Source organism: Ruegeria sp. D7, assembly GCF_056534355.1.
The window spans coordinates 1-109872 of the sequence record NZ_JBQFPG010000007.1 but is presented as its reverse complement, the minus strand read 5'-3'; the positions used below and the strand labels follow the sequence as shown (position 1 = coordinate 109872).

Below are 109872 nucleotides of genomic sequence, written 5' to 3'. Positions count from 1 at the left end.
GCGATGAAGTCGTGATTCACTGCAACCAGGACGATGGCGATGACGAACACTGCAATGGTGGTGATCCGATGTATTCGCCCAGCCAGCGCATCTGGGGATATGAGACACCTGATGGCTCGTTCGCGCAGTTTACAAATGTTCAGGCACAGCAGCTGATGCCGCGTCCCAAGCACCTGACCTGGGAAGAAAGCGCCTGCTACACGCTGACCTTGGCAACAGCCTATCGGATGCTTTTTGGGCACGAACCGCACGATCTAAAGCCGGGCCAGAACGTCCTGGTTTGGGGCGCATCGGGCGGTCTGGGCTCTTACGCGATACAGTTGATCAACACTGCGGGTGCCAATGCGATCGGCGTGATATCGGATGAAAGCAAGCGTGAGTTTGTGATGGACCTTGGCGCCAAAGGCGTCATCAACCGCAAGGATTTCAACTGCTGGGGCCAGCTGCCCACGGTGAATACTCCGGAATATGCTGAATGGTTCAAAGAAGCCCGCAAGTTTGGCAAGGCCATCTGGGATATTACCGGCAAAGGTGTGAACGTCGACATGGTGTTCGAGCACCCCGGCGAAAGCACGTTCCCGGTGTCCACTTTTGTCGTGAAAAAGGGAGGTATGGTTGTGATCTGCGCCGGGACCACTGGCTACAACCTGACCTTCGACGTGCGTTACATGTGGATGCACCAGAAACGCTTGCAGGGCTCGCATTTTGCGCATCTCAAACAGGCCTCGGCTGCAAACCAGCTAATGGTCGAGCGCCGCTTGGATCCGTGCATGTCCGAAGTGTTCACTTGGCAGGATCTGCCTGAGGCGCACATGAAGATGATGCGCAACGAACACAAGCCGGGCAACATGTCGGTGCTGGTTCAGGCTCCGCATACAGGCATGCGCACCCTTGAAGAAGTATTGGCTGCCCGCGACTAACGGTCTCAGGCAAACAGCAGCTGCAACACCCGCAGGGCGCAAACACGCCTTGCGGGTGTTCATCGTTTCTATCGATGATTATGCATTTTCAATGCTTTAAGAAATCGCACCCCGCTATTTCTGGGGAGTAGAAAGCAGCGAGTAGGCCGAATTAGTCTGCACATGTTATGGTTGTGTTAACCCTTCGTTAACTATTTCGGGGACACCCTGATGGCGCAAAATGAGTGGATTTTGGACGTTCTGTCGGACCTCAACGCCTTTGCTGTGGCGAATGGGTTGAGCGCGCTGGCCGAGCAGCTTGACGACACAAGACTGATCGCCGCGGCCGAGATTGCGTCCTCAAAGGATGAGGCTTGCGCGCCCGCGAATGGGAAGAAAATTCGATTTGAGCCAGATCCTAGGGGATTTGGAAAGCACCAGCACGCTTGACGAGCTGACCAGCGTAGCAGTCCAGTTGCGGGACAAGCTGCAAATTGACCACATGACATATCATTGGGTTGATGGGGCCGGGGATCAATACGGGTTCACGACTTATTCGGATGCCTGGGATGAACGGTATCGAGACAGGAATTATCATCGTATTGATCCGGTTATTCTGGGTTGTTTTCAGCGATTTCACGCTGTGGACTGGAAACAGTTGAATTGGTCGGGCAAAGCAGTAAAGGCCTTCCTGCAGGACGCGCAGGAACATGGCGTCGGCAATCAGGGCTATTCGATCCCGCTGCGGGGGCCAGGCGGGCAATTCGCGCTGTTTACGGTCAACAACAGCTGCGATGACATCGCATGGCAGGCATTTGTCGAAACGTATGGCCGCGATCTCATATTGGTGGCGCATTTCCTCAATCGAAAAGCGCTGGAATTTGCAAAAGAACGGCAGCCGGACAACATGCGGGGGCTCTCGCCCCGCGAAATCGATGCAATGACATTGCTGGCGCTGGGGTATAGCCGAGCGCAGGTGGCGCACTCGCTTTCCATTTCTGAGCATACGCTCAGGGCCTATATCGAAAGCGCACGCTCAAAACTCGGTGCGCAAAATACGACTCATGCAATCGCCACTGCACTCAGTAGAGGATTAATAGTCGTTTAACGACCGTACGGTGGTCTCACCTTAAATTAACCACGTGTTCGTACCCCCTTTGTTCCAACTATGGACGACAAGGGGAACACGTCATGTTGCGTTATTTGTATGCCGATGAGCTGCATAACTTTCCGGAATTGGCCAGGGGGATGTTCAGGGATCGCGCGGATCAGTTCAAAACCCGCCTTGGCTGGGATGTTAAGGTTAATGAAAAGGGGGAAGAGCGGGATCAGTACGATGACCTGAACCCGCTCTATGTGATTTGGGAAGAGGCAGATGGCAGCCATGGCGGGTCCATGCGGATCCTACCGACGACCGGTCCGGTCATGGTGAACGACATATTCGGACATCTCACCGGGTGCAGTCCGATCCGAAGCCCACTAATCTGGGAGGTCACTCGCTTTTGCCTCTCGCGCAACGCCAGCGCTCATACCGCCGGGGCCATCATGCTGAGCGGCGGTGAGGTGATGGAAGGGTTTGGCCTGACCCACATAGCGGGCGTTTTTGATGCCCGCATGATCCGGATCTACCGTATGATCGGATCGTCTCCGGTGGTTTTGGGCACCGAAGGGAAAGGGCGCGATCAGATCTCGGTCGGCCTGTGGCCTTATTCAGCGGATGATTGCAACCGTGTAGCAGCCCGCGCAGGCATCCCGCGAGAGTTGTCGCGCCTGTGGTTCAAGACAGCATTTGGCCATGGCGCACAGCACCGGTTCGCTTTGTCGGCATAAGCATACGGAAAAACCAATCGGCATCTGGCAGCGCGCGGCGCGTCCCTGTAGGGTCGCGCCATGTCCTTGCCCCAAGTCACATTTTCCGAAGATCAGGCTGCCGCTTTTGACAACATTGCCGAGATGTTGCGAGGTGCCGGAGTAGACCTTGAAGACGACGCTCTGCTGAAACTGCCCGGCAGCGGAAAGTCTGGTGTTATGGCCGTTATTGGCAAGGCTGGATCGGGCAAAACCCTGTTGCTGGCAGAGCTTTACAAAGCTTTGGCCGAGACGGGGGTCAACCTGATCTCGGGCGATTTCGAAAGCCGCAAATTCCGCGACAAGCGCAGCCTTGCGATCCTCGCGCCGACGAACAAGGCCGCCAGCGTATTGCGGCTGCGTGGGGTGCCCGCGACGACGATCCATCGCATCCTTTATACGCCTGTTTACGACCCTGAATACGAGCGGATCGCCGAATGGCTCGCGGGCAATGACGAACGGCCCGAGATCGAAGGGCTGACAGACGAAGCGCTGGACCGCGCAGCCGCGTTCTATGCCAACAACAAATCCATCCCTGGTGCGCTGGCCGCTGCTGGGTTGCGCGGTTCGGATTTCATCACCGGCTGGAAACGTCGGGAAGAGCCGCTGGATATCGGTTTTGTGGATGAAGCCTCGATGCTAGACGACCGACAATTCGAGGATCTAAAGGAAATCTTCCCAACATTGTTGCTATTTGGTGATCCGGCGCAGTTGGCGCCGGTCAACCAATCGGGCTCGATGGTGTTTGACGGGTTGCCAGAGCCGCGCAAGCAAATCCTGCATCGCGTGCATCGGCAAACTGCGGATAACCCGATCCTAGACCTCGCCCATGCTCTATCCGATCCGGCCATGGGGTTTGAGGATTTCGAACGTCTGATCGAGGACACTGCCCGAAAGGATGACCGCGTTGTCTGGGGACAGCGGGTAGAAGTTGATCTGATGGCGCGCAGCCCGGTTCTTGTCTGGCGCAATGCGACCCGAATCCGGCTGATTCAGGCGTTCCGCACCGTACATGGCGCGCCGGAAACTGAACTACTGGAAGGGGAACCGTTGATTTGTGACGGCATTGAGCTGCCGTTGAAGCACCGCAAAAAGCGGCTGGACCTTGAGGCGCGCGGGCTGATCAAAGGCGCACAGGTCATCTATCTTGGCCCTGGTCGCAAGCCGGGTTTTTCGCGGTTGCATGTGATGGGGGCCGAAGACCCTCAGGTCTCGGCGGCGTCGATCGTGCAGATTGAAAAGCCCGATGAGGAGGAGCCGTTCATTCCCTATGCTGCCCGTATGGGGGCAACGTTCCTGCATGGTGCCGCTGTGACGATCCATAAGGCGCAAGGGTCGCAATGGGACACGGTTCAGGTCTTTGCGCCAGACATCTACGCAGCCGCCCGCATGGGCCGTACTGAGGCCGGGCAACCGTCGTGGAAGCGCTTAGCTTATGTGGCCATAACCCGCGCACAGGAGAGGCTAATCTGGGTAGTGCGGAACCGCTTGTCGAAACCGACCCACCCGTTGCGTGTGGATGACCTGCGTGCGGTTGCGGCACCATCCCTGACATTGGAGGCGGAAGAGACATGAAGACGATCATCGTGACCGGCGCAAGCTCGGGCATAGGCCGCGCCACCGCCGAGCTGTTTCTGTCTGAAGGATGGACTGTCGGGCTTCTGGCCCGCAGCGCTGACAAACTTTATGCTATGGCACAGCATAACGCCTCGGCGATCCCGCTGGTTGCCGATGTGACTGACCCGGATGCCGTTGCAAACGCCTTTACTGCATTCACCCGACAGACCGGGCGACTGGACGTGCTGTTCAACAATGCCGGGATTTTTGCCCCTGGTGGCACCATCGACGAGATCGCGCTTGAGGATTGGTACGGCTCGGTCAATGTGAACCTGAACGGCATGTTCCTGTGTGCACGGGCTGCATTTGCTGCGATGCGGGCTCAGGCGCCGCAGGGGGGGCGTATCATAAACAACGGTTCAATCGCTGCTCATGTGCCGCGCCCGAACTCGGTGCATTATTCTGCGACGAAACACGCGATTACCGGTCTGACGCGCAGCCTGTCTCTGGACGGGCGGAGTTTTGGAATTGCCTGTGGTCAGATCGACATCGGAAATGCGCGCACCCCGATGGTGCAAGGGCTGGTCGATGAGGCACTTGCCGAAGGCCGCGATCCTGATCCCACCATGGATGTCGGGGATGCCGCCCGCTCGGTACTGCATATGGCCGAACTGCCGCTTGAGGCGAATGTGCAGTTCATGACCGTTATGGCCACGACCATGCCCTATATCGGTCGCGGGTGACGATCAGTTCTCGCGCAGTAGGCGGAAGGCTGTCGAAGCGCCCCAACCGGCGGCAATCGCGATGGCCAGTGACATGAGCCCGTACCAAATGGGTTGTTCACGCGACATCGCGTACAAGAATCGCTCAAGCCCGACTTTGCGTACTCCGATCGAGGTTTCAAAGGTCGAGACCACCTTTCCGTCTCGTGTCAGGAAGATACGGGCGCTGTAGTCGCCTTCGGTCAGGTCCGACGGCATGTCGATTGATGTGCGGAACAACGTCTGTTCGTCCACAGCCACTGTGTTTTCCCGGATCGAGTACAGCCCTTCATCTTCGCGGATGCGGATGACCGCCTCGGAAAAATCCTGTGCGCCCTGAATGCTCATGTCCGCACCGACCGACCGGATGGCACGCTCGATCGAAACCTTATAGCGTAGGTCTTCTGTCTGGGTCAGAACCTCGGAAAACGGGGCGCTGGTGGCAACGGCGTAGAAGCTTGGTGCCAGATCAACAACAAGGCTGTCGGTGTTCACCCAGATACCGAACCGTTTCTCTTTGCGGCGTACGGTGACAGGTTCGGATGGGCCGACCACCGATACGATGACCTCAAGCGGTGGACCGTCCGGGATTGGGGCTTCGCGCTTTACCGCGCCGAAAACCAGTATTTCGGACCCGTCAAAATTGGCGGTAATCGACACCCGATCCTGACTTAGGCCCAGAACAACCTGTTCTTCGGCTGCGTAGGCTGGCATGTAGATCAGACAAAGAAGAGCAATCAGACGCAGCATCTTAGTGCCCTCCCGCATCGCCAAGCGAATACAACTCGGCGGGTTGAAGAAGAAGATCAAGCGCCAGCTTGCCGCAGACAACAAGTACCAAAGCCGCCAACAAAACGCGCAGTTGTTCTGCCGGCATTCGGGCGCCTATGACTGTTCCGATTTGGGCGCCAACTACGCCACCGACGAGCAGAAGAACCGCCAACACGACATCAACGGTATAGTTGGTGGTGGCGTGCAGCATCGTGGTGAAGGCGGTTACAAAGATGATCTGAAACAGCGAAGTTCCGACAACAACCTTGGTCGGCATGCCCAATAGATAGATCATCGCGGGCACCATGATAAACCCGCCGCCGACACCCATGATAGCAGACAGGACACCGACAAACAGGCCTACGACAAGCGGTGGAATGACCGAGATGTACAGGCCCGACGTCCGAAACCGCATCTTGAACGGCATGGCGTGCACCCAACCGCGCTGGCGTCGTTTCGGAGGCGGCGTGCCGCCTTTCCGCGTTTTTCTAATCGCGTTCAGGCTTTCGACAAACATCAGACTGCCGATGATGCCCAGAAATACGACATAGCAAAGTTTGACCAGCAGATCGACCTGACCGAGGCTCTTGAGATAGTTGAAGACAACAACACCCAACGCAGCGCCTGTCAGCCCTCCGACCAAAAGGACTGTACCCATTTTAAGGTCCACGGTTCGGCGCCTGAAATGCGCCAGCACCCCAGAAAATGATGAAGCAACAATCTGGTTTGCCTCGGTTGCGACCGCAACCGCAGGCGGAATGCCGATGAAGAACAGCAGTGGAGTCATCAAAAACCCACCGCCAACGCCAAACATTCCAGACAGAATGCCCACCATTCCACCCAGTCCAAACAGTAGAAACGCGTTTACGGATACTTCGGCAATCGGGAGGTAAATCTGCATGGCTTCTTCTAGACAGGAGAGGCCGTACCACGCGGTGTGGCAAAGCCATTGGTAACATAAATCTCAACAGACGAAGCGCGCGTGCCAGGTGGGGCCATCTAGTTGTTTCCGTGGCTCAACCTGAAAATAGTCGATAGCATGGCTGCGGAACTGATGCGGGACACGTCCATACCCCCTTAGAGCGGTTGCGGCATACAAAATCAACTCTGTATGCCGCTTTGCAGCAAACAGGACTGAGGGGCAGTCCTGAACTGGCTCTATCAGCGTTCCTTTACATATGGTTCGCCGCCTGCGCGTGGCGGTACGGCCTTGCCGACGAACCCGGCAAGAATCACCACGGTCAGGATATAGGGCAGAGCGTCCATGACCTGCACCGGGATCACGACCCCGCCCAAATCGATGTTCTGGAACCGCAAGGCAATGGCCTGCAACAGCCCGAACAAGAGGCATGCCCACATCGCGTGCCACGGACGCCATTTTGCAAAGATCAGAGCAGCCAGTGCGATAAATCCGCGCCCAGCGGTCATCTCTTTCACAAAGCCTGCTTGCAGCGCGGTGGCCAGGTAGGCACCTGCGATGCCGCAAAGTACGCCGCAAATCGCAACCGCTGCGTAGCGGAGACCTACAACCGAAACTCCAGCAGTATCCACCGCCGCAGGATTCTCTCCGACCGCACGCAGACGCAGCCCGAACCGGGTGCGGAACAGAATCCACCAAGTCAGTGGCACCATAAGGAAAGCCACGTACACCAGAATGGAATGGCCAGACAGAAGCTCGGAATAGGCCATATGCAGGGGATTGGTTTCAGACATCAGCTCGGAAACCGGACGGCCTGTCAGTTCGGCGTCAGCCGGACCGATCGCATAAGGGAATTCTGCAGATTCAAACCGCCCTTCACCGAACAATGATGGCGTACGACCACCCTGCTTGAACCAGCTTTGGGCGACAAGAACGGTCATACCTGAAGCGAGAAAGTTGATCGCAACCCCCGAGATCAGCTGATTGCCCCGGAACGTGATCGACGCAAACCCGTGTAGCGCCGAAAGGACCAGAGATGCCGCGATCCCGGCCAGCAATCCCAGCCACACCGAACCGGTTACGGCGGCGACGGCAGCCGAGAAGAATGCTGACATCAGCATCTTGCCTTCAAGGCCGATGTCGAAGATGCCCGCGCGCTCGGAGTATAGTCCGGCCAGGCAGGCAAGCAGCAAAGGCGTAGCCAGTCGGATGGTCGAATCCAGAACCTGGATGAGTGTCAGGAAGAAATCCATCAGGCCGACCCCTTCCGAAGCGCCATGAACAGCTTTTCAAGCGGCATGCGCACCATGTTGTCCAGTGCTCCGGTAAACAGAATGACCAGCGCTTGGATGACCACGATCAGTTCGCGCGGAATCGATGTCCAAAGCGCCAGTTCGGCCCCGCCCTGATACAGAAACCCAAACAGAATAGCGGCTAGAAATACCCCGAATGGATGCGACCGACCCATCAGTGCCACGGCAATTCCAATGAAACCCGCGCCTTCGGTTGCGTTCAGCACCAACCGCTCGGCTTCGCCCATCACGTTGTTGACTGCCATCAGGCCCGCCAGAGCGCCCGAGATCAGCATGGCAATAATCGTGATGCGTACAGGCGAGATACCGGCGTAGACGGCACCGGTTTCCGAATGACCGTAGGCGCGGATTTCATAGCCCAGCCGAGTTCGCCAGATCAGCGCCCAGACAACAAAACACGCAAGGATTGCGACGAAGAACGAGATGTTGGCAGGCGCACCTCGGAAAACGATGTTTTCGGCGCTCGAGAACATCGACTGGAAAGTCGGGAGATGCACTGCCTCGGGGAAACGAGCCGTTGCTGGATCTTGCGACCCTTGCGGGCGCATGACGTTGACCAGCATGTAATTCAGGAAAGCGGCAGCGATGAAATTGAACATGATCGTGGTGATCACGATATGGCTGCCCCGCTTCGCCTGCAGATAGGCCGGGATCGCGGCCCAGGCTGCACCGAAGATCATCGAAGCAGCACAGGCGGCCAGCAAAGCTATTGTCCAATGCGGCCAAGGAACCGATAGGCAGACGATGGCAACGCCCAGTCCGCCCAGCATGGCCTGACCCTCGCCGCCGATGTTGAACAAGCGCGCGTGAAAGGCAACTGCAACCGCGAGCCCGGTGAAGATGAAGTTCGTTGCGTAATAAAGTGTATAGCCCCAGCCGTAGGTTGACCCTAGGGCCCCAGTGACCATCAGATTTACCGCCTCAAGCGGATCTTCCCCGATGGCCAGGATCACGATTGCCGAAAGGACTGTGGCTAGAAGCAGACTGATTAGCGGGATCAGTACCACATCGGCCCATTTGGGCATTTTTTCCATGGTTCAGGCGGCCTCTCCTGCAACACCGGCCATCAGCAGGCCTAGTTCTTTTTCATCCGTCTCGGCGGGCAGACGCTCGCCCATGATATGTCCGTCAAACATGACCGCGATCCGGTCCGAGAGTGAGAAGATCTCTTCCAGCTCGACCGAGACCAGCAAGATTGCTTTGCCCTGATCCCTCAAGGCGACGATCTGTTTGTGAATGAACTCGATGGCACCGATATCCACGCCGCGTGTGGGCTGACCCACCAGCAGCAGATCGGGATTGCGTTCGATTTCTCGTGCAACGACGATTTTCTGTTGATTGCCGCCCGAGAAGCTTTTTGCCGTCAGCCAGCCATTGGGCGGGCGCACATCGAACTTCTCGATCTTGGCTTCGGTGTCGGCACGCAGGGCAGCGTTGTCCATGAACAGCCCGCGTTTGTAAGCAGGGTCGCGGTGGTAGCCGAACGCCACGTTCTCCCACGCGTGAAAATCCATGATCAGACCTTCGCGCTGCCGATCCTCGGGGACATGAGCGATATGTCGGGCGCGCCGCGCTTGCCCGTCCGATCCGGGGCCGTGCAACGCCAGAGGTTCGCCGTTCAGTTTGATCGAGCCTACCCCGGGTCGCATACCACCCAAAACTTCAAGCAGCTCGGACTGCCCGTTGCCAGCAACGCCCGCGATGCCAACGATCTCACCTGCGCGAACGGTTAGGTCGATGCCTTTGACACGCTCGACACCGGCCGAATCGGTGACACTGAGGTTTTCGATTTCCAGAACCGGTTTGCCCGGCTGTGCAGGCACCTTATCAACCTGTAGCAAGACCTTGCGACCAACCATCAATTCGGCCAGGGCCTGCGGATTGGTGTCAGCTGTTTTTACGGTGGCGGTCATCTCACCACGGCGCATAACCGAAACCGTATCGGTGTTCTCCATGATTTCGCGCAGCTTGTGCGTGATCACGATGATTGTTTTACCCTCGGACCGCAGCCGGTCGAGAATGCGAAACAGCTGGTCCGCCTCGGCAGGGGTAAGAACGCCCGTGGGTTCGTCCAGAATCAGAATTTCGGCCTTGCGGTAGAGCGCCTTGAGAATCTCAACCCGCTGCTGCATGCCCACACCGATCTCATCGATGCGTTTGTCAGGGTCGACGAACAGTTCGTATTCTTCTTCTAGGTCTTTCAGCTCTTTCCGGGCTTTCGCCAGCGACGGAGCCAACAGCCCACCGTCTTCCGCACCCAGAACGATGTTTTCCAGAACGGTGAAATTCTCGACCAGTTTGAAATGCTGAAACACCATCCCGATGCCCGAGGCGATCGCCGCCTGGCTGTCAGGGATGTCGGTCTTGGTACCGTTGATCCAGATTTCGCCTTTGTCGGCTTTGTAAAATCCGTAGAGGATGCTCATCAGCGTGGATTTGCCCGCTCCGTTTTCACCGATGATCCCGTGGATCGCTCCGCGGGCGACGCTGATGGAAATATCTTTATTAGCCTGAACCGGCCCAAAGGCTTTGGAAATCCCTTTGAGTTCAATGGCGGGGACGGTCATATCTTGTCCTTGGGTTGCCGAAAGGGCCGCATGCGGCAGAGTGGTGCAGGGCGGAGGCCATGGCCCCCGCCCCCAGTTACATCAGAACTGCAGTGCAGGGCAGCTGTCGTTCTCGTAGTAGCTGACAACGCTTACGTTGCCATCGATGATGTCGCGACGGGCACTTTCAATGGCCGAGCTCATTTCTTCGCTCACCAGTTCCGCGTTGTTTTCATCCATCGCAACGCCAACGCCATCTTGTGCAAGACCCATGGTGTAAACACCGGTCTGGACGTCTTCGCCAGCTTTCATGGCGTCATATACAGCAACGTCCACACGCTTGAGCATCGAGGTCAGGACCTTGCCCGGGTGCAGGTGGTTCTGGTTGCTATCGACACCGATTGACAGGATGCCTTCGTCGGCTGCGGTTTGCAGAACGCCAACACCGGTACCGCCCGCAGCGGCGTAAATCACGTCAGCACCCTGGCTGATCTGTGCTTTGGTCAACTCCGAGCCCTTCACCGGGTCGTTCCATGCTGCAGGGGTGGTGCCTGTCATATTAGCAACAACGTTGATGTCCGGGTTCACGGACTTCGCGCCTTGTGCATAACCACAACCAAAGTGACGGATCAGAGGGATATCCATACCACCGATAAAGCCCACTGTGCCGGATTGTGACGCCATCGCCGCCATCATGCCGACCAGGTATGATCCTTCATGTTCGGCAAATCCTATCTGGCGAATGTTCGGGGCTTCCAGCCAGGTCACGTCGACCGCAACGAATTTGGTATCCGGATAGTCACCTGCCACTGCAGCCAATGGATCGGCCATGGCGAAGCCCATTGTGATAATCGGGTTTGCGCCCGCTTCGGCAAAGCGGCGAAGCGCTTGTTCGCGTTGCGCTTCCGACTGAAGCTCGATCTCGCGATAGCTTTTGCCGGTCTGTTCCGCCCAACGCTGAGCGCCATTATGCGCGGCTTCGTTGAACGATTTGTCGAACTTGCCACCCAGATCAAAGATAAGGGCCGGTTCTGCCATAGCAGCACCTGCTGTTAGTGCAACCGCAGCGGCTGCGCCCATCAAGGATTTCATAAATGTCATTTGTTACTCCCGTTGGCTGTTATCGGTCCGGGGCTTAATCGCCCGGTACCCACTCAGAGCGAGCATACCTGTTGTGATGGCGGGAATTGAAGCTGTTTGCAACAGCTTCGGTCAACACATTTTTGACCATATGGTCTAAAAAAGCGAATATTTTTCGCTCAGGGGGCGTTCCATGACGATCGCATCGGCGTTTAGGCCACTTTTGCGATGATAATAGGCTGCGCGATTGCCGCATGGCGTGTATCCGCAGGTTTGGTACAGAGAGATCGCCGAATGGTTATCTGAGGCAACGTCCAGAAATGCACGCATTGCACCGAGTTCTCGTGCCTTGGCGTGCCAGTCTGCCATGATGCGCCGCGCCAGCCCGCGTCTTTGATAGTTTGGGTGTGTCGCGATGGTCAGCAGCTCGGCCTCTTCGCCGATCACTTGAATGAGGGCGAAAGACCGTTTGTCGCCAACAACATGGGTAAAGCGATTGGCGATCAGATTGCTGAATTCTTCAGCGCTCCACGGACGTGACTGTGTGAAGGCTGCGGCGTGGGTTTCTGCCATGTCCTGTGGTGTCATTCGTCCAAAAGCACCGGTGGTACATCGCTGGAAGGGGCCGCATCTGCAGGGCGGACATAAAGCGGAGCAGGTGGCGCTTGAACTGTCGTCCAACGACCAGCAGCCACCTGGGCGATCGCACGGGCCTGCTGTTCTGGGTCCTCGCAGAAATACAAGGGACCAATATCGTCAGCGGCATGACGTAAGGTTAGGTAAGGCGCGCGCCCCTTAGGCTGCACATAAACCTGATCGCGCGGTGCAGCTATCGCCGGGAGATGCCCGTCGGGCGCAATTTTCGCAACTGCATCAAACCCCGACACCCCAACCGCCGGCACACCAAGCCCAAGCGCCAACCCGCGCGCTGCGGATACCGAGATTCGGATGCCGGTGAAATTCCCGGGGCCGATTCCGACGCCGATCGCGTCAAGGTGCCGCCATGTGCAATTGTTCCGGGTCAGGATTTCTTCAAGCAAGGGCATCAACCGTTCCGCCTGCCCACGAGTCATCGCCTCGGCGTGCGATGCGATAATCTTGCCCCCTCGCAGCAAAGCGGCCGCGCAATGCGCGGCCGATGTATCGAATGCCAAAATCGTCGGATCAGACGGCAACAGGGCGAACCTCGGTCACTTCGGGGATGTAGTGACGCAACAGGTTCTCGATCCCCATTTTCAGCGTTAGGGTCGAGGACGGACAGCCCGCGCAGGCTCCCTGCATGTGCAGATAAACAACGCCGCGGTCGAAGCCGTGGAAGGTGATGTCACCGCCGTCCTGAGCCACAGCAGGACGCACGCGGCTATCCAGCAGATCTTTGATCTGGTTGACAATCTCTGCATCTTCACCGGTGTGTTCAGCGTGGCCCGAGGCGGTCTCTGCACCTGCGCCCATAACCGGTTGGCCGGACTGGTAATGCTCCATCACAGCACCGAGAATTGCGGGCTTGATGTGATCCCACTGCACGTCATCAGATTTGGTTACCGTGACAAAATCGTTGCCGAAGAACACGCCTGTTACGCCGTTTACACCGAATATGCGTTTGGCGAGCGGTGATTTTTCTGCAGCGTCGGCGCTTGGAAAATCAGCGGTGCCTGCTTCCAGAACCGTCTGGCCGGGTAGGAATTTTAGTGTGGCCGGGTTGGGTGTGGATTCGGTTTGAATGAACATGGCGCGGCTCCGTCTAAGATGCACCTGATATGCGCGTCCGTGCGGGGGAAGTCAAGATTTGGAACCGTTCTAAATTGTGGCGGCGTAAGAAATCGCATCATCCAGACGATCATCACCCCAGAACAGCTCGTCCCCAATAACGAAACTCGGCGCACCAAAGATGTGTTTAGCCTTGGCCTGAGTAACTTGCTCGAACAAGGCAGCCTTGATCGCGGGGTCGCTTATCCGATCCATCAGATCAGTCGAAACGCCAGATTTGGTAAGGCACTCAACCAGAACCGCCGGATTCGATATATCACGACCGGAACCAAACTGCGCAGAATAGACAGTGCGTACAAAGGCTGCCCGTTGATCAGCTGGTTCGATCGCCAGCGCTAGCCTTGCTGCTTTCAAGCTGTTTTGCGGAAATGGCTCAGGCCGCCGAAAAGGTAAATCGCGCGCGGCGCAAAGCCGTTCCATGTCTCGCCACATGTACCGACCTTTTGCTGGGTAGAGGTTGAACGGCGAGTTGTTCCATCCCTGTTCAGCAAAGATCGGCCCCAGAAGGAATGGGTGCCATTCTACGGCAACTCCATATTCCGAAGCCGCCTGCTGAATACGCATCGCGCTGAGATAAGAATAGGTCGATGCGAAGTCGAACCAGAACTGCAGCTTCGCGGACATAAATTCACCTCAGGTGATGGCTTCCAGCTTCTCTTTGCTCAGATCGCCGGGCACGATAGTAATAGGAATGGGCAAGCTTCCAGAGTTCCGGGTCAGTTGTGTCACCAACGGTCCGGGGCCTTTTTTGTCAGTACCTGCACCCAGAACCAATACGCCGATCTCGGGATCGGATTGGACATGTTCAATGATTTCGGCCACCGGATCGCCTTCACGGATTGCCAATTCGGGCTCGACACCCTGTTTGTCGCGCATCCATTTGGCGAACACCTCGAAATGGGCGTGAATACGTTCACGCGCTTCTTCGCGCATCACCTCGGCAACACCGATCCAGTGGTTGAATTCGTCCGGTGGAATTACCGAAAGAACCGTAACCCCGCCGCCAGTATGTGCCGCACGCATAGCGGCAAAGCGCATGGCGTTCAGGCATTCACGGCTGTCGTCCAGAACGACTAGGAACTTGCGCATGTTTGTCCTCGTTTGTTTTCGGGATCATGCCCCACAGGGTAAGCAGTGGCAACTGAAACAGAAAGGGAGCAGATCAGCAATTGCTTGCAGCCCAATCCCAGTACATCTCGCGTGTGCGACGGGCGATTGGGCCCACCTGATACTGGGTGTCATCCAGCGCGGTGATTGGCGTCACTTTGCTCATGTTACCGCTCATGAACACTTCGTCCGCGTCGTGAAAGTCATCGAAACTCAGCACGGTTTCATGCACGGTTACCCCGTCGGCGCGCAGGTTTTTAATATGCCGCGCGCGTGTAATCCCGGCCAAGAATGTCCCATTGGGGATTGGAGTAAAAACCTCACCATCGCGCGCCATGAAGATATTTGCGGTCGCAGTCTCGGCCACATGCCCCATCGCGTCAGCCACAAGGGCGTTCGAAAAGCCCTTGCTGCGTGCCTCCTGCAACATCCGGGCATTGTTCGGATACAGGCACCCTGCCTTTGCATTGACCACAGCGGATTCCAGGACAGGACGGCGGAACCGAGTGGTTGTCAGCGTCGCCGAGGCGGTTTCGGGTGCCATTGGGATTTCTTCAAGACAGATGGCAAAGCCAGTGCTGTTTTCCTGAGGGACGATGGCGGTGTGATCCCCGTCGATGCCCCAATACATGGGGCGAATGTAAACGGCGGTATCTGGTGCGTAACTCTGTAACCCTTCGTAAACCAGATCGACCATCTGTTCGGTTGTTACAGAAGGTGTCAGCATCAGCGCCTCGGCTGAACGGTTCACGCGGGCACAATGGGCATCCAGATCCGGGGTCATTCCATCAAAGTACCGGGCACCGTCAAACACCGATGAGCCCAGCCATGCGCCATGGTCAGCAGCGCGCATGATCGGTGCGTCCCCGTCATGCCATTGGCCGTTGAAATAGGTGCGGATGTTTTTGCCGACTGCCATTGCGCCCTCCCTCAAGCTTCGGGGAAACCTAGGTTGGGGCTGACGCAAGGTCCAGCAGATTATCCGTGATGCTGGGGCAGCGCTTCGCGTTTGACCATTGTGCGCAAAGCGAAGTTTGATCGTAGGTTTCGAATGCCCGAAATTTTCATAAGCCGGTTTTCCAGAAATGCATCAAACGCATTGAGGTCTTTGGCAACCACGCGCAGCAGAATGTCGCGTGATCCGGTCATGAGGTAGCATTCCATCACCTCGTCGCAGCGACGAATGGCCTTTTCGAAGGAATCGATGGCGTTGCGATCCTGTTTCTCCAACTCGACAGACACAAAGATTGTGACGCCGAATCCAAGCCGCTCGGGGTCGACCTGTGCGGCGTAGCCGGTGATAATCCCGTCCCGCTGCAGCCGATCCAAACGCCGTGCGCAGGGTGTCGGGGACAGCCCGACATGCTCCGCCAAATCAATGACAGTCATACGGCCATCGTTTTGAAGGGCGCGGACTATCTTGGAATCGATATCATCCATGGCGAAAAACTCCACAAAAGTTTTCAATTTTAGATGTTAGCACCAAAAATTTCCCTAATATAGTGACAAAAGGGTGAAAATCACTCGACGATAGGTGGCAAACTCTCGGAAGCATTCCGGAGGAGAAGAATGGACATCACCATCGTAGACGCGCCAGAGCACGAGCGCGTGGTTGAATTCAAAGATAACTCACTTGGTCTATTGGGCTACATCGCGATCCACTCAACGCAACGTGGCCCCGCTGCGGGCGGTGTGCGCATGCGCCCTTATGGCCACCCAGCCGAGGCCCTGGACGATGCTTTGCGACTGGCAAGGGGCATGACGTTCAAGAACGCCGCGGCAGATCTGCCGCTCGGGGGAGGCAAGGCTGTCATTATCGGGGATCCTCATGAGGATAAATCACCTGAACTTTTGCAGGCCTTTGGGCGCGTGATTCAAGGTTTGAACGGTCTGTACTGGACGGCAGAAGATATGGGTATGACGCCTGCAGATATGGCGCATATCGGGTCTGAAACCGAATTTGTGGCTGGGCTGGCGGAAGGTGAGTTCGCCAGCGGTGATCCGTCTCCGATAACGGCGCGCGGGATATTCAATGCTATCCGGGTGACAGCGCAGCACCGGTTCAGGCTTTCTGGCCTTAAAGGCCAGACGGTATCGGTTCAGGGTCTTGGCCATGTAGGCGAGCATTTGTGCCAGTTGTTGCACGATTCTGGTACACAGTTAATCGTAACTGACATCGACACCCGGCAAGCGGCCCGCGTGGCCGAACGGTTTGCGGCACGGGTCGTTGCACCCGATGCGATCTACGGCGTTGAAGCGGATATCTTTGCGCCTTGTGCGATCGGCGGCATCCTGAACGAAACGAGTATTCCATTACTGAAAGTCGGCGCTGTGGCCGGAGGGGCAAATAATCAGTTGTCCAGCGATCGGGACGCGCAGTTGCTCCACGAGCGTGGCATTCTTTACGCCCCTGACTTCGTCGCCAATGGCGGTGGTATCGTGAATGTGGCGACGGAAATCCTCCGTGTCGCAGAGCGTGAAGCTTGGGTCGCCGGTAGGTTGCAGGCGCTGGAGCAGACGATGGATCGCATCCTGACACGGGCCAAAGCCGAAGCGGTCAGCCCGCACGAAGTTGCGGAATCCATCGTGCACGAGATGCTGAGCCTGCAGGCGGCATAAGAGCCGACGGAACGAAAAACGCCGCCCGAGAAAGGGCGGCGTTCTTTTTGGATTGCGATCGCGTGGTCAGGACTTGCCCGCACCGACCATCCCTACAATCTCGTAGGTCTGCTGCAGAATCGGGGCCGCGATTGCACGTGCCCGTTCAGCACCTCGGGCGAGAATCTGATCAATCTCGGCCTCTTCGCCCATCAGGCGCGCCATTTCGGTTGAAATGGGCGAGAGTTTCGAGACCGCAAGTTCTGCCAACAATGGCTTGAACTCACCGAATTGCTTCCCGCCGACCTCAGCCAGCACTTGTGCGGCCGTCTGGTCGCTAAGCGCGGCATAGATATTCACCAGATTGCGCGCCTCGGGACGGTCTTCAAGGCCATCGACCTCCGATGGCAAAGCGTCCGGATCGGTCTTGGCTTTACGGATCTTCTTGGCGATGGCGTCGGCATCATCGGTCATGTTGATCCGCGTCATATCAGACGGGTCTGACGACGACATCTTCCGGGACCCGTCACGCAGGTTCATCACACGGGGCGCAGGCCCACCGATGACCGGTTCGGTTACCGGAAAGAAATCGACGCCATAGTCATGGTTGAACTTGATTGCGATGTCGCGCGTCAGTTCCAGATGTTGCTTCTGGTCTTCACCAACAGGCACATGGGTCGCGTGATAGACCAGAATGTCTGCCGCCATCAGGGCAGGATAGGCGAACAGACCCAGCGAAGCATTCTGCGCATTCTTACCGGCCTTGTCCTTGAACTGTGTCATTCGCTGCATCCAGCCGATACGGGCGATGCAGTTGAAGATCCATGCCAGCTGTGTGTGCTCGGGCACCTGGCTCTGATTGAACAGGATGGATTTCTCGGGATCCAGACCAGCGGCAATGAACCCCGCGCAAACTTCGCGGGTCTTTTCACGCAGACGATCCGGATCTTGCCAGACAGTAATCGCGTGGAGGTCGACCATGCAGTAGACGGTCTCGTATTCCGGCCCCTGCATATCCACGAAACGTTTAAGTGCACCCAGGTAATTACCCAAGTGCAGGTTTCCTGAAGGCTGGATGCCGGAAAACACGCGCGGCGTGAATTGGGTCTCGGTCATCGAAGGAAACTCCTGTCTGGAAAAATCAGCCCCCGTCGCTTACCCATGAGGCCAAGGGACGTCAACAGCCGCGAAAGGCCAGCCCAATGAGCAGTGAGCATTATACACCGCCCGTGAACCCTCTGCCGCCGGTCGTGGTGGCGCTGGTTCTGTTCATCATCGGGATTGAACTGATCTTCTTGCTTGGCAGCAGGGGCTTGGTCGGTGGGCCAACCGCCGTTGGTTGGCGGCTGGATGCGCTGCAGCAATATACGTTTTCGCCCGATATCTTCGATTGGATGGTTCAGAACGGGCGCTGGCCGTTCGAACATGCGATCCGCTTTGTCACCTATCCCTTTGTTCAGGCCAATTTCACGCAAGCAGTGTTTGTCTGCGTGTTTGTGCTGGCGATGGGTAAGATGGTTGCCGAGGTCTTTGGCAGTGTCGCCATGCTGATCATTTTCGTGCTGTCTGGCGTAGGCGGAGCGCTGGCCTACGCGGTGCTGCTGAACCCGCCTTATCCTCTGGTTGGCGGGTTTCCTCCGGTTTACGGGCTGATCGGCGCGTTCACTTGGCTGCTGTGGCGCAAGCTTTCTCTGGTGGGTGAAAACCAATCGCGCGCATTCAGCCTGATCGCGGTTCTTATGGGCATTCAGTTGCTGTTCGGTCTGATCTTCGGTGGGACCTCGGATTGGGTCGCCGATCTGGGCGGTTTTGCCACCGGTTTTGGTTTGTCTTTCTTTCTGGCTCCGGGTGGCTGGGCACGCATCCTCAGCAAAACGCGACGCGATTGATGCGCATTAGCTTCGGCGCAGCGCTGTGCGGAACTCCGAAATCCGGAAGGCGCCAAAGATGTGCCCCAACAGGAAGTAGGCCACCGCCGCAGTTACAATGAGCACGAGCAGCGCAAGGTAACGCCAGCCTGGTACTTCGAACGTCCAGCCGAAGAGGTTAATGGCCGCAATCAACACCACCCCCATGCCAGCCGATGCCGCCACGACCCGCCAGATCCGCTGTTTGAACCGGTCATCAAATCGGGCTTCGTCGCCCATTCTGCGCGCGCCGATTGCAAGCAGCGCAACCATGGCCCAGCCAGCAGTCGACGCTGCGATTGCGGGCGCAATCCACCCGAAAATGGGATAAAGCCCAAAGGCAAGCCCGGCATTCACCACCATTGCAACCACAGCGTATCGAAACGGTGATTTGGTATCCTCGCGGGCGAAGAACAACGGTTGCAGCAGCTTCTGCAGCATGAATGCGGGCAGCCCGATACCATAGATGGCCACGGCCAAGGCGGTCGCCGCTGTATCTTCGGCGCTGAACTGGCCGCGTTGGAACAGGACCGAGACCAACGGGCCGGGGATGATCATAAAGGCAACCGTTGAAGGCAAGGTCAGAAGCAGAGTAAACTCTCCGGCTCTTGAAAAGGCGTTGCGTGCTCCATCTTTGTCGTCTGCGCGCAGGCGGCGCGACAGGTCGGGTAACAGCACGATGCCGACGGCAATGCCAACCACTCCGAGCGGCAGTTGATACAAACGATCTGCGGCAAACAACCAACTGACTGCCTTTTCGGTTTTTGATGCCACAAGCTGTCCGACTACAAGATTGACTTGCGTTACGCCCATGGCCAGCGCCGCAGGAACCGCGATCCGCACCATGCGGCGCATTTCCGGGCTGAGCTTTGGCCGACCGAGCCGAATGCGAATTCCGGCGCGTTCAGTCGCAATCCAGACAAGCGCCAATTGCGCGATGCCTGCGACTGGGATGACCGCGATGAGCCAGCGTACGATTTCTCCACCAGATATCGCGCCAAAGATTAACGCGGAGCAGGCGAATATGTTCAGCAGCACAGGAGCGGCGGCTGCAGCGGCGAAGCGTCCGGTTGCGTTCAATACTCCGGAAAACAGCGCAGCGAGGGACATAAACAGGATGTAGGGGAACACGACGTAACCATAATCCACCGCCAGATCGAAGCGTTCATCACCATAGAATCCTTCGGCGGTTATCCAAACCAACGCGGGCATGAAGACCATCGCCAGACCGACTAGCGCCAACACCGCCACCGCCAACAGGTTAAACGCATCCTGTGCGAAACCTTCGGCGTCTTCGCCGCCTTCAAGGCGTTTTGAAAACATTGGAACAAAGGCTGCGTTGAATGCGCCCTCGGCAAAGAAGCGGCGGAACATATTGGGTAGTCGGAAGGCTGCGACGAAAGCGTCCATCACCGGTCCGGGCCCGATATAAGCGGTCAGCAGGATTTCCCGCAAAAAGCCCAGAATGCGGCTTGCCAAGGTCCAGAACCCAACGGTGAAAAAGCCCGAAATCAGGCGGATCGGCTTCATGATGCGGCCCGCTCGGCACCTTCGGTGATGGCCGCGCGCAGCTTGGCTTCCAACCCGCGTTGCTTGGCCTCAGAGTGGTATTTCAGGCCGAACATATCCTTGACATAGAACGTGTCGACCACCTGTTCTCCATAGGTGGCGATCACTGCGTTCGCGATATAGACATTGGCGGCTGCCATCGTGCGCGTCAAATCATATAGCAGTCCGGGCCGGTCGCGGGTGTCGACTTCGATGATCGTGTAAATCTCTGAACCTTCGTTGTCGAAGGTGATATGGGTCGGGACGTTGAAGGCGCGTTCGCGCTTCTTGATCTTGTCGCGGGATTTCAATGCGTCCCGTGCGACAACCTCACCCCTGAGTGTCTTGTGAATCATCTGGGTCAGCCGAGGCAGGCGCGTGGCCTCGAAGGGATGGCCCTCGGCGTCCTGAACCCAGAACGCATCAGTTACATATCCGTCTTTCGTCGTATAGCTGCGGGCATCAACCACGTTGGCTCCTACAAGGGCAAGTGCCCCCGCTATGCGAGAAAAAATACCCGGATGATCACCCATGGCAAAACACGCGCGGGTGGCGTCGCGATCCTCATCCGGATGCAGACGGATTTCTACGGCACCCGGATCGCCGCTGTCCTCCAGCGATTTCAACATTTCCGCGAATTCGACATGTGTCGAAAGGTTCAGTCCCTGCCAATACGGATCATAATGCCGCCCGGTTTCGGTTTTCAGGTCAGATTTGGACCAGTTTTCCAATTCGGCCCGCAACCGCTTTTTCGCCCCATCTCCACGATTGGCTCGGTTAAGCGCCTCCATCCCGGATTCCAGTGCGTGTTTGGTGTCAGCATGCAAAGCGCGCAGCAATGTAGCCTTCCAGTTGTTCCAGGTCGTTGGTCCGACACCGCGGATGTCACAGACTGTCAGCACCGTCAGCAAGTCCAGCCGTTTGACGGTTGCAACAGCTTTCGCGAAATCGCGGATTGTGCGCGGGTCTGAGATGTCGCGTTTTTGCGCCATATCGGACATCAGCAAGTGATAGCGTACAAGCCATTCGACGGTTTCAGAATCCGCCTTGCTCAGCCCCAATCGTGGTGCCACTTTGCGCGCGATTTGCGCACCCAGAATCGAATGATCTTCGGGGCGTCCTTTGCCGATGTCGTGCAGCAACAGAGCCACGTATAGAACCTTTCGGCTAACACCACCCTCCAGGATGGATGACGCCAAGGGCAGTTCCTCGATTAACTCTCCTCGCTCGATCTGCGCCAAATTGACAATGCACTGGATCGTATGCTCGTCCACCGTATAGCTGTGATACATATTGAACTGCATCATCGCCACGATGTGCTCAAACTCGGGCAAAAAGGCTGACAGAACCCCCAACTCGTTCATGCGTCGCAGGGCACGTTCGGGGTTGCCGTGTTTCAGCATCAGATCAAGAAAGATGCGCCGCGCCTCTTTGTCGTTGCGCATCTCATCGTCGATCAGGTTCAGGTTGGCCGTTACCAACCGCATTGCGTCGGGATGGATCAGCATACCCGTGCGCAAACCCTCTTCGAACAACCGTAACAGGTTGACCTTGTCTGACAGGAACGTGTCAGGGTCCGCGATATCCAGGCGGCCATGGACCACGCGGTAACCGGCCTTGACGCGGGGGCGACGGCGGAAAATACGTTCCAGCAAGGCCGCGCCCTTCATGTGCGAGGCTTCCAGTTTGGTCAGGAAAATCCGTGTCAATTCGCCCACACGGGTGGCTTCGCGGAAATAGCGTTGCATGAACACCTCGACGGCGCGCCGACCGGCGCGGTCTTGATATCCCATACGATCGGCCACCTCGACCTGCAGATCGAAGGTCAGTTGTTCCGTCGCGCGGCCCGTCACCAGATGCAAATGAGACCTGACGGCCCAGAGGAATTCTTCGGCTTGCGCGAACTCGTCAAACTCTTCGGGCGTAAAGAGGCCCATAGGGACCAGTTCGGCCACATCCGTTACGCCATAGATATATTTTGCGATCCAGTAGAGCGATTGCAGGTCGCGCAAGCCGCCCTTGCCCTCTTTGACATTGGGTTCGACCATATAGCGTTCACCCTGCTTCAGGTGCCGCTCATCGCGCTCTTTCAGCTTGGCTTCGATAAATTCCCGCTCGGTGCCTTTGAAAAGATCGGTCTTCAGGCGCGCTTCAAGTTCTTGCGCAAGGGGCTGATCCCCGACGAGATACCGTTGTTCCAGCATGGCGGTACGGATGGTGAAATCATCGGCCCCCAGACGCAGGCAATCTTTGATCGTGCGTGAAGAGTGACCGACCTTCAGCCGCAGATCCCAGAGAATATAGAGCATGGATTCGATCACGCTCTCAGCCCAGGCGGTGATTTTGTACGGCGTCAGAAAAAGCAGATCTACATCGGATGACGGGGCCATCTCACCCCGGCCATAACCTCCCACTGCCAGCACAGCGATTTTCTCGCCTTGCGTTGGATTTGCCAGCGGATGCAGATGCTCGCTGGCGATGCGCATTGCTGTCCCGACCATCTGATCCGTCAGATAGGTATAGGAATGCGTCAGCGGCAGTGCATCAAATGGGCGCTCGGCAAAGGCGTCCGCAATCGCCTTGCGGCCTGTCTTTTGCGCCTCTCGCAGAATGCGCACCGTCTCGGCGCGCAAGGCTGCGTTGTCCGAACTGTTTTCAACAGCGGCGGACAGGTTGGCATTGACCTCGGCGTTGTTAAAAATCTCGTCAGCCGCGCAGATCAGATTGACATCGGGCGCAGAGCCCTGCGCCGGTCGATTAGAATCCGGCGCCAGAGAAGCTTTGTGGGGCAGGGTCAATCACAACCACCTGTTTGTTCTGGATCGTGGCAACAGCCAGACCGCGTTCGTTCGTACCGTTCGGTCGCAGGCGGAAAATACCGCCGACACCCTGAAAACCGGCGTTCTGGGTTAATGCTGCACCTGTCAACGCGTTCGATTTGCCCTGGCTAACCAAGGCTCCGATCGCAGCGATTCCGTCATAGGCAAGCCCGCTGATCGGGTGTGGTGCCTCACCGTAGGTGTTGTTGTAACGCTGGCGATAAGCCTGTGCCTTTGCCGGATCGGGAAGTGCGAACCAGCCACCTTGTACGCCAGGCAATTCCAGCGTTTGGGCCGGAATGTCCCAGCGTGTCAGGCCGATATACTGAGTTGTCGCAGGAGATACACCGGCCTCGGGCAACAACTGGCTGTAAAGGGGGAGCGCGCCCGCCGTCGTCGCGGTCAGGAAAATTGAATCCGCGCCGGTCGAATCGACCGTTGCTTTGATCGCCGAAACCGAATCGATCACGCCCTGCTGAGACCGGTCATATCCAACTGTGCCCGCATTGTTGACGCGGCTGTTGCTGAGCGCGGCAGCGATGGCAGACTGGCCTAGCTGGCCCGCTGAGTCATTGCTGTGCACAATGACAGTACTGTTTTTGCCCTGCTGTCCGGCGTAGTTCACCAGCCTGTTGGCCGTGTTCTGGAAAGTGGGGCCAAGCACATAGACATTGCCGCCCGCAATGCTGGTGTTGTTCGAGAAGGACAGCACGTTCACATTGTTGTTTAGCACCGCAAGTCCTGCCGCGTTTGCGGCTTGTGCATACACTGGCCCAAGAATGATCTTGGCCCCGTCCGCTACAGCTTGCTGTGCAACCGCCGAGGCCGTTCCGGCATTGCCGGCCGTGTCGTAGACGCGCAGATCAATCTTGACGTTCGGCAAATCCGCTATAGCCAGCCGTGCCGCGTTCTCAAGGCTACGGGCAAGGGCCGCATCGCCAGACTGAGGTGATCCGCTTGGGACCAACAGGGCCACCGGAACCGGGTCAGAGGTGTCGATCGAGGGGCCTCCGCTGATGCCGCCGACTTCACAGGCGGCCAGAAAAGCGGCCGTGGCCAGTACAATGGCGGATTTCGCCAGTTTGCGTGCGGGCTTGCAAACGGTAAACATCTAAAAGAAAACTCCCTGATCCGGCGTCTGAGGGCACCTTGGTATATTGAACCGCGATAATAAACGTCACGCTGTGAGGGTCCAGCTTTGAATTTCCAAAAGATCAGATTGGCCGCTGGGCTGTACTTTATTGCCACCCCAATCGGGACGGCACGCGATATTACGCTCAGGGCGCTCGATGTTTTGGCCTCGGCAGACATGATTGCTGCCGAAGATACACGCAGCTTGCGACGTTTGATGGAAATCCATGGCGTGCCGCTCAAAGGGCGCCGCATATTGGCCTACCATGATCACAGCGGCGCGGGCGCGCGGGGCAAAATACTTGAGGCGCTGGAACAAGGGCAATCGGTGGCTTACGCGTCCGAGGCGGGAATGCCGCTGATCGCCGATCCCGGCTATGATTTAGGCCGCCAGGCGGCTGAGGCTGGGCACAACGTGACATGTGCACCGGGACCGTCTGCTGTTTTGACGGCGCTGACGTTGGCGGGGCTTCCCACGGATGCATTTTTCTTCGCCGGGTTCTTGCCCAATGCCTCTGGCGCACGGCGTTCACGAATCGAATCCCTGCGCAGCGTCCCCGGAACGCTTGTCTTCTATGAATCGCCGAAGCGTGTGGCTGCCTGCCTCTCTGATCTCGCGGATATTTTGGGTGGAGACCGACAGGCGGCCCTGTGCCGTGAACTCACGAAGAAGTTCGAAGAAACGCGTCGTGGCACGCTCGCTGATCTGGCAACAGAGTACGAGGGCTTATCGGTTAAGGGCGAGGTGGTTCTGCTTGTGGATCGCGCCCATTCGCAATCTGTTAAGGACTCTGACGTAGAAGAGGCATTGATAAAAGCATTGCAAACGCATTCGGTGCGTGATGCGGCAGATCTGGTGTCAGAGATGTTCAGCCTGCCGCGCCGCCCGGTCTATCAGATGGCTCTGAAGCTGGGAAAGGGATGATATGGCACAGAGATCCGTTCGGGGTTCTGTATCTTATCACGCTGGACAATCCGCCGAACTTTGCGTGGCCGCCGAATACGAGCGACGGGGTTATTCAATCGCAAGACGCAGGTGGCGCGGTGCTGGCGGTGAAATAGATCTGATCGCGCGCAACGCAGATGGGTTGGTCTTCATTGAGGTTAAGAAAAGCCGTAGTTTTGACCGCGCAGCCGCCCGGATTAGTCGCCGACAGATGGATCGAATTTGTGCATCCGCTGCCCAGTATCTTGAACAGGAGCCTGCTGGTCAGCTGACGAATACTCGGTTTGATGCGGCACTGGTTGATGACACTGGAACTGTTCAAACCATCGAAAACGCCTTTGGTTTGGACTGACCCCCATTGAACCCGTCAAGCCTCTGCGCCATGTATCGAGCGTGGAATTGAGGGATACACCATGAAGATCGCCTTTCAGATGGACCCAATCGGGGCCGTGGATATCAACGCCGACAGCTCTTTCCGTCTGGCAGAAGAGGCTCAGGTGCGCGGCCACCAGCTGTTTTTTTATGGCCCGGATCAACTGGCTTACCAGGAAGGCAAGATCACGGCGCGCGGCCATGACATGACGGTGCAACGAGTCGCTGGCAACCCGGCAGTGTTGGGCCCTGAGCGTGAAGTGGACCTTGCTGAATTTGATGTCGTCTGGCTGCGCCAAGACCCCCCGTTTGACATGCACTACATCACCTCGACCCATTTGCTTGACCGGCTAAAGGGGCAGGCCCTGGTGGTTAACGATCCGTTTTGGGTGCGAAACTATCCCGAAAAGCTGCTGGTTCTGGATTTCCCTGAACTGACTCCGCCCACCGCGATTGCGCGGGATTTGCGAACCATCAAGGCGTTCAAGGAAAAGCATGGCGATATCATCCTCAAGCCGCTTTACGGCAACGGAGGTGCTGGCGTATTCCGTCTTGATGCGAATGACCGCAACCTGACATCGCTACATGAGCTGTTCACCGGCTTTTCTCGTGAGCCTCTGATCGCGCAGAAATTCCTGCCCGATGTGCGCAATGGCGACAAGCGGGTCATACTTGTCGATGGAGAGCCAGTGGGCGCCATCAACCGGGTTCCGGCTGAGGGCGAGACCCGCTCGAACATGCATGTGGGCGGGCGCCCCGAGAAAATCGGCCTGTCCGAGCGAGATATGGAAATCTGCGCTGCGATCGGACCGTTATTGAAGGAACGTGGTCAGATCTTTGTGGGGATCGATGTAATTGGCGACTACCTGACCGAGATCAACGTGACCTCACCCACTGGTATTCAGGAGCTTGAGCGGTTCAATGGCGTGAACATCGCCGAGAAAATCTGGCAAGCGATTGAGGCGAAACTTTAAGCTCCTGCTTTGGCGCTGATGCGAAAGCTCAGCGCCTCGGCGACATGGGGGCGGCGCACATCCGGCTCACCTTCGAGGTCGGCAATGGTGCGGGCCACGCGTAGGATGCGGTGAAAGGCGCGGGCCGACAGGCCAAAGCGTTCCGCGGCTTTCAGTAATAGTTCTTTGCCCTGGGCATCAGGGGCGGCGATTTCTTCCAGCACATTGCCTTCGACATCTGCGTTTTGACGGGTATTTGGCGTGTCGCGAAAGCGATCTGCTTGTATGGCGCGCGCCGCTTCGACCCGCTCTGCGACGGTCGCAGAGCTGTCGCCGGTAGGCGGCAGATCGAGATCGGTAAATCCGACCGGAGGGACTTCGATGCGCAAATCGAACCGGTCCATCAACGGCCCTGAGATACGCCCCAAGTAATCCTCACCACAGACCGGCGCGCGTGAACAGGCGCGGGATGGGTCCGTCAGGTATCCGCATTTGCACGGGTTCGCGGCGGCTACCAGCATAAAGCGGCATGGGTATTTCAAATGGGCGTTGGCGCGGGCGACCATTACCTCTCCGGTTTCAATAGGTTGGCGCAGGGTTTCCAAAACTGTGCGCGGAAATTCGGGAAACTCGTCCATGAACAGGACGCCGTTATGCGCCAGTGAAATCTCACCGGGTTTCGCGCCTTTGCCACCGCCCACGATCGCGGCCATCGAAGCGGTATGGTGCGGCTCGCGAAACGGTCTGGCGCGGCTGATGCCACCTTCGTCCAGTAAGCCGCAAAGCGACTGGATCATCGATGTCTCTAAAGCTTCGACCGGGCTCAGAGGCGGCAAAATACTCGGCAGACGCGCCGCCAGCATGGATTTGCCGGAACCCGGTGTCCCGATCATGATCAAATGATGCCGCCCGGCTGCGGCGATTTCCAAGGCGCGTTTGGCGCGCTCTTGCCCCTTCACGTCCCGCAGGTCCCGTGCGTTGGGTGATAGTTTCACTTCGCCCGGTGTCGCAGCGGGCAGCGCAGACTGACCGGTAAAGTGCCGCACCACATCCCCCAACGAGCCCGCTCCGATTACCTGCGTGGCATCCACCCACGCGGCTTCGGCGCTAGAGGCGCTGGGACAAAGCAAGCTGCGATCATCGGCGGCTGCGGTCATGGCTGCGGGCAGCGCGCCGACGACGGGTACCAGAGAACCATCCAAAGACAACTCGCCCAACGCGACAGCGCCCTCGGCAGCATCCGCTGGAATGATTTCCAACGCAGTCAACAAAGCGACGGCGATAGGCAGGTCGAAATGGCTGCCCTCTTTGGGCAGATCTGCAGGCGAAAGGTTAATCGTGATCCGTTTCGACGGCAGCGCGATCGCCATCGAACTTAGCGCACTACGAACACGGTCCCGTGCTTCGGAGACTGCCTTGTCCGGCAATCCCACGATGGAAAAGGCCGGAAGGCCCGGTGAGACGGCGCATTGCACCTCGACCGGGCGGGCATCGACCCCTTGAAAGGCAACGGTGTGGGCGCGGGCGACCATGGCAATCCTGTTCTTGGTTAACAGGACGTTGCTGCCATGGCTGCAGTTTAAGAATCGTTAACGTCAGCAACCATCGCCGTAAATTTCGGCCACGCCTCAGGGTCGGCAATGGTCTTGTCTCGGCAAAACGGATTACAAAAGCCCCAAATCTTGCCATCGAGTTCCAGATAGTCTTGTACAGGCTTGCCGGAATAGGGGCAGGCTGTGTTGACCGAGGGGCCTGTGCTGACTGCCAATGCCCCTGAACCCCCGCCAATTGGCCAACTGTGTGCGGGAAGGTCTTGCGGATACGGGAAGGGCTCATACGCGACCGTCATGCCCATGGCGCGCCATTGCCGAACTGCGATATCAGAGAGCAGGTGCATGCAGTATGCACGATTGACCTCGGACACGGGCAGGCCATAGCCGACAATCCGCGCAGCGACCGGCGTGTAGAAAATATCAGCCAGAGAATAGGCACCAAACAGCGGGCCCGACGCGGCGCCAGAGACCTTCCGTGCATGGGCCCAGAGGGTTTCGATCCGCTGCAAATCAGTCATCGTTTCAGGTGAAGGTTTGAACCCTTCCCAGCAACGTTTCAACTGCATGGGGCATTGCCCCCGCAGCGCTGTGAAACCGGCAACCATTTCAGCACAAAGCCACCGGGCTGTGGCGCGCGCGGCGGGGTCTGACGGCCAAAGCCCTGCTTCGGGGTGGCGTTCGGCCAATGTCTCTGCCATCGCGAGGCTTTCGCCGACCACGGTTCCATCTGGTAGACGCAGCGCAGGAACAAGGCGCGCCGGGGCCAGTGGTTCCATATCCGCCGCCATTGTGCCGGAATAAAGGCCAATCATGTGGGTGCGGTATGGCAGGCCGAATTTCTCAAGCATCAGCCATCCGCGCATGGACCAGCTCGAGAACAACCGGTCACCGATAAAGAGATCATATGTCATGCGGCAACGATGTCGGACAGAGACGCGTCGGTAAATCAGAGATTTGTGCGCAACCTTATCACGGTCGGTGATTAATCCGACCTACAGTCCAACCATCGTTATGGCGCGTGATCTCGGTGACGGACAGGTTGTCGATGCGGTGACCAAACGCGTGTTGGGCGTCCACGTCCAGAGCGCGTTGGACCTGAGTCAGGATCACTCCGAAATGGGCGACCAGGACTAGGTCACATCCGGTATGGGCCGCGATCAGGGTGTCGACGACCCTATCGACACGCGCGCGGACCTCATTCCAGCTTTCCCCGTTTGGAGGCCTGACCTCGCCCGGATTATCCCAGTAGGCAAAGCAAAGCTCGGGGTCTTCCGCCTCGATCTCGGCGAAGGGGCGCATCTCCCAGTTGCCGAAATTAATTTCGCGCAGATCGCGGTGGTGCGGAAGGCGGAGTCGCGTGCCTTGAATGGCGCTGGCCGTATCGCTGGCGCGTGACAAGTCTGATGAGATTACGACGGCATTGGAAGGCAGATGCGCATCAAGCCGTGCAATCGCGGCCTTATCACTCAAGTCGGCAGGAAGGTCGGACCAGCCTACCATAGTTTTAGCATGGGTGGGGCCGTGCCGTACCAAATGCAGGCGCGTCATAGGGGTTGCCCTTTGAGAACCAGCGGCAGCCCGGCCGTAACCTGCACCACCCGATCTGCCTGCGCAGCCAAAGCGATGTTCAGCCGTCCCTGCGCCTCGCGGAATCGACGGGACAAGGCGTTGTCGGGGACGATCCCGTGGCCGACTTCGTTTGATACCACGACGATCTGGGCGGCACAGGTCTTCATCGCCTCAAGCAGCCCGGCCTGTGCTTCCTCTAGGTTATTCTCTGCCAGCAGGTGATTTGTCAGCCACATGGTTGCACAATCGATCAGGCAAATCTGATCATTTGTCAGCTTGGCGAGTTCCGGCGATAGATCAAATGGCGCTTCGATCGTCGTCCACCCGCTGCCGCGTTGTGCAATATGTTGCCTGATTTTTAGGCGCATCTCGTCATCAAACACTTGTGATGTCGCAAGGTAAACGCGACTTTTCCCAGTTGAAACAGCAAGTTGCTCCGCAAAAGCAGATTTTCCGGATGCAGCGCCGCCTAGGATAAAGGTTAAATCGGCATGCACTTTTATTACCTTTCTGGTGATCCACCCGGTTTTGTCCTGCGTATCGACCACAAGTCGGCAAGGCAAGCCCGGCCCATCGCCTGTGATAAAAGGGGAGAATTGCATGGCACTCGACAACGCACATGATTTTTCGATGTCCCGTAAGGCAATGAAGGCCGAGTTGCTGGATGCCGAGACAGAACTGAAACTGGCCTATGCCTGGCGCGATGAACGCGATGAACAGGCGCTGCATCGCCTCATTACGGCTTACATGCGGCTGGCGATATCAATGGCGGCGAAATTCAAACGCTACGGCGCGCCGATGAATGATCTGATTCAGGAGGCGGGACTGGGCTTGATGAAAGCCGCCGACAAGTTCGATCCGGATCGGGGTGTGCGGTTTTCAACGTATGCAGTGTGGTGGATCAAGGCCAGCATTCAGGATTACGTGATGCGCAATTGGTCGATGGTGCGCACTGGTTCGACCTCTTCCCAGAAATCGCTGTTCTTCAACATGCGTCGGGTACAGGCGCGTCTGGAGCGCGAAGCCGCGACTGAGGGGCTGGAGCTGGATCGCCATCAGTTGCATCAGAAGATTGCCGCCGAAATCGGAGTCCCGCTGCGTGATGTCGAGATGATGGAAGGCCGTCTGACAGGGTCCGATTTCTCGCTGAATGCGGTGCAGTCTGCAGATGAGGACGGGCGCGAGTGGATTGATGCGCTGGAAGATGACAGCGAACAAGCCGCTGAGGTAGTAGAGAACAGCCACGACAACCAGCAACTGCGCGAATGGCTGGTGGCGGCGATGCAAGCTTTGAACGATCGCGAGCGGTTTATCGTTCGCGAAAGAAAACTGCGTGAGCCTGCCCGGACGCTGGAAAGTCTTGGGAAAGAGCTTGGCCTGTCGAAAGAGCGTGTGCGCCAGCTCGAGGCGGCAGCATTCACAAAGATGCGCAAGAACCTTGAAGCGCAATCGCGCGAGGTGCAACACTTCTTCGCATGAAACCTCTTGCGATTCTTACAGCTTTTGTGTTGCTCGCCACTTTGCCTCAAACGGTTCGAGCTGCTGAATTTATCCCTCAGGACGTGTTGGCCGACATGCGGGCCGCGGATGTCGTCATTCTGGGCGAGATACATGACAACCCTCAGCATCATCTGGTCCAAGCCGAAGCAGTTGAGGCAATCGCGCCCACGGCGGTTGTCTGGGAGATGGTGACCGAAGAAGGTGCTCAGCGGTTGGCTCAAAAAGCGGCAACCAATCCCGAGGAGCTGTCCCGAATTCTGCGCTGGGCAGAATCCGGTTGGCCGCCTCTCAGAATGTACTACCCCATTTTTCAGGCCGCGGATGTGCCGGTGTATGGCGCGATGGTTCCGCGTGAAGCGGCCCGCGCTGCTATGGAACGCGGGGCGGCCACAGCGTTGGGGGCTGATGCGGCCAGATATGGATTGACTGTACCTCTGTCGGATGAAGATCAAGCCGCACGCGAGGCTGATCAACTGGCGGCACATTGCGACGCATTGCCCGCTGAAGTTCTACCGCAGATGGTAGCCATTCAACGTCTGAGGGACGCTGTGTTGACCCGAGCCATTCTGCGCGCCACCGACGAAACTGGTGGGCCTGTCGCGGTCATCACTGGCAATGGCCATGCCCGTAAGGATCGCGGAATTCCGACTTTTCTGTCGCGACTGCGCCCCGGTTTGAAGGTCTTTGTGCTTGGACAATCCGAAGATGGGGTCGTGAGCGGGGATTTTGATGCTGTTATCGATAGCCCCACAGTCGAGCGAGAAGACCCCTGCAAAGCCTTTGAGGTGCAGAATTAACTGCTGGAACTGCCCGCCAGCGTTGCCTAATGTCAGGGCCGACCGGGACGGGAAGGGCGAGCCATGCTGTCATCGAAACGTATTCTGCTGATTATCGGCGGTGGGATTGCGGCCTACAAGTCGCTGGACCTGATCCGGCGGTTGCGGGAACGTGGTGCGGCGGTCACGCCGGTTTTGACGCGTGCTGCCGAAGAATTCGTAACTCCGTTATCCGTGTCTGCCCTGGCCGGTGAAAAGGTCTATCGAGATCTCTTTGATCTGACCGATGAAGCTGAGATGGGTCATATTCAGCTTTCCCGTTCGGCTGATCTGATCGTGGTTGCTCCGGCAACGGCCGATCTGATGGGTAAGATGGCAGGCGGGTTGGCTAATGATCTGGCCTCGACCCTTTTGATGGCGACCGATGCGCCGGTTCTGTGTGCGCCTGCGATGAATGTCCGCATGTGGGAGCATCCCGCAACCCGGCGCAACCATGCGCAACTGGAAGCAGACGGGGTGCGATTTGTCGGCCCGAACGAAGGCGATATGGCTTGCGGTGAATACGGTCCGGGCCGCATGTCGGAGCCACTTGAAATTGTCGCGGCGATCGAGGCGCAGTTCGGGGATGGGCCTTTGGCTGGCAAACGTATTCTGGTGACCTCGGGCCCGACACATGAACCAATTGATCCGGTACGATACATCGCCAACCGATCGTCGGGCGCTCAGGGAACAGCTGTTGCACGCGCGCTATCTGCGCTGGGGGCCGATGTTACATTTATCACGGGTCCGGCTGACGTGCCTCCTCCAGACGGCGTAAAGGTCGTGCGTGTAGAGACCGCGCTGCAAATGTCGGATGCGGTCGACGCAGCGCTTCCGGTGGATGCGGGGGTATTTGCAGCTGCAGTGGCCGATTGGCGGGTATCCAGTGCCTCGGACCGGAAGCTGAAGAAAAGCCGCGACGGGGTGCCCGCGCTAGAGTTTGCCGAGAATCCCGACATTTTGAAGCGCATCGCGCGAATGGGAAGTGGCAGGCCCGTTTTGGTGGTGGGTTTTGCCGCCGAAACAGACAACGTGATCGAACATGCTACGGCCAAACGTGCCCGCAAGGGCTGTGACTGGATCGTTGCGAATGATGTCAGTCCCGCGACAGGTATCATGGGCGGTTCTGAGAATGCGGTGATCCTGATCTCAGAGCAAGGTGCCGAAGAATGGCCGCGTATGGGCAAGGATGATGTGGCAAAGCGGTTAGCAGCCAAGATCGCCGGCGCGCTGACCAGATAACAGCCATAACGACAAGAGGTATAGGTATGGTGGCAATTCGCGTGATCCGAGAGGAGGGGGCTGACCCGTTGGTGCCATTGCCTTCATACGAAACCGCGGGTGCTGCCGGGGCGGATGTGCGCGCCAATCTGCCGGATGGTGAGTCTGTTATTCTTGAACCGGGCCGTCGTGCGCTGATACCGACAGGCCTTAGGATCGAAATTCCGCAGGGGTTCGAGGTTCAGGTGCGTCCACGATCGGGCCTTGCCTTGAAACACGGGATCACCTTGCCCAACACTCCGGGTACAATCGACAGCGACTATCGCGGGCCATTGGGCGTGATCGTGATGAATGCGGGTCAGGAACCGTTCGAGATTACGCATGGCGAACGTATCGCGCAACTGATCGTCGCACCGGTGGTGCAGGCCATGTTCCAGGACGTTGAGGCACTGACCGAGACTGATCGCGGCGCGGGCGGGTTCGGTTCAACCGGGCGGGGCTGATGCTGCTGGTTCTGATCCTTGCTGCCGGGCTTTGGGGTGTTGGCTATATTGCCGGGGTGTCGCGCAGCGCGCGGCTGGTTTCTGTTGGCGCGCTCCTGACAGGCGTGATTATTGCTCAACTTCTGCTGCCCGAGGGTAACCCGTTGCGTCAGGCAACCGGCGGGTCGGCAGCGATGTGGCTGATCCTCGCTGGAGCGGCTGTGCTGGTGCTGCTTTATGGGCGGGGTTTGAAGGCGTTGCGAAATCGCGCCGCGTCCGGCCAGACGTCGGAGCCCGCCAAGCCATCCGATCAGTTCAGCGAGACCGAGCTTGAACGCTATGCCCGCCACATCGTTCTGCGTGAACTGGGCGGTCCCGGCCAAAAGCGAATGAAACAGGCGCGGGTGCTTGTGATCGGGGCCGGGGGCCTTGGCGCACCCGCCCTGCAATATCTGGCCGCCGCCGGAGTGGGAACAATCGGCGTAATCGACGATGACGAGGTCGAGAACGCGAACCTGCAGCGGCAGGTTATTCACCGCGATGCTGATATCGGTATGCCCAAGGTGTTTTCAGCCCAGCAGTCTATGTTGGCGCAGAATCCCAATGTGATTGTCTTGCCTTATCATCGCCGTCTGACCGAAGAGATTGCAACAGATCTGTTCGCTGATTTCGATTTGATCCTTGATGGCACTGACAATTTCGATACCCGCTACCTGGCCAACCGAACGGCCGTTGCGTTGGGCAAACCGCTGATCTCGGGGGCGCTTTCGCAATGGGAAGGGCAGCTGAGTGTGTTCGATCCCGCCACAACCGGCTCGTGCTATCAGTGCATTTTCCCCGAAGCGCCTGCCGCCGGCCTTGCGCCTTCTTGCGCCGAGGCTGGAGTAATCGGCCCACTGCCGGGTGTGGTCGGCTCGATGATGGCGGTTGAGGCGATCAAGGTGATCACCGGCGCCGGGCAGGCATTGCGAGGTGAGATGTTGATCTACGATGCGCTATACGGCGAAAGCCGCAAGATCACCCTGGCGCGTCGCACCGATTGCCCGATCTGCGGGGCATCTCATTAAGGCGGGCTCAAATTTTCGGGTAGCTCTGGATCATTTCGACGGGCGGTCTTAGCTATGAGGTCAAAGGAGACCTCAATGACCAACCCGATCCTTTCTGACTGGAACACGCCCTTCGAAATCGCACCGTTTGACACAATCTCGGATGATGATTTTTCCCCCGCGCTGAAACAGGCGATGCACGCACATGATGCCGAGATTGAGGCGATAGCAGCGAGTCCGGACACGCCCACATTCGCCAATACGATCGAAGCGCTGGAGGCTGCAGGCGAGCAGATGGATAAGGTTCTATCGGTCTTTTTCACCGTTGCAGGTGCGGACAGCAACCCCAAGCGTGAGGAACTGCAACGCGAATTTTCGCCCAAGCTGGCGGCACACTACTCGCGCATCTCATCAAACAAAGCACTGTTTAAGCGCGTGGCGGATTTATGGGACCGGCGCGATAATCTGGACCTGACCGATGAACAGGCGCGCGTTTTGATGCTGTCTCATCGCGGGTTCGTGCGGGCGGGGGCGGCGTTGACCGGCGAGGACGATGCGAGAATGCAAGAGATCAAGGCCCGTTTGGCGTCTCTGGGCACGTCCTTCACGCAGAACTTGCTGGCGGATGAACGCGACTGGTTCATGGATTTGACCGAAGAAGACCTGCAAGGTTTGCCGGATTTTGTTATCGATGCAGCGCGCGCAGCGGGTCAGGAAAAGGGGGCGGATGGCCCGGTGGTGACCCTCTCTCGGTCGATTATCGTGCCCTTTCTGCAATTCTCGCCCCGCCGGGATTTGCGTGCAAAGGCTTATCGCGCGTGGACTGCACGGGGGGCAAATGGAGGTGAGACCGACAACCGCGAGATTGCGGCGGACATCCTGCGCCTGCGCGAAGAACGCGCCAAGCTGCTGGGGTATGCCAGCTTCGCCGCCTACAAGCTTGAGACCGAGATGGCCCGCACACCAGATCGCGTGCGAGAGCTGCTGCTGGATGTGTGGAGGCCCGCCAAATCCCGCGCCGACGCAGATGCCGAGGTGCTGACGGCAATGATGCAAGAGGATGGCGTAAATGGCCCGCTGGAGGCGTGGGATTGGCGCTACTATGCCGAGAAACGCCGCAAGGCCGAACATGATCTCGATGAAGCGGCGCTGAAGCCGTACCTGCAACTGGACCGGATGATCGAGGCTTCTTTCGCCTGCGCCACACGGCTGTTCGGGCTGGTGTTCGCGCCGCTTGATGTGCCGCTCTATCATCCCGATTGCCGTGCATGGGAGGTGACCCGTGAAGGGCAGCATATTGCGGTGTTCATCGGTGACTACTTTGCGCGCGGATCGAAACGGTCGGGTGCATGGTGCAGCGCAATGCGCGGGCAGGCGAAATACCCGAAAGAACAGGCTCCGGTCGTGATCAACGTCTGTAACTTTGCCAAAGGTGAACCAGCGCTTTTGTCCTATGATGACGCCCGAACGTTGTTTCACGAGTTCGGCCATGCCCTGCACCAGATGCTGTCCAATGTGACCTATGAGAGTATCTCGGGCACCTCGGTGGCGCGTGATTTCGTTGAACTGCCCAGCCAGCTTTACGAACACTGGCTGGAAGTGCCCGAGGTATTGGCTGAGTTCGCCACTCATGCCGAAACGGGCGCGCCGATGCCGCAGGAGATGTTGCAGAAGGTGCTACAGGTCACCAATTTCGATCAGGGGTTCCAGACGGTGGAATATGTTGCCTCGGCCCTGGTCGATCTGGCGTTTCATGAGGGGGCTGCCCCCGCTGATCCGATGGAGAAACAGGCCGAGGTGCTGGCCGAAATCGGCATGCCTCGGGCCATTGGAATGCGCCACGCCACCCCGCATTTCGCCCATGTCTTTGCAGGCGACGGTTATAGCGCGGGTTACTACAGTTATATGTGGTCCGAAGTCATGGATGCCGACGCCTTTGCTGCCTTTGAAGAAGCGGGCGGTGCGTTTGATCCCGAACGCGCCAAGGCACTGGAGGAACACATCCTGTCAACTGGCGGATCCCGCGAGGCGGAAGAGCTGTATCTGGCCTTCCGTGGACGTCTGCCTCGCGTCGAAGCCTTGCTGAAAGGCCGCGGGCTGATCGCGGCCTAGTACCCAAGCTTTCGGTCGACGAGGTGGAGAAAGGGTTCACCCGCTTCACCTCGGCGAATGTTCTCGCAGATCACCTGAGCTGCGGTAACAGGTCTAGTTTCCGAGGCGATATGCGGCGTCACCGTCACATTGGGATGTGCCCAATAGGGATGCTCGGTCGGCAGGGGTTCGGTGCGGAAGACATCCAGCGTGGCGTGCCCGACCTGCCCTGAATTCAGCACGGCCAGCAGGGCCTCATCATCGATAAGCGGCCCGCGACCCGGATTGATGATCTTGGCCCCTTCCGGCAACAGCGCCAGTGTTTCGGCGTTGAGCGTGTTTTCGGTCGCCGGAGTATCTGGCAGCAGCAAAACCACTATCTCGGCCTGGGACAGTGCATCGCGCAGCCCGTTCTTACCATGCAGACAGGTCACGCCGGGAATAGTCTTGGCGGTACGGCTCCAACCGATGACATGGAAATTCAACGCTGCCAACGCGTGGGCCGATGCCTCACCCAATGCGCCCAAACCCAAGATGCAGACGGTGCGTTGCTGGGCCAGTGGTGGCGCATCAGGTGTCCAGATCCCATCCTGTAGCGTAATGTGTTGGTCCATCCCAAGGTGATAGCGCAGCACATGGCCCACCACCCATTCCGTCATGCCTTGCGTTAACCCCCCGTCAACCATACGCGCCAGCGGAACGGTCAAGGTTTCATTGCCCGAGATTTTCTCAACCCCCGCCCAGAGGCTCAGCACCGCCTTGAGCCGTGTGAAGGGCGTGAAATCCTGTACCCCTCCGTTCGGGGCGTAAACGATGTAGTCGACCTGATCTGCAGGGATGTCCGTGGCCAGATGAAAATCTAGCCCTGCGTCCGACAAGTATTGATGCATCAGAGCTTCATACTCGGGCCACAACTCAGGGCGCGCGGAAAACAGGACATTCACAGGCATGGGAAACCTTTCAGCGGGGACGATGTATATGGGCGCTTTGAACGATGCCAAAGGCGGCCATCAGGACCAGCATGGCCGAGCCGCCATAACTGACCATCGGCAGCGGTACTCCGACCACTGGGGCCAGCCCCATCACCATCGACATATTGACGGCAAAGAACAGGAAGAAATTCAGCGCGATCCCAAGTGTCACCAGAGACGAGAAACGATCCTTGGTCGACAGCGCCGTGACCATGCAGAAGATCAGGATCAGACCGTAAAGGATCAACAGTGTGATGCCGCCGACAAAGCCGAACTCTTCGGCCAAGGTGGTGAAGATGAAATCGGTGTGTTTTTCGGGCAGGAAGTTAAGACGTGATTGCGTTCCCTGCATGAAACCGCGCCCATTCCAGCCCCCCGAACCCAGAGCGATCTTCGATTGCGTGATGTGATATCCCGCTCCCAACGGATCGGTTGAAGGATCCAGAAACGTATCGATGCGTCGGAACTGGTAATCTTTGAGCAACTGCCATTCAGTCCCTCGGCTGTTGAACACCGCAGCAATTAGGCCAACCCCCGCTGCAATCACGGCAGCGAAATAGGCCCAATGCACCCCGGCAAGGAACATCAGACCACCACCAGCAGCCAATAACAGGATCGATGTGCCTAGGTCGGGCTGGCGCAGCACCATGAATGTCGGGATCAGGATCAGAATGACCGGGATAATCACCCAGAGCGGGCGCGAGGTTTTGTGCGCCGGCAGCCAGTCGTAATAGGCGGCCAGCACCATCACCAACGCCACTTTCATTACTTCTGAGGGTTGCAGCCGCATGAAGCCCAGATCAATCCAGCGCTGCGCCCCCATGCCGATCGTTCCAAACAGTTCGACCACGATCAGTAGACCGATCGCGCCCAGATAGGCCACAACCGACATGTTCCGCCAGAACCAGATAGGCACTAGCGCAATGATAAACATGGCTGCCAAGCCCAGACCGAACCGTTCCATTTGTGGTTCCGCCCACGGCATCCAGGATCCACCCGCGACCGAGTAGAGCATCAGGAACCCCGCGCTTGCCACGCTGATCAGCAACAGGGTGAGCGGCCAGTTCATATAAAGGAACTTGCGAAACCCCGACGGCGTGGATTTGACGGCATATTCAAGATAGCTCATGCGCGGTCCTTCTCGTCAGGACGCGCTTTGGGGCGACGGTCACCCTCCAGCCGTTTCTGTTGTTCTTTGATGCGCTCTCGGTCTCCGGCCGGATACGCCTCGAGCGGTGGCGTGCCATCGTAGAGTGCCTGCAGCATGATATCGCGCGCCACTGGGGCCGCGGCTTTGGAGCCGCCGCCGCCGTGTTCCACCACCACAGCCACAGCGTATTTCGGATTGTCATAGGGGGCGAAGCTGACGAACAGGGCATGGTCTCGACGCTCCCATGGCAGGTCTTCGTTTCGAATCACACCTGCGGCGCGTTCTGCCTTGGTAATATTGCGCACCTGACTGGTGCCGGTTTTGCCTGCCATGCGGAACTCATCGGCAATGATGCGACTGCGATACGCGGTGCCACGCCTGTTATTCGAGACCGTGAACATGGCTTTGCGCACTTGCTCAAGGTTGTTGCGGTTCACCTGCAGCGGTTCACCCGCGCCCGAGGGTTGCTCAACCCCATTGATTGATCGAACAAGGCGTGGTTGCACGGCGCGACCTGTCGCCAAACGCGCGGTCATCACGGCCAATTGAAGCGGTGAGGCAAGCATGAACCCCTGACCGATCGACGCGTTTGCGGTGTCGCCTACCAGCCAGTCCTGTCCGTGAACCCGCTGCTTCCATTCCTGATTGGGGGCAAGCCCGGCGGCAACGGCAGACATCGGAATGTCATGTTTGATACCCAGTCCGAATGTGCGCGCCATTTCGGAAATCTTGTCGATCCCTACGCGGATCGCCACGTCGTAATAATACACGTCACAACTGCGCTTCAGCGACGTTTCAAGGTCGACCGTCCCGTGCCCGCCACGTTTCCAGCAGTGAAAGCGGCGGCTGCCCACTTTCATGTGACCCGGACAGTACACTGTACTGGATGGGCTGATCACCCCGGCTTCGAGCGCAGCCATGGCGGTAATCATTTTGAAAGTCGATCCAGGAGGGTAGGTGCCCTGCACCGTCTTATTGGCAAGCGGGCGATACTTGTCCTGCGTTAGCATCTGATAGTCCGCCACCGAGATCCCACGCACGAACAGGTTCGGATCGAAGCTGGGGGCCGAACTGATGGCGCGAATGTCGCCGGTTTCACAATCGATCACGACCGCAGCGGCGCTTTCTCCGGCCAAACGCGCCTGCGCGTATTGCTGCAGGTTGGCGTCAACTGACAGCTGCAGATCCGCCCCGGCTTCGCCGATCTGACGGTCCAGCTCGCGCATCACCCGGCCTGTGGCGTTGACCTCAACCCGCTTGGCCCCGGCCTTGCCGCGCAAGGTGATCTCTTGCTTGGCTTCCAGCCCGACCTTGCCGATCTGGAACCGTGGGATGCGCAATACCGGCTCGGGGTCTTCAATCTGGCTCAGATCATAGTCGCTGACCGGGCCGACATAGCCGACTACATGGGCGAAATCTTCATAGCGCGGATACTGGCGTGTCATGCCGACCTCGGGCGTGACACCAGGCAGTGCGGGGGCATTGACCGCGACTTTCGAGATATCCTCCCACGTTACTTGATCGGCCAGCGTGACCGGCAGAAACGGGGCCGATCGGCGCATTTCGGTTTTGGCACGTTCGATCTCATCCTCGGTCAATGGGATCAGTTCCGAAAGCTTGGCGATAACCTTGTCGATATCGCCTGCATCCTCGCGCACGATGACGATGCGATAGGACTGAGAGTTTAATCCTATGATCTGCCCGTTCCGGTCATATATCCGGCCCCGGGTTGGTGGGATCAGACGGATGTTGATCCGGTTTTCTTCGGCCAGCAGACGGTATTCATCCGCTTGATCCACCTGCATGAACCGCATCCGGGCTGCCAGCCCCCCGATAAAGGCCGCTTGTAGCCCACCGAGGATCAAGGCGCGGCGCGGCAAACGTTTGTAAGCAAGGCCCTTGGGCTTTGGTTTGCGCTGCTTCATGGCCGCACCCGTGGCATCGTGCTGTCGGCAACAGATTTGCGCCTTACGCCAAACACAGTTTGGCTCATCAAAACCATCACAGGATAGATTGCGATTGTCAGAATAACTTGCACCACTACCGGTCCCAGAGTTGCCTGTTGCACCGAGAGGATAGCAAGAATGAGTCGATTGAGCACAAACACAACCGTGATCACTGCCCCGACGGTTGCCCATTCGCCCACAAACCCACTGTCTTTCATGCCAGCCGCAGCGGAATGCAGATAGGCTGCACCCAGAACCACCAACGCAGCAAGCAACCCGGGTGGGCGTTGCAAAAGCAGATCGGCCATGAACATGACGATGGCAATGATCAGGATCGGAATATATTCCGGCCGCCGCAAAACCCAAGCGTAAGTAAGAGCGATCAGTATGTCAGGAAAGGGCAGGCGATCAGGTTTTGTATCCAGCGGCAACAGGTGCAGAAACACCACAAATGCCGCCAGAGCGACATAGAGACCGCGCTTGGCCCACAGACCTGAGACCGACCTATCCATCATTGACCTCGGATGGGGTCAAGGATGCTTCGGGTTGACGCGGGCCGACGATATCACCGGATTCCGTGATTGGTGGGGCCGACTGATAGCGTAGTACGCGCAGAAACTCGAGCCGCTCGAAATCTGCCGACAGCCGCACGCGCAACCTGCCACCGGGATCAACCGTGATTTGACCGATCAGCAAGCCACCGGGGAACACGCCACCATCGCCTGATGTAACGACCCGGTCGCCCGGTCGCACGAGTTCCCGGTTTTCCAGAAACTCCACTGCAGGGGCCGAAGTATTGTCACCTGCGATCAGCGCCGTCTGCCCCGAAGGCTGGATCGTCGCCGGGATCGCGCTTGAGGCATCGGTTATCAGGATCACGCGCGCGGTATCCGGGCCAACACCCGATATGCGCCCGACCACTCCGATCCCGTCCATCGTTGCCCAACCATCCACGATCCCGTCACGCTCCCCCACGTTCAGCAGCACAGATTGCCGAAAGGGTGAGCCGCTATCCGCCATCACCACCCCGGTGACATAGGTCAGGCGCGGATCAAGCCGAACATTGTTAAGGTCCAGCAGGCGGGCGTTTTCCTGTTCCAGCTGCAGCGCGGCCTCTTTCCAGGCGCGCATCAGGCGCAGCTCGCTGCGCAATTCCTGGTTCTGCTCGCTGAGCCGCTGATAGCTTTGGAAATCACGAGACAGGTTCACCAGCGCAGTGACCGGAACCATCGCCCACTCCATCGAGGGGACAACCGTATCCACCACCTGCGCGCGGAACCGTTCAACGCGCGGGCTGTCAATGCGCCAGACGAGGAAAATACCAAGCAGGCACAGAACAACGATCCCCAGAAGCAATCGGCGCAGGGGTGTCGTGTATTCATCGCGCTGTGATCGGTCCTTTGCCACAGGTTACCTTCCCGTGCTGCTCGTGCCCGAGTTCTCACCCCATCAGGGTGCGCGCCTTAGCTTTCGTAGTCAATCGCGTGGCGCAGTTGTTTTTCGTATTCGAGTGCTTTGCCCGTGCCCAAAGCCACACAATTCAGGCTTTCATCAGCAATAGAAACTGCCAAACCGGTTTGCTCGCGCAGCGCCAGATCCAGATCGCCCAGCAGCGCGCCACCGCCGGTCAGCATCACGCCCCGGTCCACGATGTCCGCCGCCAGATCGGGCGGCGTGGTTTCCAGCGCGGTCATCACCGCCTCGCAAATCTGCTGCACGGGTTCAGACAGCGCTTCGGCCACCTGAGCCTGGCTGATCTCGATTTCCTTGGGCACACCGTTCAGCAGGTCGCGACCCCGGATATGCATCGACTGGCCACGGCCATCGTCCGGCATCCGTGCGGTACCGATGGTGGTCTTGATCCGTTCCGCAGTTGATTCACCCACCAGCAGGTTCTGTTGGCGCCGCAGGTACGAGATGATCGCCTCATCCATCCGGTCGCCACCAACGCGGACCGAGCGGGCATAGACGATATCGCCCAGCGACAGAACCGCGACCTCGGTGGTACCGCCGCCGATATCGACAACCATGTTGCCGGTCGGATCGGTTATCGGCATCCCCGCGCCAATCGCAGCGGCAATCGGTTCGGCAATCAGGCCCGCGCGGCGCGCGCCTGCAGACAGAACCGATTGGCGAATTGCGCGTTTTTCAACCGGGGTTGCACCGTGGGGGACACAGACGATGATCTTGGGTTTCGAGAAGGTCGAGCGTTTATGCACCTTGCGGATAAAATGCTTGATCATCTCTTCGGCGGTGTCGAAGTCCGCGATGACACCCTCGCGCATCGGACGGATGGCTTCAATGGAGCCTGGGGTCCGGCCCAACATCAGCTTGGCGTCCTCGCCAACAGCAAGGACTTTCTTGACCCCATCCTTGACGTGGTAGGCAACGACCGAGGGCTCAGACAGGATCACTCCGCGCCCTTTGACATAAACCAGCGTGTTCGCTGTTCCAAGGTCGATAGCCATGTCCGCTGTGAACAGGCCGCCTAGATTGCCAAAGATGCCCATATTTCCCTGATCCCGTTTGTCAGAATTTCCACTGCCCGCGACTCGACGGTTCCGGGACGGATGCCTTATAGGGTGCCAACTCGCCCGGTTAAAGGGCTGATTCCGCGACAGTCAGCACCTTTCCGCCTTATTGATGGGGACTTTAGAAGGCAAGATGCTCTCATATCAACACATTTACCACGCAGGAAATCTGGCTGATGTACAAAAGCACGCTTTATTGGCGTGGACGCTGCGTTATTTGACCCAAAAGGACAAACCCCTCAGCTATATCGAAACGCACTCCGGGCGTGGACTATATCACCTTGACGCGGCTGAGGCGGTTCGAACGGGTGAAGCTGTCGCCGGGATCGGGCGCGTCAGGCGCGAAGGTTGGTTTGATTCCGATCATCCAATGGCGCGGGTGCTGGATACCATACAGGCCAGTCACGGCGTGCAAGCGTATCCCGGTTCACCTCTGATTGCGGCCAACCTGCTGCGAAAACAGGATAGCCTGCATTTCGCCGAGCTGCATCCGCAGGAACATACGGCACTTTCACTGGCGCTGTCTCCTTTCGGGGCGAAGGTCTATCGGCAGGATGGGTTTGAGTTGGCCCAATCGTTGCTGCCTCCGACCCCGAGGCGGGGCATGATGCTGATCGATCCCAGTTATGAAGTGAAAGCCGAGTATGACCGTTTGCCTGGGGTGATCGCGAAGCTGCACCGCAAATGGAATGTGGGTGTGATCGCACTTTGGTATCCAATCCTGACGGATGCACGTCACAAGGCTATGATTTCGTCTCTGAAATCCGCTGGATATCCCAAAACGATTTGCCATGAGGCCACGTTCCCTCCGGCGCGGGAAGGTCATCGCATGGTCGGATCAGGTATGTTCATGTTGAATGCACCCTTCGGGATCGAAGACGAAACGCGCCGCTTGTCGGAGCTGTTCGCTCAGCTTTGATAAGCAAGAATTACACAGGGAAAGCTCCCGTCCGGTTTGCCCGCATCAACGATGCCGTCAAACGCGTTGGGCCTGGGAGCGCGCCAGTGGCGCGCTGCCGGGCCCAAAACCCAAGAAGGGTCGGCGAAGCCGGGCCGCCGCGGGCGCGGGAGCCATTCGCCTTACCCTTCGATCAGGTCAGGTCTTTGTAGCTGATCTCGCGTGTATCTGCCCCCGGACCGGCCTTTTCACGACGCATGATCAGGCGGTTCAGCGCGTGGATATAGGCTTTGGCCGACGCAACCACCGTATCTGTATTTGCAGACTGACCGGTGGCGATCATACCATCCTCTTCCAGACGGACCGAAACCGTGGCTTGCGCGTCCGTACCTTCGGTTACCGCATGCACCTGATACAGTTGCAGCCGCGCAGTGTTGGGATAGATCGCCCGGATCGCCCGGAAGGTTGCGTCGACTGGGCCGTCACCGTTTTCCGTGGCGATCCTGTCTGCACCCTCTATCTCCAGTTCGACCGTCGCTTCGGCCTGACCTCCGGTACCGCAGGTCACTTTCATCGACACCAGCTGAAGATGATCGTCCGCTTCGTCGTCGACGCTCATTAACGCGATGAGGTCATCGTCAAAGACTTCTTTCTTGCGGTCGGCCAGATCCTTGAAGCGCACAAAAATGTCTTTGAGCTGGTTGTCACCAACCTCATACCCGAGCGTTTCGAGCTTATCGCGCAGTGCAGCGCGGCCCGAATGCTTGCCCAGCGGCAAAGAGGTGCCAGAGAGCCCAATGTCTTCAGGGCGCATGATCTCGAAGTTTTCGCGGTTCTTCAGCATGCCATCCTGATGGATGCCGCTTTCATGGGCAAATGCGTTCTTTCCAACGATGGCCTTGTTGAACTGCACCGGAAATCCGGCCACGGTCGCGACCCGGCGCGAAATATGCATGATCTTGGTGGTGTCGATGCCAGTATGCCACGGCATGATGTCGTTGCGTGTGCGCAACGCCATCACAACTTCTTCCAGCGCGGTGTTGCCTGCGCGTTCACCCAACCCGTTTATGGTGCATTCGATCTGACGCGCACCACCTGCGACCGCTGCCAGAGAGTTCGCTGTCGCCATGCCAAGGTCGTTGTGGCAGTGGGTGGCAAAGATTACCTCATCCGCGCCGGGAACCGTCTCGATCAGGCGCTTGATCAGATCTGCAGACTCGACCGGGGCAGTATAACCGACAGTATCGGGGATATTGATCGTGGTGGCGCCAGCCTTGATTGCAATCTCGATCACACGGCACAGATAATCCCATTCGGTCCGGGTCGCATCCATCGGCGACCACTGCACGTTTTCGCAAAGGTTGCGCGCGTGGCTGACCGTTTCGTGGATCTTGTCGGCCATCTCGTCTTGCGTCAGATTTGGTATCGCCCGGTGCAGCGGAGAGGTTCCGATAAAGGTGTGGATCCGGTTCTTCTCGGCGTGTTTCACCGCCTCCCAACACCGATCGATATCGGCGAAATTGGCGCGGGCCAGACCACAGATGCGGCTGTTCTTCGAGCGCTCGGCAATCTCGGACACCGCTTTGAAGTCGCCTTCCGATGCAATGGGGAATCCGGCTTCGATGATGTCGACGCCCATCTCATCCAGAAGCTCGGCAATTTCGAGCTTTTCGTTATGGGTCATGGTCGCGCCGGGGCTCTGCTCGCCGTCGCGCAAGGTGGTGTCGAAGATCACGACGCGGTCTTGGTCGGTCACGTTTGTCATGGGGTTCTCTTTCTTCTTCTGTCCTAAAGCCTCTTGGCGCGCGGGCGTCCTCCTCTGAGCGGGCGCGCCGGATGGCACGCTCAGAGGCGGATTAGGATCAGTAGACCACGCAGCAACGCGCCGCTGAGTGCGGCGTTTGCAAAAGCGATATCTGCGCGGTTGATCATGGGGATCAGCTTATACAGGGCGCGCGGCGAATGAAAAGCGGGAAATTTAAGGGGGAACAAAAATGACGGTGGAGTTGAAGCGATGAAGCTTTCGGCTAACTTCTCGAGCATGAAAACTGCATTAATCATCGGAGCTTCTGGCGGTATCGGGCGCGCTTTGAACGATCACCTGACAACGGATGGTGTCAAAGTCACCCGACTGGCCAGATCAACGGATGGGTTTGACCTGACCGACCCGGATGGCGCAGAGCGTATGCTGGCGTCCCTTTCTGATCCGTTTGATCTGATCATGGTGGCCTCAGGGGCGCTTGAGATTAACGGTATGGGTCCGGAAAAATCTATGCGCGCCTTGTCCGCGAAGGCGATGATGGACCAGTTCGCACTGAACGCAGTTGGCCCGGCCTTGGTGTTGAAGCACGTGCACCGCCTGCTGCCACGCGACCGCAGATCGGTGATCGCCGTGCTGTCGGCCCGAGTTGGTTCAATCGGGGACAACCGGCTGGGTGGGTGGGTCAGTTATCGTGCGGCCAAGGCGGCTGTGAATCAGATAGTACATACGGCTGCCATCGAATTGGCGCGCACTCACAAACAAGCCGTTTGTGTCGCTTTGCACCCCGGAACAGTCAAAACGGCCTTTACCGAAAAGTACCTTGCCCGCCACCCGGCTGTTGAACCCAATGAGGCCGCAGCCAATCTGCTGTCCGTCATCAATGGACTCACCCCCGCTGACTCGGGCAGTTTTTACGATTGGGCTGGCAAGCGCGTGCCTTGGTAGGGCTGATTTAGCCGTCGTTTATATCCGGGTCTGTCGCGTCAGGGGCGGGCGCGTCGGGGGTAGAGTCTGGCTCAGTGGTTTCAGCACCCGCAGCGGGGGTTTCGGGGGCAGTCTCTTTTTCGGTCGCCAGCGTGTCATTTTCCCAGACGCCGGTCTCAACCTCGCCGCCTGCGAAACGCATCGTGCCGTCACCATGGCGTTTGTTTTCCAGGAAATTGCCCTCATAGACATCCCCGGTCTCATAGGTGGCGGTTCCAAAGCCAGTGATCTTGCCGTCGGCCCAGTCGCCTGTGTAGCTGTATCCGCCCGGTCGGGTCAGTGTTCCCTTGCCGTGACGCTTGCCATTCAGAAAATCGCCTTCGTAAATGATCCCGTCCGGAAACGTAGCCTTGCCCTTCCCCTGTCGGACGCCGTCTACCCAATCGCCATCATAGCGATAGCCATTTGCAAAGGTCAGAATACCTTTGCCGTCGAAGCGGGCGTTTTTGAACCGGCCCGTATAAGCCGTTCCGTTGGGATAGGTTGCCGTGCCGGTGCCCTCAAAAATCCCGGCGATCCAGTTGCCGTCGTAAACTGATCCGTCGGGGTATGTCGTTTGCCCCTTGCCATGAGGCAGGTCATCCAGAAAGTCGCCGATATAAACCGAACCATCGGGATAGAGCATCTCGCCCAGGCCCTCAATCTGGCCCTTTTGCCAGGCACCTGTGTACGCAAACCCGTCGCTGCCCTTGTAGGTGCCCTGACCATGGCGCTGGTCGTCAGCATAGTCGCCTTCATAGGTCGCACCGTTGGCGTATATGGACTTGCCTTTGCCCTGTCGGCGATTTTCGACCATTTCGCCTTCGTAGACATCTCCGTTGGGTTGAACCAAACGGCCTGTTCCGGCCATCTGGTCGTTGGCCCAGGACCCAGCATAAGTCATGCCGTCGACCCAGACTTGACTACCCTGACCATGCCGTTGCCCGCCATTCAAGTCGCCCTCATAGGTACTTCCATCGGCGTAGGTGATCTTGGCGCTGCCGGTTTTCTGGCCGTTTACCCAGTCGCCCTCATAAACCGAGCCATCCGGGCCGGTCAGCACGCCGTGACCGTGATATCTGGCGTCCTTGAAGCCGCCCTCGTATCGCGAGCCGTTGGAATATGTCGCGATACCGGTACCGTTTATCGTGCCGTTGGCCCACTCGCCCTCATAGGACTGGCCATCAGAATAGACGATTTTGCCGCGCCCTTCTGGTTGGCCCTTGGTGAATGTCCCTTCATAGACAGAGCCATTGGCGTAGCGCGCGGTGCCTTGTCCTTGAATCTCGCCCTCGACCCATTGACCGGAATATTCAAAACCGTTCGGCAGGCGGTAAGTGCCGGTGCCATGGCGCAGCCCGTTTTCGAACGTGCCCTCGTAGACACCTCCGACATCATCATCAGCGATGACAATCTGACCGTCCTGTTGGGCGATCGCAAAAGACGCCAGCATTGTAAGCGTTGCAGCGGTAAGGGATGTGCGGATCGCTTTCATTTTTGTACCTGCCTGCGGTGTTTGTGTTGGCGCAAAACTAAGATACCGCCGAGGGCAGAGCAACGGCTTTTGGCGCATTTGCCTTTCACTCGCGGTGTGATCTGCTAAATCCCTGAAAGACATGAGGGCAAGAGGGCAAAAATGGCCGATCGTTTCCGCATCACTCTGGCGCAATTGAACCCAACGGTTGGGGATATCGACGGTAATGCCGCCAAGGCTGCTGCAGCCTGGCAGCAAGGGTGCGCGGCGCAGGCTGATCTTGTGGCGCTGCCCGAGATGTTCATAACCGGCTACAATACCCAGGATCTGGTGATGAAGCCCGCGTTTCATCGGGCCGCGATGAATGCGGTGCAGGCGTTGGCTGAAGACTGTGCCGACGGCCCGGCGTTGGCCATCGGCGGTCCTTGGGTTGAAGATGGGAAGCTTTATAACGCCTACCTGATCCTCAAAGGTGGGCGGATTGTCAGCAAAGTTCTTAAACATCATTTGCCCAATGAAACCGTCTTTGATGAAGTCCGTCTTTATGATGCGGGTCCTATGGGCGGCCCTTATGCCGTTGGAAATGTCCGTATCGGTAGCCCGATTTGCGAGGATGGCTGGCACGAGGATGTCGCCGAGACACTGGAAGAAACCGGGGCCGAGTTTCTGCTGATCCCCAACGGCTCGCCCTATTTTCGAAACAAATACGATATCCGGTTGAACCACATGGTGGCTCGCACGGTCGAAACGGGTCTGCCGGTAATCTACCTGAACATGGTCGGCGGGCAGGATGATCAGGTTTTCGACGGTGCTACGTTTGGATTGAACCCGGGTGGAGAGCTTGCGTTCCGCATGCCCGTCTTCGATGAGGCCGTCAGCCATATCGATCTGTCGCGCCAAGATGACGGATGGCGTATTGTGGCTGGTGAAGTCGTGCCGCAACCCGACGAATGGGAGCAGGACTATCGCGCGATGGTGCAATCTCTGCGCGATTACATGGGCAAGACGGGGTTTGGCAAAGCTGTGCTGGGGTTGTCGGGCGGCGTCGACTCGGCGCTGGTGGCCGCAATAGCCGTGGATGCGATCGGTGCGGAAAATGTACGCTGCGTAATGCTGCCTTCGGAATATACAAGCCAAAGTTCTTTGGATGATGCCGAAGCCGTCGCCATGGCGCTGGGCGTGCACTACGACTTTGTGCCGATCTCTGAGGGACGCGCAGCGGTAACCAACACTTTGGCTCCGCTTTTTGCAGGGCGGAATGAGGACCTGACCGAAGAAAATGTCCAGTCTCGCCTGCGCGGTCTTCTGCTAATGGCGATCTCGAACAAGTTTGGCGAGATGCTGCTGACCACCGGCAACAAGTCCGAGGTCGCAGTCGGCTACGCCACTATCTATGGTGACATGAACGGTGGCTATAACCCGATCAAGGATCTGTACAAAACCCGCGTGTTCGAGACCTGCCGCTGGCGCAACGCCAATCATCGCGATTGGATGATGGGTCTCGAGGGTGAGGTCATACGCCCTTCGGTGATCGACAAGCCGCCAAGTGCTGAATTGCGTGAAGACCAGAAAGACAGCGACAGCCTGCCGGACTACCCCGTTCTCGATGCGATTCTTGATATTTTGGTGGATCAGGATGGCTCAATCGCCGACTGCGTTGCAGCCGGATTTGACGAGGCCGAGGCCCGGCGGGTCGAACATCTGATTTACATTAGTGAATACAAGCGCTTCCAGTCCGCGCCTGGCACACGGTTGACGCCACGGGCCTTCTGGCTGGATCGTCGCTATCCGATTGTAAATCGCTGGCGGGATAGAACGTAAGCACCGCTCTGGTTGAAGAATTTACCATTGTTTCGAAAGTGCATGGTAATGCGGATTTCTGCGGCAGTTTGTTTATCCATTTCAGCCAGTTGTGCGGTGAAAAGACTATGTTTCGCTTGTACGCGCGTCCTTTTTTTGCCACATTTACGACAGGGGTCTGCCTCATATGGGGCGGATGTGACGCAATCCGGTAGGTTGTCCTGCCATTTTCAGAGCCGATGACCGGGATTGTGGAACTGGGAAAAGGCATCCGTGTTTGGGATGTCAGTAAAGGTATTGGTGGTCAAATGACGAATGGATACGATAAGCCGCTTCATTCTCCGTTGCAGTTGAAGCCTATGGAATCAGCGCCGCGCAAGTTGGATGAACAGGCGCTGGATGCTGCGATTGCAGACATTATGAGCCAGGAAGAGCCGACGCCCGACGCGGTGGCAGGCCCGGTTCCGTTGCGATCGGAATTTCCGGTGTTGCAGCCACAGGAATCGCTTGCATCAAAGTCCGATCCCAAGCTCAGCACGGTACTGCGCCAGAAATGGGCGCAACTTTCCGGGGCGGCGTAATCTGAACGCATCTGCGCGGTGTAATTCGCCGCGCATTGGCCAATTGGCCACAGGTTCCGGCAATTGCCCGGGACCAATCGTTTTCTACATTGCCAGTGAAATCGCCTTCAGGCTGGATGTCGCTCCGATGAACGAGCACCGAGCGGTTAATGCCAGGCCCCACACCGACACCCGTCGAATCTGATCTCACACTTCCCAAACACGTAGATGTTGTCGTCATAGGTGGTGGAATCATCGGGGCTTCGGCTGCCTTCGAGCTTGCTGAGCGAGGTGTTTCCGTTCTGTTGTGCGAGAAAGGCCGGATTGCGGGCGAGCAAAGCTCGCGCAATTGGGGCTGGGTGCGCCTTGGGACACGTGATCCGCGCGAGATCCCCCTGATGCAAGAGGCGCTTAGAATCTGGCAAGGGCTGGATGCGCGATTGGGACGCGCCACAGGCTATGTTCAATCAGGAATCGTGTTTGGCGCGTCTGGCGCACGAGACGATGAAAACCTGACGCGATGGCTGGACCATGTTGAAGGGCTGCAAACAGGTGCTCGCATGGTATCCGGCCCTAAACTGGACGGGTTGCTGTCGGATAACAGTATGAAACTGCGCTCAGCGCTTTACATGCCGCAGGACGGGCGCGCCGAGCCGCAATGGGCGGCCCCCGCAATCGCCGAGGCGGCGCGCGACCGTGGTGCCGCGATCATGACGCAATGCGCGGTGCGAAGTGTCGATGTTGCTGCGGGCCGGATCGCAGGTGTTTTCACCGAACGCGGCCGCGTAAGGTGTAGTCAAGTCGTACTTGCAGGCGGAGCCTGGTCTCGGCTGTTTGCGGGGAACGCTGGAATCGCTCTGCCACAGCTCAAAGTGCTCAATACGGTCATGCGGACTTCTCCGGTTGCAGCAGGGCCAGAGGTGTCGCTTTGGAGTGATGATTTTGCCATTCGAAAGCGCTCGGACGGGGGATACACTATAGCTTCGGGTCACGAGAATACAGTGGATATCGTTCCTGACAGTTTCCGACTCGGGTTGCAGTTTCTGCCCGCATTCCGGCAAGAGTGGCGGTCCTTAAGGTTTCGCTTTTCGAGACGCTGGATGGTCGAGGCGAATGAGGATCGAAGCTGGCTGCCGACCGATGTGACACCGTTTGAACATTGCCGAGTACTCGACCCGGAACCTTCCCAGAAAGTGTTGCGAAGGGCGTGGGCCAACGCCCGCAAGGCGTTGCCTGCGCTTGATAGTGCGGAGATCGTGCAAAGCTGGGCCGGCCTGATCGATGTGACCCCGGATGCGATCCCGGTCATCTCGAAAGTGGACGCGGTGCAGGGCCTGCATATTGCGACCGGTTTCTCCGGCCACGGTTTTGGCATCGGTCCTGCCGCAGGTCGATTAGTGGCGGACCTTGTTACGGAAAGCACGCCTTGCGTTGATCCGACCGCCTTTCGCCTGTCCCGTTTCACGGATGGGTCAAAAGTGCGGCCGGATGCTGGTATTTAGCTCCTAGCCCATCATTTGATAGCTGACCGGCACGAACCGGAACCCTTCGCCACGGGATTCGACATAACCAGCGGCTGGGAAAGGCATGTGATAGCCGATCATAGGCACTTTGTCCGCAGCCAGCATGCCCAGCACATTCCTGCGCGATTCCGTGGCAGCGGCTTTGTCCATGTCGAATCGCACTTCCCATTCAGGATGTGCAAAAGACCAGACATAGTGATTTGCAAGATCCGCCGTCAGGACCAGACGCTGACCGTTGCTTTCTAGGTGATAGACCATATGGCCCGGAGTATGCCCAAACGCTGCCATACCGGTGACGCCGGATGCGACTTCACCACCATCCCCGATAAAAGTCATCTTCTCTGCCATCGGGGTGACTTTGGCTGCAACCATATCACCCACTCGGTTGCCCGCGTCTTGCGCTGACCAAAAGTCGTATTCGGGTGCTGCTGTTACATAACGCGCATTGGCAAAAGTCGCGGCATCATTGGTTGTCATACCACCGATATGATCGGGATGCATGTGGGTAATGACCACCACATCGATCTGATCAGGCGTTACGCCGGCGTCGGCCAACGCGGCCTGAATTCCACCTTGGCCAAGCCCAGTATCAAACAGGATCATCTCGGACCCCGTATTAACCAGCGTTGGTGTGAAGAAGAACTGCGCAACATCTGGCGAGATGAAGTTGTCAGCCGATACACGGGCGAAATCTTCATCCGAGGCGCCGCCGCCGAAAATGTCCTGCGCACCATCACGAGGCAGGCTGCCATCCAACAATGTGGTGACGGTGAAATCGCCCAGTTGAAACGATTTTGCTATTGTAGAGTTGGCTTTGGTCTCGGTACCTGCGGCCAGAACAGGCGAAGTAGCTGCCGCAAGCGGCAGAGCCGCAACCGTTCCAAGCGCCGCCCGGCGAGTCAATCTGATGGTCATGGTCGTTCTCCCTGTCAGAGCATGTTTGACTGAATTAGGTCAGTCTGGGCCTGTGGCCATACTATGGCACTGTTATATGGGCTGCGTGGTTGAACATTACGTGTTAATTTTTGTTCATGCCGCGATCTGCGAATAAAACCGTACCCACCGGGCAAAACGTTGCTGATTTACTGGCGAGCATTCAGCCGACCCGCAAGGCGGAAGAGGCGCACGTGCTGGACAGGCTGTTTCGTGAAACCACAGGTTATGCGCCCGTAATGTGGGGCCCGTCGATCATTGGCTATGGTCGATATCATTATCGCTATGCGTCAGGGCGTGAGGGCGACTTTCTCGCAACTGGGTTCTCTCCGCGTAAGGCGGCGCATTCTATCTACATCATGCCGGGTTATGCTGATTTCGAAAATATCCTGTCTCGACTGGGCAAACACAAGCTGGGGAAATCCTGCCTCTACGTGAATAAGCTACCGGATATCGATCTCGACGTGCTTGGTGAACTCATCAAAGCCGGGCTCGAACGCCTAGATGGCATTTGGCCGGTTGAACCAACCTGAAAGCCTCTTCTGGACAAAAACGCGCCCATGTGAGATGAGCCGCGCCAACAGGAGACTTCCATGACCACGACCCGTTTTGCCCCGTCGCCCACCGGTTACATCCATGTGGGCAACCTGCGCACCGCCCTGATGAACTATTTGATCGCCCGCAAGGCTGGCGGTACGTTCATTCTGCGCATTGATGACACCGATCCCGAGCGGTCGAAGGAAGAATATGTCGACGCGATCAAGCAGGATCTGGAGTGGTTGGGCCTGCATTGGGACCGGGTCGAGCGACAGTCGGAGCGTCTGGACCGCTACGCCGAGGCCGCCGACAAGCTGCGGGAGATGGGCCGGTTCTACGAGGCGTTCGAGACGCCCACCGAGCTCGACCTTAAGCGCAAGAAGCAACTGAACATGGGCAAGCCGCCGGTCTATGACCGTGCCGCGCTGAACCTCAGCGATGCCGAGAAAGAAGCCCTGCGCGCTGAGCGTGGCAATGGCGTCTGGCGGTTCAAACTGAACCACGAGCGTATCGAATGGAACGATGGCATTTTGGGCGACATCTCGATCGATGCAGCTTCAGTATCCGACCCGGTGCTGATTCGGGGCGATGGACAGGTTCTCTATACGATTGCTTCTGTGGTCGATGACACCGAAATGGGCGTAACCGATGTCGTGCGCGGCTCGGACCATGTCACCAACACCGCAACGCAGATTCAGATCATCGAGGCCTTGGGCGGGACCTGTCCGCGTTTTGCGCACCACTCGTTGCTGACTGGCCCGCAGGGAGAGGCGTTGTCGAAACGCTTGGGCACTCTGGCCCTGCGCGATCTGCGAGAGCAGGGCGTGCAGCCAATGGCCTTACTGAGCCTGATGGCGCGTCTGGGGTCGTCAGATCCGGTTGAGTTGCGCTCGGATATGTCAGAGTTGATCGACGGCTTTGATGTTACACGCTTCGGTGCGGCCCCAACCAAGTTCGACGTGCAGGACCTGTTCCCGCTGACTGCGAAGCATCTACAATCGCTGCCGCTGGCCGATGTGACCGATGCCGTTGCTGAAGCAGGCGTTCCCGCTGAACTGGCCGAGCCTTTCTGGACCATGGCGCGCGAAAATATCACCACGCTGAGCGATCTCGAGGGATGGTGGGAATTGTGCCGTGATGGGGCCGAACCCATGATCGCTGACGAGGATCGTGAGTTCATCGCTCAGGCTGTCTCGTTGCTGCCCGAAGGCCCTTTCGATGGGGAAACTTGGGGCACATGGACCAAGGCAGTTAAAGAAGCAACTGGTCGCAAGGGCAAAGGCCTGTTCATGCCACTGCGCAAAGCGCTGACGGGGATGGAGCGCGGGCCCGAAATGGCGACCTTGCTGCCGCTATTGCAGGTGATCCGCGCTCGCGGCTGACTTCAGGGTCAGTGCTTAGAATACGAAGGAGGCAGGTAAATCACCTGCCTTTCTTTGTTCTCCGGGTCGCAAAACTTGCGCCGAAACGCGTTGCAGGCGGTTATCCACGAATTCGGTCTCGGCCTGCTCCAATTGTTGGTGACGAGGATAACGGGGCTCGGCGCGGTCGTTCAAAATCGGAGCATCCCAACCATCGGTTGTTGCAAAGAAGCGATCGGCGCCCTCTGGTCCAAAAGCCCGCAGATACCCTTGCACGACAACATCAATATAGCTGAGCAATAGGGGATGGTGATTGCTGGGCGCGGTGTGTCGATCATGCGGGACTGCGTAGACAGCGATTTCCACCTCTTGCGTCAGAGTGTGCGTGATCGACCGTGTGGCTGGAACGCGGTCATAGGCCCATTCTCTTTCATCCAACGCGGCCCAGTCGTTTTTAGGAACATGGGCGATCATACCATCGATCTCGGAATCAGCATCCGGCACAGCGGTCAAAAACGCCACCGGGCGCAGATCCGTGTGCCGCCATGCGCGTCGCCAACCTTTCAGTCGCGCTGGGCGCGGGTCGGGGAAATCATGCGTCGACAGGTTCACGAGGCTGCCATAGCCGAAGAAATAAGGGTCTGCCATGCGGGTCGCGTCCTTCTTTGACGATTGATGTATGTCAAACAGTCTTTTTACGAGACATGCAATAAAGCTTCACCTTGAGATTCGGGAGGCCCTAATGCGGATTACCAAACGGACGAATATCGCGGTGCGTGTTTTGATGTATTGCGCCGCACATCAGGAACGGCTGGTCACGAAGGCCGAGATCGCCGATGTCTGTAATATTTCAGAAAACCATCTGGCACAGGTGATCAACCAACTGAGCCAGCTAGACTATCTCAGCACACAACGCGGCCGCAATGGCGGCATGACGCTGGCACGCCCGGCGGATCAGATCCGGGTCGGGTCCGTGTTTCGCCATGTCGAAGGCGGGTTGCCGATTGCCGAGTGTTTTGCGGATGCTGACAACACCTGCCCACTGACCGATGCCTGCCGCCTCCGGTTGGCGCTGCAAGATGCGGCTGAGGTGTTTTATGCGTCGCTGGACGAAATCACGCTCGATGCGTTGGTTTGCGACAATGACCAATTGCTGAAAATATTGCAGCCTGTCGCTTGTATGCGCTGAACTCAGTCGCTGGCGCGCAGTATACGCGCAGGGCGTACTGAAAGCGGGCGCAGGGCAAAGACCATCCCCGCGCCTAAGGTAACGCCAACACCGGCGATGACGATCCCAAGCGCGGATGGCCAGATGACCGCGAACTCTGTGTCGAATATATAAGTAGCCACGGCCCAACCGCCCAGAATTCCGGTCAGCAAAGCAACGCAACCTGCGGCTGCTCCCAAAAGGATTGCCCGCAGGGCAAAGCTGCGCAATATGCGCCCACGGTTGGCACCCAGAGTCTTGAGGATCGCTGCCTCGTACCTACGCGCCGGTTCGCCCGCTGCCGCCGCACCGATCAACACTAAAAACCCGGTCAACAGAGAAACCCCTGCGCCATATGACGTGGCTGCCGCAAGCCCTGCCAGCAGGCCTGATATCCGGTCGATGGCGTCTCTGACCCGGACTGCCGTGATGTTGGGGAATTGACCGGCCAAATCACGCAGAATGGCGGCCTCGGCCTGTTCTTCGGCGTAGACGGTAGCGATGAAGCTATGCGGGGCACCAGCCAAGGCAGAGGGGTTCATCGACATGACAAAACCCATTCCTGCAGTGGAGAAATCAACTTCGCGCAGCGATGTGAGTTCAGCTGTGATATCGCGGCCCAGGATATTAACGGTCAGCTCATCGCCCAGTTTCAGGCCCATCTCGTCGGCCTCTTCTGCGGCAAAACTGACTCGCGGTGGGCCGCTGTAGTCCTCTGGCCACCAAACCCCGTCAGTCACGCGGGCATTCCGTGGGGGGCGGGCAGAGTAGGTTACGCCCCGGTCGCCGTCCAGAACCCAGTGATCGCCTGCAATCTCGCGCGCGGGTCGCCCATTGATTTTGGTAATGATCCCACGCAGCATCGGAGCGCTTTCTACCCGACTGACGGCAGGGTCAGTGTCGAGACGTTCGCTGAACCCGGGCATCTGATCCGTCTGGATATCGACGAAGAAATACGAGGGTGCGACCTCAGGCAAGTTGCCCGAAATCGCATTGCGTAGCGTGCCGTCGATCTGCCCCACCGCCGCAAGGACCGAAAGGCCGAGCCCAAGGGACAGGACCACCGACGCTGCGCCTTCGCGTGGGTCAGAGATGGCGGACAACGCCCACCGCAGGGCTGGACGCCCTCTGGCCCAAGGAGCGCCCGCGCGGGCCAATTTGCGAATGGCAAAGGCAGAAAGGGTCAGCAAAGTGAGTGCCCCCGCCAGACCTGCGCTTGTCCAGAGAGTCAACCGGGTTGAACCGCTGAACCAAGCGGCGGCTCCGATCAGTACGGCCAGGCCAATTGCAGTCGCAATTACATAAATCAAGCGCGGGAAGCTGCTTGCCGAAGTCAGCGCATCCCGGAACAATGTTGCCGCACGCACCTCCTCGGTTCTGGCCAGAGGCCAAAGCGTAAACAGGAACGCGGTTAGCACACCATAAAGTGCGGCCTCGAACAGGGGCTGCGGATATAGCGAGAATACAGCAGGGATCGGCAGTTGGGTTTCGATAACCGGTGCCAGCAGCATTGGAAGCGCCGCGCCCAGGGTCAAACCCATGACGATACCAACGCCTGAAAGAACGGCGATCTGGATCATGTATGTCTGAAAGATTGTGGCCCGATCAGCGCCCAAAGTCCGCAATGTCGCAATGGTTTCCGTTTTCTGGGACAGATAGGCGCGCACGGCAGCCGATACGCCGATCCCCCCAACCGCCAATCCGGATAGACCAACCAGCACCAGAAACGCGCTGAGGCGCCCTACAAACTCGGATATCCCCGGCGCACCATTGCGGGCATCAGTCCAGCGCATGCCGGTTCCCTCGAAGGCCTGCCTGGCCTGCTGCGACAGCGCCTCCAACTCGGCGGTTTGCGGCAAGTTCATCCTGTATTTGGTGGAAAACAAAGTACCCGGAGCCAGCAGGCCCGATGATTGCAAATCCTCGGTTCGAACCAACGTGCGCGGTCCCAGCGAGAACCCATCTGCCGCACCATCCGGTTCGTGTTCCAGCGAGGCCATCAAAACGAACCTCTGCGTGCCGAGATCAAATTGGTCCCCAATCGCAAGGTTCAGGCGGTCAATCAGGGACGGAGCCATCACGGCGCCGGGCAGCCCATCGGCGCCCGCCAAGGCCTCGGGCAAAGAAACTGCGGGTTCCAGAGCCACCGATCCCAGCAGCGGATAGGCCCCGTCCACGGCCTTCACCTGAGTTAACGCCCGTTGCGCGCCTGCGCCATCACCCGTGACGGCCATGGACCTGAAATCGACGACCTCTGACACTGCTTGCGCGGTGTCCGCCATCCAGTCACGTTCCTCATCGTTTGCAAAGCGATAGGTGAACTCCAGCTGGGCATCGCCGCCTAAGAGCGACGCGCCCTCTTGTTGCAATCCGGTCTGAATGGCTTGGCGCACCATGCCAACCGCAGCAATTGCTGCAACACCCAAAGCCAGGCAGGCCAGAAACACTCGAAACCCGCGCAACCCACCGCGCAGTTCGCGCCGGGCCAGGCGACCGGCCAGACGCAGGCTCATTCGGCGGCCTCACGCTGGGATTCCTCGGCGATACGCCCATCGCGCAAGCGCACAACGCGGTCGCATTTCTGAGCCAGTGTATGGCTGTGCGTGACCAGAACCAGAGTTGCCCCGTGACGGTCCCGCAGTCCGAATAACAGATCAATGATTGCTGAACCGTTGGTTTCATCCAGATTTCCCGTTGGTTCATCCGCCAGTAATATATGCGGGCGCGGGGCCGAAGCGCGGGCCAGCGCCACACGCTGTTGCTCGCCGCCTGACAACTGCGCCGGGTAGTGATCGATACGATGTGAAAGGCCCACGGCCTCCAACTCGGCCGCGGCGCGCTGGAAAGCATCTTTGTGTCCCGCGAGTTCTAACGGGGTCGCCACGTTCTCAAGCGCGGTCATCGTCGGAATCAAGTGGAAATTCTGAAACACTACGCCCATGGCATCTCTTCTGAACCGTGCCAGCGCATCCTCGCTCATTTTCGTCAAATCTTGGCCCAATGCGGTAACGCGTCCACCAGTTGCCTGTTCTAAGCCGCCCATCAGCATCAGTAGCGAAGACTTTCCGGAACCAGAGGGACCGATAAGCCCCAGAGTTTCACCCTTGCTCACAGTCAAAGTGATGTCGTGCAGGATATCCACTCTTCCGGCATTGCCATCCAGCGATAATGCGGCATCTTGGAGGGTGAGAACGGGTGTCGTCATCGATCAGGCCATCAAGAGGGGTACAGTCCATTGGGATATGGCGCGATACAGAAGCTGCGCAAGGGTTTGATGTCAGGCGTGTTCATCTGTTGCGGATTTGCCGCGACGGCTGAGCCGGTGGTGATTGCGGCGCTCGGAGATTCCCTGACACAAGGATATGGACTTCCGCAACAAGACGGGTTTGTGCCCCAACTGCAACGCTGGTTGCAGGAGGAAGGGGCGGATATTCAGCTTATCAACGCCGGTGTTTCCGGGGATACGACCGCAGGAGGAGCCTCCCGCGTTGATTGGACTCTGACGCCAGAGGTCGATGGCATGATTGTAGCCCTCGGCGGCAATGATCTGTTACGCGGTATCGATCCGGATGTGTCGCGCGCCAATCTTGAGGCAATCCTGAACACCGCTGAAGCTGCGAATGTCGAAGTTCTGCTGATCGGCATGCAAGCCCCCGGGAACTATGGGACGGATTACAAGCAAAGCTTCGATGCCATGTATCCGGAACTGGCGCAGCAGTATGGCGCGATCTATGCGGAAAGCTTCTTTGACGGGCTCACGACCGAGGGCGATCCTGCAGTCGCGCGCCAGTTCATGCAATCTGATGGCATCCATCCAAATGCCCAAGGCGTTGCGCTGATCGTTGACGCGCTAGGACCTATTGTACTGGCTTTAGCGGAGCGCGCTGCCGATTAGGAGGGTCCTATGCCAGGCCGGTTTTTTCTCACACGACCAATTGGCGAGATTGCTAAGTTCCTGAACGTGAAAGATAACGTAGGGCCTCAACCCCCGCGCAAGAACATTCAACCGGGTCAGGAGGTGACGGTATTGACCGGTGAAGGCTTGAAGATGATGCGTTGGGGGATGATCCCGGTCGGCAGGGTCAATGCGCGCGGACGTCCGGTGATGGAGACCATTATCAACGCTCGCTCTGAAACGGTTTTTGACAAAAGCGCATTCGAAGGTGTTGGGCGCGCAGTTATACCAGTTGATGGCTGGTACGAGTGGACCGGAGAGAAACGGCGCAAAACTGCATGGCGTATCGCAGCGAAGGATGGCATACCGCTGTTATTTGCTGCAATTACGGATAGTTGGGAGGCCCCTGGTGGGCAGCGTGTGGATCAGGTCGCCGCAGTCACCTGCGAGCCAAATGCCGATGTAAAGCCGATCCACCACCGTATGGGTGTGTTGCTGGGGTCGCAGGATGTGGATTGCTGGTTACATGGATCCGAAGAAGAGGCGCAGAAGCTGATGCGCCCATGGCCAGAAGGTCGCCTGAGGATTGAACAAGCCGACGATGTGGATTGGTCGGCGGCTTAGACCACAGTCACCACGGTTCCAATCGGCACCCGGTTGTACAGATCGATTACATGCTGATTCAGCATCCGTATGCAGCCGTTCGAGGCCGCGCGACCGATGGTTTGCGGTTGTGTGGTGCCATGGATGCGGAAATAGGTGTCGACTCCGTTTTGGAACAGATACAAAGCGCGCGCGCCCAGTGGATTATCGCTCCCTCCGGGTTGGACATAGTCGTTGTCCTTGAACCGACCATAGGCCACCGGGTCGCGTTCGATCATCTCATCGGTCGGTCGCCAGGTGGGCCATTCCTTCTTGACGTCGATAGTTGCGGTTCCTGTGAACTCCAGTCCGGCCTTGCCGACGCCGCAGCCATAACGGATCGCTTTGCGGGGTTCGGTTATATAGTAAAGGTAGAAGGAACGGGGAACGACCAGCAGCTGACCGGGTAGGAATTGCTTTTTGACCCGCACGAATTGTGGCGTGGGATCATATTCGACCGCTTTCTTGGCGCTGACAACGCCCGGAAGCAGGCTGACGGCAGTACCGGCCAGAAATACGCGGCGTGTGAACATGGTGACATCCCTCAAATGACCAAAGAAATCATAACGCTAGTTTTGAAATGATAGCGGATTTGGTCAATCACCGGGGAGGAATAACCCGATTGTGATGTATTCCCTATGCCACACAATCAACAAGGGCATAGCGGAGTGGGCGGGAAAAATCCCGCCCTTTGAACGGCTTAGGCCAGTTCGATATTGTCGGCGCTTTCGCGGCCGTCACGACCAGCGCGCAGCTCGTACGTGACTTTCTGGTTGTCGGCCAGACCGGTGAGGCCCGAACGCTCGACTGCCGAGATGTGTACGAAGATGTCTTTGCCGCCATCTTCGGGTGCGATAAAGCCATAGCCTTTGGTGGTGTTGAACCATTTTACGGTGCCTGCGGGCATATCCGTTGTCTCCTGTTTAGTGCTGCCCACGTGGATGCGGCAGCCCGGCGTCGTTGTCTGTATCGATAGACTGAGCGCCGTAGAAGGAGACTGCAGGTCGAAATAGAAAAACGTAAGCCTCATGGATATGGCATCGGTCAGGCGGTGTGGCAAGGGCGGATTGTACGGTTTGTACAGGGGTTTGAGGGGCAATCGTCCGACTTGTACAAGAATCCGCCGATGGTTTTGGTTATTGGTTTGCGTGCCAATGATAAGGCCCGGTTATTTGTCTGGCGCGTCGGAGTGGCATTCAGAATCCGTTAACCCTGGTCATGATCAAGTTGCAGCATGAGCGATTATCGACGCGTCCGCATTCCCGGAGCCAAGTATTTTTTCACCGTGTCTTTGGCCGACCGGTCGTCGGATTTGTTAGTGCGAGAGGTGGCGCATTTGCGGGCCGCCTTTGCAGTGACCCAGAGGGAGCGGCCGTTCTGGTGCGATGCGTTTGTTGTGTTGCCGGATCATTTGCACGCGGTGTGGACCTTGCCGCCAGGGGATGCGGATTATTCGACGCGGTGGCGGTTAATCAAAAGCCGATTTGTGCGTGCCGTCGGAGAATTCGGTCCGCGAAGCGAGTCCAAGGTTGTCAAACAGGAACGCGGGATTTGGCAACGCCGATTTTGGGAGCACACCATTCGGGACGAACGAGATTACCGCAATCATGTGGTTTATTGTTGGGGCAATCCGGTCAAACATGGGTTGGTGGAGCATCCAACCGATTGGCCGTATTCGTCGATTTATCGTGATATCTGCGCAGGCCGGGTTGATCCGGAATGGAGTGGCGTTGTCACCGAAGGAGCGTTTGGGGAAGCGTAGGATGGGTGATTTCACCCATCAATTTATGTGGTGGGATATTGGAGAATTGAGGAGTGATGGGTGCGAGCACCCATCCTACGCTTGCTGAAGCCCGGCATCCACCATGAACCTTGGATTAACTGGTTTGATTCCATTCAATAGTAAATAAATTTGAAGTCGCGGCTGTTGCGCGGCTTGCCGGGCTGAAGCCCGGCCTACTTGCTATTTTTCTAGAAGTTCCGCACATGTGTCACCGATTTTGCGATGGTTTGCATCTAGATTTCCTCGGCGATATAAAACCTCGACCAAGCCAGCTGCGAAGCAGGAAACAAATGCACCCTTTTGAGCCTGCTCTATCGAAAATCCGTCCTCAACCAACTTGTCGTGCAATCTGGAAACAGACACAATGTAAACGTCAGAGTCCAACGTTTCGCCGAAAACCCTGCTCGATAACTGATAGAAATGCGTATCAACAATTGACAAGACAGTTTGGAATGAACTGTACAGTTTTGCCGGAACAAAATCGATGTCTTCGCGGTTTTCGATGAAAGCAACAATCACATCAGACATTTCTGGATCTACCCATTTGTCTGAGAAATCAAACTTTTCCTGCTCACCGTCGTGCTTCTGCAAGAAATAGGTGAAATCCGCTGGCGCGGCAAAGGTGGTGACCCTCTTTGGCGCTTCAGCCAATGCGCCACTTGCGCCGCAAACTAGGAAAGCAGAAATCTGTGCGCAGCGCGTCGCAAACCTAATCATTAAGAAAGCATCCCCAATTCTGCTTTTTCAGCAATACAGCTGCCACCCAGCCTCACCGCGCAAACTTCTTATGCTTCAATCGCTTGGGCTCCAGCGCGTCTGGTCCCAGACGGCGCTTTTTGTCTTCTTCGTAATCCTCGAAGTTGCCCTCGAACCATTCCACATGGGCGTCACCCTCGAAGGCCAGAATATGCGTGCAGATGCGGTCGAGGAAGAAGCGGTCGTGGGAAATCACAACGGCGCAGCCGGCGAAATCGACCAGCGCGTCTTCCAGCGCGCGCAGGGTTTCGACGTCGAGATCGTTGGTCGGTTCGTCGAGCAGCAGGACGTTGCCGCCCTCTTTCAGCAGGCGGGCCATGTGGACGCGGTTGCGCTCACCACCCGATAGCAGCGAGACCTTCTTCTGCTGGTCGCCGCCCTTGAAGTTGAAGGACGAGCAATAGGCACGGGAATTGACCTGCGCGTCACCCAGTTGGATGATCTCGGCACCGCCGGTGATCGCCTCCCACACGGTGTCGTTGTCTTTCAGGTCGTCGCGGTACTGGTCGACATAGGACAGCTCGACCGTGTCGCCCAGCGTGATGGTGCCGCTGTCGGGCTGTTCCTGACCGGTGAGCATCTTGAACAGGGTCGATTTACCTGCACCGTTGGGGCCGATGACGCCAACGATGCCGCCGGGGGGCAGGGCAAAGTCCAGCCCTTCGATCAGTTGCTTGTCGCCCATATGTTTCGACAGGCCCTCGACCTCGATCACCTTGCCGCCAAGGCGCTGGCCGTTGGGAATGACGATCTGGGCGCGGGTCAGCTTTTCGCGTTCGGACTGCTCGGCCAGTTCGTTATAGGCGTTGATCCGGGCCTTGGATTTGGCCTGACGGGCCTTTTGGCCCTGACGCATCCATTCCAGTTCGCGTTGCAGGGTCTTCTGCTTGGACTTGTCTTCGCGGGCTTCCTGCTCCAGCCGTTTGGCTTTTTGTTCCAGCCATGCGGAATAGTTCCCCTCGTACGGAATGCCGCGACCGCGGTCGAGTTCGAGGATCCAGCCGGTGATGTCGTCCAGGAAATACCGGTCGTGGGTGACGATGAGGATGGTGCCCTTGTAGTCGATCAGGTGCTGTTGCAACCAGGCGATGGTCTCGGCGTCGAGGTGGTTGGTTGGTTCGTCGAGCAGAAGCATATCGGGCGCTTCGAGCAGCAGCTTGCAGAGCGCCACGCGGCGTTTCTCACCACCCGATAGGTTTGCGATGTTGGCATCGTCCGGCGGGCAGCGCAGCGCTTCCATCGAGACATCGATCTGACTGTCGAGGTCCCACAGGTTTTCCGCGTCGATCGCGTCCTGCAGGGTGGTCATTTCCTCCATCAGCTCATCCGAGTAGTTCTCGGCGATCTCCATGGCAATCTCGTTGAACCGGTCGACCTTGGCCTTTTTCGCGGCCACGCCCAGCATGACGTTCTCGCGGACGGTCAGCGATTCATCCAGTTGAGGTTCCTGCGGCAGATAGCCGACCTTGGCGCCCTCGGCGGCCCATGCCTCACCGGTGAAGTCGGTGTCGAGGCCCGCCATGATCTTCATCAGCGTCGATTTACCCGCGCCGTTGACACCGACAACACCGATTTTCACGCCGGGCAGGAAGCTCAGGTGGATGTTTTCAAAGCACTTCTTGCCACCGGGATAGGTCTTGGAGACACCCTGCATGTGGTAGACATATTGATAGGCGGCCATGTCGCGTCCTCTGGGTCGGGGAAATCAAGTTGGAACGCTGGATATCCGAGGCGAGCGGGCGGGGCAAGCTGGTGGTATTGTGAATTTTCTGTGGTCGTTTGATCCGGTAGAACCAACACGACAAGGAGTGGTGGGGTTTTGGCAGAACTTGCGGAACTGATTGCCGGTTGGGCGCAACCGGGCCGGGTGACATGGATCGGTGTACGTCCTGGCCGCAGAGCGGAATTGGATGGGCGCAACGAGGTTTGGGTCTCAGCCGATGGGCTCGACGGCGACCGCAGCCGGGCGGGCAAGCGGGCGGTGACTTTGATCCAGCAGGAACATCTGGCGGCGATTGGCTCTTATCTGGGGCAAGGATCGGTTATGCCTGAGATCCTGCGGCGCAATCTGGTGGTTTCGGGGATCAATCTGGCGGCGCTAAAGGGGCGGGAGGTGCAGGTGGGGGAGGCCATTTTACGCTTTACCGTGATCTGCGCTCCATGCAGTCGGATGGAGGAGGCGTTGGGCAAAGGCGGCTATTCTGCTGTGCGGGGGCATGGGGGTTGGTGTGCCGAAGTAGTGCAGCCGGGGCAAGTCAGGCTTGGCGATGTGGTGCAGCCGATTGATTGACAACACCTCTCAGTTCTGAACATCAGCAGAGGATGGAACGCAGTACCATTCCATATGCGGGGCCCGGGCAGGTCGTGGGGTTGTTCGGAGGGTCATTTGATCCTCCGCATCAAGGTCATGTGCATGTGACGCGCGAAGCGATGAAGGCGTTCGGGCTGGATCGGGTGTGGTGGCTGGTGTCGCCGGGCAATCCGTTGAAGGAGCGGGGGCCTGCGCCTTTGGCGCGGCGGGTTGCGGCGGCGCGGGACGTGATGCAGCATCCGCGCGTTGATGTGACGGATATTGAGGCGCTGACGGGGACGCGGGCGACGGCGGATACACTGGCGGCGCTGCGGCGACTTTATCCGCAGGTTCGGTTTGTATGGCTGATGGGGGCCGACAATCTGGCGCAGTTTCACCGCTGGAAAGATTGGCGACAGATCATGGACAGCGTGCCGGTGGGCGTTGTGGCGCGGCCTGGGGACCGGATTTCTGCTCGGATGTCCCCGGCGGCTCGGCTTTATGCCAAGTACCGTATCGACGGGCAGGCGCGGCATTTGCTGGGGCGGGCGGATGCTCCGGCGTGGTGTTTTGTGAACGTGCCGATGGTTGACGTCAGTTCGACCGAGTTGCGCAATCGCGGGAATTGGAGCGATGGGGTGTTGCCCGAATGACTCCACTTGGCGCATAATCTTAATCAAGTGATTGTCTGCATTTAAGCTCTGGGATTCTAATAGACCCATGGTCGATCGAATTTCGCGTCGTTTGTTTCTGGGTGGATTAGGGGCGTCTCTGGTTCCGGGCACAGGTCTGGCCGAGGCGCCTTCGGTGTCTCTGCGCCCTGTGCTGCGTGGCCCGCAGCCCAGCGGGGCTGAGCGACTGGTTCAGGCGGCGGGGTTGAAGGGCGAGGTTGTTTTTGCCGTGGCCGACGTGGAAACCGGAACGCCGCTGGAGGTGTTCGGCGAGGGCCAAAGCCTACCACCAGCCAGCGTCGCCAAGGCGCTGACCGCGCTTTATGCGCTGGATGTGCTGGGTCCGGAGTATCGGTTCGAAACCCGCTTGATCGCGGATGGACCGGTGGAAAATGGTATTCTGAAAGGCGACCTGATCCTTGCGGGTGGCGGTGATCCGCTGCTGGATACAGACGCGCTGGCCACAATGGCAGCCAATCTGCGCAAGGCCGGGATCACCGAGGTGAAGGGCGCGTTCAAGGTCTATGATGGTGCGCTGCCCTACGTCTTCAGCATTGATCCGGGGCAGCCGGATCATCTGGGCTATAGCCCGTCGATCAGCGGGATTTCCCTGAATTTCAACCGTGTGCATTTCGAGTGGAAACGCGAGGGCACCGGCTATGACGTGACCATGGATGCGCGCAGCGCAAGTTACAGGCCGTCGGTGGATATGGCATCAATGCGGGTCGAGAACCGCAGCCTGCCGATCTACACCTATCAGCCAAGCGCGCGGCAGGATCGCTGGACCGTGGCCAAAGGCGCGCTAGGCAATGGCGGGGCACGCTGGCTGCCGGTACGCAAGCCTGCGCTTTATGCCGGAGATGTGTTCCGCACGCTGGCACGCGTGAATGGGATCGTGCTGGGCCGGGTGCAGGTGACGCGGCAAGCACCGCAAGGGACCGAACTGGTGGTGCATCAGAGCGATCCGTTGGAAAGCATCCTGAAGGGGATGCTGAGATATTCGACCAATATAACCGCCGAAATGGTGGGTTTGGCGGCCACCAAGGCGCGCGGGGTTGCGCCGCAGAGCCTTGAGGACTCGGCCGCAGAAATGAACCTATGGGCGGCAGAGCGTTTTGGCGCAGATGGGATCGCGATGGTCGATCATTCCGGACTTAGCGGTTCCTCACGTATGGCCCCCTTCGGTCTGGTCAATACGCTGGTGGCGGCGGGGCAGTCAGAGGAGCTGCGGCCGTTGCTTCGGTCCTTTACGCTGGCCGACAAAAACGGGCAGCCAGTCAAGGATCATCCGATCAAGGTCGACGCAAAAACGGGTACTTTGAACTTCGTCTCGGGTCTTGGCGGTTACATGACAACGGCAGATGGAGTGGATCTGGCCTTTGCGATCTTCACCGCCGACACCGCGCACCGCGCCACGATCCCGCGTGCGTCGCGCGAGCGCCCGGACGGGGCGCGGGCCTGGAACCGACGGTCTCGCACTTTGCAGCGCAATCTGATTGAGCGGTGGGGTACGCTCTACGGCAGCTAGGTCGTATGCCGCGCCCGTGCCCCGCGTTCGATAGCGGCAGCGTGCAGGCGGTCGATGCTCAGCTCGTATCGGATTTCTTCCAGCAGTCGCAATTCGGTTTCGGCCAGAGTGCCGTCAGCGGCGGCGACATCACAGGCCAGCGCGTAGGCGGTTTCGTTTAGGCGTTCGGGCAGGTTGTCACGGATCAGTCCGAACAGGGCATCCAGCCCGTCCACCTGCTCAAACAAATCAAACACGATCTGCGAGACGCGGCGGGTTCGGTCGATGTCGTAGCCTGCAAACACCGGCAGCATGTTGACCGCGCCTTCGATCTTGACCAGCTCTGCGGTTCGGATGTTCTCGTCCGAAGCGGAAATCGCCACCATGATCGCCACAAGGCAATCCTGCGGGGACATCGGATGTGGGGTTTGCTCGGTCATGGTGTCGTCCTGAATGAAACGTTTGTTGCCGCACGATAGGAGCGGGTGCAAGGAGGTTCAACTGGTAGTTTTGGGGTGCAATGAATGCGATCGATGAGGGTGGGTGATTTCGGCTGCGATGTAAACGTCCGTTGAGAGCTTACACCTGCCGTCGACCAGGCTTCTATTCTTTGCATGTGCTGCGCGTCGCGAACCAAGCGTTTCGGACTTTCACCGCCAGCATTTTAAAGCAGAACTTCGCCAAGTTAATTGACTGCACGGAAACGACTAGGCATGAGATTTAAAGCGTTTCAGTTGGGCGTTTTTCTATGCCTTGCAACGCCGGTCATGCCCGATATTTAGCAAGCTCACTCCAGAATAATTCTACAGCATCCGAAGTGTTCTGTGACTTACGCGCTGCGCAGATGTTCCACGTAAGGTTCTGTGCCATAGACACGGGTTTCACCGTCTTTGCATGGATCAGATCCGCAAATGTGTCCGCCATCCCTCCCACGATGTAGTCCGGTTCTGCCAACAATCCGGTCAGGAGGTTGTAGTCGTCGCATTCGATATGCGGCTGTGCATTCACCTTTTCGACGGCTTCAGCACCGCCACCAAGTGCTTTTGTCAAAGCGGCTTTCCAGTGTTTGTGGAGATGCGGAGATGCAAAGGGAAAATCGAATATGCCTGCCATCGTTTGCGGGCCACGCTGATGAATCTCATGGTCGCGATGTGCCACAAACTGGATTTGTTGTTTCTCCATCACCATAATCTCGACGTTGTCAGCTTCGGGTGTGTAGGTCAGGTCACCCAGGAACATGTCGAACTTTCCCGCCTGCAACAAATCAAGCGGTCGTGCGTAGGCGCTTACCAGAATTCGGAAACGAAGATCAGGCATCACTTGCCGCACTGATCGCAGGGCGGGCAGGATCAGGGTTCTCGTGGTCAGAGGCCCGCAACCGATCAGCAAAGTGCCCGGCCCGGTTTCGCGCAAAGCGGCCACGCGCGTTGCATACTGGTTCAGGTCTTCGCGCAGCGCCTGGGCGATTGGCAAGAACTCCTGCCCTGCGCGTGTCAGAGTGCTGTTGTTTCGGCTTCGATGAAACAAAACAAGCCCCGTATAGTCCTCGGCCTGCCCGACATAGCGGGACAATGATGCGTTGGACACACCCATCGCACGGGCAGCATTTTGGAAACTGCCGATTTCAGCCAATGTAAGAAAAGCGGTCAAAGAGTTTTCGTTCATCATGCCGTCAAACACATTTCAGGTTTTGCTCTTTAGATTTCACAATATGAAATTCCGGTAAAGCTCTGTTGCGACGCGAAAGTTTCGACCGCTATCCCTGATCGGACTTTCGATATTCCCTTCACCGGTATCGTCTTCTACGTTCGCAGAGGTAAAAATGTTCATTTTTCGATCTATTGTGGTTTCCGCCACGCTGGCTACAGCTTCGGTCTGTGCCCTGCCAGTTTTGGCCGAAACCGACCAGCCCAATATCCTTGTCATCATGGCCGACGATGTCGGCTGGGCCAGTCTGGGCAGCTATCATCAGGGTGTGAAAAGTATCAAAACCCCCAACCTTGACCAGCTTGCTGCGGATGGTATGCGCCTTACGGACTACTATGCACAGCCAAGCTGCACCGCAGGGCGATCTGCCTTTATCACCGGACAATTGCCAGTTCGGACGGGGATGCACACAGTCGGGCTGCCCGGAGATCCGGAAAAAGGTCTGAATGAAAAAGACCCTACTCTGGCAAACATCCTTAAATCTCTAGGCTACACCACCGGGCAATTCGGCAAAAATCACTTGGGCGATATGAACAAGTTTCTGCCAACTGTGAAAGGTTTCGATGAATATTGGGGCTGGCTCTACCACCTGAATGCGATGGAATACACCTCTGACCCCGATTGGCCCAAAGATCAGAAATTCAACGACACATTTGGCCCACGGAACATCATCCACGCCTATGCCACTGATACAATTGATGAAACCGTAGATCCACGCTGGGGGCTGGTTGGAAAGCAGCGTATAATAGACGATGGCCCAGCTCCGCCTGAACGGCAAAAAACGCTCGACGATGAGGTGACGGCCCATACTCTGGACTTCATCAACCGCGCGGTCGATAGCGACACGCCCTTCTTTGTCTGGATGGCCCCGGCCCGAGCGCATGTCTGGACACATCTGAGCCCCGAATACGAGGCAATGCTGGGCGACGGGCGCGGTTTGCAGGATGTCGTAATGAAAGAGCTTGACGACAACGTGGGCAAGGTCATGGCCCGTCTGGACGAACTTGGCATCTCGGACAACACTATTGTAGTCTTCACCTCGGATAACGGCCCCGAAACCATGACTTGGCCTGATGGTGGAACAACACCGTTCCGAGGCGAAAAAGGTACGACATGGGAAGGCGGCTTCCGCGTTCCTGCTATCATTCGCTGGCCCGGAAGAGTTTCCGCCGGGACCGTAAGCAACGGTATTTTTGCCGGTCTTGATTGGATGCCTACCCTCGTCGCCGCCGCCGGAGGACCTGACGATCTGCCTGGATCACTACTGAAGGGCTATGAGGGCTATCAGGTGCATCTGGATGGTTACAACCAACTGCCTTTCCTGACTGGCGAGGGTGAGAGCAACCGGGACGAGATTATCTACTACGAAGGTCCGGACCTGCAAGCTGTACGCCATGGTGATTGGAAAGCACATTTCACGATACAAACCGAAGGATGGGCAGGTCCAAAAGAGGAACTGAACGCGCCCCTGCTGTTCAACCTGCGCCGCGATCCCTATGAAAAGGCAGCTGAGGAGTCGGGGATGTATACCCGTTGGATGGGCAACAAAATGTGGGCCTTTGGCCCTGCTGCTAAATTCGTCCAAAACCACCTGTCTACCTTCATTGACTATCCTCCGCGGGGGTCGGACATAACCAACCAGGGCCATGTCGAAGAGCAGATATCGACCGAAGGTGGGATGTCGCAGTAGAAAACAAACCTCGGGAGGCATCACCTGTTGCCTCCCGATCTGTGTCAAGGATTTCATCGAGGGCCGCGAAAATCACGCTTCACCGCCTCTTTGCTATCGCACCGCCCGGTTCATCCCGCCGTCGGACAGTATACTCTGACCGTTGATATACCGGGCTGCATCGCTGGCGAGAAACACGCAAGCCTGCCCAATTTCTTCGAACGTTGCGGGCCGCTGAGCGGGGATTTCCCGGCGAGCCTGTTCGGACAGGTTCACGTTTTCGCAGAACCCCGGCAGCAGGTTGTTCATGCGAATATTGTGCCGTGCATATCGGTCCCCGTAAAGCTTTGAGAAACTATGCAATGCTCCACGCAGCATGCTCATGGGATAGGGCGCACGTGGCTCGATTGTGTTCATGGATGAGATATTTACGAATGCACCGCCGCCTTGTTCGATCAGAATGGGCGTGACGATACGGGCGATCTTGACGACATTTAGCACATACATATCCAGACTTTCGTGCCATAACTCGTCGTTGAGTTCCAATAGCGGTCCGTCAAAGTCAGGATCGAAACCGACAGTTTTGATGGCTTCAGGCACCGTTCCACCGTGACCCATATTACTGACGATTGCATCAATCCTTCCATATTTGCTCATGGTGTCGTCGACCATCGCTTGCAAATCATCGACATCTAATACAGAGCCGCGACGGCCAATGCCCTCAAGTTCCTCCGCCAATTCAACCGAGCGGTTGGACGGAGACATAAGCGAAACCTTATAGCCGGCTTTCGCCATTTCAATGGCACAACCCCGGCCAATTCCCTGTCCTGTACCTGTCATCAAAGCAACTTTGGTATCGGGCATGGTATGTCCTTTCTTTGGGCGCACAGTGTGTGAGGTTTATTGATCTGTGGTCAGTGTAACTGCCGGAAAAAAGCAGACCTATCGAGTTTTTGGGGCAATGCTGTTAGGTTTTCTCACATGCCGGAGAACCTTAGACATCTACGTGCCCTTCAGGCCTTTGATGAAACCGCAACCCACTCCAGCCTGACCAAGGCAGCGGATGTTCTGAACGTCACCCACGGGGCGATCAGTCGGCAAATTAAGCTGCTGGAACTGCATCTTGGCGTAACGCTTTTTCATCGCCGCCCAAATGGGGTTGAATTGACCAGTGCCGGGGAGCTTCTGCATCAATCGACGCGCGGGGCATTTTCGGCGTTGCAACTGGGCGTGATGGAGGTGAAGCGGCTGCATCACCGCCAGTCGATTACGGTGTCGTTGTCAACATCGTTGGCGCTTAAATGGCTTGTCCCGTTGCTCAGTTCATTTCAGCAAGAACATCCGGGTATCGCGTTGCTGCTGGACACAAATGATCGATTTGCGGATTTTGATGCGTCTGAGGTCGATGTCGCCCTGCGGTTCGGGGAACCCGGTTGGGACGGGCTCTATCATGAGCAGATAAGACAAGAGGACCTGATTGTTGTAGCAGCGCCATCCCTTGTTGGTAAAACCCGACTGCCGATGCCCGCCGAGAATTTGGCTGATCTTCCACTCTTGCATGATGCCTACAATGTCGGATGGGAAAGCTGGGCTGCGCAGGTAGGGCTGGGCGCTGACCGGATCAATTCACAGAGCATCAAGTACGTGGACAGCGCGGTTCTGTTGGAGGCTGCGATTGACGGGCAAGGTGTAGCGTTGGCAAGACATCTCTTGGCGGAGAGGGATTTGGAACTTGGTCGCTTGATCCGCCTCGATGAAAGCCGGGTTCCATTGGATCGGGGGCTCTACTTCGTCTGCCGCCCCGGCGATCAGGAACGGGTCACCGTGAGAATTTTCAGGAAATGGCTTATGTCGATTTAATCTTTTGCCTTGCTTGCAAATCCGCGAGAGCGATCAACAGACTACGTTTTTCAGAATGCCGCAATGCCCCGTGCTGCGGACACTTGTAACCAAGACCAGATATGGATTGCACGCTGTTCATGCTCATAGAGGCATGAAAATCACCACCCTTTATTGACTCATACTGCACCTGCACAATAACAGGGGCCGGTCCGGGCGCATGGGGTGTCTGGCACGTTTCCCGATGGAGTATCCAAATGTCTGACCTGCGTGAAACCGCGATGACGTCCAAGGCGTGGCCGTTTGAAGAGGCGCGGCGGTTGCTCAAACGGTATAAGCAGGGCGCTCCGGAAAAGGGATATGTGCTGTTTGAGACGGGCTATGGCCCCTCAGGTCTGCCGCATATCGGCACCTTTGGTGAGGTCGCGAGGACCACGATGGTCAAGCGCGCGTTTGAGGCGCTGTCGGATATCCCGACCAAGCTGATCTGTTTCTCGGACGATCTGGATGGGATGCGGAAAGTGCCCAGCAATGTGCCGAACCCCGAGGCGCTGCAGGATTATCTGCAATGTCCGCTGACCTCGGTGCCGGACCCGTTTGGTGAATATGACAGCTTTGGTGAGCATAACAATGCGATGCTGCGCCGGTTCCTCGATACTTTCGGGTTCGAGTATGAGTTCTATTCGGCGCGCGAGTTTTACCGCTCGGGCCAGTTCGACGAGATCCTGAAGCGCGCCGTTGAGAAGTATGACGACGTGATGGCCATCATGCTGAAAAGCCTGCGCGAAGAACGTCAGCAGACCTACTCGATCTTCCTGCCGATCCATCCCGAGACCGGGCGGGTTCTGTATGTGCCGATGAAGAAGGTTTGCGCCGATACCTACACTGTCACCTTCGATGACGAGGATGGCAAGGAATGGACGCTGCCCGTGACTGGCGGCAATGTGAAGCTGCAGTGGAAGCCTGATTTTGGCGCGCGCTGGGCCGCTTTGGGCGTTGATTTCGAAATGTATGGCAAGGAACATGCCACCAACGAGAAGATCTATGACGCGATCTGCCGGGCTTTGGGAGGTCGTGCGCCTGAGCATTTCTCGTATGAACTGTTCCTCGATGAGAACGGGCAGAAGATTTCGAAGTCGTCGGGCAATGGTGTTTCGATCGATGAATGGCTGACCTATGCGCCCACCGAGTCGCTGGCCTATTTCATGTATCAAAAGCCCAAGACCGCGAAGCGGATGCATTTCGATGTGATCCCAAAGGCGTATGATGAATATCATCAACAGTTGCGGGCCTATCCGGGACAGGACCTGAAGGCTCAGCTGAATAATCCCGTCTGGCATATCCATGGTGGCGACGTTCCGGAATCCACCCTGATGGTTCCGTTTGCGATGCTGTTGAACCTGGCGTCCGTGTCTGGGGCCGAGGACAAGGAGGCGCTGTGGGGCTTTATCCGCCGTTATGCGCCCGAGGCCACTGCCGAGACCCATCCCGATCTGGATCAGGCGGCGGGCTTTGCAGTGAGGTACTTCAACGATTTCGTCAAGCCGACGCGCCAGCATCGCGCGCCGACGGATCAGGAGCGTGAGGCGCTGGAAGCATTGAGGGCGGCCTTGGAAGTCTATGACGGGCCGATGGAAGACGAGGCACTGCAATCGGTGGTCTATTCCATCGGGCGTGAGCGGTTCGATCCGATGCGCGGCTGGTTCACGGCACTTTACGAAGTGCTGCTGGGGGCTTCGCAAGGGCCTCGGTTTGGTGGGTTCATCGCGCTTTATGGCGTGCCAGAGACGATTGCTCTGATCGACAAGGCGCTGGCCGGGGAATTGGCCTGATTTGACCTGATCCAGTGTGGGGCTACCCTTGCATCAGGAGGTGGCCCCATGCGTCAACTATTGCTTGCTGTATCCCTGAGTGCCGGACTGGCATCCGGAGTTTTTGCTCAGAGTGACGAGATTGAGGCCAATATCTCGGCGCAGATTCAGGCCTTCAGGGCGGATGACTTTGCCACCGCCTTCACCTTTGCCAGCCCCAATATCCAGCGGCTGTTCGGCGATCCGGAGAATTTCGGGATCATGGTGCGCCGTGGCTATCCCATGGTCTGGCGGCCTGCGGATGTGAGGTTTCTGGAGCTGCGCGAGATTAGCGGAGCCCTGTGGCAGAAGGTCATGATCACTGATGGTGACGGACGCGTGCATTTGCTGGACTACCAGATGATCCGGCAGGAAAACGACTGGAAGATCAACGGTGTACAGTTGCTGGGCAACTCCGACCCGGCGGCCTGATGCAACACCATCGTCACGGTGGTAAGAGCCGCGATTAATCCCTTTTCGATACTCAGACCCATGTGCTTGGGCTCAGGGCCCGGGCTGTATCGGGTTTTGGCGCGCGTGCTTGGCGCGATTGGGAAAGGGATTTTACATGAACAAGGCAATCACCGACGGCATCGTGTTCATGCCGCCCGCCTATGCGGCTGGTCTTGGGGTTTGGTCCAGTGGCGACGGCACGCCGGGCTCTCCGACCTATGAGGGGTCGGGGACGGGGGTGTTCGTTCCGGCGGATGCGGATTTCGCAGGCTGTCTGGAGATTTATATGACCCCAGAACCACAGCGGCTGCGCTATATGGGGCAGACACCTTTGTTGCCGGGCTGCTATTTGCAGATCAAGGCACGGGTGAAGGCGATCAGCGGGCCGCTTCCCGAGGTGCGGATTGCCGGCTGGGCCGGAGGAGCCGGAGATGCGCATGTGGACGGATTGGCCGAGCAGGGTCCGGCGGTGCAGCTGACCGGCTATGGCACCGTGCATGAGGTGACGGCCATCGTGGGCACGGGCCTGCGCCCCGGCGTGGACATGCCATGGGGCAATGCGGCGCTTTATGGACACTTTGGTTTGGATATCGAAGGCACCAACGGCGCGGTGGTGCGGGTGGATGATATCGAGATCACCGATGTGACCTCGGTCTTCCTGCGCGATTTGATTGGTCTGGTTGACGTGCGCGATTTCGGCGCTGTGGGTGACGGGGTCACCGATGACTCGGCAGCGTTTGAGGCGGCGGATCAGGCAGCGAATGGGCGCAAGGTTTATATTCCGCAAGGTGAGTTCAGGCTGGAAGAGAACACTAACATGGCGTCCGAGGTCGCATTTGACGGCACCGTCACGATGCCGGTCGACAAGATGCTGCTGCTGACCAAGAATTTCGATCTGCCCACCTATATCACCGCCTTTGGTGATGAAATGCTGGCGTTTAAAAAGGCGTTTCAGGCGTTGCTGAACAGCTCGGACCATGAATCGCTGGACCTGGGCGGGCGCAAGATCGCGGTGACCGAGCCCATCGATATGGCGGCGGCTGTGCCGAACCGGACGGGCTATGCCACCCGTCGCGTGGTGCGCAACGGGCAGTTTGACGTCAAAAGCAGCTCGAACTGGGATACCGAGACCTTCACCTCGATCGCGACCTACAGCCCGTCTGATCCTGATACGCTGACCAACGTGGCCAATGTGGCGAATATACCGGTGGGTTCGCTGGTCACCGGCAGCGGGGTCGGGCGTGAGGTTTATGTGCGGTCGAAAAACGAAAGCACCGGTGAAATCACGCTGAGCGCGCCGACTTATGATGCCGCAGGGACGCAGACCTTCACCTTCACATCGTTCAAGTACCTGCTAGATTTCAGCGGTTTCAGTGCGCTGCAGAAGTTCAACATGGAAGGGATCGAGTTCCAGTGTAACGGTCGGTGCAGCGCGATCCGGCTGTCTCCGGGCGGGAACACTTTTGTACTGAAAGACTGTTTCATCAGTCGCCCGAAGGACCGGGGTATCACATCAATCGGGCGCGGATGTCAGGGGATGCTGATCGATGGCTGCCAGTTCCTATCGACCGAGGAAAGTCTGGACGTGCCGGACCGAAGCTCAATCGCGCTGAACGCCAATGCCAACGACGTCAAGCTGCGCCACAACCGGGCCACGCGGTTCCATCATTTCGCGGTGCTAAGTGGCGACAACAATCTGGTGCTGGGCAACCACTTCTTCCAGGGCGACAACGTGTCGAACGGGGTGCGCAACGCTGGGTTGGTGATCATCGGCGGCTATAACAGTTCGTCCATCGCCGAGAACTATGTCGATAACTGTTTTATCGAATGGACCAACGAGCACGATGCCAACCCGGATTACTTCACCAGCTTCTCGTTCAGCGCGCTGAGCATCACGGATAACATCTTTTATGCCAGCGATGTTGCCCCCTGGTTCAGCTATCTGGTGATCCGCCCCCATGGCACAGGGCATTTCTTGAACGGGCTGACCGTCACCGGCAACAAGTTCCGTGTCAACAACGTGCGGATCGACCGAGTGGACCGGGTCGATACCAGTTTTGCCGATCTCGACCCGGAAAGGCACAAGAGGGTGTGTTTCGAGAACAATACGTTTCACGGCATCGATACGCCTTGCGCCAATCCATTGCGGCTGCAGCACACGCAAAGCTCACCGTCATCAGCCTGGACCGTCAGTTCGCAGGGCCAATTGCCGTTCGGGGGCAGGGCGCGCGGGTGTGATGCGGTTGTTGCCCTGGGAAGCCTCAGGACATCGTTGAATGCGGTGCGCTATACCGCGCCATATGTCGAGTTGCGACAGGGATCGGGCCAGAGCGATATCCGCCTGCGCTGGTCCGAAGGCTTGCGTGGTGCGGTTTCGACCATTCTGCGGATTGATACCTGATTGATGCGGTGGGCCGCCTGAATGTAGGCGGCCCATCTTTAATAGCTGCGCCACAATCCAAATTTGATCCCGATGTTATCATCAGCCGAATTGCGCTCGGCACCCAGAATCCAGGTGAGTCTGCCCGTCTTTGGGCGATACATCAGCGAAGGTCGCACCCTCCAGTACCATGGTCGGTCCGAAACATAAGAAGTTTCGATCTGCAGGAGCGGGTCAAACCGTCGACCCGAGGACAGACCGGCCGTGAAATCCAATTTGCGGATCACTGCCTCATGGGTGCGGTTTTCGAGCGCGGCGTCGACATTGATCCATCCGCCTCCCAATCCGGTTTGAATGCTTTTGCCGTATGAAAGTGTTGCTTTGTACATTGCCCAACTACTGTACTGGCGATGGTGCGCGCCAACGCCGAACTCAGCCGCCAGACGCCCTGCTGACCCCATGTCTGCAACCGGCACGCGGGCAAAGACCAGCGCGTGCCCATACAAATCCTGATGCTCCTCGGCATCCAGTCCGATCGTGAGTTTCGGCCGCAATCCCCACTCGGTATAAAGCGAGGATTTGTACTTGTAGACGTCTTCCTCTTTGAAAGCGGTCACAGATAACGCGGTGAAGCTTGACCCCTTCTCGCGGAGCCACGCACCGGACCATGCCGGAGTGCACACCATAAAAAGCAGCGGAATGACGAGAACCAGACGAGCCATGGGGGCAGCATCGGCAGACATGGTTAACGGATGGTTAGTTTCTTGTTCATCTTTGAGAAAGATTTTTTGATCCAAAAACATTGTCTATGTGCAGGAAAAGGGTGGCGTTTTCAAAAGCTGTGCTAGGCTCGGGTCAGCTATAAAGGAGGAGCCTTATGCCGCAGATTTCCAAAACCAACAGCTATCAGACTGTCATCACCACCTTCGAGATGACCCCCGGAACCTGCCAGGACCTTCTTGAGGCGCTGACCGATGCTTATGCCGAGTTCATTTCGAAACAGCCGGGTTTCATTTCAGCTGGATTGCATGTGAATGATGCCCAGACGCGGATTGCCAATTATTCACAATGGGAGCGCCGCGAGGATTTCCTGGCGATGTTGCGCACACCGGAAATGCGAGAGCGGAATCGCAGGGTTAACGAGCTGTGCAAGAGCTTTGAACCCGTGATGTACGACGTCGCCGAGACCTTCGGTGAGACCTGATCTGAGTCAATGCACGGCCACCACCGGTCGCGCAGTATAGCGGCACAACTACGGAGGCGCGAGCCATGTATCATAACATTCTTGTTCCCATTTCCTTTGATGCCGAACGGGACAGCTCGGCAGCGTTGAAGCTGGCAGAGCTACTGTCGACGCCCGAGGCTGCGGTTACGCTGCTGCATGTGGTAGAGCACATTCCGGATTATGCGATCTCGTACATGCCCGCCGAGTATCTGTCCGAAGCCCGCAAGGCCATCCAGGCCGAGCTTGATGCCCTGGCGGCGCGCGTCCCGAATGCGAAGGGGCTGGTGGTTGAAGGCCATTCCGGGCGAACGATTCTGGACTGGGCCGAAGTGAATAAGCCTGACCTGATAATCCTGGCTTCGCACCGCCCGGGGATGCAGGACCTGCTGTTGGGTTCAACCGCGACCCATGTGGTGCGCCACGCCAAATGTGCCGTGCATGTGGTGCGATAAAGTCGAGCTTTTTCCAAGCCGACCCCGATTGCGGCCATGGCTTTGCCACATACCGCGTGTAAGACCTATGGCATGACAACCGGGAAACCAACGAAAGACACCGATCCGAACCCTCGTCTTACACGGCGGCAACGGCGGGCAGACGCGTTGCGCAGGCAGGCTCTGTCTCCGGTGCGTATTCTACTGATGGTGCTGGCCTTGCCCTTAACCACAGGAATGATCGCAATCGGTGTCTACCTGCGCGTTTCAGACTACGAACGTCATGAAGCGGTGATCCATCTGGTGGCGCTGGCTGGGTGTGATGCTGTGGAGATGCTGGGTTTCGGGCCTTTTCGCGAAGGAAGGCCCGGATACCATAAGCGCAATGATCCCGATGGCGATGGTGTCGCCTGTGGCTCGTTTGCCTTGCAGAAACCACGCAATGTCGCGATGCCGGGAGATATCCAAGCCAATCCCCGGAATCTTCAGACCCCGAAACAGCGCACTGTCGGAACGGCAAAATTTTTGAAGCCTTGAATCGGAGGGGGGCGAAATCTTGAGAAGATTTCGGGGCGCTTTCTTTTCAAGAAAGCGTTGCGTGGCTCAGGTGAGCCAACGCAAGGGTTCGCGGTTGCAGAAGATTACGATCTGGCCCGAGTTTTCCGCCACTTGATAACCGCGACGATTGATTTCGGCCATAAAACGCTCCATCCCGGCAAATCGCTCTATATCGCGCGCCTTGCGACGGATTACGCCACCTTGCTGCACCGCCTTGGAGGCGAATAGATCACTGAGCCAAACCTCAGGCGAGAGGGGAGAATTGCAGTTATACATCACCTATGATTTGGCGCAGCTAGGTTAATGCCGGGTAAAGAAAGTTGCGCCCGCAAAGCGGGTCTTGCCTTGTCCTGACCAGAGCGCCACAGTCGCCGCGATGACTCGTGATGAATTCAATGCCTTTTGCTCGGACCTCAAAGCCACCAGCCATGTCGTGCAGTGGGGCAACGCAGATGTCTGGAAAGTAGGCGGCAAAGTCTTTGCCATCTGTGGTTGGAACGACGGAAAGGATGCGTTTACCTTCAAGGCCACCGATCTTGCCTTTGAGGTCCTCGGAGATGAGCTAGGTATCCGCCCAGCGCCCTATCTGGCATCGCGAGGTATGAAATGGCTGCAGGTTTACGATGAACGTGGCATGAGCGACGCGTCGCTGCGAGATCATATTGTAATCTCATACGATTTGGTCGTAGCTAAGCTGACCAGAAAGGCGCGGGCAGAGCTGGGCCTTTAAGGCGGTCAGTCTTTCATGGCGTGCAGCAGCTCAAGCAGTTTTTTCCGGTCATCATCGTCGGCATAGTCTCCGCTGGCCAGCCGTTCGGCGATGCTGAGGCGCAGACGGTCATGTTGTGTGCGAACCTCTTCGCCCGCCGTTTCAGCGAGGGTCTTCATGATCACTGCCACCGCCTGCTGCCGTTTGGTGGTGGGATTGGCGATGTAGTCCACAAGGCTTTGCTGTCCGGAATCAAGGATGTTTTCGGCCAGATCACGCAGTTGATCCCCATTTGGAAGCAACGGCGTAGGGGCATCTTGCGGTGGCAGAATCTCAGGCGGGTTGCGCGGGGTTTCCGCTAGCGCATTGGTGCCGTCAACAAAGGCTTCGGTGATCATCCGCGTGATCCTGATCGCGCGCGGATCTTTAAACAAAGTCGAGGCAATAGCTACGCCGTAGTCGGTATAGACCCAGGGATTGACCCGTCGGCCACCGCGGCCTTCGGGTTTTGAGATCACATTCTGTGATTGCAAATCCGCGACCTCAGCGTCGGAAAGCTGAAAGCGGTAGCCTTCGAACAGATCCTTATTGCGCGAGACGGCCTGATTGAAGGCGCTGACGGATTTTCCGTAAAACTGCGCCAGATCTTCTGCCAGAACCACGCGTACACCGCGCACCCTATGAATGGCGTTTTGGACCTCTTGAGGGCTGGGCAGGTTTTCCGGGTTCGTCATCATATCCGTTTGGAATCACAATTTGTGATTTCAAACGTGACGCAGCGCGCGCTGGGCTGCAAGTTTGAACTGCAGATAGGTTCGATGTCTCTTGCCGAGAGGTCTGCCAGATACGGCCAATACCCTGATGGAAATAACCTTTTTGAAAGAACAAGCTTACCCTCTATCAAGTTGACAATCCTAATGGATTGACTGATACAAACGGAACAAGACCGGGCCGTTAGCTCAGCTGGATTAGAGCAGGGAACTTCTAATTCTCAGGTCGGGGGTTCGAGTCCTCCACGGCTCGCCATTTTTTCAGATGTTTTTCGAAACGGGGCAAGGGTACGGCCCTTATATCTGAATTCAAAGCGGTCGGTCAGACTGCACCAAGCGGGTGCTTTCAGCTTTTCCCTCAGCGTTTTGGGCTGGACGTAAGGTCCAACCGCATAAACGCGCTGTTTGGATCGGCGTCATAGCCGTAGATCGGACCGCAATAGGAATATCCCAATGTTTCATATAGCTTGCGTGCTGCGTCATATTCCGAGAGATGATTTGCGCCAGTTTCCAGGACAAGTGCGGAAACGCCCTCGGCTCGGGCAAGATCGGCAAGATGGTTCATGATCACACGCGCCAATCCTCGGCCGCGCGCAGCAGCAACCACGTGCACCGATTTAACTTCGGCAGTGCCATCCGGCAGCGCCTTAAGCGCACCACAACCCAAGGGCTTACCCGCCTCATAAATAGCCCAAAAGCGAATGCCCGGCTCGCGCAGGGCATCAATGTCCAGCGTATGATTTGAGGTTTGCGGTGTCGCGTCCCAGCTATGGGCGAGATGCGCTTGAATGATCGGGCGCAGATCCTTGGCGCCGGGGTCTGCTTGGCGGATGTCGATCATTCACTGGGCCTTGTCAGTGGGTCCAGGGAGCGCGCCGGTCAGTGGCGAAATTCTCACCATAGCCGCGCGCCCGCAGGTTCGGTTTGCGCTTGTGCGGCTCGCATACCTGCGCGTCGATACCGTTGTCTTTGGCATAGTCCAGCGCCTCTTCCTTGGTATCGAACTTCAGACGCACCTGCGTTTGGGTGTCATTGGACGATGTCCAGCCCATCAGTGGATCGACCTCACGCGCAGAAGCCGGGGCGTATTCCAGAACCCATTTGCGGGTTTTGGCCATCCCCGAGGTCATCGCGTTTCGCGAAGGCTGGTAAATCCGTGCGCGCATGTCGCCTCTCCGTACTCACTTGGTGGGCTTGTTTATGCGTCAGAGCGCGCGCCGGGACAAGATGACAATTGTCGCGGGTCGCATGGACTGCCTAATGACAGGTATTGTCATTAGTTCGGGGTAGAAAGTGCGCAGACTTATAAGGACAGCAGGATGCTTCACCAAGAACGCCACCTCGACATCAACGCCCGACCCAATGAGATTTGGGCCATCCTCCGCCGCTTTATGCATATTGATGAGTTTGCCCCGCAGGTGACATCGGTTGATGCTTTGACTGCCGGATCGGATGGTGTTGGGTCACAGCGCCGGTGTCACTTCGCGAACGGCACATCATTGGTCGAAGAGGTGACGGATTGGCAGGTTGACCGCGGCTACACCGTGCGGTTGTCGCAGATGGCGATGCCTCTGCGCGAAGCAAAGGCGGCGATTGCCATCACACCGCTGTCCGACACGCGCAGCCGTGTTATCTGGAGTATGGATTTTCGTATGAAATATGGACCGTTGGGCTGGCTAATGGGACAAACCCTGTTGAAGATGATGATGGGTCGCGTACTGGCCGAGAACCTGTCGGCCTTGGCGGCGAAGGTTCAAACGCACCCCGACGCCCAATCCCGTACCGCTTAGCTGAAAATGAATCCAGATCAGCCCTTGCAGATGGACAAAATAAGAACAAATGTAGGGGCCTGACCCGGAGCCCGCCCATGCCTTATGCCCATTCCGACAAGACTCAACTGACCGCAGACGACGTGCGCGCGCGTCTGAAACTGGAGGGCGGCAAGCAGTTCGTCATGCACACCGAGTTCGCACCGGCTGGCGACCAGCCGACGGCGATCAAAGAGCTGGCAGGCGGTGTGACTGATGGTGAGCGAGATCAGGTTCTGTTGGGTGCGACCGGGACGGGCAAGACCTTCACCATGGCCAAGGTGATTGAAGAAACGCAGCGGCCTGCGATCATCCTGGCGCCAAATAAGACACTGGCAGCGCAGCTGTACGGGGAATTCAAGGGCTTCTTCCCAGAGAACTCGGTCGAGTATTTCGTTTCCTATTACGACTATTACCAGCCAGAAGCCTATGTGCCGCGCTCGGATACGTATATCGAGAAAGAATCGCAGATCAACGAACAGATCGACCGGATGCGCCACTCGGCCACGCGGGCGCTGTTGGAGCGGGACGATGTGATCATCGTGGCCTCGGTTTCGTGCATCTACGGTATCGGTTCGGTTGAGACCTATGGGGCGATGACGCAAGACCTGAAGGTAGGTCACGAATATGACCAGCGACAGGTGATGGCCGATCTGGTGGCCCAGCAATACCGCCGCAACGATCAGGCGTTTCAGCGTGGGTCCTTCCGCGTGCGTGGCGATTCGCTGGAAATCTGGCCGGCTCACCTTGAGGACCGCGCCTGGAAATTCTCGTTCTTCGGCGAAGAGCTGGAGCAGATCACGGAATTCGATCCTCTGACCGGCGAACGTGCCGCCACGATGGAGCAAGTGCGGGTCTATGCGAATTCGCACTACGTCACGCCGAAGCCGACGATGAATCAGGCGATCATCGGGATCAAAAAGGAACTGCGCATCCGACTGGACCAACTGGTGGGCGAAGGCAAACTGCTTGAGGCGCAACGCCTGGAACAGCGCACCAATTTTGATCTGGAGATGTTAGAGGCCACCGGCGTCTGCAACGGGATCGAGAACTACTCGCGCTATCTGACCGGCCGCGCGCCGGGTGAACCGCCCCCGACCCTGTTCGAATTCATCCCGGACAACGCCATCGTCTTCGCCGACGAATCCCACGTCAGCGTCCCGCAGATCGGGGGCATGTACCGTGGCGACTATCGGCGCAAGTTCACGCTGGCAGAACACGGGTTCCGCCTGCCGTCCTGCATGGACAACCGCCCGCTGAAGTTCGAGGAATGGGACGCCATGCGCCCGCAATCCGTCTTCGTCTCGGCCACCCCGGCGAAGTGGGAGATCGAACAGACCGGTGGCATCTTCACCGAACAGGTGATCCGCCCAACGGGCTTACTGGACCCAGAGGTTGAAATCCGGCCTGTCTCCATGCAGGTGGACGACCTGCTGGATGAGGTGCGCAAGGTGGCCGCCAACGGATTCCGCACGCTGGTCACCACGCTGACCAAACGCATGGCCGAGGACCTGACCGAATACCTGCACGAACAGGGCATCAAAGTGCGCTACATGCACTCGGATATCGACACGCTGGAACGCATCGAAATCTTGCGCGACCTGCGGCTTGGCGCATTCGACGTGCTGGTCGGCATCAATCTGCTGCGCGAAGGGCTCGACATCCCAGAATGCGGGCTGGTCGCCATTCTGGACGCGGATAAAGAGGGTTTCCTGCGCTCGGAAACCTCACTGATCCAGACCATCGGTCGCGCTGCGCGGAACGCAGATGGCCGAGTGATCATGTATGCCGACAAGATCACCGGCTCGATGGAGCGCGCCTTGGGCGAAACCAACCGCCGCCGCGCCAAACAGCTCGCCTATAACGAAGAACACGGCATCACGCCTGAGACCGTGAAGAAAAACGTCGAGGACGTTCTGGCCGGTCTCTACGAAGGCGATGTCGACATGAACCGCGTCACCGCCACCATCGACAAACCGATGCACGGCGCGAATTTGGAAGCGCACTTGAACGGGCTGCGCGACCAGATGCGCAAGGCCGCCGAGAATCTTGAATTCGAAGAAGCCGCCAACATCCGGGATGAGATCAAACGTCTGGAAGCGGTCGATCTGGCCGTCGCCGACGACCCCATGGCGCGCCAATGGGCGGTCGAGAAAGCCTCGGAAGACGCCATGAAATCGCGTGGACGGTCGACGGCTGGGCGGCCGGGACAGCGGGGTGGGAATGTGAAGAGAAGGAAAAGATAATTTACCGGATTCCCCTGTAGCGATTTCCGAGCTAGATAGGCTACAGGAGGACACTGATGCCGCTTGACCACGCGATACTAGGACAGGGTGTTTATACACCTAGGGAAGCAGCACGATTGGTTGGAACCAATGTGCAGCAGGTCCTGCGTTGGACACGCGGCAGTGGCCCCCACCTACCGCTTTGGAATGCACATTATCAGTTCTTGGATGATGACATTACCGAGATTAGTTTTTTGGACTTAATTGAAGTCCGTGTTGTTGCCGCGATGCGAAACGCAAACATATCTCTACAATCCATCCGATTTGCGATTTCGTTCGCCCAAGACAAGTTTGGCATTGAGAGACCACTGGCGTCTCAATCGTTCAAAACTGATGGCTCCGAAATTCTTATGGAAGCGATTGAAAATGACGGTGAATACGTAAGCCTTTCGAAAAAAAGACCCGGTCAAAAGGTCTTTAAGGACATCATTTCACAGTCTCTAAATGACCTCGAGTACGAGGGAGAAGTAGTAGCAAGGTGGCGACCGCGAAATCACGTCGATGTAGTCTTGGACCCAACGCGTCATTTTGGCGATCCAATTTTAGATGAGTTCGGAATTTCGACGGGCACAATTTACAAAGAATTTGGTGAGTTTAACGACACAAACTATCTTTCGAAGATTTACGAAATTCCGGAAAAACTTATTCGCAAGTGCATTAAGTTTGAGCGCAGCTTAGACGAGGCAAATGGTTAAAGTACTTTTTGATCATAACATGCCACCCTGCATCGCTCGGTCGCTTCATGAACTGATCAAAGTCGATAGTCACGAGGCCTGCGCACTGCGGGATATTTTCCCGAAGAACATCTCTGACATTGATTACTTCAATAGGCTTGGCAGCGATTGGATCGTTGTTTCAAAAGACCTTCAAAATAGTAAAAAGAAAGCCGAAAGAGCTGCTATTTTGAGGAATAATGTCGTGGCATTTTACCTCGCCCCATCATTGCAAAAGAAAAAAGTCGGAGAACAAGCCGCTGCAATTTTGTGGCACTGGGATAAAATTCTCCTGCAACGATCCACGGTAAAAAGCGGACTGTTTCAACTACCTGAAAACAGGTCGAAGTTTAAATCCTTGTGAAATTCGGCGTTAGTGTAGCAACACTCCACCCTTGCAGCCCAGCGCCCTCTCCTCCACGTTTGAAATCACAAATTGTGATTCCAAACGGTTGCCATGACGAACCCCAACACCCTGCCCTGTACGCATGAAAGCTAATGTTCGATCCACTGGTGCGCTCTGCCGTAGCTGAGACTCTACATCAGACCGCACGGACTCCGTCACAATGTGATGGGTTGTTGAAACGTCCTAAAAATCAAAAAGCTCGTCCAGAAAGCCGCCGCGTTTCTTCTTTTTCCGGTATCCGTGATCAGATCGGTCATCATAACCCCGCTGCGGCGGTGGCGGCGGCGTATGGTCGGCAGAGCGATCAATGATTTTGTCCAGCTCTCCACGGTCCAGCCACACGCCACGACATTGCGGACAATAATCAATCTCAACCCCGCTCCGTTCGGTGATTACCAGCTGAGTTCCATCAATCGGACATTGCATCAGACGCTCTCCTTTTTCTGTCCTGAACAGATGGGAGCGCGCGCAGGGTTTTTCACCCTACTGCGACCGCACGTCCCTCTATGGGCAAAGCTGTAGGGCAGAGTTGACCCGGTCCCGCGCTGCCCTCTTCAGCATTGGAATTCACAAATTGAGGTTCCAAATGGTTGCCATGACGAACCCTAAGAAATTTCTCAGCAGCTGATGGGTGCATAGACCCATTGTCTCTGTCTTCGAGCCCTCAATGCTGGGTTGGATACTCCCTAAAACGCGATAGAAATGTGCTTAGGGCTCACCTCAAAACGCAGGCGAAACCCAAACGTGAATTGGTCTAACGAGATGCGTGTAACGAGACCGCAGAACGACCCGAGTTTGGACAAAATTCCGCCCAAAATCGTCAATAGCCGCCGCAGTGCAACAGATCGAATACAGATTGGAAATCAATGAAAAAGGCAGCTCTGCTTCTTACCCTATTGCCTGCAGCCGCATTCGCCGAGGAACGGGTGTTTGAATGTGAGGCACCGGATGCGGAACACCCGGAAATGGCCGCTCGGCTTGTGAAGTATGATGGCCAGCAAAAGGGCCACATTACGATCGGGGACATCGACAAGGATGTGGATGTGTTTCCCGGTCTCGACACCCTGACCTATCTGTATGTCGGTGAGGATTACACGCTGAATTATAACGTTCACCCTGAGAAGGGCACGTTTGATTACTCTGCCTCTGGTAGCAAGTCCGGATGGGGCAAGGGAACGTGCGTAGAGACCACCGGCCAATAATGGCGTTCGAATAGAATGGTTTAAGGCGCGGTCGGGACGGCAGTCTGGTCGCGCCTTTGCTTTTGTTCCGAAATCAAGTTCGCACAGCTGATCCAAGCATTTGCAACATAATTACGAGCCAAGGCGGTACTTAGTCGGTGTCATTCCGGTCTGGCCCCTGAAAAAGCGTGTGAAATGGGATTTGTCGGAGTAGCCGAGCATTAGACCGATCTCAGCTATTGTCATTTTGTCTTCTCCGAGGTGTTCCTTGGCGACATCGACACGCAGCCGTTTGATTTCGCGGGGCAGCGTTGTGCCTTGTTGCTGAAGCGCTTTCAGAAACCGTTCCGGCTGTATTCCCAACAATCCAGCCACCACCTCTGGTCCCAAATCGGTTTCATCCAGCTTATCGCGTAAAACAGATCGCAAAGCAGCTACTACGGTTACTTCTTCATCTTGTCGCGGTGAGGCGATGGGCTTGGCAGAGCCCTCAGAGACATGGTGCAAAAACAACCATTCTACAGGGAAACTAATTTGCATTCCGGGATCGGTCCCAAGGCCGACCTCGATCCCTTTGTAATCGATAGGTAGTCCGTTGATGTATCTGCTTTCCCATCGCACACGCGAAGAATCCCAGGCATCTCCGACGACGGTCTGCAATAGGCGTACATAGATTGCGGCACCAAAACCGGTCACCTGAATCGGCGGTACAGTAGGCTCTTGTTGTCTTTCGATTCGATAAGTCGCTTTATCCGCTTCTACGACAAGGCTGTGTCGCACAGAATTGGATTCCTGCGGTACAAGCCCCACGAAACGGGTAAAGAACTCGAACAGCGTCTTTGTCGATTGCAGGGCCTGAGCGAACGGAGGCCACTCTTGCAGGTCAAACGTCTCCCCTACTTTCAGTCCAAGGTATCGATCTCCTGACACTTCTGAGAAGGCATTTACCAAACCGTAGACCAACTCTGAGTGCACGAACACGGCTGGGTCAGACAACAGTTCGGCTTTCAGGCCAACCTGATCCAATGCTGGTTGCGGATTGATCTTACGTTCGGTGAGATATTGCAGGAACGGAGCAGCTAAGGAGAGGCGAATAAAGCCCTCGCTATGCTCTTGAGAGGTGGAGTTGAAAGGCAAGCTCGTCACCCTTGTCTGGATTAGTTTTAAGAAGTGGCCATTTTTTCAATCACATTCGAACATCCTAATTCGAAAGTGGCAACCGAGCCAAGATTTTCCGGACTACAGTTTGCAAAACACGAATATGAAGGGAGTACTTATGTCCGGCCTACGATTGTCCCTTTGCTCGACGGTAATTGTCGCTGCAGCTCTTTCTTTTTCAACGTCCGCGCATGCTCAGGATCAAGAAGAACCTCAAACGTTGTTTACCAACGTGCATGTCTTCGATGGCGTCAATGAACAGCGTATCGAGAATGCCAGCGTATTGGTCGAGGGTAATCTGATTAAGGCCGTATCAACCGATGCGATCGATGCCCCCAATGCTACGGTCATTGACGGAGAGGGACGGACACTGACCCCCGGGTTTATTGAACTGCACGCGCACCTCATGCTGATGGGGCCTACGTTACCTGCGATGGAGGCCAACACAACGTGGGAGGACTTTGCCATACACGGTGCACGGATGGCCGAGATGTATTTGATGCAGGGCTTCACCACAGTCAGGTATGCGGGTGGCGCCAATGGCGGGTTACGTCGCGCAATTGACGCAGGCCAAATTGACGGCCCGCGTTACTTTCCATCTGGTGCATTTATCGGAACGCGAGGTGGTCACGCTGACTTCGCGAATTTCACCGCACCGCCCGGGTCTGAAACAAACATGAGCAGGCTGAACTTGGCGCAGGAAATTAGCGGTGTTGATGACGTTTACAAGTTCGCACGCAACAATTTCCGCATGGGCGCGACGCAGTTGAAGTTCATGCAATCTGGTGGCGTCGTATCGGCCTTCGATCCGTGGCAGTTGCTGGCTGGATCGCCTGAGGAAATCAAAGCTGCGGTACAGGTGGCAAACGAGTATGGCAGCTATGTCATGGCGCATTCCTATCGGAAGGAAGCAATCCTGAGCGCGCTAGAGGCGGGTGTGATGTCGATCGAACACGGCTTCTCGTTTGACTGTGAAATTGCCCAAGTCATGAACGAAAAAGGGGCATATATTACGACCAACCTGACGGCCTTCGATCCCGGATTGCTTGATATTCCGGCAGTGGCAAATGTCCCGTCGAGCCTTGCCAAAGCAAAATCCGCCTCGGCCACATTTGCGGGCTACATCGACAATATGAAGGAATGCCCGGTGAAGCGAGGGTTCCAGACCGACTGTGTTGGTTCGGTCGAGGCATGCAATATCCAGATTGCCTACGAGAAGCACCTGAACAATGAGTTTTTTGGACCCTACACGTCGATGGTGACGTTGACATCGACGGGTGGTGAGGTGGTCGCTTTGTCAGGTGACTTTATGAACCCGTATACCGCCGGAAAACTCGGCGTTATCGAGGAAGGAGCTTATGCGGATATCCTGCTCATCGATGGTAACCCACTTGAAGACTTCTCGGTTGTTGGCACGGGTGATCAATGGTTCGGTGCCGACCCGAGGCCTGAAAGCCCAGATACGATCCGCCTGATCATGAAGGACGGCGTCATCTATAAAAACACACTGGATTGACCTGTCTGAACAGCCGGAGAGTATTTATGCGACATTGCTTCCGCTCCGTAGTATTCGCAGGGTTGGTTTGGTGTGCTCATCCTGTCATGGCGACGCCAGGAACCGCGTTAGACTGGTCTGACCTGCCTGACCCGTCCGCGCAGGTCTTTGAAGACCCCTATCGCGAACTTAGCGCTGAACAGTTCGACGATGTTCTTTACGTCGTAAGGCTGCGCGGCAGATTGCAGCGGGAATCTGGTATCGATGAAGAAAGGCAGAAATGGCAAGAGCTTCTGACCGAGACTGAGGATGCCTTGGTGGCAGATGGTATTGATGTCGACTGGCTACTCGATCAGCGAGAGGTCGTAACAGAACGTCGAAGAAAGGCTGGTACAAACGGAAATCCGCAATTCGACGGTCAAACAATCACACTCGCGGGCTTTGCCATTCCCGCTCCGAGTGATCCGGACGGGCGACCTGTCGCGTATCTGGTGCCGGAACGCGGGATGTGTAGTCACATGCCTCCTCCTCCGCCCAACCAGATGATCCGTGTGCGGTTGAATGGAGACTGGACGCCCAGCTATTTCCACGAACCTGTTCGGCTAACGGGCACTTTGACCATCAATCCTTCTGTTCAGAACATGATGGTTGTGGACGGCCTTATGCCTATGAATGCGACGTTCCAGTTGGAGACGGAACGTGTCGAAACTCTGGAGACTGAAGCAGACAGGCTTGAATGGAGGCAGCGCGCCGCCGATCGCATCCGGGCGGCGGGAGCTCGCAAGACCAGCGGGGCAAAGACGTCTGAATGATAAGACTTCTGTTTGCCGCATTGAGTATTGCCTTTGCTGGCGCAGCGTCGGCTCAGGGACTGTCCGGGCCATCTTCGGTTGAAGCTGATCTAGAGCCCGGCGATGGGCTAACCGATCCGCAATACCGTTCCGATTTTCCACGCAACATCGCACCAGGTTGGTTTCAGTGGAAAGACCGACTGGCCGAGGACGGTTTTCGCTTCAATATTGATTACCTGGCATTGGGCCAATCCACGAATGCTGATCTGGGAACCGGCGAAGCGGCAAGCGGTATTGCGCGTTTTTACGGCAGTTGGCAGGCAACTGAACGCGGCTCTTTGACATTCAAGATCGAAGACCGGCACAGTTACACCGATGTTGCCCCGCAATTCCTTGGGCTGGATGGCGGAGCACTTTCGATCACTGGGACAGCCTTCAACGATAATGGTTTGCTGCTGACCAATCTGTTCTGGACGCAAAGGGCCGAGAACGGCGCGTGGACACTGCAAGTCGGGCAGATTGATGTAACGGACTTTGTGGACATTTACGGGTTGGTCAGCCCATACAGCGGTTTCCAGAACCTGTCTTTCAATACCAACCCGACTATCAACACACCCAATCAAGGCCTTGGCATTGCCGGTGGGGTAAAGCTGAGCGAAAACTTCTACGCTGTTGCGAGCATCTCAGACGCAAACGCCGACCCGTCTGATCCAAACTTTGATGTGTTTAGCGATGGCAATCTCTTCAAGTCACTCGAGCTTGGTTACACCTCCGGCTTTGATCGCATCTACTTTGACAATATCCATTTGACCCTTTGGCATGCGGATGCAGCCGACGATGGTAGCCGCCCTGAAGATTATGGGGCTGCCTTCTCAGCGGCTTGGTTTGTTGGCAATAAATGGATGCCATTCTTCAGGGCAGGGGCCTCAAAAGGGACAGCGGCGCTTTATGATCGGTCCGTTTCTGCAGGTCTGGGATATTACGGTCGCAATACCGATCTGGCCGGGCTGGGACTGAACTGGGCCGAGGCAAGGGGCATAGACGGTGATCAGTTCACGCTCGAAGCATTCTATCGTTTTTCAATATCACCCGGGCTGCAGATCACGCCATCACTGCAGTTCATTTCTGACCCGCTGCTGAACCCCACGCAGGATAGCATTATGCTGTTCGGTCTAAGAACTCGGATCGTTTTCTGAGGTGGGGCGAAAGCAGACTCCAAAAATAACAAAACATTCAGTTTTGTCGATAAAAGGGAGGATCCATCCATGCGTACCTTGTTTCTGGCGGGCACGTTGTCTGTTTTTTCGACACTAGGCACCGCGCAGACTTACGACATCGTCATTCTCAACGGTCGGGTCATGGACCCGGAAACTGGGTTCGACCAGATTGCTAACGTTGGAATAAGCAACGGCTGGATCACTGCGATCACCGACGAAGATATTAACGGCAGCCAGTCCATCGATGCGACAGGGCACGTTGTGGCACCCGGATTTATCGACCTTGAGCAACACGGGTTGGACCCTTGGGGTATCAAAGTAAACCTTAGGGATGGCGTCACAACTCAAATGGATTTTGAGGTCGGAGCCGCTAACATTGATGAATGGTATGAAGCACGAGAGGGCTCAACGCAGGCAAATTATGGCACGGTGGTTGGACAAGAATTCGCACGGATGCGGGTCCATGACGGGCTCGTGCTTGAAGGTGGAGATATAGACTTCCGGAACTTCTTCGCACTGAGGGCACAATCTGTGGAAGACGGCGTCGAGGGGTGGTCTTCTGTACCAAGCAACCGTGAGCAGATGAACGAAATCACTGCCCAGCTGGATGAGGGACTACGTCTTGGAGCACTCGGTGTGGGATCGACCATTGGTTACGCCCGCGAAGGTATTACCACCTATGAGATGTTCGAAGCACAGCGGGCTGCGGCGCGTTACGGTAGACTGACTTCCGTCCATCACCGATTTCATCCCAGTGCTTCGACGCCGACAGAAACACAGACGGGTGTAAATGAAATCTTGGTCAATGCGATGGTGCTTGGTGCCCCGCTGCACATTCATCATGACAATGATTATGGGTGGTGGGAAAATCAGGAAAAGCTCCAGATGGCCCGCGACCAAGGCTACAACGTCTGGTCCAGCTACTATCCTTGGACTGCCGGATCGGGAAACTACGGCGCTTCGATCATCGCCCCAGAAAACTGGGAAGGTTCGATGGGGTACAAATACGAAGACACCATCTTTGATCCCCAGCTCGATCGCTTCGTGACAAAAGACGAGTTTTTGAGCTTCGCTGAGAATGAACCGGGACGGACAGCCATAGTTTTTAGCCCTCCAAGAGAGCAATGGCTGAATGATTGGATCACCATCGCAGGCTATGGCATCTCGGGCGACGGTATGGCTGGGCTAGACATCGAGGGCAACTTGATGAATTGGGATGCTCCTTACGAAGACTATGCCGGGCATCCTCGGTCAGCAGGCAGCCACGCGCTTGTCTTGAGACTGGCTCGCGAAGCGAATGTGCCGCTTATGCTCACACTCACTCAGCTAAGTTACATCCATGCGAAGCGCTTAGGTGACACAGGGTTGCGAGCAATGCAGGTGCGTGGGCGTATGCAGGAAGGCATGGTCGCGGACATCACGATTTTCGACCCGGAATCTGTGACCGAAAAAGCGAACTATACTCTCGGTCAGCAAGGTCTTCCGTCAGAAGGCATTCCGTACGTGCTCGTTAACGGAACCCTTGTTGTTAACAACAGTGAAGTTCAGCGAGATGTTTATGCGGGACAGCCAATCCGGTTTCCAGTCGAGGACAGCGGACGTTTCGTTCCGGCTGGTCGCGAGCAGATCATGGGTATTCTCACGCCGGATACCGGCACGGCCCGTCCAACACTGCTCGATGATATCACAAATAGTGAAGCCAATGTCGCACCTGTTGATCCACCAACTAATCAGTTTGCATCGATAGAGCCCACCGACCCCTTTGATTGGTTTACTCCTCGCAACGGTCTAGATGACGGTGCCCTGTTCTTTTGCGTCGTGCATGCTCGCTTCGAAGACCGTGCAACGGTAAATCGTGATTATGCGAAGGCCATGATGTCTAAAACGGGCGGATTTAGAGGTGCTAGTCGCGTAAGACCTTGATCCATTGTGGGGAAAGGATGGTGGGTGATGAGAGACTCGAACTCCCGACATCTTCGGTGTAAACGAAGCGCTCTACCAACTGAGCTAATCACCCGTGAGGGCTCATGTAGCTAAGCCCGTGCGTGGGTGCAAGAGGGTATGGCACAATTTCTTTTGCAAAATCGCGCAAGGTTTCAGATCAGCGTTTAGGCAACTGGGCGCGGTTACCAATCGAGCAAACTCATGTGTCATATCGTGGTTGAATAGCGAAATGCGGATATCGCTGTTCAGGCGAGGCGGATCAGACACGTTGTTTAGCGATTGAGCGCTCTACCTCGGGAGTTTCCGGTTTTAGAGAAGCGCGACAGCATATTGATCTTGGGTTGGGCGATTCTCGTTTTCCACCGAATTCTGAGTTCAATATGGGCCGTAGCTTTGGTTGTAAGGCCAAAGGGCCTTGCCTGCCACGTGTTGCCTCCGATATGCCCAGAGGGATTGCAACCCTCTGATCCGGAGGCAAAGAATGACGGGCGCCTGTCGCTGTCTGATCGCAGCTTTGGCCTTCTGCGCGATACTCGCTGTCCCGGTTCGGGCCGAGGGCGTGCTGGTTTTTGCCGCCGCCAGCCTCAAGACCGCACTGGACGTGATTGCCAGAAGTTATGAGGCTGAGACCGGGCAAGAGGTGACGGTGTCGTACGCGGCCTCCTCGGTGCTGGCGCGGCAGATACAAGCGGGGGCGCCCGCCGATCTGTTCATTTCGGCCAACGAGGATTGGATGGACGTGCTGCAGGATGAGGGCCTGATCAATACCGCTTCACGTATTGAGTTGCTGGGTAACGGGCTGGTTTTGATTGGTGCGCCGGGGGCTGACACGGCCGAGATTGAGGCGGGGTTTGACCTGAGCACCCGTCTAGGCAGTGGGTATCTGGCCATGGCTTTGGTCGATGCGGTGCCTGCGGGCATCTATGGCAAGGCCGCGTTACAGGGTCTGGGACTTTGGGGCGATGTTCAGGACCAGATCGCCCAGACGGACAATGTACGCGCCGCGCTGGCGCTGGTTGCGACGGGGGCGGCGCCTTTGGGCATTGTCTATCGCTCGGACGCTGTGGCTGATGAGCGGGTCGGGGTCATCGGTGTCATCCCGGCAGATATCCACCCGAAAATTGTGTATCCAGCAGCCCTGACTTCTACTGCAGAACCTACGGCGCACGCGCTTTTGACCTATTTGCAAGGCAATTCCGCACGGGCCGAATTTGTGAGGCAGGGGTTCTCCCTGCCCGAAGGTTAGTACGATGGGATGGTTGGGCCCGGCAGAGATGGAGGCATTGCGCCTGTCGCTGCGCGTATCGTTCTGGGCAACGCTGATCACGTTGCCCTTTGGGATTTTCATTGCCTATGCGCTTGCGCGCTGGCGGTTTCCGGGGCGCCAGTTGCTGAATGGTCTGGTTCATCTGCCTCTGATCCTGCCGCCGGTGGTGACCGGCTATCTGCTGCTGCTGACCTTTGGGATTCAGGGGCCGTTGGGCGCGCCTTTGGCCGAGCTTGGGATCGTTTTTGCTTTCCGATGGACCGGCGCTGCGCTGGCTGCCGGGATCATGGCTTTTCCGCTGATGGTGCGCGCGATCCGGCTGTCGATCGAGGCAGTAGACCCAAAACTGGAACAGGCAGGCGCCACTTTGGGGGCGTCGCGTCTGCTGGTCTTTGGAACGGTGACGCTGCCAATGATCCTGCCTGGGGTCATTGCGGGCGCGATCCTGGCGTTTGCCAAGGCGATGGGAGAGTTCGGGGCCACGATCACCTTTGTTTCTAACATACCCGGTCAGACGCAGACGTTGCCCTCGGCAGTCTATGCGTTTTTGCAGGTTCCAGGGGGTGAGGCGGCGGCGACGCGGCTGGTGATCATCTCGATCATCATCGCCATGGGCGCGCTTTTGCTGTCGGAATATGTGGGCCGTCGTGTGGCCAAACGCGTGGCCGGATCATGAGCCTGTCCGTCCGCCTGCAACACCAGCTACCCGGGATGAAGCTGGACCTCGATTTCGACGCACCTTCCGGTGTAACGGTTCTGTTTGGGCGTTCTGGTTCGGGAAAGACGACGGTAGTGAATGCAGTCGCTGGGCTATTGAGGCCCGAGGCCGGGCGGGTCGCGGTCGGCGATTGGGTGTTGTTCGACACGGATCGTGGGGCATGGCTGCCGCCACATAGACGGCGCTTGGGCTATATCTTTCAGGAAGGCCGTCTGTTCCCGCATCTGACCGTACGCCAGAACCTGAATTATGGTCGCTGGTTTGCACCGCGCGGGGCACGACGCGAAAACCCGGATCGGGTGATCGAGATGTTGGGTGTTGGCCATCTGCTGGACCGCCGCCCAGCCATGCTATCGGGGGGTGAGAAACAGCGCGTCGCCATTGGCCGCGCCCTGCTGGCCAGCCCGCGCCTGATCCTTGCGGATGAGCCTCTGGCCGCGCTCGACGACGCGCGAAAGGCTGAAATCCTGCCCTATTTCGAACGGTTGCGGGACGAGGTATCAGTCCCGATACTCTATGTGACCCATTCGGCGGCCGAGGTTGCCCGGCTTGCAACGTCCGTGGTTGCGCTGCAGGACGGGCGTGTCGTGCGGCATGGTCCCGCGTCCGATGTTCTGTCGGACCCATCCGTGGCCCCTGCAGGCGTGCGCGCGGTGGGGGCCGTTCTGCGGGTCCGTGTTACGGCGCATCACGACGATGGCCTGTCCGAACTTGATGCCGGTGGCGCTCGTCTTTACCTGCCTCGGATTGCCCATCAAATCGGCGAAGAGCTGCGTATTCGTATTCCGGCGCAAGAGGTGATCCTGTCCAATAGACCACCCGAGGGTCTTTCAGCCTTGAATGTGTTGTCGGGGCAGGTCGAGGCGATCCGGGCAGGTGAGGGGCCCGGTGCAATCGTGTCGGTCAAAACAACTGCGGGTGTTGTGCTGGCGCGCGTGACCCGACGCTCGGTCGCGGCGCTGGGTTTGCAGCAGGGCAGTACATGCTATGCGGTGATCAAGACCGTCGCGCTGGCTCCGCAGGATGTCGGGGGGCGGGTTGTCTAGGACCTAGGCAAGCGCACGCGCCTCATGTTCGCGCAGGATCAGCCGCGCAGCAAGGCCGAAGCCGATATGTTCGTCCGAGGCGCGCTCGGGGAATATCTCGGCGAGTTCCTGCAGCGCGTCAGAAGACAGCGTGTGGAGGGTTTCTTCACCCAGAAACAGGCTTTCGGCCTGAGCCCCTTCGGCAAACAAAATCTCGTGCCTGTCCAGCAGGATATGCAGGTATTCGACCGGCTCATCACCGGTATCAATATCTATTCCCGGCCACGAGCACAGATGTTTGGCGGCGACCAACACTTCGGGCGCGCCAAACAGCATCTCGACCTTGGGGCCGCGGATCAGGAGGCGATGCTGTTGAGACACCAGCAAATCGCGGGATGGAACACCAGGTCCCAGACTACCTGCGGTCACTCGCACCGGGCGCATCGCAGGATTTGCGCGCAATCGCTCGGGCGACATGGTGCTGCTTTCGATCCAGCGGATCGGCTGTATTCCGTGATCGGCAGTCAACACGTCGTCATCCACGCGCAGGGTCTCAATGGCGCGCTGGCCTTCCGCCGTTTCGATCAGAGTACTTGAGGTAAAGCAAACGCCTTCGATAGTGATATCAATGATCTGGGTCTGGGTTCCACTGAAGGTGAAGAAACCATTGGCGAAATTGGCGGTGACCGTCACCTCGAACGAGTCCAATTGGATTTCTCCGTCATCGAGGCTATCGAAGAAGGCCGGGTCGACGGTATAGGTCCACGTACCGTTCGCATCTATTGAGGCGGTGCCGAAATCCGGTTGATCGGAGATTGCCCAGGTGGCCCCGGTGAAGGTTCCGAAATCCGATGTTGCGGTGACATCGAGGTCACCCGAAGCGACATTAGGAGGAAAGCCGGTCACGTCGCCCGTGATATCGCCCGATATGGTTACAACCGAAGTCATCCGTTTTCCTGCTCAAGCGTTCTGGCAAATTCGGCATCGCGGTAAAGGCGCATATGCACCTGTTGCTGGTCATCGCGTGTCCATTCGACGATCCGTTTTGTGGATAGGTCGCTGCTGAGGCGATTGGTGCGCACGCGTGGGTGCGGGATGTCCCGTTTCAGCATGTCGACGATCTGACGAGTTTGGCCGAAGGGTGCCACCATATCGATGATCCAGAAGGATGAGCCACTGGCGAAATCGACATCTCTCAGCGGCTCTTCCTTCACCGCATAGCGATATTCGGCTTCAGGGCTGAGACCGGCAAATGTCACGAATCCGCGCGGAAAGCCGTTTTGGCGGAAGATGTGATACTGGCCCAATCTCAGCGGCGTTTCGAACGCATAGAGAACCTGCGCCAAACTGCGGTTACGATGCGTTTTGGTCAGGGCAGCCAGATAAAATAACGCACCGAAGTCGGCGTATTTTTCACCGGAAAGATCGAACCAGTCTTTGGGAAATGACTTTTCCACGGGCCACTCTGGAAACTGCTGATGCAGAGATCATAGCGCACCACATATTCAAAGAAAGAATTTTCACTCAAGCTGATGTGTTACGGGTTGAGTTAGACCTGAGGCCCGGTTTGACTATATTGATTCGTATAGGCTGGTTGGTCCCACGTCGTCTCAGCCGTGATCGCGTTTTTCATAGGGTGTTTTATATGCGTTTTCTTACATGCCTCTCTTTGACAGCCATCATACTGGCCCCCACCATTGCGCAGTCTCAGGGCGTTGGTTTTGGCTATAAACTAAGACCGCAGTTCAGAACCCAGATCACGCCGCTTAAGGATGGAACCTACGAAGTGAAGCCTGTCGGTGGATCCTCGGCCGCGGTCACCTATTGGTGTGGAATTGGTGATTATGCAGTTCGCACTTTGGGAGTTTCAAACTCGCAGCGGATTTATGTTTTCAAAGCTTACGAGAAAGGTGTTCGCACAGTGCAGTTTTCGCTAACTCCACCGCCCGGCGCGGATACCAATCCGGGATATTCTTTGACCGTCAACAGGGTGGGTGAGAACCTTTCCGCCGCTTCGGCGCAAAACTACTGCTTTGATAATTCCATCGATATGGGGTTTTAGCGGTCAGACCCATTTGGCCAAGGGCGGCAGACTCATCAGAACAGCATCGGGGTCGTGCCCGGTTTCCAGACCAAACTTGGTGCCCCGGTCATAGACCAGATTGTATTCGGCATAGAGCCCACGATGCACCAGCTGGGTGTTTTTGTCCGCGTCGTCAAAGCTTTGCACCCGGCGTTTTTCGACCAGAGGCAGAAAGGCGGGCAGGAAGGCGCGACCGATGTCCTGAGTCAGCGCAAAATCCGCCTGCCAGTCGCCGGTGCAATAGTCATCCATGAAGATCCCGCCGACACCCCGAGCGCGCTTTCGGTGGGGGATATAAAAATACTCGTCAGCCCAATCTTTGAGGCGCGGGTAGTGGCCGGGTCCGTGCGGGTCGAGATGCGCTTTTTGGGTGGCGTGGAAATGGGCGGTGTCGTCGTCATATTCGATGCAGGGATTCAGGTCGGAGCCGCCGCCGAACCACCAGGCATGTGGGGTCCAGAACATCCGGGTGTTCATATGGACCGCAGGCACATGCGGGTTCTGCATATGGGCCACAAGGCTGATGCCCGAAGCCCAGAACCGGGGGTCGTCCTTCATCCCCGGAATACCCTTGCGCGCAGCCATCGCGTTTTGCGCGCGCTCACCCAGCGTACCAAAGACGGTTGAGACATTAACGCCCACCTTCTCGAACACGCGGCCCCCGCGCATCACCGACATCAGCCCGCCGCCCGCGTCGGAGCCATCGTCAGACTGCCGTTTAGTTTCTTTGACTTCGAACCTTCCCGGCTGAGAATCCGAGAAGGGGCCTGAGGTGTGGCTGTCTTCCAACGCTTCGAAGGCGGTTACGATGTCATCTCGCAACTGGCGGAACCAGGCAGCGGCGGTGGCTTTTTCGTTATCGAACATTGGGATCAGTGGGCCGGGGCTGCGACAGGGTCCAGCAGGGTGCGGCCTCCGTCAATGGTTAGAATTTGGCCTGTCATGAAGCCCGCAGCGTCCGACGCGAGAAATTGCGCGGTTTCGACCAGTTCGTTCGGAGCGGCAATCCGGGAAAGCGGAGTATGTTTTTCGATGTCGTCCCGGAAATCTCGGTTTTCTTTCAGCGTTGACTGCAATGAAGCGCTCATGACTGATCCCAGTGCGATGGAGTTTACGCGAATGCGGCTGGGCGCAAGTGCAACCGCCAACGAACGGGTCATCTGATCCAGCGCAGCGGTCGAAACGGAATAGGCCATCAGATCGGGATGGGTGCGGCGTGCGGCAATCGAGGACAGGTTGATGATTGACCCGGCAGGGTTCTCATCGTCTCCATCAGCCTGTTTGATAAATCGCTTAGCCACTAGTTGGCTCAGTCGCAGCGCGGGCATCAGGTTCTGGTTCAGCAATGTGCGCACGGAATCGTCATCGGTGTCCAGCGGGTCCGACGGGATCACCTGCCGTGCACCATTGATCAGGATATCAACCTGATCAAACGCATCCAGCGTGGCCGAAAGCAGATTGGCGATGGTCAACTTTTCACGCAGGTCACCGGCGAAATAACGGATGTTGCTGTCATCCGCCTGTTCGCCCAGCTCATCGGACAGGCGCTTTTCATCCATATCGGCGAACATGACATTGGCGCCTGCATCGGCAAAGTGCCGTCCGATGGCCAGTCCGATGCCGTTGGCACCCCCGGTGACGATTGCGGTCTTGCCCGCGATGGAAAAGGACATGCGAATCCTCCTGAGTTCTGGCGAAGGTTAGCGGGCCTCAGCCCCGAGGGCGAGAGGCATGGAAAACCTTGAAGCGGTTGTCTCCTGCCACTTCGTCAACACTGGCGAAAGCCTCGGCCAGCGTGGCCTCGTAAGGCAGGTGGCGATTTGCAACCATCCAGAGTTGACCGTTGCGGGTGAGGTTGCGTGCAGCACTGGTGATAAAGCCCTGGCCCAATGTCGGGTCGGCGCTGCGCGAAGTGTGAAAGGGCGGATTCATGATCACCATGTCCAGCGGCTCGGGCGCGCTCCATTTGGTGGCGTCGGCCCAGTGGAACTGCGCACGGGGGTCGGTGACGTTGGCGCGGGCACAAGTAAGGGCGGTGTGGTCGGCCTCAACCAGATGCAGGCTGCGCAAGGTGTCGCCGATCAGCATGGCGGACAGAAAGCCCCAACCTGCACCGAGATCAGCAATGCGCGTGCCGCGGTTGGTTGGCAGAGACTTCAGCAGCAGGGCCGAGGCAGGATCGATACCATCGGCGGAAAACACTCCGGGCGCGGTATGGAAGCCGTCAACCATTTGGTTTTCAGGCGCAGCCCAGTCGGCAAAGGCGTCCGCATCAGACTGAAACCAGAAAATCTTGCCATGTGCCTTCGAGATTGGACCCTCGATCGCGACCCGCTTGCGGATATCTTTCAGCAAACTGTCGACGCCATCGGTTTTGGCCCCGTCCACCACGATGACCCCGCTGGCGCGGCTGCAGGCCTGATGGATCAGCGCCCGGGCCAGCGCCTTGGCGCGCGGTAGAAACACGACCGCATCCTGGCAAGGCGCGTCACTATTGGGCGCAGCGACAAAGCCCTGCGTAGCAAAGTGATCGTGGAACGGTTTGAACGGCTGCACCATCTGCGCCTCGCGCGGAAGGTCCGACAAATCGTGGTCCGGGGTAGGCGCCAAAACAGTCAGCGATTGCGACAGGCTGAGCCCGCTGTTCAAGGCTAGATCAAGGCGAGAGGACATGGCCGCGCGTTATTCTTCGCGTTCCATGGTGCATTGCAGCGGGTGCTGATGCCTGCGCGCGAAATCCATGACTTGCCCGACCTTGGTCTCGGCAATCTCATGGCTGAACACGCCAACCACGGCGACACCTTTCTTGTGGACGGTCAGCATTATTTCAAACGCTTGCGCATGGGTCATGCCGAAGAACCGTTCCAGCACATGCACTACGAACTCCATCGGTGTGTAATCGTCATTCAGCAACAGCACCTTATACAGCGGCGGCCGCTTGGTCTTGGGGCGCGTTTGCACCAGGACCGACGTGTCGTCGTCGTCGTCGTCCTTTTCAGACATGATCCACTGGTGTTTGCGCATTGCTGTAAGAGAATCTCGATTAACACTACGAATTGTTTCCCGGCTTATATAACGTCACGGTTGCCAGAGAAAAGAGCAACCGGACGGAAATGCGATGCGGGACAAGCTGACAACAATCGGGTTCGATGCAGACGATACCCTTTGGCATAACGAGCGTTTCTTCCAGCTGACTCAGGCATATTTTGCCGAATTGCTGGCCGATCACGCCGATCACGATCACCTGATGGAACGTCTACTTGCCGCCGAAAAGCGCAACATCCAGCACTATGGGTATGGCATCAAGGGCTTTACCCTGTCGATGATCGAGACAGCGATTGAGGTGACGGAAGATCGCGTACCGGCGCGCGTCATCCGCCAACTTGTTGAAGCGGGGCAGGAGATGCTGGCACATCCCATCGAACTGCTCCCCCATGCGCGCGAGGCCATCGAGGCGGTGGCCAAGACGCATAAGGTTCTGCTGATCACCAAGGGCGACCTGATCGACCAGGAGCGCAAGCTGGCGCAATCCGGATTGGGTGAGCTGTTCGATGGCGTCGAGATCGTGAGCGAAAAAACGGCGGCGACCTATGCGATAATTTTTGACCAGTACGGTGATGGACCCGACGCTTCGATGATGATCGGAAACTCGATGCGTTCTGACGTGGTGGCCCCAATCGAAGCCGGGTGCTGGGGCGTGCATGTCCCGCACGGGTTGGTATGGGAGGTCGAGCAGGCCGAGGTCCCAACTTCCAACCCACGGTTCCGCGAGTTGAAGGATTTGGGTGATCTTTCAGCTTTGATTGATCAGATTTCCTGACCTGTTGCCGTTTGACATCAGTCCCAAAAAATTCGATGACACGGCTTGCCTGAAATTCGGCACAATCGCCGGTATGGTGTTCGGGCGCGCATGAAACACCATATGTAGCGTGAATCTGATTGTGTATATGATCCACTCAAACGCAGCTTTCAGTTTCTTTAAACCCGTCCCTGTGTTAGCCTGAAGAATATCAAAATAAAAATTGCTGACCGGGAAAACCCGGCGGCGCGAGGCAGACAGAGGCAAAGATCGTGCAGATTCGGCGGACAGTTCCGGCCCGAATGGGCTTATTACTTATAGCATTTCTGTGGCTGCTTTCATTTGCACCACTTCAGGGCATGGCGGCCCCTTACGCGGCCATGGTGATCGACGCACGCACCGGAGAAGTGCTGCATTCCCGCAATGCCGACACGCGGTTGCATCCGGCATCTCTGACCAAGATGATGACGCTGTATATTGCGTTTGAGGCCGTGCGGAATGGTGAGATCACGTTGGACACTCAGGTGCGCATCACCAAGGCGGCAGCGGCTGAGCCGCCCTCGAAGCTGGGTTTGCGCACTGGGCAGCGAATCGCGTTTCGCTATCTGATCCGGGCGGCGGCGGTGAAATCCGCCAACGACGCGGCAACCGCGATCGGCATCGCCCTCAGCGGGTCCGAGGCGGCGTTTGCTCGTCGCATGACCCGCACCGCCAAGGCGATGGGGATGAGCCGGACCACCTTCAAGAATGCCCATGGTCTGACCGAGTCGGGGCATTTGTCGACCGCGCGGGATATGACCACGCTGGGCCGTCACCTGCTGTATGATTACCCGCAGTACTACAACTTGTTCTCGCGCCAATCGACGAATGCCGGGATCAAGACTGTACCGAACACCAACCGCCGCCTTTTGGCAGCCTATCGGGGCGCCGATGGGATCAAGACCGGCTATACCCGCGCTGCAGGGTTTAATCTGGTTGCTTCGGCCAAGCGCAAAGATGAACGTATCATCGCGACCGTCTTCGGTGGCAAATCAGGTGCATCGCGCAACGCCCGGGTGGCCGAGCTTTTGGATATGGGTTTCCGCCGTGCCCCCTCGCGTGCGCCAATCCGTAAGCCCGCCCGCCCGGCCTATGCAGGGAATGCTGGTCTGGGTAGTGCACAAGTGGTCGCCCAAGCGGGCCCGCCGAAAAAGAGCCTGCGCCCGGTGTTGCGCCCGGTGGCGAGCGAAACGGTTCAGGTCGCGGGGTCGGTCGCCGCAACGGCTGAAAAAGACAACACCCGGATTCAGGACGGTATCGCTGCTGCGATTGCAGCAGCAGACATAGCACCGTCGGATGGCGCCAAGCCTTCCGAAAACGTGGTGCTGGCCTCGGTCGAACCGGCCAAACAGCCCGAGCCTGAACCCGAAGTTGTGACCCGCTTGTCCACTTCCGGTGGTCACCTTTGGGGCGTCAATGTTGGCCGCTACACCACACGGTATGAGGCCGAGAAGGTTCTGTTGAAAACTGCGCTGTCGGAAATGACCACTTTGGAAGGCACTTTGCGCAAGGTGAATCAAAGCTCGCGTGGGTTTGACGCGACATTTCAGGGCATGACCCGCGAGCAGGCTGATCTGGCCTGTCGTCGGTTACAGGCGCGCAATGTCACGTGTTTCATGATCGGGCCGTCATAAGACCCGGCATTCTCTCCTGGATGGGCCTGGGCTGCGATGACCTCGCAGCCCATTTTTTATGGCAAATCAATCGAAGACGTGGCCGTGTTTGTACTGTTCATCTTGCCCGGCCGCCGCAGTTAAGGCTGCAACGTTATCCTTGGTGAAGAAGCCGTCGTAGTGATGACAACGTTCGATGTATTCGGTGATCAGCAGCGTGTGTTTCGAGTGCTTTGAGAAGATCTGTTTCAGGTTCGGATCATCTTTGCATTCCCCGACCACATGGGCCAGGAACGGAACGCCCTTGTCTTTAAGAGTGTTGACCACGAAATCGACATTTTTCTCACCCGCGCCATGGTCGCCGTCCTGAATTTCAACCGCCATGTGGTGCAAGCGTCGTCCGAAATTACGCACGAAATCCTCGGTTGGCATCGGCAATTGCTCGAAAGAGTTCACGAATGAGGGCGTGTTGTTTGCAGTAAAGACCTTGGCAGGGGATTTCTTGTCGTCATCCACATTGGCATTGCGATTCACATTGGTCGACGAGTTCATGTCGAAGATGTTGTACGCCCCCCAGAAGTAATAAGGCACCATGGTCAGAAATTCGAGGATCGCGTCCTCACGTTCCCCGGCCAGAATGCGTGTCGCCAGATGATCGATCCCCAGCATCAGGGGTGCGATTTTGCTATCCGTCCCAAACGCAGCGGCCTGATCCAGCTTGGCTTGTTCCACATCGCTCAGCAAAACACGGTCGCCTAACCCCAAACTGTCTGTGTCGTTGAAATCCAGCGTGGAATAGCCGACGCGATTGCACGTGAAATCCGATGGCGTCGTAAAGCGGTATCCTTCCAGCGTGTAGAACGGATTTTCGGTGTCCCCAGAATATTCGAACCGAATATTCTGATCCTCCAGCGATCCAGTCAGCGCCTTCAGGTCAGTGGCACCGTAAATCTCACCTACATATCGCGTCTGCGGCTTACCGCGCGCCAGCGGGTACATACGATTGATACGCGGGATGAAATCCTCGAATGCCGGGCTGAGCGGAGCCATCAGGATCAGCGCCGGATAATCGGCATGTGAATGCATCACCGAGAACTTGTGTGTCTGTCCCAAATAGCTGGCGGTGTGGCGATAGGGGGTCATCACATAAAGCTCGACCAGCGTGTCAAACAGCGCATCTGTCTCGACCTGAATGACAATGGCCCGCATCGCACCGACCTGATCCGCAATGCCCGAGCTGATGCGGCGCTCGTAAATCCTGGGAAGATATTCGGTGAAGAAGTCCGAGTTCTTCTTGTCGCCCCTTGGCTGGTAGGACATCAGATCAAAAGACATAGGCTAACCTCCTTGCGGCGCGTTGCTTGGATTTGTGGTAGTCAGATCATGCACTTGCCATGCATGCTAGGCGCTAAGGCCTGCATGGGCAACAGTTTGGAGATGGGGTGCCAAAGTTACGTTGTTGTAACTAACGGATGAATTTTGTGACCTCGACTCCGCCCGCGATCAGGTTCTCGCGCACCGAGTGCGCGATCTGAACTGCTGTCGGGCCATCACCATGCAGGCAGATCGTATCGATTGAGGTCTCAAGGCGTTTGCCGGATTCGGTGATGATGGCACCTTCCTTCACCATTTCCAGAATACGTGGTCCGGCCAGTGCAGGGTCGTGTATCACGGCTCCCGGCAGTGACCGATCCACCAAAGTGCCATCGTCGTTATAGGCACGGTCGGCGAAGATTTCGCCCACCCACTTGCAGTCCAGCTCGCGCACCGCTTCTTCTTGTTTGGTGACCGCCAGCACCATGATGATGATGTTCGGGTCCACGTCCAATGCGCTCTGATAACAGGCCCGCGCCATATCGATATCGACCGAACACATGTTGGCCAGCGCTCCATGTAGCTTTAGATGGCGCACTTCAGTGCCCATCGCCTTGGCCATGCCGATTGCCGATCCAAGCTGATAACGCACCAGATTGCGCAAACTGTCATGGGGCACTTTCATGTTTCGACGCCCGAACCCCTGCAGATCAGGAAAACCGGGATGCGCACCGATGCCCACACCGTTCTGAGCTGCCAGAGCCATGGTCTTGGCCATCACATCCGGGTCACCCGCATGAAAGCCACAGGCGATATTGGCTGATGTGATGATCTTCAGAAGGCTTTCATCGTCACCCATCTTCCACGGGCCAAAGCTTTCGCCCATATCGGCATTCAGATCGACGCTCGACATCGCAATAACTCCTTATTCGGTGGCAGAGATCATTCCGCTGATCAGTTGGTAGGACAGGAGGTCCGGGATGTCATGCGGATCGCGGACCAAGGGTTCAACACGGGCGGGCAGGCGGGCAAGGTCGGCCTTAAATGCGGCTTGCAGCGCGATGGCTTGTTCCAGTGTTACGAATTCGAAGCGCACCTCGCCTCCCGCCGGGGTCTGTGCAGCGCGGGGCAGATCACAGGGCAGAACGGTTGCGATGCGCGGGTAACCTCCGGTGGTCTGGCACTCGGGCAGTAGGATGAAGGGCGCACCGGTGCCGGTCATCTGTATATCGCCGGGGGTTATGACTTCGGACAGTATGTTCAACTGACCCTTGGCCGCGAAGCCGTCACCTTCACTATCCAGCTGCATGCCCATCCGGTTGGCTCGGGCGCCGCGGCGGAATGTCGTTTGCGTAAACCGTGCCAGCGTCTCGTCATCGAACAGTGCAGTTTGAAAGCTGGCCACAACCCGCAACGTCCCACCCGAAAACCGATCCTCCGAACGCAGCTTCAGGCCGGTCTTGCCGGTTTCCGTCGAAGGCAGGTGATCACCCGCTTGAACGGCGCGCCCGATCCTTGCGGTCAGATGGGCCGCGCGTGAGCCCAGCGTCATGTCGGTCCCGATCCCGCCACCCAGATTCAGATACCCGTAACTGCCCTGCAGCACCGACCCGACTACCAGCCGCTGCCCAGCCTCCATTTGATGCGAGGCATTCCACAAGACGGGGCTGCCATCGATACTGGCCTGCATCGGTGCGCCGGTCAGCGCGATGGCGGTTGGTACGGTTGCCTCAAACTCACCACCCATCTCCGCCATTTCGAGGGCGGCGCTCGTTGGGGTGTTACCAAGCAACGCGGCCCCTTCATAAAGCGCCGCTATATCTGCGGCACCCGAACGCGACAGGCCTTGATCCAGATACCCGGTGCGCCCTTGATCCTGAACCGTGCAAGCTGGACCGATGCGATGGACGATCAGCGTCATGTCGTGATCTCCTCGCAACTCGCACCACCAGAGCCATCAGTGCAGGTTGTACGGATATCCTCAAGCTCTTCGCGCGTGACTGAGATGAACTGCATCTCATCACCGGGGTTGAGGGCAAAACTTCGCCCCATGTCCGGACGAAAGCAACGAAACGCGGTTTGTCCAACATGACGCCATCCGGTTGGGGTTGGCCCCGAGAACAGGACAAATTGAGAAATTGCCAAAACCAACGCCCCTTCAGGCACCATCGGCGTCAGCTCTTTCAGGCGTGGAATGTTGAATTCGGGTCCGAGTGGCCCGAGATAAGGTTGGCCCGGCGCAAATCCGATGGTTAAAACCCGCACACGCGATTGGCTGAGACGATCAATGGCGTCCGCTGGTGACAACTCTGCTGCCAATGCCGCGTCTTCTAGCTGTGGCGCAAGATCGGAACCGTAGACCGTCGGCACTTTCCAGAATCGTCGCCCCGCAGGCAAAGGTGCAGCGTACCAATCGCGACTGACCAGCATAGCTCGCAGCAACTCTTCGATGTCATGATGCGACAGGCTTAATGGATCAAACCTTATAAATGCAGATGCCAGCGAGGCCGAAGTCTCAAGCACGCCATCAATCTGCTGCGCCTCGACTGCGCCCCGAAACGCCAGGGCGGCGCGGTTCGACGGCTCGGACATGGTTTGCGCAAAGGTCACCAACAGACCGTCAAACCCAACGGTTCGCAGCAAGGGAAACTTAATGTCATTCGTCATATCAAGGTCACAGGCGTATCGGGTTTGCTTTGAAAAGACCTGAGCCTATCCATAGACAATGCGCAAGGCCCTGTAAGACCAACTTGCATTGCGCCTGGCGGCGCCGATATCGGGTGCGAATCCGGGATTGGAAATGAATCGCTGATTGCCGTCGAGTCGGTATAGTCTTGTGGGTGACTGTAGTGTTCTCACTATATGTTGGGTTTGAACCAACAAGCACTGAAATCTAGGCGGTATATCTGATGTGCTTGAAGGATGATTTTCGCCGATTTCTATGAGGTGAGTTCCACTCAACTATTAGAAATTATTGTATAAAAAATGATTTTGAAGTTTTTTGCGATATTCTTGAATTTTCCACTTGCGCGTTGAATGCGTAAGGCATAGAACGCCCTTCACCGGCGCTGCTGAGGTGCTGGGACGCGGTGGAAGCTGCGGAGACGCTCGGGAGAGACTGGGGGCATCTGAGGTTTTTGATTGGG

At 57.3% G+C, this 109872-nt stretch carries 114 protein-coding genes and 2 tRNA genes (1 of these 116 only partly in view); 57 read left to right on the top strand and 59 right to left on the bottom strand.

The genetic code is table 11. From position 1 onward, the window contains the following. The 6 genes from ccrA to ACRZ9U_RS11870 form a co-directional block, all read left to right on the top strand. A protein-coding gene (gene ccrA, locus ACRZ9U_RS11895) for a crotonyl-CoA carboxylase/reductase (RefSeq protein WP_170395824.1) crosses the window boundary here: on the top strand, nucleotides 1-920 show its 3' portion. The gene continues 367 nt to the left of window position 1, outside the view; only the last 920 of its 1287 coding nucleotides appear in the window; its start codon lies off the left edge, out of view; it ends in the stop codon at nucleotides 918-920. A gap of 210 nt (nucleotides 921-1130) precedes the next feature. Continuing rightward, nucleotides 1131-1349 (top strand): hypothetical protein, encoded by a 219-nt coding sequence (locus ACRZ9U_RS11890; protein WP_152610760.1) that lies wholly within the window; start codon nucleotides 1131-1133, stop codon nucleotides 1347-1349. Beyond that, entirely contained in the window at nucleotides 1288-2007 is a 720-nt protein-coding gene (locus ACRZ9U_RS11885) for a helix-turn-helix transcriptional regulator (RefSeq protein WP_170395826.1), read from the top strand. The genes ACRZ9U_RS11890 and ACRZ9U_RS11885 overlap by 62 nt, the downstream gene beginning before the upstream one ends. Before the next feature lie 83 nt (nucleotides 2008-2090). Next, a complete protein-coding gene (locus ACRZ9U_RS11880) occupies nucleotides 2091-2729 on the top strand; it encodes an acyl-homoserine-lactone synthase (RefSeq protein WP_170408325.1) in 639 nt (212 codons plus the stop codon). Nucleotides 2730-2789: 60 nt separating this feature from the next. Further along, the gene (locus ACRZ9U_RS11875) at nucleotides 2790-4322 is read left to right on the top strand and encodes an AAA family ATPase (RefSeq protein ID WP_170408324.1); all 1533 of its coding nucleotides are present in this window, start codon (nucleotides 2790-2792) and stop codon (nucleotides 4320-4322) included. Continuing rightward, complete coding sequence (locus ACRZ9U_RS11870) at nucleotides 4319-5047, top strand: SDR family oxidoreductase (RefSeq protein WP_480901912.1); 729 nt, start codon at nucleotides 4319-4321, stop codon at nucleotides 5045-5047. The genes ACRZ9U_RS11875 and ACRZ9U_RS11870 overlap by 4 nt, the downstream gene beginning before the upstream one ends. Nucleotides 5048-5050: 3 nt before the next feature. On the opposite strand, the gene ACRZ9U_RS11865 is transcribed toward ACRZ9U_RS11870, so the two are convergent. The 13 genes from ACRZ9U_RS11865 to ACRZ9U_RS11805 form a co-directional block, all read right to left on the bottom strand. After that, complete coding sequence (locus tag ACRZ9U_RS11865; protein ID WP_170408322.1) at nucleotides 5051-5815, bottom strand: TIGR02186 family protein; 765 nt, start codon at nucleotides 5813-5815, stop codon at nucleotides 5051-5053. Between the two features lies 1 nt (nucleotide 5816). Next, nucleotides 5817-6737 carry a sulfite exporter TauE/SafE family protein gene (locus ACRZ9U_RS11860; RefSeq protein WP_170395834.1) on the bottom strand — a complete coding sequence of 307 codons (921 nt, stop codon included), beginning with the start codon at nucleotides 6735-6737 and terminating at the stop codon, nucleotides 5817-5819. Nucleotides 6738-6997: 260 nt separating this feature from the next. After that, nucleotides 6998-8008, bottom strand: a complete 1011-nt coding sequence (locus tag ACRZ9U_RS11855; protein WP_480901909.1) for an ABC transporter permease — start codon at nucleotides 8006-8008, stop codon at nucleotides 6998-7000. Then, complete coding sequence (locus ACRZ9U_RS11850) at nucleotides 8008-9102, bottom strand: ABC transporter permease (protein WP_170408320.1); 1095 nt, start codon at nucleotides 9100-9102, stop codon at nucleotides 8008-8010. The genes ACRZ9U_RS11855 and ACRZ9U_RS11850 overlap by 1 nt, the downstream gene beginning before the upstream one ends. A gap of 3 nt (nucleotides 9103-9105) precedes the next feature. Further along, nucleotides 9106-10635, bottom strand: coding sequence for an ABC transporter ATP-binding protein (locus tag ACRZ9U_RS11845; protein ID WP_170395839.1), 1530 nt, complete (start codon nucleotides 10633-10635; stop codon nucleotides 9106-9108). An 81-nt stretch (nucleotides 10636-10716) separates the two neighbouring features. Beyond that, nucleotides 10717-11715: a BMP family lipoprotein gene (locus tag ACRZ9U_RS11840; RefSeq protein ID WP_170395841.1), complete on the bottom strand. Its 999-nt coding sequence runs from the start codon at nucleotides 11713-11715 to the stop codon at nucleotides 10717-10719. A gap of 135 nt (nucleotides 11716-11850) precedes the next feature. Beyond that, on the bottom strand, nucleotides 11851-12267 hold the full coding sequence (locus tag ACRZ9U_RS11835) for a GNAT family N-acetyltransferase (RefSeq protein ID WP_480886320.1): 417 nt from the start codon (nucleotides 12265-12267) through the stop codon (nucleotides 11851-11853). Nucleotides 12268-12278: 11 nt separating this feature from the next. Further along, nucleotides 12279-12869, bottom strand: a complete 591-nt coding sequence (gene tsaB / locus ACRZ9U_RS11830) for a tRNA (adenosine(37)-N6)-threonylcarbamoyltransferase complex dimerization subunit type 1 TsaB (protein WP_170408318.1) — start codon at nucleotides 12867-12869, stop codon at nucleotides 12279-12281. Continuing rightward, entirely contained in the window at nucleotides 12859-13422 is a 564-nt protein-coding gene (locus tag ACRZ9U_RS11825; RefSeq protein WP_170395847.1) for a NifU family protein, read from the bottom strand. Before ACRZ9U_RS11825 ends, tsaB begins: the two co-directional genes overlap by 11 nt. 69 nt (nucleotides 13423-13491) lie before the next feature. After that, the gene (locus ACRZ9U_RS11820; RefSeq protein WP_170408317.1) at nucleotides 13492-14085 is read right to left on the bottom strand and encodes a 2-hydroxychromene-2-carboxylate isomerase; all 594 of its coding nucleotides are present in this window, start codon (nucleotides 14083-14085) and stop codon (nucleotides 13492-13494) included. A gap of 9 nt (nucleotides 14086-14094) precedes the next feature. Next, the gene (locus ACRZ9U_RS11815; protein WP_074736907.1) at nucleotides 14095-14550 is read right to left on the bottom strand and encodes a universal stress protein; all 456 of its coding nucleotides are present in this window, start codon (nucleotides 14548-14550) and stop codon (nucleotides 14095-14097) included. Nucleotides 14551-14623: 73 nt separating this feature from the next. Beyond that, entirely contained in the window at nucleotides 14624-15487 is an 864-nt protein-coding gene (locus ACRZ9U_RS11810) for a branched-chain amino acid aminotransferase (protein WP_170408316.1), read from the bottom strand. 59 nt (nucleotides 15488-15546) lie between these two features. Next, nucleotides 15547-16008, bottom strand: coding sequence for an Lrp/AsnC family transcriptional regulator (locus tag ACRZ9U_RS11805; RefSeq protein ID WP_170408315.1), 462 nt, complete (start codon nucleotides 16006-16008; stop codon nucleotides 15547-15549). A gap of 129 nt (nucleotides 16009-16137) precedes the next feature. On the opposite strand from ACRZ9U_RS11805, the gene ACRZ9U_RS11800 reads away from it, so the two are divergent. Then, nucleotides 16138-17187 carry a Glu/Leu/Phe/Val dehydrogenase gene (locus tag ACRZ9U_RS11800; protein WP_170408314.1) on the top strand — a complete coding sequence of 350 codons (1050 nt, stop codon included), beginning with the start codon at nucleotides 16138-16140 and terminating at the stop codon, nucleotides 17185-17187. A 66-nt stretch (nucleotides 17188-17253) separates the two neighbouring features. Here the strand turns inward: ACRZ9U_RS11800 and trpS are convergent, their stop codons facing one another. Next, nucleotides 17254-18282: a tryptophan--tRNA ligase gene (gene trpS / locus ACRZ9U_RS11795; protein WP_170408313.1), complete on the bottom strand. Its 1029-nt coding sequence runs from the start codon at nucleotides 18280-18282 to the stop codon at nucleotides 17254-17256. Between the two features lie 86 nt (nucleotides 18283-18368). On the opposite strand from trpS, the gene ACRZ9U_RS11790 reads away from it, so the two are divergent. Then, complete coding sequence (locus ACRZ9U_RS11790) at nucleotides 18369-19055, top strand: rhomboid family intramembrane serine protease (RefSeq protein WP_170395859.1); 687 nt, start codon at nucleotides 18369-18371, stop codon at nucleotides 19053-19055. Nucleotides 19056-19061: 6 nt separating this feature from the next. On the opposite strand, the gene murJ is transcribed toward ACRZ9U_RS11790, so the two are convergent. The 3 genes from murJ to ACRZ9U_RS11775 are packed head-to-tail and all read right to left on the bottom strand — an operon-like array spanning nucleotide 19062 to nucleotide 24551. Then, complete coding sequence (gene murJ, locus ACRZ9U_RS11785; RefSeq protein WP_170408312.1) at nucleotides 19062-20603, bottom strand: murein biosynthesis integral membrane protein MurJ; 1542 nt, start codon at nucleotides 20601-20603, stop codon at nucleotides 19062-19064. Further along, nucleotides 20600-23419 carry a [protein-PII] uridylyltransferase gene (locus tag ACRZ9U_RS11780; RefSeq protein ID WP_170408311.1) on the bottom strand — a complete coding sequence of 940 codons (2820 nt, stop codon included), beginning with the start codon at nucleotides 23417-23419 and terminating at the stop codon, nucleotides 20600-20602. The genes murJ and ACRZ9U_RS11780 overlap by 4 nt, the downstream gene beginning before the upstream one ends. Further along, the gene (locus ACRZ9U_RS11775) at nucleotides 23379-24551 is read right to left on the bottom strand and encodes a penicillin-binding protein activator (protein ID WP_170395865.1); all 1173 of its coding nucleotides are present in this window, start codon (nucleotides 24549-24551) and stop codon (nucleotides 23379-23381) included. The genes ACRZ9U_RS11780 and ACRZ9U_RS11775 overlap by 41 nt, the downstream gene beginning before the upstream one ends. Nucleotides 24552-24638: 87 nt before the next feature. Here ACRZ9U_RS11775 and rsmI point away from each other — a divergent pair, with 87 nt between their 5' ends. From rsmI to gshB, 3 genes are all read left to right on the top strand, one after another. Further along, complete coding sequence (gene rsmI, locus ACRZ9U_RS11770) at nucleotides 24639-25496, top strand: 16S rRNA (cytidine(1402)-2'-O)-methyltransferase (RefSeq protein ID WP_170408310.1); 858 nt, start codon at nucleotides 24639-24641, stop codon at nucleotides 25494-25496. Nucleotide 25497: 1 nt separating this feature from the next. Then, nucleotides 25498-25869, top strand: a complete 372-nt coding sequence (locus ACRZ9U_RS11765; protein ID WP_480901900.1) for a YraN family protein — start codon at nucleotides 25498-25500, stop codon at nucleotides 25867-25869. A 61-nt stretch (nucleotides 25870-25930) separates the two neighbouring features. Continuing rightward, complete coding sequence (gene gshB / locus ACRZ9U_RS11760; protein WP_170408309.1) at nucleotides 25931-26863, top strand: glutathione synthase; 933 nt, start codon at nucleotides 25931-25933, stop codon at nucleotides 26861-26863. Here gshB and ACRZ9U_RS11755 read toward each other — a convergent pair. The 4 genes from ACRZ9U_RS11755 to cobU are packed head-to-tail and all read right to left on the bottom strand — an operon-like array spanning nucleotide 26860 to nucleotide 30461. Then, entirely contained in the window at nucleotides 26860-28374 is a 1515-nt protein-coding gene (locus ACRZ9U_RS11755; protein WP_170408308.1) for a YifB family Mg chelatase-like AAA ATPase, read from the bottom strand. The two genes, gshB and ACRZ9U_RS11755, sit on opposite strands and share 4 nt — an antisense overlap. Before the next feature lie 47 nt (nucleotides 28375-28421). Then, a complete protein-coding gene (locus ACRZ9U_RS11750) occupies nucleotides 28422-29306 on the bottom strand; it encodes a glutathione S-transferase (RefSeq protein ID WP_170408307.1) in 885 nt (294 codons plus the stop codon). Nucleotides 29307-29364: 58 nt separating this feature from the next. Beyond that, nucleotides 29365-29943: a histidine phosphatase family protein gene (locus tag ACRZ9U_RS11745; protein WP_170408306.1), complete on the bottom strand. Its 579-nt coding sequence runs from the start codon at nucleotides 29941-29943 to the stop codon at nucleotides 29365-29367. Further along, complete coding sequence (cobU, locus tag ACRZ9U_RS11740) at nucleotides 29940-30461, bottom strand: bifunctional adenosylcobinamide kinase/adenosylcobinamide-phosphate guanylyltransferase (RefSeq protein WP_170408461.1); 522 nt, start codon at nucleotides 30459-30461, stop codon at nucleotides 29940-29942. Before cobU ends, ACRZ9U_RS11745 begins: the two co-directional genes overlap by 4 nt. Before the next feature lie 103 nt (nucleotides 30462-30564). Between cobU and ACRZ9U_RS11735 the strand changes: the two genes are divergently transcribed. The 6 genes from ACRZ9U_RS11735 (at nucleotide 30565) to ACRZ9U_RS11710 (ending at nucleotide 37140) form a co-directional block, all read left to right on the top strand. After that, nucleotides 30565-31443 carry an RNA polymerase factor sigma-32 gene (locus tag ACRZ9U_RS11735; RefSeq protein ID WP_170408305.1) on the top strand — a complete coding sequence of 293 codons (879 nt, stop codon included), beginning with the start codon at nucleotides 30565-30567 and terminating at the stop codon, nucleotides 31441-31443. Further along, nucleotides 31440-32261, top strand: coding sequence for a ChaN family lipoprotein (locus tag ACRZ9U_RS11730; RefSeq protein WP_170408304.1), 822 nt, complete (start codon nucleotides 31440-31442; stop codon nucleotides 32259-32261). The genes ACRZ9U_RS11735 and ACRZ9U_RS11730 overlap by 4 nt, the downstream gene beginning before the upstream one ends. A 63-nt stretch (nucleotides 32262-32324) precedes the next feature. Further along, nucleotides 32325-33521: a bifunctional phosphopantothenoylcysteine decarboxylase/phosphopantothenate--cysteine ligase CoaBC gene (coaBC, locus tag ACRZ9U_RS11725; protein WP_170408303.1), complete on the top strand. Its 1197-nt coding sequence runs from the start codon at nucleotides 32325-32327 to the stop codon at nucleotides 33519-33521. A gap of 26 nt (nucleotides 33522-33547) precedes the next feature. Then, nucleotides 33548-34003, top strand: coding sequence for a dUTP diphosphatase (gene dut, locus ACRZ9U_RS11720; protein ID WP_170408302.1), 456 nt, complete (start codon nucleotides 33548-33550; stop codon nucleotides 34001-34003). Next, nucleotides 34003-35049: a molybdopterin-synthase adenylyltransferase MoeB gene (locus ACRZ9U_RS11715; protein WP_170408301.1), complete on the top strand. Its 1047-nt coding sequence runs from the start codon at nucleotides 34003-34005 to the stop codon at nucleotides 35047-35049. The genes dut and ACRZ9U_RS11715 overlap by 1 nt, the downstream gene beginning before the upstream one ends. 75 nt (nucleotides 35050-35124) lie before the next feature. After that, nucleotides 35125-37140 carry a M3 family metallopeptidase gene (locus tag ACRZ9U_RS11710; RefSeq protein ID WP_170408300.1) on the top strand — a complete coding sequence of 672 codons (2016 nt, stop codon included), beginning with the start codon at nucleotides 35125-35127 and terminating at the stop codon, nucleotides 37138-37140. On the opposite strand, the gene ACRZ9U_RS11705 is transcribed toward ACRZ9U_RS11710, so the two are convergent. Genes ACRZ9U_RS11705 through ACRZ9U_RS11680 form a run of 6 tightly spaced genes read right to left on the bottom strand, consistent with a single transcriptional unit; the run spans nucleotide 37137 to nucleotide 43696 of the window. Further along, nucleotides 37137-38069 carry a 2-hydroxyacid dehydrogenase gene (locus tag ACRZ9U_RS11705; RefSeq protein ID WP_480901893.1) on the bottom strand — a complete coding sequence of 311 codons (933 nt, stop codon included), beginning with the start codon at nucleotides 38067-38069 and terminating at the stop codon, nucleotides 37137-37139. The two genes, ACRZ9U_RS11710 and ACRZ9U_RS11705, sit on opposite strands and share 4 nt — an antisense overlap. A 10-nt stretch (nucleotides 38070-38079) precedes the next feature. Then, a complete protein-coding gene (gene rodA / locus ACRZ9U_RS11700) occupies nucleotides 38080-39219 on the bottom strand; it encodes a rod shape-determining protein RodA (protein WP_170395892.1) in 1140 nt (379 codons plus the stop codon). Continuing rightward, nucleotides 39216-41165 carry a penicillin-binding protein 2 gene (gene mrdA, locus ACRZ9U_RS11695; RefSeq protein ID WP_170408298.1) on the bottom strand — a complete coding sequence of 650 codons (1950 nt, stop codon included), beginning with the start codon at nucleotides 41163-41165 and terminating at the stop codon, nucleotides 39216-39218. The genes rodA and mrdA overlap by 4 nt, the downstream gene beginning before the upstream one ends. Beyond that, nucleotides 41162-41698, bottom strand: a complete 537-nt coding sequence (locus ACRZ9U_RS11690; protein WP_170408297.1) for a rod shape-determining protein MreD — start codon at nucleotides 41696-41698, stop codon at nucleotides 41162-41164. Before ACRZ9U_RS11690 ends, mrdA begins: the two co-directional genes overlap by 4 nt. Then, complete coding sequence (gene mreC / locus ACRZ9U_RS11685; RefSeq protein ID WP_480901889.1) at nucleotides 41691-42593, bottom strand: rod shape-determining protein MreC; 903 nt, start codon at nucleotides 42591-42593, stop codon at nucleotides 41691-41693. Before mreC ends, ACRZ9U_RS11690 begins: the two co-directional genes overlap by 8 nt. A 56-nt stretch (nucleotides 42594-42649) precedes the next feature. Further along, complete coding sequence (locus ACRZ9U_RS11680) at nucleotides 42650-43696, bottom strand: rod shape-determining protein (protein ID WP_039523195.1); 1047 nt, start codon at nucleotides 43694-43696, stop codon at nucleotides 42650-42652. Between the two features lie 154 nt (nucleotides 43697-43850). Between ACRZ9U_RS11680 and ACRZ9U_RS11675 the strand changes: the two genes are divergently transcribed. Then, nucleotides 43851-44636, top strand: a complete 786-nt coding sequence (locus tag ACRZ9U_RS11675; protein WP_170408295.1) for a 23S rRNA (adenine(2030)-N(6))-methyltransferase RlmJ — start codon at nucleotides 43851-43853, stop codon at nucleotides 44634-44636. 172 nt (nucleotides 44637-44808) lie between these two features. Here ACRZ9U_RS11675 and ACRZ9U_RS11670 read toward each other — a convergent pair whose 3' ends face one another. Together ACRZ9U_RS11670 and ACRZ9U_RS11665 are read right to left on the bottom strand one after the other, a co-directional pair. Further along, a complete protein-coding gene (locus tag ACRZ9U_RS11670; RefSeq protein ID WP_170408294.1) occupies nucleotides 44809-46380 on the bottom strand; it encodes a 2-isopropylmalate synthase in 1572 nt (523 codons plus the stop codon). An 80-nt stretch (nucleotides 46381-46460) separates the two neighbouring features. Continuing rightward, on the bottom strand, nucleotides 46461-46676 hold the full coding sequence (locus ACRZ9U_RS11665) for a hypothetical protein (protein WP_170408293.1): 216 nt from the start codon (nucleotides 46674-46676) through the stop codon (nucleotides 46461-46463). On the opposite strand from ACRZ9U_RS11665, the gene ACRZ9U_RS11660 reads away from it, so the two are divergent. Next, nucleotides 46657-47322 (top strand): SDR family NAD(P)-dependent oxidoreductase, encoded by a 666-nt coding sequence (locus ACRZ9U_RS11660; protein WP_170408292.1) that lies wholly within the window; start codon nucleotides 46657-46659, stop codon nucleotides 47320-47322. The two genes, ACRZ9U_RS11665 and ACRZ9U_RS11660, sit on opposite strands and share 20 nt — an antisense overlap. A gap of 7 nt (nucleotides 47323-47329) precedes the next feature. Here ACRZ9U_RS11660 and ACRZ9U_RS11655 read toward each other — a convergent pair whose 3' ends face one another. Then, entirely contained in the window at nucleotides 47330-48835 is a 1506-nt protein-coding gene (locus ACRZ9U_RS11655; protein ID WP_170408291.1) for a 2-isopropylmalate synthase, read from the bottom strand. Between the two features lie 141 nt (nucleotides 48836-48976). On the opposite strand from ACRZ9U_RS11655, the gene ACRZ9U_RS11650 reads away from it, so the two are divergent. The 3 genes from ACRZ9U_RS11650 (at nucleotide 48977) to ACRZ9U_RS11640 (ending at nucleotide 52676) form a co-directional block, all read left to right on the top strand. Beyond that, complete coding sequence (locus ACRZ9U_RS11650; RefSeq protein ID WP_170408290.1) at nucleotides 48977-50635, top strand: NAD+ synthase; 1659 nt, start codon at nucleotides 48977-48979, stop codon at nucleotides 50633-50635. 218 nt (nucleotides 50636-50853) lie between these two features. Continuing rightward, nucleotides 50854-51195 (top strand): hypothetical protein, encoded by a 342-nt coding sequence (locus ACRZ9U_RS11645; RefSeq protein WP_170408289.1) that lies wholly within the window; start codon nucleotides 50854-50856, stop codon nucleotides 51193-51195. Nucleotides 51196-51344: 149 nt separating this feature from the next. Next, nucleotides 51345-52676, top strand: a complete 1332-nt coding sequence (locus tag ACRZ9U_RS11640) for an NAD(P)/FAD-dependent oxidoreductase (protein WP_170408288.1) — start codon at nucleotides 51345-51347, stop codon at nucleotides 52674-52676. Between the two features lie 3 nt (nucleotides 52677-52679). Here ACRZ9U_RS11640 and ACRZ9U_RS11635 read toward each other — a convergent pair whose 3' ends face one another. Continuing rightward, entirely contained in the window at nucleotides 52680-53612 is a 933-nt protein-coding gene (locus ACRZ9U_RS11635; protein ID WP_170408287.1) for an MBL fold metallo-hydrolase, read from the bottom strand. A gap of 116 nt (nucleotides 53613-53728) precedes the next feature. Here ACRZ9U_RS11635 and ACRZ9U_RS11630 point away from each other — a divergent pair, with 116 nt between their 5' ends. Continuing rightward, on the top strand, nucleotides 53729-54163 hold the full coding sequence (locus ACRZ9U_RS11630; RefSeq protein WP_170408286.1) for a DUF1801 domain-containing protein: 435 nt from the start codon (nucleotides 53729-53731) through the stop codon (nucleotides 54161-54163). 60 nt (nucleotides 54164-54223) lie between these two features. After that, entirely contained in the window at nucleotides 54224-55549 is a 1326-nt protein-coding gene (gene gltX, locus ACRZ9U_RS11625; RefSeq protein ID WP_170408285.1) for a glutamate--tRNA ligase, read from the top strand. A 15-nt stretch (nucleotides 55550-55564) separates the two neighbouring features. On the opposite strand, the gene ACRZ9U_RS11620 is transcribed toward gltX, so the two are convergent. Next, on the bottom strand, nucleotides 55565-56176 hold the full coding sequence (locus ACRZ9U_RS11620) for a gamma-glutamylcyclotransferase family protein (protein ID WP_170408284.1): 612 nt from the start codon (nucleotides 56174-56176) through the stop codon (nucleotides 55565-55567). A gap of 94 nt (nucleotides 56177-56270) precedes the next feature. Between ACRZ9U_RS11620 and ACRZ9U_RS11615 the strand changes: the two genes are divergently transcribed. Then, on the top strand, nucleotides 56271-56717 hold the full coding sequence (locus tag ACRZ9U_RS11615; RefSeq protein ID WP_170395922.1) for an RrF2 family transcriptional regulator: 447 nt from the start codon (nucleotides 56271-56273) through the stop codon (nucleotides 56715-56717). A 2-nt stretch (nucleotides 56718-56719) separates the two neighbouring features. On the opposite strand, the gene ACRZ9U_RS11610 is transcribed toward ACRZ9U_RS11615, so the two are convergent. After that, the gene (locus ACRZ9U_RS11610) at nucleotides 56720-59248 is read right to left on the bottom strand and encodes an ABC transporter permease (protein WP_480901882.1); all 2529 of its coding nucleotides are present in this window, start codon (nucleotides 59246-59248) and stop codon (nucleotides 56720-56722) included. Continuing rightward, nucleotides 59245-59940 (bottom strand): ATP-binding cassette domain-containing protein, encoded by a 696-nt coding sequence (locus ACRZ9U_RS11605; RefSeq protein ID WP_170395925.1) that lies wholly within the window; start codon nucleotides 59938-59940, stop codon nucleotides 59245-59247. The genes ACRZ9U_RS11610 and ACRZ9U_RS11605 overlap by 4 nt, the downstream gene beginning before the upstream one ends. Before the next feature lie 69 nt (nucleotides 59941-60009). Between ACRZ9U_RS11605 and ACRZ9U_RS11600 the strand changes: the two genes are divergently transcribed. After that, nucleotides 60010-60630, top strand: coding sequence for an arylesterase (locus ACRZ9U_RS11600; protein ID WP_170408460.1), 621 nt, complete (start codon nucleotides 60010-60012; stop codon nucleotides 60628-60630). A gap of 9 nt (nucleotides 60631-60639) precedes the next feature. Continuing rightward, entirely contained in the window at nucleotides 60640-61254 is a 615-nt protein-coding gene (locus ACRZ9U_RS11595; protein WP_170408282.1) for an SOS response-associated peptidase, read from the top strand. On the opposite strand, the gene ACRZ9U_RS11590 is transcribed toward ACRZ9U_RS11595, so the two are convergent. Both ACRZ9U_RS11590 and ACRZ9U_RS11585 read right to left on the bottom strand, forming a co-directional pair. After that, nucleotides 61251-61805 (bottom strand): L,D-transpeptidase, encoded by a 555-nt coding sequence (locus tag ACRZ9U_RS11590; protein WP_170408281.1) that lies wholly within the window; start codon nucleotides 61803-61805, stop codon nucleotides 61251-61253. The genes ACRZ9U_RS11595 and ACRZ9U_RS11590 overlap by 4 nt on opposite strands. Nucleotides 61806-61972: 167 nt before the next feature. Next, the gene (locus ACRZ9U_RS11585) at nucleotides 61973-62179 is read right to left on the bottom strand and encodes a cold-shock protein (RefSeq protein WP_010442474.1); all 207 of its coding nucleotides are present in this window, start codon (nucleotides 62177-62179) and stop codon (nucleotides 61973-61975) included. A 327-nt stretch (nucleotides 62180-62506) separates the two neighbouring features. Here ACRZ9U_RS11585 and ACRZ9U_RS11580 point away from each other — a divergent pair, with 327 nt between their 5' ends. Next, entirely contained in the window at nucleotides 62507-63034 is a 528-nt protein-coding gene (locus tag ACRZ9U_RS11580) for an REP-associated tyrosine transposase (protein ID WP_170408280.1), read from the top strand. Nucleotides 63035-63235: 201 nt separating this feature from the next. Here the strand turns inward: ACRZ9U_RS11580 and ACRZ9U_RS11575 are convergent, their stop codons facing one another. Next, nucleotides 63236-63772, bottom strand: coding sequence for a hypothetical protein (locus ACRZ9U_RS11575; protein WP_480901877.1), 537 nt, complete (start codon nucleotides 63770-63772; stop codon nucleotides 63236-63238). A gap of 52 nt (nucleotides 63773-63824) precedes the next feature. Then, complete coding sequence (ettA, locus tag ACRZ9U_RS11570) at nucleotides 63825-65492, bottom strand: energy-dependent translational throttle protein EttA (RefSeq protein WP_170408278.1); 1668 nt, start codon at nucleotides 65490-65492, stop codon at nucleotides 63825-63827. Nucleotides 65493-65630: 138 nt separating this feature from the next. On the opposite strand from ettA, the gene ACRZ9U_RS11565 reads away from it, so the two are divergent. From ACRZ9U_RS11565 to dacB, 3 genes are all read left to right on the top strand, one after another. Beyond that, nucleotides 65631-66101, top strand: a complete 471-nt coding sequence (locus ACRZ9U_RS11565; RefSeq protein WP_170408277.1) for an MOSC domain-containing protein — start codon at nucleotides 65631-65633, stop codon at nucleotides 66099-66101. Nucleotides 66102-66133: 32 nt separating this feature from the next. Next, nucleotides 66134-66754 carry a nicotinate-nucleotide adenylyltransferase gene (locus tag ACRZ9U_RS11560; RefSeq protein WP_170408276.1) on the top strand — a complete coding sequence of 207 codons (621 nt, stop codon included), beginning with the start codon at nucleotides 66134-66136 and terminating at the stop codon, nucleotides 66752-66754. Nucleotides 66755-66821: 67 nt separating this feature from the next. Beyond that, nucleotides 66822-68300, top strand: a complete 1479-nt coding sequence (gene dacB, locus ACRZ9U_RS11555) for a D-alanyl-D-alanine carboxypeptidase/D-alanyl-D-alanine endopeptidase (protein WP_170408275.1) — start codon at nucleotides 66822-66824, stop codon at nucleotides 68298-68300. Here dacB and ACRZ9U_RS11550 read toward each other — a convergent pair. Then, a complete protein-coding gene (locus tag ACRZ9U_RS11550) occupies nucleotides 68297-68719 on the bottom strand; it encodes a tellurite resistance TerB family protein (protein ID WP_170395941.1) in 423 nt (140 codons plus the stop codon). The genes dacB and ACRZ9U_RS11550 overlap by 4 nt on opposite strands. Nucleotides 68720-69044: 325 nt before the next feature. Next, a complete protein-coding gene (locus tag ACRZ9U_RS11545) occupies nucleotides 69045-69944 on the bottom strand; it encodes a LysR family transcriptional regulator (protein WP_170408274.1) in 900 nt (299 codons plus the stop codon). A 157-nt stretch (nucleotides 69945-70101) separates the two neighbouring features. Here ACRZ9U_RS11545 and ACRZ9U_RS11540 point away from each other — a divergent pair, with 157 nt between their 5' ends. Then, on the top strand, nucleotides 70102-71676 hold the full coding sequence (locus tag ACRZ9U_RS11540; RefSeq protein ID WP_170408273.1) for an arylsulfatase: 1575 nt from the start codon (nucleotides 70102-70104) through the stop codon (nucleotides 71674-71676). Between the two features lie 93 nt (nucleotides 71677-71769). Here the strand turns inward: ACRZ9U_RS11540 and ACRZ9U_RS11535 are convergent, their stop codons facing one another. Then, a complete protein-coding gene (locus ACRZ9U_RS11535) occupies nucleotides 71770-72519 on the bottom strand; it encodes an SDR family oxidoreductase (protein WP_170408272.1) in 750 nt (249 codons plus the stop codon). A gap of 117 nt (nucleotides 72520-72636) precedes the next feature. On the opposite strand from ACRZ9U_RS11535, the gene ACRZ9U_RS11530 reads away from it, so the two are divergent. The 4 genes from ACRZ9U_RS11530 (at nucleotide 72637) to ACRZ9U_RS11515 (ending at nucleotide 78198) form a co-directional block, all read left to right on the top strand. After that, nucleotides 72637-73515: a LysR substrate-binding domain-containing protein gene (locus ACRZ9U_RS11530; RefSeq protein ID WP_170408271.1), complete on the top strand. Its 879-nt coding sequence runs from the start codon at nucleotides 72637-72639 to the stop codon at nucleotides 73513-73515. Between the two features lie 236 nt (nucleotides 73516-73751). Then, nucleotides 73752-75326, top strand: a complete 1575-nt coding sequence (locus tag ACRZ9U_RS11525) for a lysine--tRNA ligase (RefSeq protein WP_170408270.1) — start codon at nucleotides 73752-73754, stop codon at nucleotides 75324-75326. A 48-nt stretch (nucleotides 75327-75374) separates the two neighbouring features. Next, nucleotides 75375-75776 carry a DUF4864 domain-containing protein gene (locus ACRZ9U_RS11520; RefSeq protein ID WP_170408269.1) on the top strand — a complete coding sequence of 134 codons (402 nt, stop codon included), beginning with the start codon at nucleotides 75375-75377 and terminating at the stop codon, nucleotides 75774-75776. A gap of 136 nt (nucleotides 75777-75912) precedes the next feature. After that, nucleotides 75913-78198, top strand: coding sequence for a glycosyl hydrolase family 28-related protein (locus ACRZ9U_RS11515; protein ID WP_480901869.1), 2286 nt, complete (start codon nucleotides 75913-75915; stop codon nucleotides 78196-78198). A 38-nt stretch (nucleotides 78199-78236) separates the two neighbouring features. On the opposite strand, the gene ACRZ9U_RS11510 is transcribed toward ACRZ9U_RS11515, so the two are convergent. Then, nucleotides 78237-78920: a hypothetical protein gene (locus ACRZ9U_RS11510; RefSeq protein ID WP_255612007.1), complete on the bottom strand. Its 684-nt coding sequence runs from the start codon at nucleotides 78918-78920 to the stop codon at nucleotides 78237-78239. Nucleotides 78921-79054: 134 nt separating this feature from the next. Here ACRZ9U_RS11510 and ACRZ9U_RS11505 point away from each other — a divergent pair, with 134 nt between their 5' ends. The 5 genes from ACRZ9U_RS11505 to ACRZ9U_RS11485 all read left to right on the top strand — a co-directional run bounded on the left by ACRZ9U_RS11505 (nucleotide 79055) and on the right by ACRZ9U_RS11485 (nucleotide 81121). Further along, nucleotides 79055-79381, top strand: coding sequence for an antibiotic biosynthesis monooxygenase family protein (locus tag ACRZ9U_RS11505; RefSeq protein ID WP_170395957.1), 327 nt, complete (start codon nucleotides 79055-79057; stop codon nucleotides 79379-79381). A 65-nt stretch (nucleotides 79382-79446) separates the two neighbouring features. Continuing rightward, nucleotides 79447-79854, top strand: coding sequence for a universal stress protein (locus tag ACRZ9U_RS11500; protein ID WP_170408266.1), 408 nt, complete (start codon nucleotides 79447-79449; stop codon nucleotides 79852-79854). 36 nt (nucleotides 79855-79890) lie between these two features. Next, nucleotides 79891-80370, top strand: a complete 480-nt coding sequence (locus tag ACRZ9U_RS11495; protein ID WP_480454280.1) for an excalibur calcium-binding domain-containing protein — start codon at nucleotides 79891-79893, stop codon at nucleotides 80368-80370. A 57-nt stretch (nucleotides 80371-80427) separates the two neighbouring features. After that, nucleotides 80428-80619: a hypothetical protein gene (locus ACRZ9U_RS11490; protein ID WP_170746938.1), complete on the top strand. Its 192-nt coding sequence runs from the start codon at nucleotides 80428-80430 to the stop codon at nucleotides 80617-80619. A gap of 148 nt (nucleotides 80620-80767) precedes the next feature. Beyond that, nucleotides 80768-81121 carry an MmcQ/YjbR family DNA-binding protein gene (locus tag ACRZ9U_RS11485; protein ID WP_170408264.1) on the top strand — a complete coding sequence of 118 codons (354 nt, stop codon included), beginning with the start codon at nucleotides 80768-80770 and terminating at the stop codon, nucleotides 81119-81121. Between the two features lie 5 nt (nucleotides 81122-81126). Here ACRZ9U_RS11485 and ACRZ9U_RS11480 read toward each other — a convergent pair whose 3' ends face one another. Then, complete coding sequence (locus ACRZ9U_RS11480) at nucleotides 81127-81834, bottom strand: ORF6N domain-containing protein (RefSeq protein WP_170408459.1); 708 nt, start codon at nucleotides 81832-81834, stop codon at nucleotides 81127-81129. A gap of 214 nt (nucleotides 81835-82048) precedes the next feature. On the opposite strand from ACRZ9U_RS11480, the gene ACRZ9U_RS11475 reads away from it, so the two are divergent. Continuing rightward, nucleotides 82049-82126 (top strand) — tRNA-Arg (locus ACRZ9U_RS11475). Between the two features lie 102 nt (nucleotides 82127-82228). On the opposite strand, the gene ACRZ9U_RS11470 is transcribed toward ACRZ9U_RS11475, so the two are convergent. Both ACRZ9U_RS11470 and ACRZ9U_RS11465 read right to left on the bottom strand, forming a co-directional pair. Then, nucleotides 82229-82711, bottom strand: a complete 483-nt coding sequence (locus tag ACRZ9U_RS11470; RefSeq protein ID WP_170408263.1) for a GNAT family N-acetyltransferase — start codon at nucleotides 82709-82711, stop codon at nucleotides 82229-82231. Between the two features lie 13 nt (nucleotides 82712-82724). Further along, nucleotides 82725-83036, bottom strand: a complete 312-nt coding sequence (locus tag ACRZ9U_RS11465) for an ETC complex I subunit (protein WP_170395965.1) — start codon at nucleotides 83034-83036, stop codon at nucleotides 82725-82727. A gap of 153 nt (nucleotides 83037-83189) precedes the next feature. Here ACRZ9U_RS11465 and ACRZ9U_RS11460 point away from each other — a divergent pair, with 153 nt between their 5' ends. The 4 genes from ACRZ9U_RS11460 (at nucleotide 83190) to ACRZ9U_RS11445 (ending at nucleotide 87040) form a co-directional block, all read left to right on the top strand. After that, entirely contained in the window at nucleotides 83190-83660 is a 471-nt protein-coding gene (locus ACRZ9U_RS11460; protein ID WP_170408262.1) for an SRPBCC family protein, read from the top strand. Nucleotides 83661-83737: 77 nt separating this feature from the next. Next, a complete protein-coding gene (uvrB, locus tag ACRZ9U_RS11455) occupies nucleotides 83738-85924 on the top strand; it encodes an excinuclease ABC subunit UvrB (protein WP_170408261.1) in 2187 nt (728 codons plus the stop codon). A gap of 56 nt (nucleotides 85925-85980) precedes the next feature. After that, nucleotides 85981-86658: a hypothetical protein gene (locus tag ACRZ9U_RS11450; protein WP_170408260.1), complete on the top strand. Its 678-nt coding sequence runs from the start codon at nucleotides 85981-85983 to the stop codon at nucleotides 86656-86658. Next, nucleotides 86651-87040: a PIN-like domain-containing protein gene (locus ACRZ9U_RS11445; RefSeq protein WP_170408259.1), complete on the top strand. Its 390-nt coding sequence runs from the start codon at nucleotides 86651-86653 to the stop codon at nucleotides 87038-87040. Before ACRZ9U_RS11450 ends, ACRZ9U_RS11445 begins: the two co-directional genes overlap by 8 nt. A gap of 225 nt (nucleotides 87041-87265) precedes the next feature. On the opposite strand, the gene ACRZ9U_RS11440 is transcribed toward ACRZ9U_RS11445, so the two are convergent. Continuing rightward, nucleotides 87266-87508, bottom strand: coding sequence for a TFIIB-type zinc ribbon-containing protein (locus tag ACRZ9U_RS11440; RefSeq protein WP_170408258.1), 243 nt, complete (start codon nucleotides 87506-87508; stop codon nucleotides 87266-87268). Between the two features lie 440 nt (nucleotides 87509-87948). On the opposite strand from ACRZ9U_RS11440, the gene ACRZ9U_RS11435 reads away from it, so the two are divergent. Beyond that, nucleotides 87949-88284, top strand: a complete 336-nt coding sequence (locus ACRZ9U_RS11435; RefSeq protein WP_170395976.1) for a hypothetical protein — start codon at nucleotides 87949-87951, stop codon at nucleotides 88282-88284. A gap of 111 nt (nucleotides 88285-88395) precedes the next feature. Here the strand turns inward: ACRZ9U_RS11435 and ACRZ9U_RS11430 are convergent, their stop codons facing one another. After that, nucleotides 88396-89400, bottom strand: a complete 1005-nt coding sequence (locus ACRZ9U_RS11430; RefSeq protein WP_480901860.1) for an AraC family transcriptional regulator — start codon at nucleotides 89398-89400, stop codon at nucleotides 88396-88398. 124 nt (nucleotides 89401-89524) lie between these two features. On the opposite strand from ACRZ9U_RS11430, the gene ACRZ9U_RS11425 reads away from it, so the two are divergent. From ACRZ9U_RS11425 to ACRZ9U_RS11410, 4 genes are all read left to right on the top strand, one after another. Beyond that, entirely contained in the window at nucleotides 89525-90937 is a 1413-nt protein-coding gene (locus tag ACRZ9U_RS11425) for an amidohydrolase family protein (RefSeq protein WP_480901858.1), read from the top strand. Between the two features lie 86 nt (nucleotides 90938-91023). Continuing rightward, nucleotides 91024-91728: a DUF3299 domain-containing protein gene (locus tag ACRZ9U_RS11420; RefSeq protein WP_480901857.1), complete on the top strand. Its 705-nt coding sequence runs from the start codon at nucleotides 91024-91026 to the stop codon at nucleotides 91726-91728. Continuing rightward, nucleotides 91725-92903 (top strand): carbohydrate porin, encoded by a 1179-nt coding sequence (locus tag ACRZ9U_RS11415; RefSeq protein WP_170408876.1) that lies wholly within the window; start codon nucleotides 91725-91727, stop codon nucleotides 92901-92903. Before ACRZ9U_RS11420 ends, ACRZ9U_RS11415 begins: the two co-directional genes overlap by 4 nt. Nucleotides 92904-92972: 69 nt before the next feature. Then, complete coding sequence (locus ACRZ9U_RS11410; RefSeq protein WP_170408877.1) at nucleotides 92973-94847, top strand: amidohydrolase family protein; 1875 nt, start codon at nucleotides 92973-92975, stop codon at nucleotides 94845-94847. A gap of 18 nt (nucleotides 94848-94865) precedes the next feature. Here ACRZ9U_RS11410 and ACRZ9U_RS11405 read toward each other — a convergent pair. Next, nucleotides 94866-94941, bottom strand: a tRNA-Val gene (locus ACRZ9U_RS11405). Between the two features lie 408 nt (nucleotides 94942-95349). On the opposite strand from ACRZ9U_RS11405, the gene modA reads away from it, so the two are divergent. The 3 genes from modA to modC are packed head-to-tail and all read left to right on the top strand — an operon-like array spanning nucleotide 95350 to nucleotide 97899. Next, nucleotides 95350-96114, top strand: coding sequence for a molybdate ABC transporter substrate-binding protein (gene modA, locus ACRZ9U_RS11400; RefSeq protein ID WP_170408878.1), 765 nt, complete (start codon nucleotides 95350-95352; stop codon nucleotides 96112-96114). Nucleotides 96115-96118: 4 nt separating this feature from the next. Next, the gene (modB, locus tag ACRZ9U_RS11395) at nucleotides 96119-96811 is read left to right on the top strand and encodes a molybdate ABC transporter permease subunit (protein ID WP_170408879.1); all 693 of its coding nucleotides are present in this window, start codon (nucleotides 96119-96121) and stop codon (nucleotides 96809-96811) included. Next, the gene (gene modC / locus ACRZ9U_RS11390) at nucleotides 96808-97899 is read left to right on the top strand and encodes a molybdenum ABC transporter ATP-binding protein (RefSeq protein ID WP_170396032.1); all 1092 of its coding nucleotides are present in this window, start codon (nucleotides 96808-96810) and stop codon (nucleotides 97897-97899) included. Before modB ends, modC begins: the two co-directional genes overlap by 4 nt. Before the next feature lie 3 nt (nucleotides 97900-97902). Here modC and ACRZ9U_RS11385 read toward each other — a convergent pair whose 3' ends face one another. Both ACRZ9U_RS11385 and ACRZ9U_RS11380 read right to left on the bottom strand, forming a co-directional pair. Further along, nucleotides 97903-98826 carry a Hint domain-containing protein gene (locus tag ACRZ9U_RS11385; RefSeq protein ID WP_170408880.1) on the bottom strand — a complete coding sequence of 308 codons (924 nt, stop codon included), beginning with the start codon at nucleotides 98824-98826 and terminating at the stop codon, nucleotides 97903-97905. Further along, a complete protein-coding gene (locus ACRZ9U_RS11380) occupies nucleotides 98823-99335 on the bottom strand; it encodes a toxin-activating lysine-acyltransferase (RefSeq protein ID WP_170408881.1) in 513 nt (170 codons plus the stop codon). The genes ACRZ9U_RS11385 and ACRZ9U_RS11380 overlap by 4 nt, the downstream gene beginning before the upstream one ends. Between ACRZ9U_RS11380 and ACRZ9U_RS11375 the strand changes: the two genes are divergently transcribed. Continuing rightward, nucleotides 99323-99940 (top strand): hypothetical protein, encoded by a 618-nt coding sequence (locus ACRZ9U_RS11375; RefSeq protein ID WP_480563019.1) that lies wholly within the window; start codon nucleotides 99323-99325, stop codon nucleotides 99938-99940. The genes ACRZ9U_RS11380 and ACRZ9U_RS11375 overlap by 13 nt on opposite strands. 3 nt (nucleotides 99941-99943) lie before the next feature. Here ACRZ9U_RS11375 and hemF read toward each other — a convergent pair whose 3' ends face one another. Genes hemF through clpS form a run of 4 tightly spaced genes read right to left on the bottom strand, consistent with a single transcriptional unit; the run spans nucleotide 99944 to nucleotide 102964 of the window. Then, nucleotides 99944-100828, bottom strand: a complete 885-nt coding sequence (hemF, locus tag ACRZ9U_RS11370) for an oxygen-dependent coproporphyrinogen oxidase (protein ID WP_170396040.1) — start codon at nucleotides 100826-100828, stop codon at nucleotides 99944-99946. Between the two features lie 5 nt (nucleotides 100829-100833). Beyond that, nucleotides 100834-101634, bottom strand: coding sequence for an SDR family NAD(P)-dependent oxidoreductase (locus ACRZ9U_RS11365; RefSeq protein WP_170408883.1), 801 nt, complete (start codon nucleotides 101632-101634; stop codon nucleotides 100834-100836). Between the two features lie 37 nt (nucleotides 101635-101671). Continuing rightward, nucleotides 101672-102634 carry a class I SAM-dependent methyltransferase gene (locus ACRZ9U_RS11360; protein WP_170408884.1) on the bottom strand — a complete coding sequence of 321 codons (963 nt, stop codon included), beginning with the start codon at nucleotides 102632-102634 and terminating at the stop codon, nucleotides 101672-101674. Nucleotides 102635-102643: 9 nt separating this feature from the next. Beyond that, nucleotides 102644-102964: an ATP-dependent Clp protease adapter ClpS gene (clpS, locus tag ACRZ9U_RS11355; RefSeq protein WP_480901850.1), complete on the bottom strand. Its 321-nt coding sequence runs from the start codon at nucleotides 102962-102964 to the stop codon at nucleotides 102644-102646. A 115-nt stretch (nucleotides 102965-103079) separates the two neighbouring features. Between clpS and ACRZ9U_RS11350 the strand changes: the two genes are divergently transcribed. Beyond that, nucleotides 103080-103781, top strand: a complete 702-nt coding sequence (locus ACRZ9U_RS11350; RefSeq protein WP_170408886.1) for an HAD family hydrolase — start codon at nucleotides 103080-103082, stop codon at nucleotides 103779-103781. Nucleotides 103782-104062: 281 nt separating this feature from the next. Further along, a complete protein-coding gene (locus ACRZ9U_RS11345; RefSeq protein ID WP_170396050.1) occupies nucleotides 104063-105433 on the top strand; it encodes a D-alanyl-D-alanine carboxypeptidase family protein in 1371 nt (456 codons plus the stop codon). 66 nt (nucleotides 105434-105499) lie between these two features. Here the strand turns inward: ACRZ9U_RS11345 and ACRZ9U_RS11340 are convergent, their stop codons facing one another. From ACRZ9U_RS11340 to ACRZ9U_RS11320, 5 genes are all read right to left on the bottom strand, one after another. Then, a complete protein-coding gene (locus ACRZ9U_RS11340; protein WP_170408887.1) occupies nucleotides 105500-106747 on the bottom strand; it encodes a hypothetical protein in 1248 nt (415 codons plus the stop codon). Between the two features lie 130 nt (nucleotides 106748-106877). Next, nucleotides 106878-107639, bottom strand: a complete 762-nt coding sequence (locus ACRZ9U_RS11335) for a LamB/YcsF family protein (protein WP_480901847.1) — start codon at nucleotides 107637-107639, stop codon at nucleotides 106878-106880. A 12-nt stretch (nucleotides 107640-107651) separates the two neighbouring features. Continuing rightward, nucleotides 107652-108647: a 5-oxoprolinase subunit C family protein gene (locus ACRZ9U_RS11330; RefSeq protein WP_170408889.1), complete on the bottom strand. Its 996-nt coding sequence runs from the start codon at nucleotides 108645-108647 to the stop codon at nucleotides 107652-107654. After that, nucleotides 108644-109393, bottom strand: a complete 750-nt coding sequence (locus ACRZ9U_RS11325) for a 5-oxoprolinase subunit B family protein (protein WP_170408890.1) — start codon at nucleotides 109391-109393, stop codon at nucleotides 108644-108646. Before ACRZ9U_RS11325 ends, ACRZ9U_RS11330 begins: the two co-directional genes overlap by 4 nt. A 297-nt stretch (nucleotides 109394-109690) precedes the next feature. Next, nucleotides 109691-109872, bottom strand: a 182-nt coding sequence (locus ACRZ9U_RS11320; RefSeq protein WP_480790300.1) for a hypothetical protein, incomplete at its 5' end; no start/stop codon positions are given.

What these genes read in the sequence shown, in the direction of transcription:
- ACRZ9U_RS11870 (WP_480901912.1), top strand. Translation starts at nt 4,319, where the DNA reads ATGAAGACGATCATCGTGACCGGCGCAAGCTCGGGCATAGGCCGCGCC.
- ACRZ9U_RS11775 (WP_170395865.1), bottom strand. Translation starts at nt 24,551, where the DNA reads ATGTTTACCGTTTGCAAGCCCGCACGCAAACTGGCGAAATCCGCCATT.
- ACRZ9U_RS11705 (WP_480901893.1), bottom strand. Translation starts at nt 38,069, where the DNA reads ATGCCTGTGAATGTCCTGTTTTCCGCGCGCCCTGAGTTGTGGCCCGAG.
- ACRZ9U_RS11715 (WP_170408301.1), top strand. Translation starts at nt 34,003, where the DNA reads ATGCTGCTGGTTCTGATCCTTGCTGCCGGGCTTTGGGGTGTTGGCTAT.
- ACRZ9U_RS11470 (WP_170408263.1), bottom strand. Translation starts at nt 82,711, where the DNA reads ATGATCGACATCCGCCAAGCAGACCCCGGCGCCAAGGATCTGCGCCCG.
- ACRZ9U_RS11650 (WP_170408290.1), top strand. Translation starts at nt 48,977, where the DNA reads ATGGCCGATCGTTTCCGCATCACTCTGGCGCAATTGAACCCAACGGTT.
- ACRZ9U_RS11820 (WP_170408317.1), bottom strand. Translation starts at nt 14,085, where the DNA reads ATGTCCGCGAAGCTGCAGTTCTGGTTCGACTTCGCATCGACCTATTCT.
- ACRZ9U_RS11365 (WP_170408883.1), bottom strand. Translation starts at nt 101,634, where the DNA reads ATGTCCTTTTCCATCGCGGGCAAGACCGCAATCGTCACCGGGGGTGCC.
- ACRZ9U_RS11510 (WP_255612007.1), bottom strand. Translation starts at nt 78,920, where the DNA reads ATGTCTGCCGATGCTGCCCCCATGGCTCGTCTGGTTCTCGTCATTCCG.
- hemF (WP_170396040.1), bottom strand. Translation starts at nt 100,828, where the DNA reads ATGTTCGATAACGAAAAAGCCACCGCCGCTGCCTGGTTCCGCCAGTTG.
- ACRZ9U_RS11495 (WP_480454280.1), top strand. Translation starts at nt 79,891, where the DNA reads ATGGCTTTGCCACATACCGCGTGTAAGACCTATGGCATGACAACCGGG.
- ACRZ9U_RS11520 (WP_170408269.1), top strand. Translation starts at nt 75,375, where the DNA reads ATGCGTCAACTATTGCTTGCTGTATCCCTGAGTGCCGGACTGGCATCC.
- ACRZ9U_RS11420 (WP_480901857.1), top strand. Translation starts at nt 91,024, where the DNA reads ATGGCGACGCCAGGAACCGCGTTAGACTGGTCTGACCTGCCTGACCCG.
- ACRZ9U_RS11645 (WP_170408289.1), top strand. Translation starts at nt 50,854, where the DNA reads ATGACCGGGATTGTGGAACTGGGAAAAGGCATCCGTGTTTGGGATGTC.
- ACRZ9U_RS11525 (WP_170408270.1), top strand. Translation starts at nt 73,752, where the DNA reads ATGTCTGACCTGCGTGAAACCGCGATGACGTCCAAGGCGTGGCCGTTT.
- clpS (WP_480901850.1), bottom strand. Translation starts at nt 102,964, where the DNA reads ATGTCTGAAAAGGACGACGACGACGACGACACGTCGGTCCTGGTGCAA.
- ACRZ9U_RS11590 (WP_170408281.1), bottom strand. Translation starts at nt 61,805, where the DNA reads ATGTTCACACGCCGCGTATTTCTGGCCGGTACTGCCGTCAGCCTGCTT.
- modC (WP_170396032.1), top strand. Translation starts at nt 96,808, where the DNA reads ATGAGCCTGTCCGTCCGCCTGCAACACCAGCTACCCGGGATGAAGCTG.
- ACRZ9U_RS11630 (WP_170408286.1), top strand. Translation starts at nt 53,729, where the DNA reads ATGCCGCGATCTGCGAATAAAACCGTACCCACCGGGCAAAACGTTGCT.
- ACRZ9U_RS11790 (WP_170395859.1), top strand. Translation starts at nt 18,369, where the DNA reads ATGAGCAGTGAGCATTATACACCGCCCGTGAACCCTCTGCCGCCGGTC.
- ACRZ9U_RS11515 (WP_480901869.1), top strand. Translation starts at nt 75,913, where the DNA reads ATGAACAAGGCAATCACCGACGGCATCGTGTTCATGCCGCCCGCCTAT.
- ACRZ9U_RS11810 (WP_170408316.1), bottom strand. Translation starts at nt 15,487, where the DNA reads ATGGCAGTCGGCAAAAACATCCGCACCTATTTCAACGGCCAATGGCAT.
- ACRZ9U_RS11480 (WP_170408459.1), bottom strand. Translation starts at nt 81,834, where the DNA reads ATGACGAACCCGGAAAACCTGCCCAGCCCTCAAGAGGTCCAAAACGCC.
- ACRZ9U_RS11415 (WP_170408876.1), top strand. Translation starts at nt 91,725, where the DNA reads ATGATAAGACTTCTGTTTGCCGCATTGAGTATTGCCTTTGCTGGCGCA.
- ACRZ9U_RS11595 (WP_170408282.1), top strand. Translation starts at nt 60,640, where the DNA reads ATGCCAGGCCGGTTTTTTCTCACACGACCAATTGGCGAGATTGCTAAG.
- murJ (WP_170408312.1), bottom strand. Translation starts at nt 20,603, where the DNA reads ATGAAGCCGATCCGCCTGATTTCGGGCTTTTTCACCGTTGGGTTCTGG.
- ACRZ9U_RS11890 (WP_152610760.1), top strand. Translation starts at nt 1,131, where the DNA reads ATGGCGCAAAATGAGTGGATTTTGGACGTTCTGTCGGACCTCAACGCC.
- coaBC (WP_170408303.1), top strand. Translation starts at nt 32,325, where the DNA reads ATGCTGTCATCGAAACGTATTCTGCTGATTATCGGCGGTGGGATTGCG.
- ACRZ9U_RS11680 (WP_039523195.1), bottom strand. Translation starts at nt 43,696, where the DNA reads ATGGGCATCTTTGGCAATCTAGGCGGCCTGTTCACAGCGGACATGGCT.
- ACRZ9U_RS11325 (WP_170408890.1), bottom strand. Translation starts at nt 109,393, where the DNA reads ATGACGAATGACATTAAGTTTCCCTTGCTGCGAACCGTTGGGTTTGAC.
- ACRZ9U_RS11735 (WP_170408305.1), top strand. Translation starts at nt 30,565, where the DNA reads ATGGCACTCGACAACGCACATGATTTTTCGATGTCCCGTAAGGCAATG.
- ACRZ9U_RS11410 (WP_170408877.1), top strand. Translation starts at nt 92,973, where the DNA reads ATGCGTACCTTGTTTCTGGCGGGCACGTTGTCTGTTTTTTCGACACTA.
- ACRZ9U_RS11885 (WP_170395826.1), top strand. Translation starts at nt 1,288, where the DNA reads ATGGGAAGAAAATTCGATTTGAGCCAGATCCTAGGGGATTTGGAAAGC.
- ACRZ9U_RS11840 (WP_170395841.1), bottom strand. Translation starts at nt 11,715, where the DNA reads ATGACATTTATGAAATCCTTGATGGGCGCAGCCGCTGCGGTTGCACTA.
- ACRZ9U_RS11745 (WP_170408306.1), bottom strand. Translation starts at nt 29,943, where the DNA reads ATGACGCGCCTGCATTTGGTACGGCACGGCCCCACCCATGCTAAAACT.
- ACRZ9U_RS11710 (WP_170408300.1), top strand. Translation starts at nt 35,125, where the DNA reads ATGACCAACCCGATCCTTTCTGACTGGAACACGCCCTTCGAAATCGCA.
- ACRZ9U_RS11660 (WP_170408292.1), top strand. Translation starts at nt 46,657, where the DNA reads ATGAAAACTGCATTAATCATCGGAGCTTCTGGCGGTATCGGGCGCGCT.
- dacB (WP_170408275.1), top strand. Translation starts at nt 66,822, where the DNA reads ATGGTCGATCGAATTTCGCGTCGTTTGTTTCTGGGTGGATTAGGGGCG.
- modB (WP_170408879.1), top strand. Translation starts at nt 96,119, where the DNA reads ATGGGATGGTTGGGCCCGGCAGAGATGGAGGCATTGCGCCTGTCGCTG.
- ACRZ9U_RS11545 (WP_170408274.1), bottom strand. Translation starts at nt 69,944, where the DNA reads ATGAACGAAAACTCTTTGACCGCTTTTCTTACATTGGCTGAAATCGGC.
- ACRZ9U_RS11875 (WP_170408324.1), top strand. Translation starts at nt 2,790, where the DNA reads ATGTCCTTGCCCCAAGTCACATTTTCCGAAGATCAGGCTGCCGCTTTT.
- ACRZ9U_RS11815 (WP_074736907.1), bottom strand. Translation starts at nt 14,550, where the DNA reads ATGCGCAAGTTCCTAGTCGTTCTGGACGACAGCCGTGAATGCCTGAAC.
- ACRZ9U_RS11450 (WP_170408260.1), top strand. Translation starts at nt 85,981, where the DNA reads ATGCCGCTTGACCACGCGATACTAGGACAGGGTGTTTATACACCTAGG.
- ACRZ9U_RS11615 (WP_170395922.1), top strand. Translation starts at nt 56,271, where the DNA reads ATGCGGATTACCAAACGGACGAATATCGCGGTGCGTGTTTTGATGTAT.
- ACRZ9U_RS11600 (WP_170408460.1), top strand. Translation starts at nt 60,010, where the DNA reads ATGTCAGGCGTGTTCATCTGTTGCGGATTTGCCGCGACGGCTGAGCCG.
- ACRZ9U_RS11445 (WP_170408259.1), top strand. Translation starts at nt 86,651, where the DNA reads ATGGTTAAAGTACTTTTTGATCATAACATGCCACCCTGCATCGCTCGG.
- ACRZ9U_RS11335 (WP_480901847.1), bottom strand. Translation starts at nt 107,639, where the DNA reads ATGTCGAGCGTCGATCTGAATGCCGATATGGGCGAAAGCTTTGGCCCG.
- gltX (WP_170408285.1), top strand. Translation starts at nt 54,224, where the DNA reads ATGACCACGACCCGTTTTGCCCCGTCGCCCACCGGTTACATCCATGTG.
- ACRZ9U_RS11655 (WP_170408291.1), bottom strand. Translation starts at nt 48,835, where the DNA reads ATGAAAGCGATCCGCACATCCCTTACCGCTGCAACGCTTACAATGCTG.
- ACRZ9U_RS11575 (WP_480901877.1), bottom strand. Translation starts at nt 63,772, where the DNA reads ATGATTAGGTTTGCGACGCGCTGCGCACAGATTTCTGCTTTCCTAGTT.
- ACRZ9U_RS11765 (WP_480901900.1), top strand. Translation starts at nt 25,498, where the DNA reads ATGGCACAGAGATCCGTTCGGGGTTCTGTATCTTATCACGCTGGACAA.
- ACRZ9U_RS11385 (WP_170408880.1), bottom strand. Translation starts at nt 98,826, where the DNA reads ATGACTTCGGTTGTAACCATATCGGGCGATATCACGGGCGACGTGACC.
- ACRZ9U_RS11460 (WP_170408262.1), top strand. Translation starts at nt 83,190, where the DNA reads ATGCTTCACCAAGAACGCCACCTCGACATCAACGCCCGACCCAATGAG.
- ACRZ9U_RS11540 (WP_170408273.1), top strand. Translation starts at nt 70,102, where the DNA reads ATGTTCATTTTTCGATCTATTGTGGTTTCCGCCACGCTGGCTACAGCT.
- ACRZ9U_RS11800 (WP_170408314.1), top strand. Translation starts at nt 16,138, where the DNA reads ATGGACATCACCATCGTAGACGCGCCAGAGCACGAGCGCGTGGTTGAA.
- mrdA (WP_170408298.1), bottom strand. Translation starts at nt 41,165, where the DNA reads ATGAAGCAGCGCAAACCAAAGCCCAAGGGCCTTGCTTACAAACGTTTG.
- ACRZ9U_RS11500 (WP_170408266.1), top strand. Translation starts at nt 79,447, where the DNA reads ATGTATCATAACATTCTTGTTCCCATTTCCTTTGATGCCGAACGGGAC.
- ACRZ9U_RS11605 (WP_170395925.1), bottom strand. Translation starts at nt 59,940, where the DNA reads ATGACGACACCCGTTCTCACCCTCCAAGATGCCGCATTATCGCTGGAT.
- ACRZ9U_RS11550 (WP_170395941.1), bottom strand. Translation starts at nt 68,719, where the DNA reads ATGACCGAGCAAACCCCACATCCGATGTCCCCGCAGGATTGCCTTGTG.
- ACRZ9U_RS11440 (WP_170408258.1), bottom strand. Translation starts at nt 87,508, where the DNA reads ATGCAATGTCCGATTGATGGAACTCAGCTGGTAATCACCGAACGGAGC.
- ACRZ9U_RS11435 (WP_170395976.1), top strand. Translation starts at nt 87,949, where the DNA reads ATGAAAAAGGCAGCTCTGCTTCTTACCCTATTGCCTGCAGCCGCATTC.
- modA (WP_170408878.1), top strand. Translation starts at nt 95,350, where the DNA reads ATGACGGGCGCCTGTCGCTGTCTGATCGCAGCTTTGGCCTTCTGCGCG.
- ACRZ9U_RS11860 (WP_170395834.1), bottom strand. Translation starts at nt 6,737, where the DNA reads ATGCAGATTTACCTCCCGATTGCCGAAGTATCCGTAAACGCGTTTCTA.
- ACRZ9U_RS11845 (WP_170395839.1), bottom strand. Translation starts at nt 10,635, where the DNA reads ATGACCGTCCCCGCCATTGAACTCAAAGGGATTTCCAAAGCCTTTGGG.
- ACRZ9U_RS11855 (WP_480901909.1), bottom strand. Translation starts at nt 8,008, where the DNA reads ATGGATTTCTTCCTGACACTCATCCAGGTTCTGGATTCGACCATCCGA.
- ACRZ9U_RS11345 (WP_170396050.1), top strand. Translation starts at nt 104,063, where the DNA reads ATGGGCTTATTACTTATAGCATTTCTGTGGCTGCTTTCATTTGCACCA.
- ACRZ9U_RS11670 (WP_170408294.1), bottom strand. Translation starts at nt 46,380, where the DNA reads ATGACAAACGTGACCGACCAAGACCGCGTCGTGATCTTCGACACCACC.
- ACRZ9U_RS11825 (WP_170395847.1), bottom strand. Translation starts at nt 13,422, where the DNA reads ATGTTCATTCAAACCGAATCCACACCCAACCCGGCCACACTAAAATTC.
- ACRZ9U_RS11580 (WP_170408280.1), top strand. Translation starts at nt 62,507, where the DNA reads ATGAGCGATTATCGACGCGTCCGCATTCCCGGAGCCAAGTATTTTTTC.
- ACRZ9U_RS11560 (WP_170408276.1), top strand. Translation starts at nt 66,134, where the DNA reads ATGGAACGCAGTACCATTCCATATGCGGGGCCCGGGCAGGTCGTGGGG.
- ACRZ9U_RS11535 (WP_170408272.1), bottom strand. Translation starts at nt 72,519, where the DNA reads ATGCCCGATACCAAAGTTGCTTTGATGACAGGTACAGGACAGGGAATT.
- ACRZ9U_RS11750 (WP_170408307.1), bottom strand. Translation starts at nt 29,306, where the DNA reads ATGACATATGATCTCTTTATCGGTGACCGGTTGTTCTCGAGCTGGTCC.
- ACRZ9U_RS11485 (WP_170408264.1), top strand. Translation starts at nt 80,768, where the DNA reads ATGACTCGTGATGAATTCAATGCCTTTTGCTCGGACCTCAAAGCCACC.
- ACRZ9U_RS11465 (WP_170395965.1), bottom strand. Translation starts at nt 83,036, where the DNA reads ATGCGCGCACGGATTTACCAGCCTTCGCGAAACGCGATGACCTCGGGG.
- ACRZ9U_RS11635 (WP_170408287.1), bottom strand. Translation starts at nt 53,612, where the DNA reads ATGACCATCAGATTGACTCGCCGGGCGGCGCTTGGAACGGTTGCGGCT.
- ACRZ9U_RS11755 (WP_170408308.1), bottom strand. Translation starts at nt 28,374, where the DNA reads ATGGTCGCCCGCGCCCACACCGTTGCCTTTCAAGGGGTCGATGCCCGC.
- ACRZ9U_RS11375 (WP_480563019.1), top strand. Translation starts at nt 99,323, where the DNA reads ATGACTTTTCCACGGGCCACTCTGGAAACTGCTGATGCAGAGATCATA.
- ACRZ9U_RS11505 (WP_170395957.1), top strand. Translation starts at nt 79,055, where the DNA reads ATGCCGCAGATTTCCAAAACCAACAGCTATCAGACTGTCATCACCACC.
- ACRZ9U_RS11640 (WP_170408288.1), top strand. Translation starts at nt 51,345, where the DNA reads ATGCCAGGCCCCACACCGACACCCGTCGAATCTGATCTCACACTTCCC.
- ACRZ9U_RS11805 (WP_170408315.1), bottom strand. Translation starts at nt 16,008, where the DNA reads ATGGATGATATCGATTCCAAGATAGTCCGCGCCCTTCAAAACGATGGC.
- ACRZ9U_RS11850 (WP_170408320.1), bottom strand. Translation starts at nt 9,102, where the DNA reads ATGGAAAAAATGCCCAAATGGGCCGATGTGGTACTGATCCCGCTAATC.
- gshB (WP_170408309.1), top strand. Translation starts at nt 25,931, where the DNA reads ATGAAGATCGCCTTTCAGATGGACCCAATCGGGGCCGTGGATATCAAC.
- ACRZ9U_RS11610 (WP_480901882.1), bottom strand. Translation starts at nt 59,248, where the DNA reads ATGAGCCTGCGTCTGGCCGGTCGCCTGGCCCGGCGCGAACTGCGCGGT.
- ACRZ9U_RS11880 (WP_170408325.1), top strand. Translation starts at nt 2,091, where the DNA reads ATGTTGCGTTATTTGTATGCCGATGAGCTGCATAACTTTCCGGAATTG.
- rodA (WP_170395892.1), bottom strand. Translation starts at nt 39,219, where the DNA reads ATGAGCTATCTTGAATATGCCGTCAAATCCACGCCGTCGGGGTTTCGC.
- dut (WP_170408302.1), top strand. Translation starts at nt 33,548, where the DNA reads ATGGTGGCAATTCGCGTGATCCGAGAGGAGGGGGCTGACCCGTTGGTG.
- ACRZ9U_RS11665 (WP_170408293.1), bottom strand. Translation starts at nt 46,676, where the DNA reads ATGATTAATGCAGTTTTCATGCTCGAGAAGTTAGCCGAAAGCTTCATC.
- uvrB (WP_170408261.1), top strand. Translation starts at nt 83,738, where the DNA reads ATGCCTTATGCCCATTCCGACAAGACTCAACTGACCGCAGACGACGTG.
- ACRZ9U_RS11425 (WP_480901858.1), top strand. Translation starts at nt 89,525, where the DNA reads ATGAAGGGAGTACTTATGTCCGGCCTACGATTGTCCCTTTGCTCGACG.
- ACRZ9U_RS11730 (WP_170408304.1), top strand. Translation starts at nt 31,440, where the DNA reads ATGAAACCTCTTGCGATTCTTACAGCTTTTGTGTTGCTCGCCACTTTG.
- ACRZ9U_RS11330 (WP_170408889.1), bottom strand. Translation starts at nt 108,647, where the DNA reads ATGACGCTGATCGTCCATCGCATCGGTCCAGCTTGCACGGTTCAGGAT.
- ACRZ9U_RS11690 (WP_170408297.1), bottom strand. Translation starts at nt 41,698, where the DNA reads ATGGATAGGTCGGTCTCAGGTCTGTGGGCCAAGCGCGGTCTCTATGTC.
- ACRZ9U_RS11865 (WP_170408322.1), bottom strand. Translation starts at nt 5,815, where the DNA reads ATGCTGCGTCTGATTGCTCTTCTTTGTCTGATCTACATGCCAGCCTAC.
- ACRZ9U_RS11835 (WP_480886320.1), bottom strand. Translation starts at nt 12,267, where the DNA reads ATGGCAGAAACCCACGCCGCAGCCTTCACACAGTCACGTCCGTGGAGC.
- trpS (WP_170408313.1), bottom strand. Translation starts at nt 18,282, where the DNA reads ATGACCGAGACCCAATTCACGCCGCGCGTGTTTTCCGGCATCCAGCCT.
- ACRZ9U_RS11675 (WP_170408295.1), top strand. Translation starts at nt 43,851, where the DNA reads ATGCTCTCATATCAACACATTTACCACGCAGGAAATCTGGCTGATGTA.
- ettA (WP_170408278.1), bottom strand. Translation starts at nt 65,492, where the DNA reads ATGGCCGCCTATCAATATGTCTACCACATGCAGGGTGTCTCCAAGACC.
- ACRZ9U_RS11585 (WP_010442474.1), bottom strand. Translation starts at nt 62,179, where the DNA reads ATGCCCGCAGGCACCGTAAAATGGTTCAACACCACCAAAGGCTATGGC.
- ACRZ9U_RS11350 (WP_170408886.1), top strand. Translation starts at nt 103,080, where the DNA reads ATGCGGGACAAGCTGACAACAATCGGGTTCGATGCAGACGATACCCTT.
- ACRZ9U_RS11340 (WP_170408887.1), bottom strand. Translation starts at nt 106,747, where the DNA reads ATGTCTTTTGATCTGATGTCCTACCAGCCAAGGGGCGACAAGAAGAAC.
- ACRZ9U_RS11360 (WP_170408884.1), bottom strand. Translation starts at nt 102,634, where the DNA reads ATGTCCTCTCGCCTTGATCTAGCCTTGAACAGCGGGCTCAGCCTGTCG.
- ACRZ9U_RS11530 (WP_170408271.1), top strand. Translation starts at nt 72,637, where the DNA reads ATGCCGGAGAACCTTAGACATCTACGTGCCCTTCAGGCCTTTGATGAA.
- ACRZ9U_RS11620 (WP_170408284.1), bottom strand. Translation starts at nt 56,176, where the DNA reads ATGGCAGACCCTTATTTCTTCGGCTATGGCAGCCTCGTGAACCTGTCG.